Source organism: Paenibacillus sp. JL3B1040 (genome assembly GCF_057063165.1).
The window spans coordinates 1,442,058-1,555,588 of record NZ_CM169317.1; the positions used below are offsets into that span (position 1 = coordinate 1,442,058).

Sequence of the window (113,531 nt, forward strand, 5' to 3'; positions counted from 1 at the left end):
ACATAAGGATCGTCCTTTCTTTAAGAAGATAGCTGTAAGTAATATGAGACTTTTCCAAGAGTTTTTATGCAAAACGCGATGAGCCGGCCTGTCGGACGGGCAACACCTCCTTCTCTGCGAATCAAAATCGTCCCCTTGTCCTAACTGGTTGCTACCGAAAATCGGTATCTTTACTGTTGAAACGTTTCGAATCAGGAAAACAAGAACTCGATTCACGGATTTGGAGAACCGAGTGAAACGTTTCGATTCATTATAAAACAGAATGTAATCGTATTCAATAGATTTTTTTGGGTTCATAAAATCGGCTCGGTGTGGTTAAATTGACATAATAGAAACGTTTCTATAAATTTTGTAATCGCATTCAACCCAAATTGACGGATTCTTCGATTCGATATATAATCCATTTATTCTGATAATCGAAACGTTTCAATGGAAAACTAAGACGACTTTGTTTAATTCTAAAAAGGTGGGGACAATTCATGCAGCAACTCGTAGACAGTTACCTCAGCCGGATGACCCTTGCGGAAAAAATCGATCAGCTGCTGCAGTTGGCGGTGCCGTTTTTCGAAGGCGCCCGGACGGAGGGGGAAATTACCGGACCGATGCAAGAGTTGGGCGTATCCGAGGAGACGGTGCGTAATACGGGCTCGGTCCTTGGGTTATCCGGAGCTCAGGAAGCGATCAACGTCCAGAAGGCTCATTTGCGGAAAAACCGTTTGGGGATCCCGCTTTTAATGATGGCCGACATCATTCACGGATTTAAAACGATCTTCCCCGTGCCGTTGGCCATCGGATGCTCGTGGGATCTGGAACTGGCCGAGCGAAGCGCCGAAATCGCCGCCAGGGAAGCCGCGGTTTCGGGAGTCCATGTCACATTTGCGCCAATGGCCGACCTGGTACGCGATCCCCGATGGGGCCGGGTAATGGAGTCGACCGGCGAAGATCCGCATTTGAATAGCCAATTCGCGCGGGCGTTCGTCCGCGGCTTCCAAGGCCGCGATTTGCGCACCGATCCGAGCCGGGTGGCCGCATGCGTGAAGCATTTCGCGGCCTATGGGGCCGTAGAGGGCGGGCGCGATTACAACACCGTCGATTTGTCGGAGCGGCAACTGCGCGAATTTTATTTGCCGGCGTACAAGGCCGCGCTGGACGAGGGCTGCGAAATGGTCATGGCGGCGTTTAACACGGTGGACGGGGTGCCGGCGACCGGAAATTCGCGCCTGCTGCGCCGGCTGCTTCGCGAGGAATGGGGCTTTGACGGGGTGATCATCTCGGATTGGGGGGCCGTGAAGGAATTGATTCCGCACGGCGCCGCCGCGAACGAGAAGGAAGCGGCCCGGCGCTCCATCGAAGCGGGCATCGATATCGAAATGATGACGACTTGTTATATGAAGCATTTGGCGGAGCTGGTGGAATCCGGAGTTATCGAGGAAGGGCGGATTGACGAGTCCGTACTGCGGATCCTGCAATTGAAGCATAAACTCGGGCTATTTGACAACCCTTATCGCGGCGCCGATCCGGAGCGGGAAGCGGAAATCGTCTTTTGTGCGGAACATCGGGCCGTTTCGCGGGAATTGGCGGCGAAATCCTGCGTCCTGCTGAAAAACGAAGGGGTGCTGCCGCTTCGGCGGGACCAATCGATTGCGCTGATCGGGCCGTTTGCCCAAAGCGGCGACATTCTTGGACCGTGGTCATGGCAGGGCTCGACCGATGCGGCGGTTCGTCTCTATGACGGTATCGCCGCGAAGGTCGGCGCCGATCGGATCGCCATCGCCGAGGGCTGCGGCATCGAGGAAGGCGATGAGCGCCGGCTTGAGGAGGCGCTTGCCGCAGCGGCCGGCGCGGACGTGATCGTGCTGGCGCTGGGCGAAAGCTCGGAGATGAGCGGGGAAGCGGGGTGCCGGGGAGATATCCGGCTGCCGCTAGCCCAGTTGGCGCTGATCAGCCGACTCGCCGAGCTGGGCAAGCCGATGGCGGCCGTGTTGTTCAACGGCCGGCCGCTGGACTTGCACGGCGTGGCGGATCGTGCCGATGCCGTGCTCGAGGCCTGGTTCCCGGGCAGCGAAGGCGGCAACGCGATTGCGGACCTGCTGTTTGGCGACGTGCTGCCTTCGGGGCGGCTGACGATGTCTTTTCCCTATGCGGCGGGGCAAATCCCGGTCTATTACAACCATTTCAACACCGGCCGTCCGAAAGGGGCGCCGGACGCTCAGGTAAGATACGTTTCCCAATATCTGGACATGCCTAACGAACCGCTTTACCCGTTTGGTTTCGGATTAAGCTACACCACGTTCGTTTACGGCGAACCGCAGCTGTCGTCCGGAGTCATGACGCCGGACCGTCCGCTGACGCTCAAGGTCAACGTAACCAACGCCGGAGACGCAGCGGCCGAGGAGACGGTGCAGCTGTATGTTCGCGATATGGCGGGGGATGTGGTTCGGCCGGTGAAAGAACTGAAGGATTTTCGCAAAATCCTGCTGCAGCCGGGGGAAACCCGTGAAGTAGCCTTCGAACTGACGGAGCAGCAGCTGTGTTATTACCATGGCGATTTGTCGTATACCAGCGATCCGGGCGAGTTTATCGCCTATGTCGGCTCGAACAGCCGGGATGCTGCGGGCTTACCTTTCGTTTTGGAACTATAGAAACCCAAAGTACAAAAGGAGTGGACACGTTTGACAGCTACGGAGCCGAAAAAAATTCTTCAAGCCGGGGATTTGGCCTTTACGATATGGAATAGCGGCGATGTGTACGAAATGAAATACCGCGATATCCTGATCAATCAATTGTTAACCGGTCCGGTGGAGGGGTCGCTGAACAATCTGTATCTGCGGCTGCACCGTCCCGAGGGGATTCGGGCGATTCCCTTGCTTGGCATTCGTTCGAACAGCCGGCTGAATATCGGGGCGAGCGCGGCCGTTTGGGATGGCGAGACGGAAGGGATCCGATACAGGGTCGTTTTAACGCTGGACCCGAGTGGGGCCTGGTTCTGGGACGTTCACCTGAAAGGGCAAACTTCTTTCGAGATCGACGTGATTTACGGTCAGGATATCGGGATTGCCTCTCCGGGGGCGGTACGCAGCAATGAAGCGTATTTGTCTCAATACATCGACCATGCGGTATTTCGCCATGAGCGGCGCGGGATGGTCATTTGCTCGCGTCAAAACCAGCCGCAGCACGGGAAGTTTCCGTATCTGCAGCAAGGGGCGCTAACCGGAACCACCGGTTATTCGACCGACGGCTTTCAGTTTTTCGGATTGTCTTACAAGGAAACCGACCGTCCCGAAGCGTTGGCGCGACAGGACCTGGCCAGCGAAATCTATCAATACGAATTTGCGTACGCCGCCTTGCAGACACCGCGGCAACTCTTGTCCGGCTCGGCGCGGTTCGTATTCTACGGATGGATTCGGGAAGACCATCCCGCAGCAATCGAGGCGCTGGAATACGAGGAGTTGATCGAGGAAGCGTGGCGCAAGGCGGAGGCGGCGGCTGCAAGCGCGGGAGAGGCGGTTGTTCCGGTAACCAGAGCCCGCGGGTTCGGAGAACCGCTGTCGACGGTACCGATGGAAAAAGCCGAAATCGAGGCATTATTCCCCCATCGTCATCATGAGGAACGTGAAGGCGAGCAACTGTTGTCCTTCTTCACGGATACGCACGAGCATGTCGTGATGAAGGAAAAGGAGCTCCGGGTGGAGCGGCCGCACGGCATGATCCTAATGTCCGGGGAGAACGACCGGGTCAGCGGCGAGGTCCTTACGACAACTTCCTATATGTACGGCGTCTTTAATTCGCAAATCGTAGTCGGCAATACCTCGTACCACAAGCTGGTTTCGAACGTCCGCAACGCGCTGAACGTCTCCAAAGCATCCGGGCAGCGGATTTACGTGGAGCTGGACGGGGTTTACCGCCTGCTGACGATGCCTTCCATGTTAGAAATGGGCTTTAACTATGCGCGTTGGACCTATAAGACGGCGGAGGATACGATTGTCGTAACGAACTATACGGCTGCGAAGGCCCCGGAAATGGCGCTGCGCGTCGTTTCTGCCAAGAGGAAGGCGTACCGCTATTTGGTGACGAATCAGGTCGTGATGAATGATCTTGAGTTCCAGCTCCCGTACCGGATGGAGCGGAAGGAAGCCACGCTGACGTTCCGGGCTGACGGCGCGGCGTTGTCGGCTTCGGTTTATCCGGACTTGGCCTATCGGATGCATTTGGCGGGAACGGACTTTGAAGTGTTTGACGAAAGCCGGTTGGCTCCGGGGGCGGCGCCGGGCAGCTCATCGCTGGTGGTGCTGGAAACGCAGCCGTGCAGTGATTGGACACTGACGGTACAAGGTTTGCTGCACGGCGGGGAACCGCAGCCCGCCATTCGCGAAGTGCAGGAGGAAACCGCGCGGTATCGCGAGTTTTTGAGCCGGGTGATGAACGGCTTTCGGTTATCCCAGGAGGAGGAAACGGCCCCAGGGGCGAAGGAGCTGCAGAAGCTGAACGCGCTGGCCTGGTGGTATACGCACAATATGCTGGTCCACTTCTCGGTACCGCACGGATTGGAGCAATACGGCGGGGCGGCGTGGGGGACGCGCGACGTTTGCCAGGGACCGGCGGAATATTTTTTGGCGACGCAAAAATACGAAGTGGTCAAGGACATCCTGAAGACGGTGTATGCCCACCAATATGAGGAGGACGGGAACTGGCCGCAGTGGTTTATGTTCGACCGTTACGCTCGGATTCAGCAGGAGGAGAGCCACGGCGACATCATCGTCTGGCCGTTGAAAGTGCTGGGCGATTACCTGACCGCGACCGGGGATTTCGGGCTGCTGGACGAGCAGGTGCCGTACACGATGAAAGGAAGTTTTGAGCCGTCCGTGAAACCGGCAACGATCCGCGAGCATGCCAAGAAGGAGATCGACTACATCCGCGGCCATTTCCTGCACGACACGTATTTGTCTTCCTATGGCGACGGGGACTGGGACGATACGCTACAACCGGCCAACGCTCAGCTTAAGCGCTACATGATCAGCAGTTGGACGGTGGCGCTGACGTATCAGACGTTCCGCCGGCTGGCGGAGGCGTTGCCGGAAGAGGAACGGGGCTGGGCCGAGGAACTGGCGGAGCTGTCGGAGGGCATCAAACGCGATTTCAACCAATTCATGCTGGGCACGGAGGTCATTCCCGGGTTTGTGTACATGGAACAACCGGGCCAAGCCGAACTGATGCTGCATCCGACGGATACGAAAACGGGAATCCGCTACCGCTTGCTGCCGATGACGCGCAGCATGATCGCCGAGCTGCTGACCGCCGAGCAGGCGGAAGCGCACTACGGCGTCATTAAGGAGCGGTTGTACCATCCCGACGGCGTGCGCCTGATGGACCGGCCGGCGAAATACCGGGGCGGCGTCAGCACGCATTTTAAGCGGGCGGAGCAGGCGTCCAACTTCGGGCGCGAAATCGGGCTGCAGTATGTCCATGCCCATATCCGCTTCATCGAAGCGATGGCCAAGCTGGGCAAAGTCGAGGAGGCTTGGAATGGACTGCATAAGATCAATCCGGTCGGGCTGAAGGACGTCGTGCCAAACGCCGAACTGCGGCAGAGCAACGTCTACTTCAGCAGCTCGGACGGTAAATTCGCCACCCGTTACCAGGCGGAGGAGCGGTTCGATGAACTGCGCCATGGGAAGGTGCCGGTAAAAGGCGGCTGGCGCATCTACTCCAGCGGCCCCGGAATCTATATGAACCAGTTGATCTCCAACTGTCTGGGCATCCGCCGCGAGGGGAATGACCTGGTCATCGATCCCGTGCTGCCGCCGCATTTGGACGGGCTGCGGTTCGACTTCGCCTGGATGGGCGTTCCGACGACCTTCATTTACCGCATGAAGGGCGAGGGCCTGCGGGTGCGGATCAACGGCAGCGAGGTCCCGGTCCGGGAGAACCCCGGATATTACCGCAGCGGCGGCGTTCGCGTCAGCCGGCAGGATTTTGCGGCATCCGGGTCGAATGATCATAACGTTGTCGAAATCTTTATGTAAACTTTGAAATACCGAGTAAGATGAGCATTCAAAAAGTGGGGTTTCCCACACCGAGAAGGTTGGATGAAGCTTAGGGAAGGAGTAGCGGAGCGTAGGCAAAACCTACGTGAGCAACGGAGTTCCCGGCTGAATTCAAGATTCGACGTCGAAACCGCATCCTGCGTCTCCTCGTGAGAGGAAGACAACTTTTTGAAATACCGATAAGGAGAGTAATTTTTGTGGTTAGCATTAAGGACATTGCCAAACAAGCCGGAGTCTCCATCTCCACGGTATCCTACGCGTTGAACGGGAGTCCGAAAATTACCGACGAGACGAGCGCAAGAATTCTGGCGATCGCCGAACAATTGAATTATGTGCCCAATGCTGCCGCACGCTCCTTAAAAACCCGGGAGTCGAAAATCATCGGCGTGTATTTGACCGACTTCAGCGGCGCTTTTTACGGCGATCTGCTGCAAGGCGTCAAAGAAGTGCTGAACCATAAGGGGTACGACATGGTCGTGTGCAGCGGCAAGCAATCCCATCGCCTGCTGCCGGAGCGTATGGTGGACGGGGCGATTATTTTGGACGAGACATTCTCCAGCCAGGAACTGCTCAAATACGCCGATCTCGGACATAAAATCGTGGTGCTTGACCGCGAACTCGGCCATCCGAACATCAATCAGGTCCTGCTGGACAACAAGGCGGGAGCCGCCTTGGCCATCGAGCACCTGATCGAACAGGGGCATCGCAAGCTTTACGTCGTCACCGGACCCAAGGGCTCGTATGACTCGAAGCAGCGGTTGAAAGCGGTGAGACAGACGGTCGCCCGTTTCGACGGGGTGGAGCTGACCGAAATCGAAGGAAACTTCAACAAGGACGCCGGGGAACGGGCGGCCCAACGGATTCTGGGGGAGTATACGTCCCCGGTAGGCGTATTTTGCCTGAACGACGAGATGGCGATCGGTCTCTGCAATGCGGTGAAACGTACCGACTACATGATCGGGAAAGATCTCCACGTCATCGGCTTCGATAACATCGAGCTGGCCGAATATATCGTGCCGCGTCTGGCTACGATCGATTATTCCAAACGCAAATGGGGGGCGCTTGCCTCCGAGCAGTTGCTGAAGGTGCTGGCCGGCGAGCCGGTCGAGCATGAACGGGTCTACGTGACACTGATCCATGGGGATTCGGTGGGCAAAGCATAAGCCCGGCGGCGCTGCGGGAGGGAATAAGGGTAACGCTAATGCTCGGAGATTGGGAGAAATGCGGGCAGTTGGAGTAACATAAGGTGATAAATTCACTCTATTCCGCTCAAATTGGGAGAAGGTGGGGAAATAAGGTGAAAAAGTAACGCTATTGCTCGGAGATTGGGGGAAATGCGGGCAGTTGGAGTAACATAAGGTGATAGAATCACTCTATTTCGAGCAAATTGGGCGATGGTGAGGAAATAAGGTGAAAATGTAACGCTATTGCTCGGCGATTAGGCGAAATGCAGGCACTTGGAGTAACATAAGGTGATAAATTCACTCTATTCCGCTCAAATTGGGCGATGGTGAGGAAATAAGGTGAAAAAATAACGCTAATGCTCGGAGATTGGGAGAAATGCGGGCAGTTGGAGTAACATAAGGTGATAAATTCCACTAGCGTTGCATTAAGTAATTTTCGTCACGATAGAATTGAATTGATATCAATAAAATGAATATTTTTACATCTTTGTTTCCTCTGGATAAACTAAAATGGCTAAGGGGGAATAGATCCACGAGTTATCCATTTTTTTAATTTTCATTTGTCATTAGCGTACGATCAGTTTCGGCTCCATTGACTTCGTTGCCTTTTTCGGGGGCCTACCATTTCGCTTAGGTCGTCCCTTCGATGTTCGCGTTGGCTTGCGGTAGATCGCTACTAAAAAATCGTCCCATGGTTTTTCCGCATAGATTCGCATCAGTTGGAGCAGATCCCACGCTGATTTCTTACAGTTCAGAGTTAGTTTAACAAGTAAACATAACGCATAGGCGATCAAAGCAATATACATTTGGTTCCATATCGCTTCGGGCGTATAACCATGCGGTTTGACCAATCGAATATGCTGTTTGACCCACTTGAAAAACAACTCGATATGCCAGCGATTTCGGTAAACCTCAGCGATTTGGTGCGCAGACAAGTCGAAGCGATTCGTTACAAGACAATAGGTTCGCTTCTGGTCATCGCAAAACTCGATTAAGCGAAAGATCCCGGGAAAGTCCGGAAGTTTCACGTCGGCATCTCGGATGAATCCCTTCTGTCTTTTGGGCAGTTCCCTTTCTCGGATGACCGTTAGTCGGCTATTTTCCTTGACGCGGCAGACAAACTTGATTTTGTCCTTTAGCCATTTCTGAAAATGCTTATATACTTGGTAGCCGCGATCCATCACGTAAGTCGCGTCTTTGGCGATCGTAAATTCCAGAGCCACTTCATGGTCCGCGACGTCCTTGGTGGAAGCGATGATTTTGTCCGGATACATGGTTTTGGAATCCATGACAACCAAGGAAGTGTGCATCTTCACGCCATGATTCGTCTCTGAGCAGTAGCACCATTTCGCGAGAATAGGCGGCAAGGTAATCCCCGTCGAATCGATGAGTTTGAGCCTACCCATGCCAGGAGTCACCCCTTTTAAATCCTTTGTTCTTTGCTTGATTTGCTCGATGATCGAGAAAAAAAGGGTTTGAAGGTTGGCCATAGGCAGCCGCTTCATTTTCCGCGATAACTGGGCAGCACTTATGCTTTCGAGTTTCAGCAGTTTCTGAAATTCGCGATTGGCGGCTAAATGCTCTGACATGACCTTGTAAGAACTGCGCTGGTGCAACTGAGCTTCGATAAACAAGAGCGTCGAAGCGCCGACAAATAATTTCCGAGACCGATAGTCTAAAGTTGCATCCCGGGAAGAATCCACATTTAACAGTTTCAGACATTGACAAATGACGGTTTGATTCGGTACGTTATCCATAGTCATCTCCTTATTGTTGAGGCGTTTTATGGATAACGCGTGGTTAACTCAACAATAGGAGATGTCTTCTTTTTTGTCTGCGAATTTTAATGCAACGCTAGTGGATAAATTCACTCTATTCCGCTCAAATTGGGCGATGGTGAGGAAATAAGGCACTAGCGTTGCATTAAGTAATTTTCGTCACGATAGAATTGAATTGATATCAATAAAATGAATATTTTTACATCTTTGTTTCCTCTGGATAAACTAAAATGGCTAAGGGGGAATAGATCCACGAGTTATCCATTTTTTTTAATTTTCATTTGTCATTAGCGTACGATCAGTTTCGGCTCCATTGACTTCGTTGCCTTTTTCGGGGGCCTACCATTTCGCTTAGGTCGTCCCTTCGATGTTCGCGTTGGCTTGCGGTAGATCGCTACTAAAAAATCGTCCCATGGTTTTTCCGCATAGATTCGCATCAGTTGGAGCAGATCCCACGCTGATTTCTTACAGTTCAGAGTTAGTTTAACAAGTAAACATAACGCATAGGCGATCAAAGCAATATACATTTGGTTCCATATCGCTTCGGGCGTATAACCATGCGGTTTGACCAATCGAATATGCTGTTTGACCCACTTGAAAAACAACTCGATATGCCAGCGATTTCGGTAAACCTCAGCGATTTGGTGCGCAGACAAGTCGAAGCGATTCGTTACAAGACAATAGGTTCGCTTCTGGTCATCGCAAAACTCGATTAAGCGAAAGATCCCGGGAAAGTCCGGAAGTTTCACGTCGGCATCTCGGATGAATCCCTTCTGTCTTTTGGGCAGTTCCCTTTCTCGGATGACCGTTAGTCGGCTATTTTCCTTGACGCGGCAGACAAACTTGATTTTGTCCTTTAGCCATTTCTGAAAATGCTTATATACTTGGTAGCCGCGATCCATCACGTAAGTCGCGTCTTTGGCGATCGTAAATTCCAGAGCCACTTCATGGTCCGCGACGTCCTTGGTGGAAGCGATGATTTTGTCCGGATACATGGTTTTGGAATCCATGACAACCAAGGAAGTGTGCATCTTCACGCCATGATTCGTCTCTGAGCAGTAGCACCATTTCGCGAGAATAGGCGGCAAGGTAATCCCCGTCGAATCGATGAGTTTGAGCTTACCTATGCCAGGAGTCATCCCTTTTAAATCCTTTGTTCTTTGCTTGATTTGCTCGATGATCGAGAAAAAAAGGGTTTGAAGGTTGGCCATAGGCAGCCGCTTCATTTTCCGCGATAGCTGGGCAGCACTTATGCTTTCGAGTTTCAGCAGTTTCTGAAATTCGCGATTGGCGGCTAAATGCTCTGACATGACTTTGTAAGAACTGCGCTGGTGCAACTGAGCTTCGATAAACAAGAGCGTCGAAGCGCCGACAAATAATTTCCGAGACCGATAGTCTAAAGTTGCATCCCGGGAAGAATCCACATTTAACAGTTTCAGACATTGACAAATGACGGTTTGATTCGGTACGTTATCCATAGTCATCTCCTTATTGTTGAGGCGTTTTATGGATAACGCGTGGGTAACTCAACAATAGGAGATGTCTTCTTTTTTGTCTGCGAATTTTAATGCAACGCCTGTGGAAATAAGGTGAAAAAGTAACGCTATTGCTCGGAGATTGGGGGAAATGCGGGCAGTTGGAGTAACATAAGGTGATAAATTCACTCTATTCCGCTCAAATTGGGCGAAGGAGAGGAAATAAGGTGAAAAAGTAACGCTATTTTTTCGGTGGGGAGGCAGCCGCAGGCCCTGCCGTCATTGCCTGGCAAATCCGGGGTCGCCGCCGCTAAAAACCGAACAAACCAAAGCCGCTGAGCTCAGTCAGCGGCTTTTTTACGTCCGGACAACAACGTCTCTCTCTCCCTATCCGGCTTATATTCTCGACCGTACTTCCTGACGCATGAACAGGACGTAGGACAGGCCGAAGCAGATCATCGTGGCGGCGAGCAAGCCGGTCAGCTGCGGCCAGATCAGCAGCAGGCTTTGGCCGAGCGACAAGGGGCTGGCAATCGCCCCGACGAGCTGATCCATCGTCAGCGGCCCCAAAGCACGGACGCCGGGCGAGAGCATCGTCGTGATCGTCTCGGAGAACAGCTCCGTCGGAGACAGGCGGTTCAGCGTCAGCACGAGGTTCATCTGCCGAAGCTGCGCTTCCGGCGCGGCCATCTGCGAGACGGCCGTCGCGCTGTCGATCATATTGATGATCATGCTGTAGAAGATCGTAAAGAACAGCCAAATGGCGATGGACGATAGCGCCGACGTCGCCGCCTGCCGGAAGCGGATCGAAAACAGAATCGATAGGCACAGCCAGAAGCCGATATAGACCACCGCAATCAGCAGAAAGATGAGGATGCGGGCAAACTCCTCGGGCGTCGGCGGATAGCCGATCGTAAACAATCCAAGCCCCATCACGAGCAGGCCTAGCGAAAACACGACGACAGCGATCATGACCAAAGCGGAGACGAACTTCGCTTTGATGAAGTCATCGCGGTAAATCGGCTGCGACAGCAGGCGCCCCAGCGTTCCTTTATTCCGTTCGGAGTTAACGGCGTCGAAACCAAGCGTGATGCCGATCAGCGGTCCCAACCAGGACAGGAACGTGGCGAAGGAAGGAACCGCCAGAGCGGAACTGGTCAAGGTGTACATTTTCAGGAACAGGAACGTATCGCCCGCTCCGCCGTCAGCCCCGCTGCCGCCCGACCGAATGGCCGAGACGGCCGAATAAATCGAGCCGATGCAGGCCAGCACGATGATGCCCATCAGGATTCCGAACCGCCAACTGCTCAAATGGTCGCCGATTTCTTTCTGCACCATCACCCAAAAGGAGGAAGACGAGCGTTCCCGGGGCCGATCCGCTTCGCCGGCGGGACGCAACTCCGCCCACAGCTTGCCAGCGCGCTCCCGCCACTCGTCCAGGCGAAGCCGTTCTTTTAACGAGCGGCTGTCGGCCGTTTTGTTTGGCTGCATCATTGCTCACCCCTTCTTTCGAAATAGCGATGATAAATGTCGTCTAGCCCGTATTCCTTCCGGCGGATGTACACGAGCTCCGCATCTTCGTGAATCACGGCCTCGGCAATTTTCGCGGTAAGGTCGCGTTCGCATACCACGGTTGCGGTTACGCCCCGCTCAAGCTCGTCGTCGTCTTGATTCGGGTAGCGGATGTCGCGGACGCCTTCCAAACCGGAGATACGCCGTGCCAACTCTTCCGTCCAGCCTTTGGCGCCAACTTCGACATAGACGTTGCCGTCCGCGTCCAGCTGTTTGGACAAGGAGCGGATGTCGCCGGAGGCGATCAACCGGCCTTGGACGAATAAGCCGACGCGGTCGCAAATTTGCTGCACCTGGTGCAGGTGGTGCGAGGACAGCAGCACCGTCAACTTTTCGTCGCGGCTCAGCGAAGAGATGAGGGCGAGCAGCTCCCGCACCCCTTCGGGGTCGATCCCGAGCGTAGGCTCGTCGAGGATGATGACCTCCGGATTTTTGATCAGCACGTCGGCCAAACCCAGGCGCTGCCGCATCCCGCGAGAGAATGCCCCGACCTTTTTGCCGGCGTTGTCCACAAGTCCGGTTTTCTCCAGAAGGGCTTTGGCGCGCTGCAGGGCCTCTTGTTCCGATACGCCGTTCAGCCGTGCCGTGTAGACGAGATTATCCAGCGCCGTCCGGTCCTCATAGAACCCGACGTCATCGGGCAGGTAACCTACCTTCCGCTTGACCTTAAGGGCCTCGCGCGTCGGATCGAAACCGCAGATTCGCGCATGCCCCGAGGTCGGTTCGGTCAGCCCCAGCATCATCAGGATCGTCGTTGTTTTTCCCGCGCCGTTAGGACCGAGCAAACCGAAGATTTCCCCGCGGGCAATGCTCAAGTTCAGATGGTCGACGGCGGTGGCCTCTCCATACTTTTTCGTCAGTTGCATCAGCTCAACGACCGGACGTTCGCCGGTGGCCGATGGGGTAGAAGTCATGCCGGTTTCCGTAACCATGGATTATCTTCTCCCGTATTTCCGGAACAAGTAGTAGATGCCTCCGCAAACGGCCAGTATGATGAGAACCCCCACCCATCCCCATAATACGGACGATTTCACGGTAACCCGCAGATCGGCGTTTGCGCTTTTGTTCGCGGAGGAGGCCGTCAGGCTAACCACGTAGTCCCCCGGAAGCGATTTTTTGCTCGACTTGATCGTGGCCTGAACCTGTTTGCTTTCGCCCGGCGCAATCGTCGTGATCGACGAAGGCTCAAAGGACACTTCCCAATCCGTCGGGGCGGACGACGAGAAGGAGAGATCCTGCAGCTCGGCGGAGCCGGTATTTTGGACCGCGAAGGTCAACTTGCGTTCGGAACCCGCCCCTACGTCTGTGCTAAGCCGGTCGTCGGTTGTAGAAAATTTCATGTCGTACGTCCCGGTCACAACGGCTTCGATTTTGGCGTTGGCCGTGGTATCGCCGCTCGTTGCCGCAATCGGGATTTCGTACGTACCGGCTTTGATTTGCTCCGGCGGCTTGACTTCAATCGTAATCGTCTTCTCGGCGTTCGGCTCGACCTCAACCGAAGTCACGCTGTTGCCGTCGGCTTTAAAGCGGACGTCCCAGCCTTGCTCGGCTTGCGCGCTGAAGGCATAGGTCTGTTTTTGCGTCGTCCGGTTGCGCAGCACCGCACTGTACGTGAACGTGGAGTCGGAATGGCCTTCCATGTTGGCCTGATCCAAGGTCAGTTCGGTTTTGAAGGTGCCTTGCTCCGAAACGTTGACGACGAGCGGCAATGCGGCATCATCCGCTTTGAGGTTGAACACGTAGCGGCCTTTGTTGATTTGCAGCGGCACGTCGAGGTCGAGATTGAAGGTTTGCGTTTCGCCGGCCTTCACCGCCAACCGCGATACCTCGCGCCCGCCTGCGGTCAATTCGTAATTCCAATCCTTGCTTTGCGTCTCCAGAGAGAGGTTGGCCGAAGCGGTGCTGCCGCCATGATTGACGAGATCGATCGTATAAGACACGGATTCGCCCGGCGCCGCGGACCATTCAAGATAAGGCGTGTACAGCTCCAGCGAGCCCGCCGCCGAAGCTTTGCCGACCCCGGCTATTGCGCCGCCGAGGGCCATGACCAGAATGAGCAGCATGCACGCCGCTTTTCGATAGGTTTGAAGCATCTCTTGTTCCCCCTATGAAAATAATGATGGTTCATCAAGGGTACGCACGAAACCACGCCTTGGATTTATTCGGCCCAAAAAATTTTTGGGGGTTTTCAAGCGAATCGGTTTTTGATAAAACGGGAGATGAGAAGAGGAGAAACGTTGCGGGAGGGACAAACATGGACCTGCAAAATGAAGAGATGACCAGGCGCCTGCGCGAAATGTGCCACGGTTCGGTACAGGCATTCGACGCGTTTTACGCCTGTTATTCTCCTTTTGTCATGCAGGTGGCCGGCCGTCTGGTCGGGGAGCGGATGGAGGCCGAAGATATTTGCCATGAGGTGTTTTTGGAGGTGCTGCGGCGCGGGGAGGATTACGATCCGTCGCGCGGTTCGATCAAAGCCTGGCTGGCGGTCATGACCCGCAGCCGCAGCTTGGACCGCTTGCGGCGCAAAGCGCGGCTGCGGTATCCGGGCGACGAGGCGCTGCGCCGGGATGCGGCGGACGAAGACGGCACCGGCGAAAACGAAGCCTTGTCGCGGCTGGAGCGGGAGGCGCTCCGCACGGCGATATATACGCTGCCGGAGCCGCAAAGAAAGGCGATCATGGGCTCCTATTTCGCCCTGCAGACCCAGCGCGAAATGGCCGAAGCCTGGAGCGTGCCGATCGGTACCGTGAAGTCCTGGGTGCGCTACGGATTGAATAATCTGCGGAAGCAGCTGGAAAAACAAGGTTGGGGAGAACCGCTGGAAGGAGGGAACGAGCATGAACGATCAAGCCGGCGATAAGTATCGCAAGTTCGGTGAGCCGGACCATGAGGCCGTCTGCGTCCGGATGTATTCCGAACAGGAGTGGATCGATTGGTTGCTTGGCACGCTGTCGGCGACGAAGCGTTCGGAAATGGCGCAGCATCTGGATCACTGTGCGCTCTGCCTGAAGCGGAAATCGGATTGGGCCGCTGTTTTGGGGATTGGCGGCGAGGACGGTGCCTTGCCGGTCCTGCCGGCGATGTCGGCCGCCGGTAGGTCGGAGCAGACGCCCATTGTGTCAGCGGAGCGGATGTCGGGCTCGGGACCGAAACCGGACCCCGAACCGGGAACGCATGCCGCAACTCTTTCTGTGCAGCGCTCCGACCCGTGGGCGGACGCGGTTCCTTCCGAGCGGATTCGCCGCAGTCTGCGCCGCCGGGTAAGAGGCATCGGATGGCGACGCCGGGCGTTGCGGCTGCTGACGGTTCGTTGGAAGTGGACCGTGTCGTTGGCGGCGGCTCTCATGATATTGGCGGGCATGGGGCATGCTCTGGTCCACCTGAACCAACCCGAGGCCAGTTGGGACCGCTATGTGCAAACCTACGAGCCGGAGGCGCTGCCGGTGCTGTCCAAGCCGGATACGATCTCTTACCCGATCGCCATGGGCCGCTTGCAGCCGGAGAAAGGGATGGTATGGTACAATGCGGCCACCCGGGAAATGCTGATGCTGGTCGGCGGGCTCGTCCCGGACAAGGGCCAGACGATCCGGGTATGGATCGTGAAGGAGGGCGCGCGCGACAGCTTGGGACTGCTGAAATACAACGCCAACCGGGCGCATCTTTACGTCAAGGACCGGACGCTTAATGTCGACGACAGTCTGGAACTGACGATCGAACCGGCGTATGGCGCGCCGGAAGTCAACCGGGGACCGAATTCGATTTCGTTGGATTTGTTGGGACGGTAAGCAGGTCAAGAAACGGAGGTTCGGGGAATCTTCCGGAATCTCGCATAGGCGGTTGTTGCGGCGGGATACGTCTCGTGAAAAATAGACAAACGGCTCGTCAGGAGGGAGACAATTCTGCATGGAACGGCTAGAGTTTATCGGCACCGGGGACGCGATGGGGGTCCCCAGGGTGTATTGCGATTGCGAGGTTTGCGCGGAAGCGCGAACCTCCGGAGTGAACCGAAGGTACCGCGCTTTGGTCTCGGTCGAGGGTGAAGGCGAAAGTGAGGCCGACAGCGACGAAGGCGGCTTCCTGATCGATTGCGGACCGGATTGGCGTTCCGGCATGGAGCGGCGGGGGCAGCGATATGCGGAACATGTACTGATTACGCACGCCCACTTCGATCATATCGGGGGCTTGCCCGAATGGGCGGACGCCTGCCGCTGGCTGGAGAAACGGGGACAACTGTATGCGCCGCAGGAGGTGCTGGATACGATCCTTCGCCAGTACCCATGGCTGCGCAGTCATTTGGACCTGCACGCGGTCGGCGACGAAGGCATCGAGCTGGCGGGGTGGCGGATTCGCGCATGGAAAGTGTTTCACGGCAAAAACGGGTTTTCCTACGCCTACCGGCTGGAAAAGGACGGCTTCGCTTGGGCTTACTGCTCCGATTCGATCGATTTGCCCGAGCAACAGAAACGTCCGCTGTTCGGTCTGGATTTGCTGGTGCTGGGCACGAGCTTCTTTCATGAAACGGCGGAGTTCGCGACCCGGTCGGTGTACGATGTGAAGGAAGCGCTCGAGCTGCTGCGCGAAATCCGCCCGGCTCGGACGGTGTTTACGCATCTGTCGCACGACATCGACCTCCGCCGCGATTACGGGTTGCCGGAAGGCGTGACGTTTGCCGCGACGGGGATGAGGGTACCGCTGCAGGCGGGGGAGTGATGGGGGAGTGGTGTCCGAGAACCCGATTTTATGCAAAAAAACTAACTGAGGAAGTTCAGTTAGTTTTTTGCATTCAACACAAACTTGTCGATCACATGCTTCACGCCGTCCTCGTTGTTGCCCAATGTGACATAATCGGCAATGTCCTTCAAGGCCGGGATGGCGTTGCCCATGGCTACGCCCAGGCCGGCAGCCTCCAGCATCTCATGATCGTTCCACGAATCGCCGATGGCGATCGTTTGCGACAAGTCGCAGCCGTAATGGGCCGCCAGAAAACGCAAGGCATGGCCTTTCGTGCCTTCCGCATGCATGATTTCCAGGAAGTTCGGCTTGGACTTGGTGATATGCACGCCGTCCCCCAGCAGCTCGCGCAGCTCCGGCGCGATTTCGTCCAGGTAATCCGGTTCGTCGATGATCAGCATTTTCGGCGTCGGCTGGGCCACCAGCTTGGCAAAATCCGGCTCCACGTAATACCGCGTCCGGTTCAGCGCGGTATAGTCGATCAGCTTCTGATTCTCCTCGCGGGCGTATAGCTTGTCGTCGATGTACGTTTGCAGGTGCAGGTTGCGTTCGATGCAGTATTCGAACAGCTTGCGCGCCGCTCCCATCGGGACGTAACGCTCGTAGAGCACCTTTTCGTCCATCAGGTTTTTGACGAGCGCCCCTTGGTACGTAATGATCGGCACGTTCAGTCCGGTTTGACGGGCGATCGCTTGGGCCGACGCGTAGGCGCGGCCGGTAGCCAGGGTAACGACGACCCCTTTGGCCACCGCTTGCTCCAGCGCTTGCTGCGTTGTGGGAGTCACTTCTTTGTCGTCATTGATCAAGGTGTCATCGATGTCGATGGCAATCAGCTTATACATGGTTTCTCTCCTTTAGGAATGATCTCTCTATCCGGCGGATTTCAATTCCGCCGGCAACATGCCGCCCGATATGCACATACAGCCGAGGCAATAGCGCACAAAAACACAAGATCTCCGCAATTCAAAGCCAAGCCCCGGGTGTGGGCGAACGCCAACAGGTAGAGCCCGGCGGCGGCCAGAAATGCGCCGATCCAGGTAAAACGGGAAGTGCGATGTTTTAGCAACAGTTTGCTATTCTTCAAGGAAAACCAGTCCGATGAATTCGTCCAGCTCCAAATTGCCGAAGTAGTGCTTCACATCCGTGCCGGCGAGCGCTTCCCGTACGGCCGAATCCTCATATTTTACGCCTCTCAGTTTGTCCTCGATCTCCGCTACGTCGCCGACGCCAAAGAAATCGCCGTAAATTTTGATGTCCTGGATATGGCCGTCCTTGATATTCATGCGCAGGTCAATAATGCCGACCGGGAACTTCTTCGCGTGCTTGACATTGCTCTCCGGCGATAAACCGTAGTTCCAATCCCAGTTCTTATAGCGCTGCGCGGAAATCTCATGGATTTTCGCCCAGTCCGCTTCCGTCAATTTATACTGAGGCACCGCGTTGGGTTCCATACCGAAAATATGCCGCAGCAGCTCGGCGCGGAATTCCTCGATCGTCATTTTGCGGTCCAGGAAGTCGATGATGTTGGCGACCCGGCTGCGCACGGATTTGGTGCTTTTCGATTTGAATTTCTCCGGATTGGCATGCAGCGATGCCTGTACGTTGTCGAGGTTCAGATTGAACATTAGCGTACCGTGGCTGAACATGCGGCCGCGCGTGGCAAATTGGGCGTTGCCGGAAATCTTTTGCTCCCCGACCTGAAGGTCGTTGCGTCCGGTCAATTCCGCGTTCACGCCCAGCGATTTCAATGCCTGCACCACCGGCTCGGTAAACTTGCGGAAGTTGTGGAACGACTCGCCGTCATCCTTGGTGATGAAGCTGAAGTTCAGGTTCCCCAGGTCGTGGTACACCGCGCCGCCCCCGGAAAGCCGCCGCACGACTTGCACGCCGTTCTCCTTGACGTATTCCTGATTGATCTCCTCGATGGTGTTCTGGTGCTTGCCGATAATGATGGAAGGAGCGTTGATATAAAACAGCAAGTAGCTGTCGTCCTCCAGCGGCAAATGTCTTAAGGCGTATTCTTCGATGGCCAGATTGACGGACGCATCGGTAATGCCTTCGTTATCGATAAACAGCATGGTTCTCCATCCTCCTATTTGCGGCCGGCCGCCTGAATCTCAGGCCCCGGTATATAGTCAAACACGCATACGATTTTATTGTAAACCAATTGGTGTCGAAACCAAAGGGGGAGTAAAGCTTTTTGCCGAAAAAGAACGCCAAGTCCTTCCTTATTGACGGAAAGTGGCGGGAAACAGATAATGGGGACACCTGAACTTTTTTTGGAATGATGATGAATCAGCGCATGGTTGTATGGATACAGAAGAAAAGAGGGATCGGTCATGGAGTTGGAAGTTTACGGCCACGGCGGCGACCTGGTGACGGCCTCGGCCCGGTACGGCGTGGAGGCGGGGGAATGGACGGACTTTAGCGCGAACATCAATCCGCTGGGGCCGCCGCCGGGTCTGCTGGATGCGCTTCGGGAGGCGCTGCCGGGGATTGTGCGGTATCCGGACCCCGGGCACCGCAGGTTGATCTCGCGATTGGCATCCCGCCTTCAGGTAGAGGAGGAAACGCTGGTCGTCGGGAACGGGGCCGCGGAAAATATGGCGCTGGCGCTGCTCGGACTCGCCCCGGAGAAGGTCGGGATCGTGGAGCCCTGCTTCTCCGAATACCGGACGCTTTCGGAGCAGTTTGGCGCCCGGGTGCGGTCGGTGTTCGGAACGGCGGAGGACGCGTTTAAGGCCGCGCCGGAGGAGATCGAAGGGCTGATCCGTGAGACGGATTTGACGTTTATCGGCCAGCCCAACAATCCGAACGGAGTGCAATACGGGTTGGACGAGCTGCGGCGGTTCGCCGCGGCCGGAGAGCGGTACGGCACGTACGTGGTGGTGGATGAGGCGTTTATCGACTTTATCCCGGAACCGGAGCGCCGGACGCTGCTGCCGGAGCTTGGGGCCTATCCGCACCTTATCCTGATCCGGTCGATGACGAAGTTTTATGCGATCCCGGGCCTCCGGCTCGGCTACGCGATCGCGCATCCCGAGACGGCCCGGCGCATGCGGGACAAGCAGGTGACCTGGAGCGTCAATTCGCTGGCGCTGCTGGCGGGAGAGGTATGCCTGGGGGCGGACGCTTCGTACGAGCGGGCGACTTTGGAGCTGGTGAAGCGGCAGCGCGAACGGCTGCGGGGCGAACTGGCGCGGCACGGTTGTCATACTTGGCCGAGTGAGGTCAATTTTTTGCTCGTTCGGCTGCCGGAGCCGTGGACGGCGGAAGCGATGCAGACCGCGCTCGGGCGGCGCGGGGTGCTGGTGCGCAGCTGCGCGATGTATCCGGGGCTGACGCGGCGGGACATCCGGCTGGCGGTAAAGGACGAGGCGGCCTGCGGCAAGCTGCTGCGCGAGCTGGAAGCGGCAATGGAGTAACAATGGCGGATGAAGGGGCTTTGTTTTAGGTGAGATACGGTTAGTGGGGAGGAAGGGAAAATGACGTTGGAGATGCCTTTTATGGAGGTGCAACCGGGCGCGAGTTATGCATCGGAAGTTTGGCCCGGCTTGAAGCTGGAATACGGGGAGCGCCATTTGATGCTGGAGGCGCCGCAGGCGATGGACGGCTTGAGCAGCGCGGTGTATGGCGGCGGCTTCGGCAAGTTGCGCCGGATGGTTAACATCTACGTAGACCGCCATTACCGCTGCGACGATCCGGTGCGGGATATCGCGGATCTGCTGGGGCAGTGGGGGGACCCGGCCGAAGAAACGGCCGGGCTGCTGACGGCGGTGCCGATGCGTTACGCGGCGGTGGCGGAGGAGCGGGGCGACGATTTCGCCGTCTTCTGCTGCGCGACGGCGGGGGCGTCGAACGCCGCGCGGGCCGGCGTTCGGCGGACGACGTTCCCGGCTTCGTGGACGCCGGGAACGATCAATGTGCTGCTGGCCGTGGACGGGCGGCTGACGCCGGCGGCGATGGTGAACGCCGTGATGACGGCGACGGAGGCCAAGACGGCCGCGCTGGGCGATCTCGGCGTGACGGACGCCGAGAACGGGCTTGCGGCCACCGGCACCACGACCGACGCGGTCGCGCTGGGCGTGAGTCAGCGGGCCGACTGGCCGCTGCTGCACGCTTACGCGGGCACCGCGACGGACCTGGGCGGCACGGTGGGCCGCCTGGTGTACGCCGCCGTAGGCGCGTCGCTGCGCGCTGCGGAAGCGGGGGCGCGCGGGTGATGGCGGCGTGGTGGGTGGTGCCGGTCGCGTATGCGCTCGACCGGCTGCTCGGCGATCCGCGCTGGCTTCCCCACCCGGTGGTGGGGATGGGCAAGGCGATCGCCGCGCTCGAGGCGGCCGTCCGCCGCCTCGTCCCGCCCCGCCGCTACCGGGCGGCGGGGGTGCTGCTGCCGCTGGTCGTCGCCGGCGGCAGCTTTGCCGTGACCTGGGCGCTGCTGCGCCTGCTGGCCCAGGTCAGCCCGTGGCTGGCGGCCGCGGCAGAGGCCGCCCTCATCTGGACGACGATCGCCGCCAAAGGCTTGCGCGAGGCGGGGATGGACGTGGCCGGCCACCTGCTGCGCGGTGACCTGCCCGCCGCCCGCCGCGCGCTCGGCATGATCGTCGGACGCGACACGGCGCACCTGGATGCGCCGGAGATCACGCGCGGCGCCGTCGAGACCGTCGCCGAGAACATCGTCGACGCCGTCGTGTCGCCGCTCGTTTTTGCGCTGCTGGGCGGCGCCCCGCTGGCGATGGCGTATCGGGCGGTGAACACCCTCGATTCGATGGTCGGTTACAAGAACGACAAATACATCGATCTCGGCTGGGCTTCCGCCCGGTTGGACGATATCGCCAATTACCTCCCCGCCCGGCTGACGGCGCTGCTGCTCTACGTCGCAGCATGGGCCTTGCGGCTGGATGCCCGCGGCGCGTGGCGAATGGTGCGCCGCGATGCCGCCAAGCATCCGAGCCCGAACAGCGGCTACCCGGAGGCGGCGGTAGCCGGGGCGCTCGGGGTAAGGTTAGGCGGGGAAAATTCCTACCACGGCGTCGTTTCGTTCCGCGCCTATATGGGCGACAAAACCCGGGAGCTGGCGCCCGGGGACGTGGCGAAGACGGCGGAGCTGATGTTTTGGGCAGCGAATGCAACCGTCATTACAGGAACGGCAGCATGGATCGCGACCGTCGGCAGCTGGAGTTGGATTTAGTCGGATTCGGTCCGCTGTGTCAACAAGCGGGGCTTGAATTTTGGCTCGAGGCATTGGCCGGGAGGTGAACGAAAATGAACGCGGAATGGTGGCTGGTTCGTCATGGTCTCACGGCCTGGAACGCCGAACGCCGATATCAGGGCCACAGCGATCTGCCGCTGCTGCCGGACGAGGCGTCGAGTTTGGCAGAGCTGCGCCGGGAGCTGGCGGGGGTGAACTTCGCCGCGGTATACGCCAGCGATTTACGGCGCTGCCGGGAAACGTTGGCTTGGGCCCGTCCGGATCTGCTGGACGGCGCGCAACTGGACCCCCGTTTGCGGGAAATGAATTTCGGCCGGTGGGAAGGCCAAACGTATGAGATGCTGAAGGATGACAAGCGATACCGCGCCTGGATCGACGATCCGCAGGCTGGAACACCCCCCGGGGGCGAATCCTGGCAGGCTTTTCAAGCACGGGTATCTGAAGTAGGCGAGGAGCTTCTGAGGCAGACGATGGCGTTAGCGGGAGAGGCCCCCAACTCCAACTTTGGCTCCGGCAGCTTGGCAATCGACCCGTTGCGCAAGCCGGCGTTCCTGCCGCCAACCTTGCGATTGCATCCGCCTTCGCCGCAACCCGCTTCACAACCAACTGAGCCCGTACGTTTGCTCATCGTGACCCACGGCGGCGTGATATCGATGCTTTGCTCGCTGCTGCAGCCGGGTCTGGGTTTCTGGGACACCCGGGTTGGGCCGGGCGGCGTTCAACGTTTGTTTTTTCATGGGGAAGGCGAACCTGAGGAGGAGAAGGAGGGGCATGATGAATGAGTCCGAGATGAAGCTGAAGCTTAAGCTTGGCGTGCTGGATTTGGTTCCGAAGCTCCCGGGGACAACGGCTGAAGCGGCGCTCGAACAAACGATCCGGTTGGCGCGGCAAGCGGAAGAAAGGGGATATCTGCGCTATTGGACGGCGGAGCATCACGATATGGAGGCATTGGCCAGCGCGGCGCCGGAGGTGCTGCTGTCGGCGATTGGAGCGGCTACCCGCCGGATCCGCCTGGGGTCGGGCGCCGTATTGCTCCCGCATTACAGTCCGCTGAAGGTCGCGGAAAACTTCCGGCTGCTGGCGGCCCTGTATCCGGGGCGCGTCGATCTCGGGATCGGGAGAGCCCCCGGCGGGGAGGCGCACGCGTCGATGGCTTTAAGCGGCAATTTTCTGGAACGGGTCGGGCGTTATTCGCAACTGGCCAAGGAGCTTTCCGACCTGCTTGCGGATCGTTATCGCTACGAGGATCATCCCGTAACCGCAAGGCCGGTTCCCCAGCTTCCGCCTGAACTATGGATGCTCGGCACCAATGTCAAAAGCGCGGGTTATGCGGCCGAACTCGGAACGGGGTACGTCTTCGGCCAATTTATGAGCGACAGTGACGGAACTGAAGTCCTGCGGGCCTACCGCGAAACCTTCCGCCCCTCCGTTCACCGAGCCGAGCCCTCCGCCATGCTTGCCGTCAGCGTGATTTGCGCGGAGACCGAAGCCCGGGCGGAGGTTTTGGCGGCGCAGGCGGCGGAGGGATTCCGCGCCCGCGGAGGGGCGCCTTTTCAAGGGTTTTCCGGGACAGCCAAGCAAGTCCTAGAACAATTGGGAAACCTGCAACAGAAGTGCCGCAACGACGAGTTCCTGATCGTATCGCTGATCCCCGATTACGAGGAACGGTTGCTCTCCTATCAACTTCTGGCTGAAGCGTCCCGCGTTGAAATGTTGTAAATTTTACAACATTTTCCCCTGGTCTTCAGGGGTTCTGGCCATAATGTTGCAGAAAGTGCAGCATTTTTGCGGGGGAGGGCCCATAATACTGTGAATTGCTGTACGAAATACAGCATTTTGCGGTTGGCAGCTCCCCCATGGGCCCAAAATGTTGTATAAAATACAATATGAGTTCGGCACCAAAACATCAAACGCACCAAACGGTCTCACGAAAGAAGCACCTACTCTAAAGCGCTTATTGCTGATTATGCCACCACACTATTTTAATCCCCTGTAACAGAAGCAGGGGGCGCATCTGTCGCTCGACCGGCCTTCAATCCGGAAGCGAGCAGCAGGACCAAAAATCCCCCGGCGACGCCCCACAAACGAAGGCGTTCGAGCCGACCGCGTCCAGTCCTCCGAAATACATCACTTCCCGCAGCCCTCCTGCCGCAAACTGCAGCGGCGTCCGCGAATGAGCTTCGGCTTATGGATTTTATCACCGCAGCGTTTCATTGAATGAGGTTTTAAAATAGGCTTAGAACTTGGTTTATGGGGCATTAAAGATTAGATTGACATATCGCAAAATGTAGATATAATACAAGACATGGATCCAATTGAAGTGTTCAAGGCGTTGTCTAACGAGTCGAGGTTACAGATTTTGCAGTGGCTGAAGGAGCCCGAAAAATATTTTGTGCCCCATGAAGGAGTGGATATGAGGGAAATCGGGGTGTGTGTCAGTCAAGTGACGGATAAGTTGAACATGACACAGTCGACAGCGTCGCAGTATTTGTCCATTCTGCAACGGGCCGGACTGATTCGAACCGAGCGAATCGGCAAATATACGTACTACAAACGCAACGAAGAGAAAATAAGCGAATTAGCTGATTTCTTAAATCAGAAACTCTAGTCTGAACTGAATACCTCAAACGTATTCAGTTTTTTTTGGCCCAACAGATCGACATATTGCGATATATGAATTTATCAAAAGGATCCTCATGTCGGTAACGATTCATACAACAAAAAGAAGGAGAAGTGAACGTATTGTCTAGCACGTGGAAAGTCTATTTATTGGCATTAGTTACTTTTTTGGTGGGTACTTCCGAGTACGTTATTTCCGGCATCTTGGATAAGATCTCGGATACCCTGGGGATTTCCGTTACTTCCGCGGGGCAGTTGGTCACGATTTTTTCTTTTGTGTACGCCATTGGCACCCCGATCCTGATGGCGTTGACTGCCAAGGTGGAAAGACAAAAACTGCTGGTTTGGGCGCTGGGGATCTTCGTGATCGGGAATATCCTGTCTTTCGTTTTACCTGGCTATGCCTCGTTTCTCGCAGCTCGCGTCATCATGGCTCTGGGCGCGGGAATGGTTGTGGTAACCGCATTGGACATCGCTGCGAAAATTGCCGCCCCCGGCAAACAAGCCAGCGCGATTGCTACCGTGGTGATGGGCTTTACGGCCTCCTTGATTATCGGCGTGCCTCTTGGACGTATCGTTGCAGCACAACTCGGATGGAAATCGGTTTTTGGTATATTGGCACTGGCCGGTCTGGTGGTTATGTTCGTTCTGTACGCCATCATCCCCCGAGTTCAAGGGGATAAACCGATGCCGTTGTCCAAGCAGCTTGCCTTCTTGAAAAACGGCAACGTAGCGCTGGGGCTTGCGATTACCTTTTTCTGGCTCGGCGGATACTCGATCGCCTACACCTACATTTCACCGTATCTGCTAGATGTTGCCGGATTGAAGGAAGGGATATTGAGCGGAGTGCTGTTGGCTTTCGGCATCGCCAGCCTGCTCGGATCCAAATTCGGCGGTTTCAGCGCGGATAAATGGGGGGTGTTCCCGACACTGTCAGGGGGATTGCTCTTGCACGTCATCGCGCTGCTTCTCCTCTCTCTATCCGTTGCCTATACGCACTCGTGGCAGCTGATTGTCATCCTCCTGATCTTGTGGTCGTTTGCGGCTTGGTCCTCCGGTCCAACGCAACAAGTCAATCTGGTTCGGATTGAACCGAATTATTCTGGAATCATGCTGAGCCTGAACCAATCCATGATGCAGTTGTCCATGGCTGCGGGGGCTGCAATCGGCGGCGTCATGATCGAACGGGTGTCTCTGCCATCCATTACCTGGGTCGGGATGGTTGGTGTCGCTATTGCGATCGTGGTGGCGTCATTCTTGAGAATGCGAATGAGCGCCGGCAGGGAAGGTATCGGAGAAATGAAATGAAGCTGCACCTGATTGCAAACGACTGTCATGCATCATCTTCCGGTTTTCGGAAGATGATGCATGACAACTAAACGACACGAGGAGCCCCGCCCCCTTCATTCCCAAATCCAAGGAAACAGAGGAAATTCTACATACCTAAAAAAAACCAACCGGATCCCTGAAGTTCGCGCCTTGTTGAAAGCGCTTAAAGGCATAATAATGGTTTTATCCTAAACACAGGGGGCATGATTCAATGTTCAATAAGAAGCATTGGAAGAGAACATCCGCCATCGCTTTAACCGCCGCGTTGGTGCTGAGTTTGTCGGCGTGCGGAGGCGGCGGGGCGAAGAACGACGCGGCGGCGAACGAGCCGGCCGGCAACGGGGCAACGAGCGGGAGCGGCGGCGAGAAAATCACCATCACGTTCCAAAATATTTACCCGGACCCGGCAACCCCGTCCTATAAAACGATCCATGCGCTGGTCGAAGAGTATGAAGCGGCGCATCCCAACATCCATATCGAGCTCGACACGCTGAATACCGACCAGCAGAAAATCAAGCTAAAAACGCAAGCAGCCTCCAAAGAGGTTCCGGATATTACGATCGTGAATCCGGCGGCGCAAATGAAACCGTTCGTGGACGCCGGCCTGCTGGCGCCGCTGAACGACATGTTGGATCAAAACGGCCTGAAGGACACGTACCAAGCGGGCCTGCTTGATTACTACAGCTTTGACGGCAACGTGTATGCTCTGCCGGACGGCAACAACATCGAGGTGGTTTATTACAATAAGGAATTGTTCGAGCAAGCCGGCATCACCCAAACGCCGGAAACGTTCGACGAATTCCTGGCCGATGTGAAGATTTTTAAAGAAAAAGGCATCACGCCGCTGGCGATCGGGGAGAAGGACTCCTGGACCGGTTCGTTCCTGTTCATGAACATCCTGCTTCGCACCAATGGCGGCCCGGGCTTTCTGCAAGACGTGATGGACGGCAAGAAGACGTTTGAGGACCCGGCCTTCATCGAAGCCGTCGACAGCTTCCAGGAGCTGGTGCAAGCCGGCGCGTTCCCGGACGGCGCAACGTCGATCGACGCAACGGCAGGCGGCAACATCTTCAAATCCGGCCAAGCGGCCATGTGGGTCATCGGCTCCTGGGAGACGGGGGCGATCGACGCTTCGTCCGTTGCGGGCAAAGTCGGCGCGTTCCCATTCCCGACGGTGAACGGCAAAGGCGATCCGAACGAGTTCATGCTGGCGCCCGGCAGCGCGTTTGCGGTGTCGGCGAACAGCGAACATCTGCAGGAGACGAAGGACTTCCTGAACTTCTTCACCCTGAACTTCCCGAAGAAGCAGTTTGAGAACAAAAACGCCGTAGGCCTCGGTCAAAAAGTCGACGGCGACCTGAAAGCGGCCGGCTACTCCGACCTTGCCATCAATGTGGCCGAATTGTTCAACCAAGTGAAGGGCGGCGACCTGGCGTTCGATAATACGATGAATCCGGCAACGGCGCAAGTCCACCTGAGCAGCATTCAAAACCTGTTCGTTCAAAAAGTGGATTCCGTCCAAGTGGCCAAGGAGCATCAAACCGCCTTTGAAGCCAACAAGCAGTAAGCATAAACCCCGAACCGTGTACCTGATATTCTAAAAAAATTACCTTTCCATCGATGCGAAGTAGCCTTTGGAGCATTCGTGCCGGAGCGCTTCTTCGCATCGCATTTCTATTGGGGGGCGTCAGAGATGAAAGTACTGAAGGTGCCCGCACGCACAATAGCCGTCTTCGTATTGCCTTGTCTGTTGTTGTATGTGTGCCTGGTGTTCGTTCCGATCCTCGTTTCGTTCGGGACCAGCTTATTGAACTGGGACGGGATCACCACCGCGAAATTTACGGGGTTGGCCAACTTCCGCGAGATGTTCTGGAACGATCCGGTCTTCTGGCCGTCGGTCCGGCGAACGCTGCTTTACGCGGTGGCCTCCATGCTGGAGATTCCGCTTTGCCTGTTTTTTGCGATTTTGCTCAGCCGTTATGTGAAAAAGGGAACTACGCTGGCGTCGATTTATTTTACGCCGGTGATTTTATCGGTCGTCATTATCGGACAGCTCTGGAAAACGATCTACAACCCGACCTCGATGGGCGGGATGCTGAACGGCGTGCTCATCGCCCTCGGGCTGGACAGCTGGACGCATAACTGGCTGACCGAACCGAAGATCGCCATGTACAGCTTGTATCTCGTGTCGCTGTGGCAGTATTTCGGCTACCACCTGCTGATCCAATACACCGGGGTGCAGAACATTCCGGACGAGATTTATGAAGCCGCGAAAATCGACGGGGCGGAAGGCTTCAAAGCGGACCGTTACATCACGATGCCGCTGATCGTCCCGATTTTTAAAATATCGATCGTCCTGGCGTTTATCGGCTCCCTGCAGGCGTTCGACCTCGTCATGGTCATGACGGCCGGCGGCCCGGCGCACGCCACCGATGTCATCTCCACGCATATGTACAACAGCTCGTTCCTGTCCTTGAAATACGGGTACGGCAGCGCCATCGCCACGTTCCTGGTCCTGTTGTGCCTGATATGCACGGCGATCATCAATTTCATCTTCAACAAGCTCGAGCAAAAATACAGCTAGCCAAGGAGGGCGAGGGTTCATGCGCAAATTCAAAAAGGGAATCGTGTACCTGTTGTTTGCGATTCCGGTGGTAACTCAGCTGTACCCGCTGTTGTGGCTGCTGCTGTATTCCTTGAAGACGAATGAGGAGATCATGGGCGGAAGCTTCTTCGCCCTGCCGAAGGAACTGCAGTGGCATAATTACAAAGACGCTTACGAGTCCGGCAGCTATTTGAAATATTTATCGAACAGCGTAATGGTCACCGCGATCACCATGCTCTGCGTGATCCTCCTCAGCTCGATGGTGGCTTACGCGATCTCGCGGTTCCGCTGGAAGTACGGCGGTTTGGTGATGACCGTCTTTCTGATGGGCATGATGATCCCGATGCAGGCTACGTTGCTGCCGCTGATGGTGATTTTCAAAAACGTCGATATTCTGAACACACACCTGTCGCTCATTTTGCCGTATATCGCTTTTTCCACGCCGATTGCCGTCTTTATTCTCAGCGGGTTCATGAAGAGCATCCCGTCGGAAATCGAGGAGTCGGCCTTTATCGACGGGGCGAGCATTTACCGAATCTTCCGCAGCATCATCATTCCGGTGTCCGTGCCGCCGATGATGACGGTGTGCATCTTGACCTTTATCACGATTTGGAACGAATACATTTTGGCCGCGACGTTCATTTCGTCCGAGAAGCTGAAGACCCTGCCGTTCGGGGTATATACGTTCGTCAGCCAGTACTCCGTCAACTACGGGGCGATCGGCGCCTTCCTCGTCATGGGCGCGCTGCCGGTCATTTTGATCTATTTCTTCCTGTCGAACCAAATCACGAAAGGGATGGTGGCGGGAGCCGTCAAAGGTTAAGGGGTTATCTTGCAAAATAGGGACGCGGACTTATAATGAAGGAGCAGCAGGACACGAGGATGGAGGGGAGAACCGTTGCGAAACAGCTTTCATTCCATAAACCATCGGCTGTTTTTGCTGTTTCTTTTTTGCATGTCGGGCATTGTGCTGATCGTCAGCTTGCTTTACTACAACCGGACCACGGCGCAATATCACGAGAAAATCAGCGACCTGTCGCAAAAAAACGTGGCCCAGACCGCGGGGCTGTTCAGCCTGCTGTACGAAGGGTACGACAGCTTGTCCAAGTCGATCACCAACAATTTCGAAATGATCCGCCTGCTGAACGAGAAAACCGACGAGCCGGCGGTGGCTTATATCAATGAGCAGTCGATTACGAACATCATCGGCGCGATTTTTTACTCGCGCGACGATCTGGTAGGCATCCATGTCATCACCAACCGGGGAAAAATCTACAATTACGGCAACTCGATGAATGTGCTCGATCCGGCTTATCCCCAAGAAAGCTGGTACCGCCAGCTTCGCGAGTCGTCGGGGAAAATGGTGTGGCTGGGCGTTTATGCCCACTCGCTGATCGATAGGAACGAAGACAGTCCGGTGTTTGCGTTCGGCCGGCAAATCTACGATTTGAACGAGCATAAGCCGATCGGCATCGTCCTTTACGAGGTGAACCCGGAGCCCGTGCTGGACGCTCTGGATAATTTGAAGCTTGGGGAGCACAGCCAGGTGTATCTGATCAACCGGCAGGGCCAAGTCGTCTCGTCGCTAACCGAACCCGCTCCGGTGCTGCCCGATCTCCCCAAGCTGGACGCTTCCCGCGATTTGCTGGTGGAGCAGAAGGATTCCGGCATTACCGTCGCTTCCCGGCTGCCTTTCTCCGACTGGTCGGTCGTCAGCGTGACGCCGCGCCAGGATTTGAACGTCGAGCTAATGGAAACCAAACGTTATCTGCTGATCGTTATATCGATCCTGATCATCGTCTCCGCCGTCGTGGCCAGCCTCGTGTCGCGGACGATCGCCAATCCGCTGAAGAAGCTGATCCGCGAGATGAGGCAGGTCGAGGTCGGGAATTTCCGCGGGATGGTGAACGTCTCTTCTTACCAGGAGATCAACATTCTCGTCGCTTCGTTTAACCGAATGGTCAGCCGGATCGAGGAGCTGATCGAGCGGGTCAAAATTTCCTCGGTCAGCGAGAAGAACGCCGAGCTGCACGCGCTGCAGTCGCAGGTGAACCCGCATTTTTTGTATAACACGCTGGACATGATTTACTGGATGCTCGACGAGCAGGAGAATGACCGCCTTGGCGAGCTTGTCTTATCGTTGTCTTCGATGTTCCGCTACAGCAGCGAATGGAAGGACGGGGCGAAGGTCACGCTGCGCGAGGAGCTGGAGCAGATCCACCACTATTTGACGATCATCTTGATCCGGCTGGAGGGCCGGCTGCGGGTGGAAACGGCCGTCGACGAACGCTGGCTGGACATCCGGCTGCCGAAAATGACCTTGCAGCCGATCATCGAAAACGCCGTGAAATACGGGCTCGAATCCCTGAAGCGTCAAGGCGTGCTGAAGCTGTATACGCAGGAGGCCGGGGGTGTGCTGAGAATCGTCGTGGAGGACAACGGCAACGGGATGGAGGCCGAGCGGCTGTCCTGGTTGAAGCAGGCGTTGAACCGGCAAATCCCGAAGGAATCCGGTACGGGCGGCAGCGGCATCGGACTGCAAAACCTGCACCGACGGCTGCGGCACATGTTCGGCGAACGTTACGGTTTGGAGATCGAGAGCATTCCCGATGAAGGAACCAAGGTGGCTGTCGTGCTGCCGCTTCCCATGGAAGGAGACGTTTCGAAGTGAATATTCTGATTGCCGACGACGAACGGGCGATTCGCGAAGGGATCAAACGGACGATTAAACGGATGTATCCGGAAACTGCGGTGGATCTGGCGACCGGGGCGGAAGATGCGGTTAAGCTGATGAGCGAGCGGCGATTCGACATTGTGCTGACCGATATTTTGATGCCGGGGATGGACGGTCTGGAATTCATGCGCATCTCCAAACGCAAGTTTCCCCACGTCAAGTGGGTGGTCATCTCGGCCCACAGCGAATTCGCTTATGCCCAGGAAGCGGTGCGGCTCGGGGCCCGCGATTATCTGCTGAAGCCGATCGGGAAAAACCGGCTGCAGGAAATCATCGGTGCTCTGGCGGTGGAAATCCGCGAGGAAAGCGAGCTTATGAAGGATGAGGAGCTCTTGAAGGCCAATTTGAAGTACTTGCGCGAAGGCGTGTTTCAGCGGCTGGCCTCGGGACTGGATATCGGCAATCTGGACCTGGCTCCGTTTATGGAGGACTATCTCAGCTTTTATCTGATGATGGTCCGGATGGATGCCGGGGACAAAAGCGTGCGGCTGGAGCATTTCATCGTGGAGAACGTGCTGTTCGAACTGATCGAGCGCCACGGCCGCGGATTTGTCGTCAGCTATGACCGTCAAAGTCTGCTGGGGTTGATTGCGCCGCGGGAGCCGGAACGGATCGGCCAGTTTCAGGAAGAGGTGAAGGCGCATATGAAGCATTATTTGAAAGTGCCTTTCCAGATCTTCCATTCGGGTCCGAACGACGATTTCAAGGCGGTTCCGCAGGTGGTCATGCGCATGAAGCAGGCGTGCGACTCGCCGGTCGCCCTCCTGGATCCGCCCAAGGGCAGCGGGGAGAGGGCGATCGACGTCGCTTTGCAGTACATCCGGGAGCACTACAACGAGGTAGACCTTTCCTTGGAAAAAGTCGCGTCCGTCGTCTATCTGAACCCGGCCTATTTCAGCCAGCTGTTCAAGCAGAAGGTCGGTCTGGGCTACAAGGAGTACGTCACCTCGCTCCGCCTGGAGCAAGCGAAGCAGCTGCTGCTGAACCCGAAGCTGAAGGTTGCGGAGATCGCCGAATACCTCGGCTATCAGGACATCCGCCATTTCGCGCAGATGTTCCGCAAGAAATATCACGTAACGCCCAACGAATACCGCCAGCAGCAGAACATCAATATCCTGATGGCCAGCGGCGGCAAGACGGAGTAGTTCTTCTTCATTGACAGGAACATATGTTCGTCATATAATGCAGTCAAAAGGGAGGCTGCAAAGATGGACGTATATGACAAGCTGACCATTTTGACGGACTCGGCCAAATACGATGTATCGTGTTCTTCCAGCGGCGTGGAGCGGGGAAGCGGGGCGAGCGGCGGCGGCCGAACGGCGGGAAATACCGTCGCCAGCGGCATTTGCCATAGCTTTGCCGCCGACGGGCGCTGCATCTCGCTGCTTAAGCTGCTGATGTCGAACGCCTGCATCTATGATTGCAAATATTGCGTCAACCGCCGTTCCAACGACACGCGCCGCGCCGCGTTCACACCGGAGGAGCTGGCGGAGCTGACGATGCATTTTTACCGCCGCAACTATATCGAAGGTTTGTTTCTCAGCTCCGGGATCATGCGCAGCCCGGATTATACGACGGAGCAGTTGATCCGGACGCTGGAATTGCTGCGGAATCAATATGGCTTCGGCGGGTATATCCACGTGAAGGCGATTCCCGGTGCCGATCCGGCGCTGGTCGCCCGGCTTGGGTTGCTTGCGGACCGGATGAGCGTCAACATTGAGCTGCCCTCGCAGGACAGCTTGCTCCGGCTTGCGCCGGACAAGAATAAGGAGGCGATCCTGAAGCCGATGCGCGCCATTCGGCAAGGCATTCGCGAGAACGGCGCCGATCTGGTCCAATACCGCCACGCTCCCCGGTTTGTCCCTGGCGGGCAAAGCACCCAGCTCATCATCGGGGCTACGCCGGACAGCGATCTAAAGATTCTGAATCTGACGGAGGCGTTGTACCGCAAATATGAACTAAAGCGGGTGTATTATTCCGCCTACACGCCGGTGGCCGAGCATGCGCTGCTGCCGTCGCTCGACAGCAAGCCGCCGCTGCTGCGGGAGCATCGCCTGTACCAGGCGGACTGGCTGCTGCGTTTCTACGGCTTCGAAGCTAAGGAACTGCTCGATGAGCGCACGCCGAATTTCAATTTGTTTATGGACCCGAAATGCCATTGGGCGGTCCGGCATATCGACCGTTTTCCGGTGGAAGTCAACACGGCCCCCTACGAAACGCTGCTGCGCGTCCCCGGCATCGGCATTCGCAGCGCCAAGCGGATCGTGGCGGCGCGGCGAACGGGGCGGCTTGATTTTCACGGCTTAAAGAAGCTGGGAGTCGTGCTGAAGCGGGCGCAATACTTCCTCACTTGTTCCGGCCGCCGGCTGGAAGGACTCAAGGTGAATGAAAGCACGATTCTCAGATCCTTGCTGTCCCGCAAGGAAATCGACTTATTTCTGCCGCAGCCGAAGGTGGAGCAGCTGTCGCTGTTCTCCGACGAGGAGTTGGCCGGGACGGCGGGGAAGGAGATCGGCGCATGGCTGCTTGGATGAAGGAAGCGGCTTACGCTTATGACGGGAGCTTCGACGGCCTGCTGAGCTGTGTGTTCGAAAGCTATGAACGCAAGGAAGAACTGGTCGATCTCCGCGCTGACGACGAGCCGCAGCTGACGTTATTCGAGTCGAGATGGGTGGAGACCTCACCCGAGAAAGCGTCCCGGGTTTACAGCGCCATCGGACGGAGCATATCGCCGGAGGCCCAGGAGCTTGTCCGCCGCGGTTTCCTGACCTGCGAGCCGCAGAAGGATTTGCTGATTTACCGCTTCCTGCGGCTCGGGTTCCGGCATGGGCGGGCCGCTATGGACATGCTGACCGAGACTACGGTGCATCGGCTGCGCAAAGCGGTGAGGCATTTGAATACGGAAAGTCACGCATTGATGGGTTTCGTCCGCTTCTCGGTATACGGCGATGTGCTGGTTTCGGTGATTGAACCCAAGAACCGCGTGCTGCCGATCTTAGCCCCGCATTTTTGCGATCGTTATCGGCATGAGGCGTTTCTGATCTACGATCAAACCCACCGCCAGGCGCTGATCCACCGCCCGCCGGACATGAATCCGGAACGTACGGAAATCGTGGATCTCGACGAGCTCGTCTTGCCGGAGGCGGAAGAGCAGGAGCGGGAATACCGCCGGTTATGGAAGCGGTTCTACGATACGGTGGCGATCCGGGAACGGCTTAACCCGCGGGCGCAAATGTCGCATATGCCTAAGCGATATTGGTCGCAGTTGACGGAAATGCGGGAGGAGTGATGCTTCTGGTACAATGGGGAGACAAGCCATCAGAGAGGATGTCGCTAGATTGAACCCGCACTACAACTTGAATACATCCCCCATCACCTATATTTATCCATTCGCCAGCCATGAGAGCGAGCGGGAGTTGTGCCTCATGGAGCAGCGCGCCTTGTTTGGGCAAGCTGCGGAGGGAGCGGCCTATGTGGCTAGCCCGCTCCGGCTGCCGCCCAATCGCAGCCCGTTCGTGCAACTGCGGTTGGATGTATGGTTTGCCGCGCCTACTCTGGACGAGCTTGGCGAGCTGGCGTCGCTGCTGGATTTGGAGGGACATACCTTCAAAGTCCGTTATCTCAAGTGCGGTGAGCGGCAGACGTATGAAGGCGAGCGCGAGGCGGAGCGCCGGATCGGCGCCCGGATTCGCGGCATCGCGGAGATGCGCGGCCCTGAAGTGACCTTGGGTCTGTTGGCGCGGAAGGAAGACTGGGTGCTGGGGATTTGCCGCAGCTCCGTACCTGTATGGCACACGCACAAGAATAAACCGCACAATTACTCCACCGGGCTGACGACAGGAGTGGCCCGGGCGCTCGTCAATATTGCCGTGCCCAACCCGGAAGGCAAGCGAGCGATCGACCCGTGCTGCGGTATGGGCAATGTGCTGATCGAAGCGCTGTCGATGAGCGTCGATATCGTTGGCCGGGATATCAATCCGGCGGCGGTCCGCGGCGCAAGAAGCAATTTGCGCCACTTCGGCTATGATGCCGACTTGGCGAAGATCGGCGATTTGAACCAACTGGACGAGGCGTTCGACGCCGCGATCGTCGACCTCCCTTATAATCTGTGCTCGGTACTCTCGGCCGCGGCGCGGAGGGATATGTTGGACAGCGTGCGCCGTATCGCCTCCCGGGCGGTGATCGTCTCCACCGAGCCGCTGGAGCGGGAGTTCCTCGAGGCGGGACTGGTCGTTACGGATCGCTGCAAGGTTAGCAAGGGCCGTTTCGTACGGCGGGTTTGGGTGGTTAAATGTGAGACGTCGAGACGGATTGGATATTGTCAGTTTCCCGCTTTTCCCCTATAATCCAATAGAGAAGAAAGCCTTAAGACAAGCGTACACATTGTGCCCGTAGGTCCTGAAGCAGCGGTGAAGAACGCCGCGTGCGCTTCGGGTTAAAAGGGAAGCCGGTGCAAATCCGGCACGGTCCCGCCACTGTAAATCAGGGACGAGCTCACGATGCCACTGTCGCCCGCGAAGGGGATGGGAAGGCGAGCTTTCGTCGATACCTGGAAGTCAGGAGACCTGCCACGGGAATTCAAGACGGTCCTTCGAGGAGAGGATAACGTTCTGCCAAGAATATCATGGCTTGGCGCCGCATCGTGGAGCCGTCCACGATGCGGGCGCGCGGCATGACTTTGTAGACGTAACCCCATCCGCCAGGATTGGGGTTTTTCTTCGTTGCCGGGAGGAATGGAGTTCGGCGGGGCTTGACGCCCGGCTGCACGACGTACCGCTGGAGCACGGGGCGATTCTTTACCTGCTGGAATAAGCATAAAGGGGAGATTTGGAGATGAAGAACTGGAAACGAATCGGAAGCCTGGGGTTGCTGGCGCTGCTGCTGGTGCTTGCTGCCTGCGGGAACAATAACGCCGCCAACCAAGGGGCGGGGAACGCCGCGGGAGCGGCGCAGCAAACGCAAAACGCCGGAACGAACGCGGCGTCGGAGCAACCGGCCGTACAGGAGACGACGTATCCTTATACCGTAACGGATTCCGCCGGCAAGGAGTTCACGTTTGAGGCGGCGCCGGAGCGCATCGTTTCGCTTGCGCCGTCGGAGACGGAAGTGCTGTTTGCGCTCGGGCTTGACGAACAAGTCGCCGGCGTATCCGATCTGGACGACTATCCGGAAGCGGTGAAGGACAAACCTCGGATGGGCGGGTTCCAGGTGAACGTTGAAGCGATCGTGGCGGCGCAGCCGGATTTGGTACTGGCAGCCAGCCTGATCGATGAAGCGACGGTCAAAAGCTTGACGGATATGGGGATGAACGTGTTCCAATTCAATCCGAAAACGATCGATGCGGTGATGGACCACATCCAAACGATCGGCGAAATTACCAACCACCGGGCCGAAGCGGCCGAGGTGGTCGGGAAGATGAAGCAGGAGGTCCAAACCGTTACCGATGCGCTCGGTTCACTGAGCGAGGATCAGAAGAAAAAGGTGTACATCGAATTTTCCCCGGGCTGGACGGTCGGCAAAGGCGAATTCATGGATGAAATGATCACGTTGTCCGGCGGCATCAATGTCGCTTCCGATGTCGAGGGCTGGTCCGAAATCAATGAGGAACAGATTATCCAGGCCAACCCGGACGTCATTTTGTATGCGAAAAGCGTAGTTGACGAGAACAACAAGACGTTGGCCGACATCATCAAGGGCCGTTCGGGCTGGGACCAAATTACGGCCGTCAAGGAGAACCGGATCATCGCTTTGGACGATAACCTGCTCAGCCGTACGGGCCCTCGCGTGACGCAGGGGTTGATCGAAGTCGCCAAGGCGGTTCATCCGGATCTGCTCCAGCCATGACGCGCGGCAGATGGGCCGGATACGGGGCAGCCGGAATCGTGCTGCTGGCCGTGACGCTGCTGCTCTGCATCGGCATTGGCTCGGTTCATGTGCCGGCCGGAGAAATCGCGGCCATTCTGCTGCATCGGATCCCGGGGCTTGGCCGCCTGATCACGCCGGATTGGAGTACGGCGGCAGAGCAAATCGTCGTGCAGGTCCGGCTGCCCCGCGTGCTGCTCGGGATGCTGGTCGGCGCCTCGCTCGCCGTGGCGGGCGCCGGCTTTCAAGGCGTGTTGCGCAACCCGCTGGCGGATCCGTTTACGCTGGGCGTATCGTCGGGATCGGCCATCGGCGCGGCCGTACTGATTTTTTTCGGTTGGCAGTTTTCCCTGCTGGGCATTTTTACGCTGCCGTTGGTCGCCTTCGTCACGGGAGCGGTTACGTTATGGATCGTCATTTGGCTGGCCCGGGAGAACGGGAAGCTGCCCATCGAAAGCCTGGTTTTGTCCGGGGTCGTGATGCAGTCGTTTCTCGGAGCGGTCGTGTCCTTTTTAACGGCGATGTCGAAGAAGACGATCAATGAAATTTATTATTGGACGATGGGCAGTTTAAGCTTGCGCGGATGGTCGTATACGGCCATCCTTTTGCCTTATTTGCTGGTGGGGGCTCTGTTCCTGTGGAGCCGGGCCAAGCATTTGAACCTGCTGACTCTTGGCGAACGTCAGGCTTCCCACTCCGGGATGGCCGTGGAACGCACCAAGCTGGCCGTACTGCTCGTCGCCACCCTGATGACGGCCGCCGCGGTATCGGTGTCCGGCGTGATCGGGTTCGTTGGCCTGGTCGTTCCCCATATGATTCGCCTGATCACGGGTCCCGATTACCGCCTGATCATTCCGCTGTCGGCGCTGGGCGGGGGGATCTTCATGATGTGGAGCGATCTGGCGGCCCGTTCGCTGCTGGCTCCGACGGAAATTCCGCTCGGCATCGTCACCGCGTTCGTGGGAGCGCCTTTCTTCGGGTATCTGCTGTATCGGAAGAAAAAGCAGAGGGAGGAGGAGTTGCGTTGATCGAGGCGTCAGGAGTTGCAAAGGCATTTGGCCGGTTGGAAGTGCTGAAGGATGTGGACTGGCGGGTTGGCCCCGGCGAATTCTGGGGGTTGATCGGTCCGAACGGCAGCGGCAAAACGACTCTGCTGAATCTGATCTCCGGCGTGGAGCAACCGGATGCCGGTTCGATTATGCTGGGCGGGCGGCCGCTGGCTGCGTATTCGCGCAAGGAGCTGTCGCGCAAAGTGGCGGTTCTCCAGCAGGACGGGCTTCCTCCCGTGGCCTTTACCGTCCGCGAGGTCGTGGAGATGGGCCGGTTCGCCCACCAGGATTGGCGCGGCAAAGAGATCGAAGGGGCGGAGGCGGGCCGTCGCCTGATCGACGGAATTATGGAGCGACTTGATCTGAAAGAACTGGAGCGTCGTCCGCTGAGCGTACTGAGCGGGGGGCAGCGGCAGCGGGTGGCGCTCGGGAAAGTGATGGCCCAGCAGCCGGAGCTGGTACTGCTCGATGAACCGACGACCTATCTGGATTTGCGCTATCAGATGCAGTTTATGGAGATGGTCGCGGATTGGCAGCGGGAGGCGGGGCTTACCGTCGTTTCGGTGATGCATGATTTGAATCTGGCCGCGTTGTTTTGCAGCCATCTGCTTGTGATGAGCGGCGGGCGCATTGTGGCGCAGGGAGCGCCGGAGGAAATGCTGTCGCCGGAGATGGTCGCCGCGGTGTTTGGGGTTCGGGCCCATCAAGTGAGTCATCCGGATTCGGACCTTCCGCAGTTGCTGCTGCGGCGGGAACGGTTGCAGTAAGACTGGAGCCTGCTTTGGCGGCGGAAGCGCGGACGATTGGTGCATGAGCATGCGTAATCGCGTAATGAAGAAAGGGGAATACGGTTATGGGATACGATTCGACAGGGCAGTTGATCCAAGCGATCACCCCGTTGGACGAAGCGGTCATGGAGGCGGCCCGGGTTCATTTGGACCGGTTGACGAAGCCGCCGGGAAGTCTCGGCAAGCTGGAGGAGTTGGCCGTCAAGCTGGCGGGCATCACGGGTGGGGTCCAGCCGGCGTTCCCGCGACGTTCGGTCATCGTGATGGCGGCGGATCACGGCGTGTGCGAGGAAGGAGTAAGCGCCTTTCCGGCCGAAGTGACGCCGCAGATGGTGCTTAACTTTCTGGCCGGCGGTGCGGCGGTAAACGTGTTGGCGCATCATGCGTCGGCCGACGTCGTTTGCGTGGACATCGGCGTGAATGCGGAGCTCGCCCACCCGGGCCTTGTACAGCGGAAGCTGCGTTACGGAACGGGGAATATGGCCAAAGGGCCGGCGATGAGCCGGGACGAAGCCGAAGCGGCCATCCTTGTCGGTGCCGAGGTGGTCGATAACGCGGTCTCCCAAGGCGTTCGGCTGTTCGTCACCGGAGAGATGGGCATCGGCAACACCACGGCCAGCGCTGCGATCATGAGCGGCCTGACGGGGGTTGCGCCGCAGCGGAGCGTTGGACGCGGAACCGGAGTCGGCGATGAACGGCTGCGGCATAAGGTCGCCGTGGTGGAACGAGCGCTGGAAGTAAATCGCCCGGATGCGGGGGATCCGCTGGATGTGCTGGCCAAAGTGGGCGGGCTTGAAATCGCCGGATTAACCGGCGTCATCCTGGGGGCCGCCGCCCGGCGCTGCCCGGTAGTGATCGACGGCTTCATTTCGACCGTCGCCGCTTTGCTGGCGGTTCGCCTGAAGCCGGTGGCGGCCGATTACCTGATTGCTTCGCACGTCTCCCACGAGCAGGGACACCGCGCCCTCCTGCAGGAGCTCGGCCTGAACCCGATGCTGGAGCTGGACATGCGGCTGGGCGAAGGCACGGGCGGCGTACTGGCGCTGCATCTTGTCGATGCGGCCTGCCGCATCATGGCCGAGATGGCGACATTCGAAAGCGCCGGCGTCGCGGATGGCGGGCATGGCGGGGAGACGGCGCGATGAAGATCCTGGTGACCGGCGGCGCCCGCAGCGGCAAAAGCACGTTTGCCGAACGCTGGGTGATGAAACAGGCGACGGCTGCGCATTATGTCGCAACGGCGCAAGCGTTTGACGACGAGATGCGGGCCCGCATTCATCTGCACCGACTCCAGCGGGAGCAAAGCGGGTTCGCTTGGACGACGCTCGAGGTGCCGCTCGGATTGGCCGAACTGCTGCAAGAGCTCGGCGAACGGCCGGTTGGGAAGGGAGGAGCGGAGGACGACGCTTGTCCGACCGTGCTGATCGACTGCTTGACCTTGTGGCTGTCGAACGTGCTGCTGGGCGCGGGAGAACGGCCGGGGGAAGCCGATGCCATCCTGGAGCGGGAGATCGAGCGGTTGGTTGCCGCGATCGAAGTCTTTCCCGGCACGCTGGCGCTGGTGACCAACGAGGTGGGCAGCGGCATCGTGCCCGAATATCCGCTGGGCCGGCAATACCGGGATTGGGCCGGCCTTATGAACCGCACGATGGCGGAGTTATCGGACCAGGTCTTTCTGGTCACCGCCGGAATTCCCATCGAGCTGAAGAGCCGGGAGTATCGCTTATGACCGAATCGAAACGCGATCCTTCTTCCCGGGCAGGCAAGCCCGGAGCTCTGCAGCCGATGCTGGCAGCCTTCCAGTTCCTGTCCCGCTTCCCGGTGCGGACCGAACTGGAGTTTACGCCGGACCTGCTGCGGCGCAGCATCGCCTACTATCCGCTAGTCGGGGCGGCGATCGGCGCCGCCGTCTTGGCGGGAGGCTGGCTTGCCGGCTGGCTGCTCCCTCCGCTTCCGGCAGCCGTGCTTGCGTTAATCCTCTGGGTCTGGCTAACCGGAGGGCTGCATCTGGACGGCTGGATGGATACGGCTGACGGGCTGCTGAGCTACCGGCCCCGCGAGAAGATGCTGGAGATTATGAAAGACAGCCGGGTTGGCGCCATGGGCGTGTTAGCCTGCGTTCTTTTGCTCCTGCTTAAGACATCGCTATTGGCATCCCTCTTCCAAGAGGACATGCTGTCGTTGGGGCTTGCTTTGCTGCTTGCTCCCCTGTGGAGTCGCTGGTTCATGACCCGGGCGATGCATCGATGGCCGAAAGCCCGGCAAGGCGAAGGGTTGGCCGCGCAGTTTCACGGCTTCGGCGAACGTGATGCTTGGAGCGGCACGATCATGGCGGTCACTTTATCCGTCGGGGTGCTGCTGTGCACGCTGCTTCTGTCGCTAGGGAGAGTTGATGAACCCGCCCTGCTGCGTTCGTTGCTGTATCTCGGTTTATCGCCGGTGCTGGCCTGGGCGGCGGGGACTTGGGCGGCGCGCCGGATCAGTGCCAAGCTGGGCGGCTTGACCGGGGATACGTACGGAGCGCTGGGCGAAGGATTGGAAGCCGTTTTGCTGCTGCTCGCCGTGCTGATTTTACGGTAATTAACCGGAATCCGAGTTAAGCGGACGGGACCGCAATCGATTTTGACGTCAGGTACATTCGGTGTTCCGACGCTTTGCACCATTATCCCGTTTGCTCAGGGCGCTAAGAAAACGGGCGAGCTTGAGGTTGAGCGCGCTTAGCCGAGGGAGGAAGGGATGATCGCTTCAAGATCGATGGAAGATGGAATAGGCTGCCTTCCGACCTTACCGAAAGGGATAATCGTGCAAAGCCGGCTGAAACCATATATTAACGACCCAGGATTCAGGATTCAGGATTCGGAAAGGAGCGGAACCTAGGTGAACAGACGTGATGACAAGTTTAAGGTTGATGCCGACGGCCCTGCCTCCGCTCCGCCGGGTGCCGTATTGATGATCCAAGGCACGGCATCGGACGTGGGCAAGAGCGTCATCGTGACGGCGTTATGCCGCATTTTTGCGCAGGACGGGCTTCGTCCGGCTCCGTTCAAATCGCAGAATATGGCCCTGAACTCCTATGTGACGGAGGACGGACGGGAAATCGGCCGTGCGCAAGGCGTCCAGGCGGAAGCTTGCGGCATCGCCGCCACCACCGACATGAATCCGGTACTGATTAAGCCGACCGGGGACATGCATTCGCAGATCGTCGTTCATGGGCGTCCATACCAACATCTCAGCGCGTCCAGTTATCGGGAGGAATTTCTGCCCCAAGCCAAGCCGCTGGTGATGGAAGCGCTCGGGAGACTCCGTGCGAAGCACGGTATCGTCGTCATGGAGGGGGCCGGGAGCCCGGCGGAAATCAACCTGAAGCAACGCGATATCGTCAACATGAATCTGGCCGAATGGGCGGACGCTCCGGTTATTCTAGCGGCTGATATTGATCGCGGCGGCGTGTTCGCCTTTCTCGTCGGCACGCTGGAGCTGCTGGAGCCGCAGGAACGGGCCCGGGTCAAAGGGTTCATCATCAACAAGTTCCGCGGCGACCTGTCCCTGCTGCAGCCCGGGCTGGATTGGCTGGAGCGGCGGACCGGCATTCCCGTTATGGGCGTGCTTCCATTTCTGCCGGATTTGGAGATTGAAGCGGAGGATTCCGTCATTCTGGATACCTACGCATCCGGCCCGGGGGTGGGGATCGAGAAGGAGCTGGACATTGCGGTCATACGTTACCCGCGCATATCCAATTTTACCGATTTTGATCCTTTGGCCGCCGAACCGGACGTGTCGCTCCGTTACGTGAGCAAGCGATCGGAGCTCGGGCGCCCGGATGCCGTGATTTTGCCGGGGACGAAGGATACGATCGGGGATTTGGAATACCTGCGGAGGCAAGGGCTGGAGGGAGCCATTCGCAGCCTGATCGAGGAGGAAACGCACATCCAGCTTGTCGGCATCTGCGGCGGTTACCAAATGTTGGGGGAAGAATTGCACGATCCCCAAGCGGTAGAAGCCGCCCAACCAAGGTCGGCGCTGGGTTTAGGCCTGTTGCCCTTGTCGACGACTTTTCTTCCGGGCAAGAAGACGCTCCGCGTGCATGGCCAAATCCAAGATGGCCAGCCCGTACCGCTGCATACCTCGGTCAGCCGGATGGCCATCGAAGGTTATGAGATCCATGCCGGTTCAACCCAGCGGCTTCGGGACATCAGCCCCCTGTTCCTGCTTCAAGCCGACGATCCGGGGGAAGATGGGGCAGCCGCACCGCATTCGGAAGGCGCAGCCCGCCCCGACGGGAGAGTGTTCGGAACGTACCTGCACGGGTTATTCCATAACGATGCCTGGCGCCGTGCCTGGCTGGACGGGCTGCGAGCCGGTAAAGGGCGGGAACCCTTGGGCTCCACCTTTACCTCTTCGTCGCGCAAGGAGGAAGCCTTTGATCGGCTGGCCGATCATGTCCGCAGCCATTTTCGGATGGACCTGATCTACCAAATTGCCGGAATTAGCCCGGATCCCGAGAGTTAAGCTTTGACAAATCGGGCGAATGTAAGGTAGCATAATAGTACGCTTAATTTTCGATGAGTAAGGTCGAAAAGCGGGGGAACCAATTTTTGGGGCGAATCGTTGCTGGTTTTACGTAGGGAACCATCTTTCCCGAGCCCGTCAGCTAACCTCGTTTGCAGTGGATGGGTCATGTTTATAATTTCAGTCATCAACCAATGACCCTGTCGTTAGAGCGGGGTCTTTTTGTGTTCGTCAAGACCTTTGAGCCGAGCATTCGGCGGAGTACTCGCTTTCACTGCAAGGTTCCCTGCTTCTTCTTTGCGCATCGATCATTCTAAAGGAGGAGATGGTTATGGCAAATCCGAAGTATATCACCGATATCGCCAAGGTGAGCGAGTTGTCCGAACAGGAGCGGCGGGAATTGAAACCGATTACGGACAAATTCGTCTTTCGGGTAAATGATTACTACCTGAAGTTGATCGATTGGAACGATCCGGAGGACCCGATCCGCAAGCTGGTGATTCCGAATACGGGGGAACTGAAGGAATACGGGCGTTGGGATGCTTCCGACGAGGCCGTCAACTACGCGGTTCCCGGCTGCCAGCACAAATACCGGACGACCGCGCTGCTGATCGTATCCGAGGTTTGCGGTTCCTATTGCCGCTATTGCTTCCGCAAACGGCTGTTCCGCAACGATGTGAAGGAGGCCATGTCGGACGTGACCCCCGGCATCGAGTACATTGCTCAGCATCCGGAGATCAACAACGTCTTGCTGACCGGCGGCGACAGCTTAATTCTGGCCACGAAAAAGCTTCGTTCCATTCTTGAACAGCTGCGGGCGATCGAACATGTGAAAATCATCCGGCTCGGCTCCAAAATCCCTGTCTTCAATCCGATGCGCATCTACGAGGATCCGGAGCTGCTGGATCTGATCAGAGAATTCTCCACCGTAGATCAACGCATTTATGTCATGGCGCATATCAATCATCCGCGCGAAATAACCCCCGAGGCGAAACGAGGCTTTCAGGCCTTGCACGACGCCGGGGCGATCGTGGTCAATCAAACGCCGATTCTCAAAGGCATCAACGACGATGCGGCCGTGCTTGGCGAATTGCTGGACCGGTTATCCTGGGCCGGCGTCACCCCTTACTACTTCTTTATCAACCGGCCGGTTGCCGGAAATGCCGATTTCGTCATTCCTCTCAAACGTGCGTATCAGCTGGTTGAGGAAGCGAAAGCCCGCACATCGGGGCTTGGCAAGCGCGTACGCCTGTCGATGAGCCATTCGTCGGGGAAGATCGAAATCTTGGCGATCGAAGACGGTCAGGCTTATCTCAAATATCATCAGTCACGGGATAATGAATACGGTAAATTCATGATCTTGCCTTGCCCGGACGAGGCGGCCTGGTTCGATGATCTGCCGGGCAACGAGGCCTATTGGAAGCAGCCGGAGAAGCAGCCGGACGAAGCTGTTTCCGCGAACGAAATGTCCTTTACCGGTTAAAAACAAACGTACCCTGACCGCCGGCCCCCGCATAAGGGGGGGAAGGCAGTCAGGGTACGTTATTTTTTCAGTTCGGTGCGGCCTGCTGCGGTCTAAATCCGGAATTTCGCCATCGATTCCTGCAGCGACAGCGCTTGCTCGTGCAGCGAACGCACCGTACGGGCGTGGCTTTCCATTTCGCTGAGCTGCTGCTGCGAATAGTTGGCGATTTGCTCCATATTGGCCAGGGATTTGGCGGTAATGTTGGCCGACTCTTCGACGGAAGCGGTCACTTCCTCGGTACCGGCGGACACCTCCTGTGTCGAAGCCGAGACGGATTGTATCGTCAAGTTGACGTTCTGAATGAGCTCCGTCAATTGTTCGAACGCTTGGCCGGCTTGTTTCACCCGCTCAGTTCCGGAGACGATTTCCTCGCTAGCCCGCTGCATCGCGCTGACGGAGTTTTCCGATTCCTCCCGGATGCCGAGCAGATTCTCGCCAATCTCTTCCATCGCCAAGCGGGATTGCTCGGCCAGCTTGCGGACTTCCTCGGCGACGACGGCGAACCCTTTGCCGTGCTCGCCGGCCCGTGCGGCTTCGATCGCCGCGTTCAGCGCTAAGATATTGATCTGTTTCGTAATTTCCGTAATGGTTCCTACGACGCTCGAAATCGATTCCGAGCGGTCGTTCAACGTGCGAATATGCTCGAGTGTCCGGTGGGCCGCCTCCTCCACCTGCTGCATTTGCATGACGGCCGTCTGCGCCAACGTATTCCCGGTACCGGCCTCCTCGGCGGCCTGTCCGATCCGCTCGGTCACTTCGGCGGACGAGGCGGCGATGTGCTGCACACCCTGTGAGATTTCTTCCATCGCCCGCGCGTTCTCGGCTGCGGCTGACGCGATTGTCATGCTGCCGGCTTCGATTTCCCGAGTGGCTGCGCCCGAACGGGAGATCAGTTCCTCAAACGTCGTCACCGATCGGGACAAGCCTTCGGAGCCGCCTACGACCGCCTGGGACGTTTCCATCACGGCGGCGAACATGTCCTTGAGCTGATGGGTCATCGTCCGGAAGCTGCCGGCCAGTTGGGCTACCTCGTCGTGTCCCTTCACTTCGATCGTTTGGCGGAAATCGCCGCCGGCCATCTTTTGCGTGACCGCCACCAGCTTTTGGATCGGTTTCGTGATCCGCGCACTGACGAAGTACGCCGCCGCCATGCCCGCAACAATGACGAGCAGGGTGATTCCGATACATATGTACAAAATTTCGTCCTTCTTCTTATCGATGAAGGTGGCGTCAAGGCCAATGGCCAACATGGCTTTGCTGCCGGGAATCGCGATATAAGCCGTTTTGTGCGAGCCGAACCGGTCGGAATACAGCTCGCTGATATGTACCCCGCCTTTTGACGCCTCAGTCATTGCCGGTTGAATCTCCAGCTTGTCGCCAGGTTTCATGCCGGAATTCTCGTTGGTCGCCAAAACGGTAGCGTCGTCTTCCTGAATCTGAAGCAGATAAGCGGTGTTCAAGTTAAAGTCCTTAGCGCTTTTCGTCAAATAGGACTCCACCGCAAAACGCGAATTATCTTTGCCGCTGAGCAATTGCAGCGATTGGGTCGTATCCAGCCGTTTGAAAATGTCCTGGGTACTGGTTTGCAGAACCTTGTCGAACTGCGGCAGAACATTTTGATTCACGATCCCCATAGAGATGTTATAAAAGCTGACGCTGAACAAGAGTGAAGATACGACAATGATCACCGCATAAGTACTCATTAGCCTGCGGCTGATGGAGCGATTAATGACCTTAAACACGAAAATCCTCTCCGTTCCCCTTAAATAGTGGATTTATATCGATGCATTTGGTCGAACCTGCGGTCTCTCTTTTTTAACCAATGGTTCATAAGATTCATTTTATAGGAAAAAACGTCCTTTGAAAATGAAAAAGTCGTACATTTTTTGGTTTTCGCATGAATTTTCATGCAATTGTACCTAAATCTATCGGAAATGGTTAAAAAAAGAGCCCTGCCGCTCGTTCCGGGGCTCAAGGCTCTTCAAGATATAATGTGACTCGTAATGTCAGATATAAGTCAACTGTTTCGGGAAAGAGGTAAGGACTTCCACACCGCTTGCCGTCACGAGAACATCGTCTTCAATGCGGACCCCTCCGACCCCCGGCACATAAACGCCTGGTTCGACGGTAAATACGTGACCTTCCGCCAGCAAAAATTCGTTCTCCCCATGGACGGACGGGAACTCGTGCACATCGATCCCAAGGCCGTGGCCGAGCCGGTGGATAAAATAGGGGCCGTAACCGGCGGCTTCGATAACCTCGCGGGCGGCGCGGTCAATGGAGGCAAAAGTGACGCCCGGTTTGATGGTAGCGATCGCCGCTTCGTTGGCGGCCAGAACGGTTTCGTAAATCCGGACCTGTTCGTCGGAGAGTTCGCCGACCCCGAAGGTGCGGGTGATATCCGAAGCGTAGCCGTCCGCATAAACGCCGATGTCAAACATGAGCAGGTCGCCGCGGCGGATCAACCGATCGCCGGGAACCCCGTGCGGCAGGGCCGTTTTCTCGCCGGACAACACCATGGAATCAAAGGAAGGACCGTCCGCGCCCAGCTTGCGGATCTGGTATTCGACTTCCGCGACGAGTTCGCTTTCACTCACGCCTTCCTTGGCTTTTCGCAGCGATTCGCGAAGGACCCGTTCGATCAAACGCACCGCATGCTTGATTTTCCCGACCTCTTCCGAGCTTTTGCGAACCCGCATATCCCGCAGCCAAGGCCCCACATCCATATATCTCGTGAACGCCAGCTTCTCCTGAAGCCGCTCAAAGTTGGCCACGGTTACCTGCTCCTTCTCGAAGCCGATCGTTCCTAGCGGGGCGGACAAGCGCCGCTTCAGCAGTTCGTACGGATCGTCCGTATCGCCGTGCGTGATGATCTCCGCGAGGTCCGTGGCCGCGCGAGCCGCTTCCTCATCGAGGGCAGGCACGACCAGGAAGGGTTCGCTCCCGGTCTGGAGGACGGCGCCGAGAAAGCGTTCATGCGGATTGCTCAGGAAGCCGGTCAAATAATACACATGCTTCGGATTGGTGATCAGCAAGGTGCTGACGCCGGATTCACGCATGTTGCGTTCGAGTTCGGTCCATTTTTCATTCATTTTGAAAAAACTTCCTTTCATTCGATCTCTTGTTCCATTATAGGACAAAGCGTACGAGAACGATAGTAAAGGCGGAGGTTTACTTTTTAGCCATTTTCAATAAAATAGGAAGAGGTTAATTATTCAAATTTGAATAAGTTGCAAAGGAGAGAAGATGTTGGCTACAGAAAAGAAAGACCCTACCCGGCTCATCCTGATCGGTTTGATGTTGGCGATTCTGATGTCGGCGATGGACAACACGATCGTAACGACCGCCATGGGGACGATCGTCGCCGATCTCGGCGGGATGGAGCAGTTTGTCTGGGTGACTTCGGCCTATATGGTTACCGTCATGGCGGGGACGCCGATTTTCGGCAAGCTGTCGGACATGTACGGCCGGAAACGCTTTTTCCTGTTCGGGATCGTGATGTTCCTGCTTGGGTCCGTATTGTGCGGGCTCGCCGGCAGCATGGTGCAGCTCAGCATCTTCCGGGCCGTCCAAGGGATTGGCGGGGGGGCGTTGATGCCGATCGCGTTTACGATTATCTACGACATCTTCCCGGTGGAACAGCGCGGGAAAATGACCGGCTTGCTCGGCGCCGTGTTCGGCACGTCCAGCATTTTCGGCCCGCTGCTGGGTGCCTTCATTACCGATTCGCTCAGCTGGCATTGGGTATTTTACATTAATGTCCCGATCGGGATCGTGTCGCTGGCGCTGATTATCGCGTACTATAAGGAGTCGCTGACGCACGCGAAGCAGCGAATCGACTGGGGCGGGGCGTTTACGCTGGTCGGCGCCGTGGTGTGCCTGATGTTCGCGCTGGAGCTGGGCGGCGAGAAATACGCTTGGGGTTCCGGCGTGATTTTGGGCTTGTTTGCGGGATTCGCCGTGCTGTTTGTCGCGTTCCTGCTGCTTGAGACGAAAGCGCGGGAGCCGATCATCTCATTTGACATGTTTAAAAACCGACTTTACGCGACGAGTTGTTTGCTGGCTTTATTTTACGGGAGTGTGTTTATCGTCGCCACGGTGTACATCCCGATCTTCGTGCAAGGCGTATACGGCGGCTCGGCGACCAACTCCGGCATCGTTCTCATGCCGATGATGATCGGTTCGGTTATTGGCAGTATGCTGGGCGGAATGCTGGCTTCCCGCATCCCTTACCGTAGCGTGATGGTCCTGTCGGTCGTTTGCTTCGTCTGCGGCATCTTTGCGCTCAGCACGCTGGCGAGCGATACGTCCCGTTTGCTGCTTACGTTATATAGTATCCTGACGGGCTTTGGCGTCGGGTTCTCCTTCTCGGTGCTCAGCATGGCGTCCGTGCATCACTTCGACATGCGGCAGCGCGGAGCGGCGACGTCGACCAACTCGTTCCTCCGCTCGCTTGGGATGACGCTGGGGATTACGATCTTTGGCATCGTGCAGCGCAACCTGATGTCGGGGGCGATGACGGAGGCGTTTGCCGGCATGGGACAAGGCGGGGCGAATTTCGGCGATACCCGGGAGGCGCTCAGTCCGGAGAAAAGGGCGCTGATTCCGCCCGAGATTTTGAATAAGATGACGGAAGCCATGTCTTCCTCGATCGCCCATACCTTTCTGTGGGCGCTGGTTCCGGCCGTCTGCGCGGTACTGGTTGTGATCGCGATGCCGAAAGACCGGATCGAGCGCGCGGCGGTTAAGCCTTCGAATCAGCAGGGGTAAGCGATCATGAAGGGTTTGGCGATCCGACTCTGTATCTTGGGTTTGCTGCTTGAGGAGGATCAGCATCCTTACGAGATGCTGATCCGTATTCGGGATCGTTTCCTCGACCAGCACGGCAATTTCAAAGCCGGCTCGCTGTATTACGCGGTCGACCGGTTGGCCCAGGAAGCGTATATTGAAGCGGTGAAGTCGATCCATAACAGCGGACGTCCGGACAAAACGGTGTACCGGATCACGGACAAGGGACGGGGGTATTTTCACAAGCTGCTGATCGACCGCTTTCAGGAGAATGTCTCCGGTTATCATCCGCTGCATGTTGCCTTGGCGTTCGCGAGGTACGGGGATCGGGGTAAGGTAGCGGCTTTGTTGCAAGCTCGCATCCGGGAAGCGGAGCATCAGGTCAATTTGAGCTACCAGGTCTATGAAGAGCATCGCGGGATCGTGCCGCGGAGCGTGCTGCACCTGATGGCCGGCCATTACGAGCATGCCCGGACGGAACTTTCCTGGCTGCGCCGGCTGCTCGCGGACGCCGAGGCCGGACGGCTGGGTGACCGCGATCCGGCCGATTTGCTGAACGAAGATCCATAAGGAACTCCCCGGTCCCGCAGGCGATGATCGCTTACGAGAACCGGGGAGTTTTTTCGGTTCGTTCGAACGGGGCGCGTCATGATCAATTCGGCCAGCCTAAGGCCTTAGGCCTTAAGCCGGGTCAGGCCGCAGTTCCCTGACCAGGCCCGGCGGCGTCCGGCCTTCGAGCGCCGCGACCAGGTTCTCGGCGGCTCGCATCGCCATTTGCCGGCGGGTTTGATCCGTGGCGGAACCGATATGCGGCAAGGTCACGACGTTGGGCAGCTTCAGCAGCGGATGGTCCGGATCGATCGGTTCCTTTTCGAACACGTCGAGTCCCGCGCCATAGATTTGCCGGTTCTGCAAAGCGGCGGTCATCGCCTGCTCGTCGACGGTAGCTCCTCTCGAGGCGTTGACGAACACGGCGGTCGGTTTCATCAAGGCGAATTCGCGCGCGCCGATTAGCTTGCGCGTTTCCGGTGTGAGCGGCGTAATCAGCACGATGAAATCCGCTTCCTGCAGCAGTTCGTCCAAGGAGCGGTAAACGGCGCCCAGTTTGGTTTCGGCCTCGGGCTTGCGGCTGCGGTTATGGTACAGCACATCCATGCCGAATCCGAATTGGCCTCGGTGCGCGACGGCCTCGCCGATTTCGCCCATCCCAATGATGCCGAGCTTCTTGTGGTGGACGTCCAGGCCAAACAGATTTTGGCCGTCGCCGCGTTTCCATTGGCCGGCCTTGACGTATTTGTCCAGCTCCGATACTCGGCGCGCCACGTCCAGCATGAGCGCGAAGATCAGGTCGGCGACCGTGTCGTTCAGGACAGACGACGTGTTGGTTCCGAGCACGCCGCGGGCTTTCATCGCCTCCAGATCAAAGTTGTTATAGCCGACGCTGATATTGCTGACGACTTTCAGCTTAGGCGCATGGTCCAGCAGCTCTTGATTGATGCTGCGGTCCGCGGTCAGCAGGCCTTCGGCATCCTTCAGGCTGGCCAGCAACTGGGCTCGGCTGATCGGCCCGTCGCCGTCCCATTTACGGATTTCGCAATGCTCGGTGAGGTAGTTTTCGACTTCCGGGGGAATCGGACGGGAGATAAACACTTTTGGTTTCATGAGGTTCTCCTCTCTCGAATGTTCTGGCTCGTTTCTCAAGTCAAAGCCTTAGCGGTTATCGATCTTCTCCGGATACAGGTCGTGATTGAGCAGACGGTGTTCGGCCATCGCTTCGTACTTGGTGCCGGGACGACCGTAATTGCAGTATGGGTCGATGGAAATGCCGCCCCGCGGCGTGAATTTGCCCCAAACCTCGATATATTTCGGGTCCATGAGCTTGATCAGGTCGTTCATGATGATGTTGACGCAGTCTTCGTGGAAATCGCCATGATTCCGGAAGCTGAACAGGTACAGCTTCAACGATTTGCTCTCCACCATTTTGATGTCGGGGATGTAACTGATGTAAATGGTGGCGAAGTCGGGCTGTCCCGTGATCGGGCAAAGGCTGGTGAACTCCGGACAGTTGAATTTCACGAAATAGTCGCGGTACGGGTGCTTATTGTCAAAGCTCTCCAGCACCTCGGGCGCGTAGTCAAAAGGATATTTCACGCCCTGGTTGCCCAGCAGCGTGACGTCTTGCATTTCCTCGGGTTTTCTTCCGGCCATGGGAAGCCCTCCTTTAATAGTATATTCCATCCGCGTTATAGGCGTTGCGTGATGTGCTTTGCGCGTAAAGCGTTTGGCGGATGTTTCTAGCTACGGACCGTACAGCCCTTATTTGACGATTTCCCGTGTATTTCCCGTTGTAACGGACTCCAGCGACCTTATTTGGCCATAACCGCAGCCGACTCGCCGCGTTTCATCGAAATAAGGTCTCCTCAGTCCGTTAGATGCGGGAAGTCCCCTCAGAGCGTCAAATAACGTCTCTGGATTCCGTTAGCCGCGGGAGGAGGCCTTCGGGTAGCCATCGTTCTCCGAGACGGAGCGGCGGAGCGTAGCCGGAGGCTACGTGAGCAGCGGAGGTCTCGGCTGAATGCAAGATTCGACGCCGGACCTGCCTCCTCGAACCCGCTTCGTGATCGAAGGCCGATTTTTGAACTACCGTTTCAAAGAAGGTTCAAAAATCGGGTTTGGAGCACCGAGAAGGTTGGATGAAGCTAGAGACGGAGCAGCGGAGCGTAGCCGGAGGCTACGTGAGCAGCGGAGGTCTCGGCTGAATGCAAGATTCGACGCCGGACCTGCCTCCTCGAACCCGCTTCGTGATCGAAGGCCGATTTTTGAGCTACCGTTTCAATGAAGGTTCAAAAATCGGGTTTGGAGCACCGAGAAGGTTGGATGAAGCTAGAGACGGAGCAGCGGAGCGTAGCCGGAGGCTACGTGAGCAGCGGAGGTCTCGGCTGAATGCAAGATTCGACGCCGGTCCGCCTCCTCGAACCCGCTTCGTGATCGAAGGCCGATTTTTGAACTACCGCTACACGCCGCGTTTGTTGCCCCAGACGAGGGCGTGCAGTTGCGGCAACACCCGGACATCGTTCAAGTCCGGCGTGGCGACGACCTTGTCGATCAGCGCTTCGTAGCGGCGCAGCAGGTCGGATGCATGCTCCTGGATGTCCATCCGCCGGACGTCCGGGTTGCCGACCTGCACATACATCGGCACGCCGGGATAGCGGGCGTGCACCCGCTTGGCGTAAGCCAGGTCGTCGTCGTCGAACACGACGACCTTCAGGCTGACGGCGAGCGGGTGCGGTCGGGCGGCCAGCTTGGCAACGACGCCGTCCAGCACGTCCCAGTCGGTGTCCATGCCCGAGCTCGGCGGCTTCGGCGACAGGGTCACCTGGTCGACCGCGGCCAGCCAATCCTGCCAGCGCGAGCCTTGGGTTTCGACCGCGACGGCGATGCCTTCGGCGTGGAGCAGCGCGACCAGGCCGGCGAGCTGCGGCAGGAGGGCGGGGTTGCCGCCGGACAAGGTGACGTGGGCAAAGCGGTCGCCCCCGATGCGGCGCAGCTCGCCGAGGATCTCGGCCGGGGTCAGGCGGCGGATCATCTCCTTTGCGCTGCCGTCCCAGGTAAAGGCGGAGTCGCACCAGGCGCAGCGGTAGTCGCAGCCGGCGGTGCGGACGAACATCGTCTTCTGCCCGATTACCATCCCTTCGCCCTGAACGGTCGGGCCGAAGATTTCCAGGACGGGGATCGGCAACCCGCGGGAATCGCGAGTTTCCCGTGATTCCCCGGTTTCCCGCGTTTCTTGAATCGGCACAGGCGGCTCCTGCGATTCAGGTGTCAAGACGCGGGCGGCCTCTTGTTTACTCATCCCGTATCCACTCCCGTCTCGCTTCGGCGTAGCTGGTCGGCGTCTCGTAAAGGCGGACGAATTCCGTCCGGGCCTCCAGCGCCTCGTTCCGATATGCTGCGGATTGCAGCGCCTCCTCCATCTTCTCGAACAGCCACACGACCATATTCTCGGCGGTCGTATTCATCGGCGGCAGCGTTTCATTAATATATCGGTGATCCAGGTAGCCTTCGATTTCGTGCTTCCAGATCTCCTTGATCGTGCCGAAGTCGACGGTCATGCCGACTTCGTCCGGCCGGCCGCTGATGCCGAACACCACTTTGTACGTGTGACCGTGCAGGTTCTTGCATTTACCGTCATACGCGTGCAGATGGTGGGCGGCATCAAAAGTGAACTCCTTGCTGACCAACACCCGGCGGCGGTGGTAGCGCAGTTGGTCCCGGCCGATATCCTGGCCCAGCTTCTGCAGCCCTTCGACAATGCGAAATTCTCCCGGTGTCCGGTTCATCATCGATCCGCCTCCCGGCGCTCCAGCAGGTATTTATCCAATCCGGCCTTTCTCAGCATGCAGGCCGGGCATTTGCCGCAGCCGTCGCCGATGACGCCGTTGTAGCAGGTAAGCGTCCGTTCGCGGACGAACTCGAAGGCCCCAAGCTCATCGGCCAGCTTCCAGGTTTCCGCCTTGTCGATCCACATAAGCGGCGTATGGATCACGAAATCATAATCCATGGCCAAATTCAACGTCACGTTCAGCGATTTGACGAACACGTCGCGGCAGTCGGGATATCCGCTGAAATCGGTCTCGCAGACGCCGGTGACGATATGATTGGCGCCTACGCCTTTGGCCAACACGGCGGCAAAGCTGAGGAAGAGATGATTGCGGCCGTCCACGAATGTGCTGGGCAGCTCGCCTTCCTGGTGCTCGATGGCGATGTCGCTGCGCGTTAGAGCGTTTTGCGTTAATTGACCGAGCAGGCTCATGTCCAGCACCGTATGCTTGATGCCGAGCTCGGCGGCAATGGATTTCGCGCAGTCGATTTCCAGCTTATGGCGTTGGCCGTAGTCAAAGGTGACCGCCTCGACCTCGCCGAACTGACGGATCGCCCAGAACAGGCAGGTGGTGCTGTCTTGGCCTCCGCTGAACACAACGATCGCTTTTTCGTTTTTGAGCATAAAAAAACCCTCCGTCTTCTTTAATAGTGAAGCGGGAAAACGCGGTTTCCCGGCTCATTTCGACAGAAGAAAGAGAGTTCTTGAACTGGTCACAAAAAAACAAGCCCAATTGACCGGCAGGGCGTTCCTGTCGCTTGCGGCCCGGATGCAAACAACGAACGGGCGATGCAGGCGCTGAAGAACCCGCCAATTCAAGGCAGGGCATTTGTAGTTTTTTATAGAGGGAGTTCTCGAACCTCTCCCATGCGAAAACCCCGTCGGGAAGGCATGGATTTCTTCTTCAATTCATTTCGGTGTAGGGAAGCATAGCCCCAGGCACAAACCCCATTATAACATATTTCGCTCGCAGGAGAAGAGAAGGTGTTCGGACGGGGAGTGAATTTTTTTTAACCAAAAAAGGAGAATTTCGGTTCACAAACGAACCGATCTAACCGATAATGGAGGAGATTAACTAAAGGAGGGTGTATCATGCGAAACATCAAATGGCTGGCCATTCCGCTGGCGCTGCTGCTGGTAGCGCTCACCGGATGCCAGGCGGTCGGCGGGTTCGATGTGGCCAAAGCGCTGGCAAGCAGCGCAAAGACGACCAGCAGCGAATCGAAGCAGAAGGTTACCGTCGAAGTCGTTCCGGCGGCGTCGGCAACGTTGACCGCGGAAGACAAAGCCGCGATCGATCTCATCAATTCTTTCTCCCTGAACATCGACAGCGCGAAGGCGCAGGATCCCCAACATATCTCCGTGAAAGGTTCCGTCGGCTTGAAGGGGGACAATATTCCGTTCCTCATGTCCATGGACGACAAGGGCATCGCGCTGCAGGTTGACGGTGCGAAGCAGCCGTTGTACATATCCCAGGAGCCGGCCATTCCCGGCTTCGCGGATACGAGCAACATGGAAGCGGGCGCGCAGGAGCTGTCCGTGAAACTCGCGGAATTCGTTCTGAAGCATTTTCCGAATCCTTCGGTGCTGACTGTGAAGCAAACCTCGTCTCAGGTGAACGGGGAATCGCTTAACTTGACGAACCTGCATGCGGAAGTGCGCGGCGACGAGCTGTTCGGACTGTTCAAGCCGTTCCTCGCCAGCGCGGCAAAGGATGAGCAGGGGCTTAAGGAGCTGATCGGCGGTTACTACGATTTGTTAACTCCGTTCCTGAACACGCTGGGCGGCATGCCGGAGGATGCGGGAGTGACGCCGGAGCTGGCACAGGCAACGAAGAAACAGGCCGTGGATGAGCTGTACGCGGAACTCCGGCAAGGAATCGAAGAGCTGCTCGCTTCTTACGATAAAGAGGTGGCCGGATTGTTCGCCGATACGCCGGAGCTCGCGACCGTATTTGGGAAAGAGACGGTGCTGAAGCTGGATCTTTATTTCGACGGCAAGCTGAACATCCGCAAGCAAGCGATGGAATTGAACGTAGCGCTCCCGGCTTCCAAGGATCTTCCGATTTCCGCGATCAAGGTTCGCAGCGACAGCGAAATTTGGAACGTCGGCGGGACGGTGACCGCAGATCAAGTGGATACGCGCGCAGGCGTGCTCGACGTGACCGAAGCGGAACTGACGCCGGGACAAATTTTGCGCAACTTCCAAGAGGTCGCGCCGCTGTACAAATTGCTCAAGGAAGATTTCCAATTGGGATATAAGCAGGTTGTGCTGGATACCCAAAGCGAATATTATGGGGTGATCACGAAAGACGGCACCTCCTTCGTACCGCTGCGCTACTTGTCGGAGCAATTTGACGCCGAGGTGAAGTGGACCCCTGGCTCCGGCCAACTGGTCGTGATCGATGACCTTACGGGCAAAGAGATCGTCCTGAAGGTCGGCTCGAAGCAAGCGACGGTTGACGGCAAGGTTGTTCAGCTCGGTCAGCCCGCATTCGTGCATACAGACGGTTCGACCTATGTGCCGCTGCGTTTTCTGACGGAAGCGCTTGGAGCAACGGTGGACTTCGACGCCGACGGTTGGATTACCATCGTAAGAGAGTAAGTCGGGAGAGCAGCAACCCATACGGGATCTTCCCGAGTCGTCCGGGTGACGGCTTGGGGAGGTCCTTTGTTTTTTGCGGACGATTGATTATTTGTCCCGGTCTATGTATAATGATAATCATTATCAATGGAAATTGGGGGAACAATACAGATGAAGGTTTTCAAACACCGCTTTCTTACTTTGGCGACGGTCCTGCTATTGACGGTCGTCCTTGCAGCCTGCGGCCAAAACGGCGGCAATGGAGGTAATGCGGCTAATGATGCGGCCGCTGCGAACAATGGTACGGGCAACGCGCAATCCGGCAACGGGACGAACGATACGGCCGAAGGACAAGCCGCAACGAAGCTCTACAAAGACTTCACCGGGCAGGAGGTGGAGATTCCGACGGACCCGCAGCGGATCGTATCGGTTACGCATTTGGGCGATTTACTGGCCTTGGGCGTGAAGCCGATCGGCGCCGGTTCGCTCGCCTTGGAAAACTCGGTGCTGCTGAATAAGGAACTGGAGGGTGTGGAAAGCGTCGGCGATATCTCCGTCGAGAAAGTGCTGGAGCTTCAACCTGACCTGATTATCGTGCCGACTTACACCCCGGCCGATATCGTCGAACAATTGAAGAAAATCGCTCCCGTCGTGACGCTTGCTACCGCCGGCTGGGAGGGAATCGATCCGCTGGAGGAAGTAAAGGCGGTTGGCGAAATGCTCGGCCGCGATCAGCAAGCGGAGGAATTTATTGCCCGGTACAAGCAAAAGGCCGAAGACGCGAAAGCCAAGCTCAGCGAGGTCATCGGTCCGAACGAAACCGTCGGCACATATTCAATCTGGGCGAAGAACTTCTGGGTATGGCCGAAAACCCGGGACGCCGGTTATAATCTGTATGAAATGTTCGGCCTTAAGCCGCAGGAGAAGATCGAGAAAGAGGTATTCCCGACCACGGGCGCGGATATTTCGCTGGAGGTGGCGCCGGATTATGCCGCGGACCACATGTTCTTGACGGTTTATGAGCCGGACGGCGGGAAAGAACGCGCGGAGGAAGTCATGAATGGACCGGTATGGAAAAATATCCCCGCCGTTCAGAAAAACCACGTGTATCTGCTGAACTACAAGGAGTTCTGGATGGTGGACGGACTGAATTTGGAGAAGCAGATTGATATTCTCGTCGATCTCGTTGTCAGCCGAAATCAAAAATAAACCGCAAAACGAAAAGGGCCGTTCCTCGCGTCATGGGTCGACGCGGAGGGAACGGCCTTTTTGGAGTCGGCGTCTTGACCGGCTGCCTCACACCACCTGCCGGTTAATGGCTGCCGAGAACTGCTCGACCTCGTCCCAGCGGATGGCCGGGAGCGCCTTCCCTTCCTTCCGTGCCGCGCGAGTGACCATTCCGGCGACGAAACGGTCGAACAGTCGCATCGATTTAAGGCTGAGCTCTCCGCCGAACCCGGCTTTGGCCGTGGCGTGCGCCAGCAGGTCCGCCGGAAAGGAGGCGTCCAGGAAGCCGTCGGTTTTCTCGAAGTTCCCGCAGCAGATAAACAAACCGAGTTTTTTGCGCATCAGTTCGGTTGAATGGTCTCGGCAAAATTGCCGGCAGGCCTGCTGAAGCTGGCCGAAATAGATCGATCCTCCGACGATGACGCTGTCGAATTCCGTCAGATCGGGAACGGCCTCCTGCCGTAAGTTGATGATTTCCACGGGGTCGTTGATCTTGGCTGCCAAGGTTTGGACGCATTTTTCCGTTGTGCCGTATTTTCCTGCGTAAACGATGAGTGTGCTCATAACGTACCCTCCCATTCGACCGATTTCGAGTTCAGTTTCATTGTATCTGGAAATGTTTAGGCGATGATGCGACATCGGTCATACGGAAGCAAAAACGATCAGGAGAGCGGCGCCCATTCCTCCAGGCACTCCTTTCGGAATGGAGCATTGACAAAGCTAGGGGCAAGTTTCTAAGATATATCTATTCGTAATTGTTACGTTTAATACACGGGATGGGATGGATGACATGCTAAAAATAAAACGTGGAGACCTATTGTTGATCGTGTTCTTGGTTGTGTTAGGCTCGGTGTGGCTCCTTCTGCGCCAGGCGTTCGAGAGCCGGGAAACGTACGATCCCGCCGCGCTCCGCGCCGAAATCCAGGTGGACGGCAATTCATACCGCAGCGTATCCTTGGGCGGCGGGGAGGAGACGATCGAGGTCCGCACGGCGTACGGCGAGAACACCTTGAAGGTGTTTAACGGGGGAATCCAGATGGTTTACGCCGATTGCCCCAAGAAAATCTCCATGCAAATGGGCTTCATCTCCCGGCCCGGCGAAACGATCATCTGCGTACCGAACCGAGTGTACGTGGAGATCGTTCGAAGCGGCGCTGCAAGCCCGGATGAAGACGGCGTGGACGCCTTCATCCGATAGTCGCCGCTGCCGCCTCCAGCCGTCGCTGTCTGCCGGTCACTCCGATGCTCCCGGAGCGGACAGGTTCTCCCACGCTTTCACCGAGTCCTCATTCGGGTAGACATAAGGCGTCTCGGGCCTTGGAATTTCCCGGATGCGTTCGGCTTTGACGGTGATCATCGCCCGGCCCTGGCGGGTTTGCGGCTCGATCGTTCCCTCTACCTCGATCCAGGCGTCTTTGGCTAGCCCGGAGAGTGGGCGGTCGGAGGTTACCACGAGGCCAAACGGAGACGAGTCCGCGGTACAGCACAGAACGAGAAACCGCCCGAGAATCAGCTCGTTGGCCGCGCCGCCCGGGTTGCCCGGTTCCTGGTAAACGAACCCGCTCAGCTTCACTTTTTTGCCGCGGAATTGCTCCGGAAACAGCTCGATTGCTCCGATCGTTTCCGAGAAAATCTCCGGCTTCACCTCAACGATATCTTGCGGATAGAGCCGTTTGGCCAGCTCGGCAAATTCGGAGTTGTATGGATCCGGCGTCCGGAAGAGGTCTTCCAGCCGTTCGGCGGCAAGCAGGGGAGAGGTGAGGCTCATCCCCTTTTTGACCGCGGCGGAGCTGCCGAGCGCCTGATCGGGAAGCAAGGTTCCCAGCAGCAGCGGGAGCAGGAACAAGCCGTACACCGTCCCGTTCTTCCACTTGGATACGGACAGCGGGCGCTCGCAGTCGCAGAGGACGGCGGACCGCTGGAACAGCGCCTGGTAGGCCAGGCATACCGCCATGACGGCCAGCGGAATCGGACAGAGTCGAATCAACGGCTCCATGCGGGGGCCGATGTAATAATGCAGTGCGCCGGCCCGGGTCAGATGGGCGATGAACAGGGCAAATCCAAGCAAAATGAACGCTCTGGCCAAATAATGCCGGCGGATGATCCGAGGATGGTTCATGCGGTCAACGGCCTCCTTTCAGGCGGGATGGGTTGAGATCTTGCGCGTTAGGTTTACGGATGAAGCCAAAGCGTGCCGGTCAGCGCCGCCCCCGTGAACACGAGGGTACAGATCAGGAAGGATAAGTACAGGACGAATTTCGTGCGGAACACGGAGAGCAGCATAAGCAGGTTTTTGAAATCAAGCATCGGACCGAACACGAGAAAAGCGAGCAGCGAACCGCCGGAGAAGGTCGGCAAAAAGGCGGAGGCCACAAAGGCGTCGGACGTCGAGCAAAGCGACAACAGGAACGCGAAGCCCATCATAAAGAGGTAGCTGCTGATCGGGCCTCCGCCGATGTCCGCAAGCCGCTCGTGGGCGACGAACGATTGGATGCCTGCGGTCAGGATGCAGCCGATCAGCAAATATTTGCCCATCTCAAATACTTCGTCTGCGGCATGAACGAACACGGCGGCCAGCTTGCTGCCGCCGTGCGCGGGGGAATGGGGCCCGGTTCCCGCGTCCGTCCCGGCGGCGAGGGCATGCTTGAGCGGATTGTCTTTCCAGGTCAGGTAGACGATCGCTCCGATCGCGGCGGATACGGCGAAGGCCAGTCCCATCCGGGCGTACACCATCTCGGGGTACAGGCGGAAGGCCATGTAAGTGGCTCCGAACACGACCGGATTCAGAATCGGCCCGGACAAAATGAACACGGCGGCGATATAAACGGGCATCCCTTTCTGAATCATCCGGCGGATGAGCGGAATCATCCCGCATTCGCATACCGGGAACACCAGGCCAAGCAGGCAGGCGAACAGGATGCCCGGAACGGGATGCTTCGGCATCCAGCGGCGCAGCGTGCGCTCGGAGACGAACAGGTGCAGCAGCGAGGAGAGCAGCGCCCCGACTAATACGAAGGGCAGCGCCTCCAGCAAGATGCCGAGAAAGCTGGTTTTGAACGTTTGCAGCTCGTCTAGCGGCACTTGCCGAATCAGGGAAGGATACAGCACCGTTAGGCAGGCGAGCGCAAAAGCGGCCGGCACGAGAATCGGCAGCATCCGGGCGAGGGCTTGTTTGTTCATGGCGTACTCCTTATTGGCGATTTTCGGCATTCAGTGCAGTATCATATCTATTATTTTCAGCGGCGATTCAGAACCTTTTTGCTAGATTTGACGAAACGGTACGGGACCGGGGCCGCATCCTCAACCGCAAAGCAGCCCCCGCCGATCCCCGGCGAGGGCTGCTTGCTTTACTTATAGCTTTTAGCTGTCCTCCAGCGACCCGGAGGCGATATTTTTGCCGTAGAAAATCTCATCCATTTCGGTCACGAGCATCGCCGTAATGTCTTTTTGCTCCTTGGGCGTGAGCTCGTCCTTCGTATACCCGAACAAATAGTTGTTCAGGTCAAACTGCTTCAGCTTGCATTTCGTATGAAATATGTGCTCTTGGTATACATTGACGTCAATCATCTGATATTGCTCGATTACTTCGTCGGGAATGTAGTTCTGGATCGAGCTGATATCGTGGTCGATGAACAGCTTGTGGCCGTTAATGTCCCGGGTGAACCCGCGAACGCGGTAGTCGATCGTCATGATATCCGCTTCGAAGGAGTGGATCAGGTAATTCAGCGCCTTGAGCGGCGAAATCTCGCCGCAGGTGGACACGTCGATATCGGCCCGGAACGTGCTGATGCTCTCGTGCGGATCGTATTCGGGATACGTATGTACAGTGATATGGCTTTTGTCGAGCTGCATCACGACGGAGTCGGGCAGCGGCCCGGGCGATTCATCGAACGATTCGGTCGGCACCTCCACCACGGGGCCTTCGGAGATCAGCATGGTGACGCTGGCCCCTTGCGGAACGTAATCCTGGTTCGCGATATTCAAAATATGAGCGCCAATAATTTCGGAAACGGTGCTGAGAATTTTCGTCAGGCGGTCGGAATTGTATTGGTCATCAATATAGGCGATATAGGCTTCGCGTTCCTCTTTGGTCCGGGTATAACAAATATCGTACATATTGAAGCTTAACGTTTTGGTCAAATTGTTGAATTCATGCAGCTGAATGCGCTGCTCCGGCGTCAACTTCATCAGGGAATCCCCCTTGGCATAGGTGTACCCTATTGTTTATTCCCTTTTCTTCTGGAAAAAAAACGTCGACGCCTAATTCAGCCGGTCCCACCCAGTCCATTGCTCCCGCGGGTTCAGCGTATATACGTCCTGCTCCCGGCTCATGAATCGGTGGATGATCCATTCCCGGCGAATCGTGGCGTAGTCCTCATCAAACCGTTTGATGTACGCGTTTATTTCAGGTTCCGTATAGCTTCGTTCGGGCGCGAGCCCGAAGGCCAGATGCTCCATATCTAATTTCATATATATTTAATTAGATAGTAGTAGAACATCGTCGTTTTGTCAAACAGCTGCATTGGATGCATTCGATGTTCAACATGATTGACAACGGAAACCCGTAAAGGTATGATAGAGCTATAATATTTCGGCGCGCGAAATATTCGAAGGAGGAATCAACGGTTGGCGGACAGCTTGTTTGACTTGGTGCTGGACAATTTCAAGAAGATCTTCTATCCGGAGGAATGGCTTGCGCTGGATATGCAGTTCTCCAAAGCGGAACTCTTTGCCTTGCTGCTCGTGGACAAACACGGCGACATTACGATGAGCCAACTGGCGTCCTCGATGAGCGTGCCGATGAGCACCGCGACGGGCGTGATCGAACGCTTGGTGAAGAACGGCTATATCGTCCGGGTGAAGAGCGAATCCGACCGGCGAATCGTAACGATTCGGCTGACCGGCAAAGGAACGTCGCTCTCCAAGGAGTTGAAGGATACGCTCCGGCGGTTTACCGACCTCCTCGTGCAGGGACTGAGCGAAGAGGAGCAGCGGTTGCTGATTCAGATTTTCCTGAAAGTGCTGGACAACCTGAGCAAAACGGCGTCCGAACCGGCTTCGGGCCATGACAGCCAAGCGGCGGCCAACCCGCTCACCAAAATCGAAATCGAATAACTAAGCCTGTTTGGTGAAACAGGTTTTCTTTTCAGCAAATATTTCGTAAATCGAAATATTCGAAAACCGAAATGAATGGGAGGCCAAGTTGGATGAGAATCTTATTGTATACCGGCAAAGGCGGAGTCGGAAAAACGAGCGTCGCGGCGGCGACGGCATTACGCAGTGCGCAAAGCGGGCGGAAGACGCTGGTGGTGAGCACCGATCCGGCCCATAGCCTGGGGGATTCGCTGGACGTGAAGCTGTCGAACGAACCGATGCTCATCCGCGAAAACCTGTGGGCTCAGGAAATCGATACGATCCACGAGGTGGAGAAAAGCTGGGGAACCGTGCAGAAATATTTGACTACCCTGCTTACGGCCAAGGCGGTAAAAGATATCACGACCGAGGAGTTGACCGTGTTCCCCGGGATGGAGGATCTGCTGAGCTTACTCCGGATCTTGCAGTATTACAAGGAGAAGACGTTCGATGTCATCATTATCGACTGCGCTCCTACCGGCGAAACGTTGGCCTTGCTCAGCTTTCCCGAACTGTTGCGCTGGTGGATGGAGAAGCTGTTTCCGATGAAGCGCAAGGCGGTGAAGCTTGTCAAGCCGATCGTGGAGCCGCTGCTTGGCGTTCCGATGCCTTCGGACGGCGTGATGTCGGAGCTCGAGAACATTTACAACCAGTTGGACGAAATGCGGCAGATTCTGTCCGACCGGGAAATTACGAGCATCCGCGTTGTGGTGAACCTGGAGAAGATGGTGATCAAAGAGGCGCAGCGCAGCTTCACCTATCTCAATATTTACGATTATAACGTCGACGCCATCGTCATCAACAAGGTGTTCCCGCAGCAGATCACCGACGATTATTTTCGAGGATGGAAAGAGGTTCAGGCCAAATATAAGGAGATGGTGTTCGAAAGCTTCTCGCCGGTACCGGTCTATGAAGCGCCGCTGTTCGAACGCGAAGTCGTCGGACTGGAGATGTTGTCCCGGATGGCGGAGTCCACGTTTCGTGACGGGGATCCGACAAGTATCCAGTATAGCGTCCGAACCCAACAGGTTGTCAAGGAGGATAACGGATATACGTTGTCCATCTACATGCCTTTCGCGGACAAAAAAGAGCTGGCCCTGAACCAAAAGGGCGAGGAGCTGATCATACGCGCCGGAAGCGTCAAAAGAAACATTACGCTGCCGCGGACGCTGCTGAATCTGAGCATTCAAGGGGCCAAATTCGAAGAGGATACGCTGAAAATCCGGTTTGGAGGCGGGGAACATGAATAATGCGGTGCTGCAGGAGCTGATTCGGCTGAAGTTCCGGCTGGCCGACCAATGGATCGATACGCTGCCGGAAGCCGTGAAGCAAACGGTCAAAACCCGCGAATCCGAGCTGTTGACCGTGGTGGGCGAAGCGTTGAGGGAACGGTTGGCCGGGGAGGAACATGGCAGCCCCGCAGTCGGGCGGGCCAATGAAAAGCCGAAGATGAATTCCATAACGATCGAGTAGCGCATACGGCTTTATTCCTGCAATTCCCATCCTATGTTAGTTTGACAGAATAGGGTTCATATTGTATCCTACAAACAATTGAATAAGACCTCACTTCTTGAGTGGTGAGGTAGAGGCGCGATATTTAACAGTTTCCGGCGGAGCTTGAGCAAGCGAAGAGGCCGGGAAGAAGGAAATGTCGCCGAAGCGGGGCATAGGCTCACTGTGTTCTGCTGGGTCTGCAGTTAATAGCTGCAGGACTGTCTTGATAGACATCCCGGTCTATCAAGTTGCGCTATCTCGTCGAGGGGGAATGTGGGTGTCAGGACGAAAATGAACCCGTTAAACGGCCTCGGACTATTCCCGGAGCCGTTTTTTTGTTCCTAATTTATTCATTTACTATTTTTAGATGGAGAGTGAAGAAAGCATGAGTAAGAAGTATTCCTTATCGATCCTGACGCTGCTGTCGGTCGTCCTCATCCTGGCAGGCTGCGGCTCCGCCGGCAAGGAAGAAGACGATACGTTCAAGGTTGGCCTTGAAGCGGGGTATGCTCCGTTCAACTGGACACAGGGCAGCGACGCAAACGGTGGGGTTCCCATTGACGGAAGCGCCGAATACGCGGGCGGCTACGACGTGGAAATCGCCAAGAAACTCGCGGACGGCCTCGGCAAGAAGCTGGTCATCGTGAAGACCGAATGGGATGGCCTGGTTCCGGCGCTGACGTCTGGTAAGATCGACGCCATTATCGCCGGGATGTCCCCAACGGAGGAGCGCAAGAAGACGATCGATTTCTCGGATAACTACTATAAATCGAACCTCGTTATGGTGGTGAAGAAAGGGAGCTCCTATGAGGGAGCTGCCTCGATCCAGGATTTTGGCGGCGCCAAAATTACGGCTCAATTGAATACGTTCCATTACTCGGTCATCGACCAGATTAACGGGGTGAACAAGCAGCCGGCCATGGACAACTTCCCGGCGATGCGCGTCGCCCTGGAATCGGGAACGATTGACGGTTACGTCTCGGAGCTTCCGGAAGGCGTCAGCGCCGCGGCGGCCAACGGGAATTTCGCTTACGTCGAATTCGAGGAAGGTTTCACCACCTCGGACGATGACACCGCCATCGCGGTTGGAGTGGAGAAAGGCAGCGAATTGACGGTGAAAATCAACGAGATCCTGGCCGGCATTTCCGAAGACGAACGGGTCGCGATCATGAACGACGCCATCCAGAACCAACCTGCAGCGAATTAAATAAAAGCACGGTATTCATAAAGCCGGCTGCAGCGGGACTGCAGTCGGTTTTGTGCAGTGCGGGAGGAAACGAAAGTGACTTACGAGTGGATTATTCGAATCGTATCCGATCATTGGCCCATGTTCCTGCGCGGAGCGGCGGTAACTTTATATATTTCATTAATCGGCACGATGGTCGGCGCGGTGATCGGCCTTTTGGCCGGTGTGATCCGCACGATCCCGCTGCCGGAGCGCGGCATCAAACGCCTGCTGCTCAAGATCGTAAACGGCTTGCTCACCGTGTATATCGAATGCTTCCGGGGCACGCCGATGATCGTCCAGGCCATGGCGATTTTCTACGGGTCGTCCCTGCTGTTCAACTATGATATGGACCGGACGTTTGCGGCCGTTTTTATCGTCTCGATCAATACGGGAGCCTATATGGCCGAAATCGTCCGGGGCGGCGTCTATTCGGTGGACAAAGGGCAGTTCGAAGCGGCCCACGCCATCGGGATGACGCATTGGCAGACGATGCGGAACGTGGTGCTGCCGCAGGTTATCCGCCATATTTTGCCGGCGACGGGCAATCAGTTTATCATCAACATCAAAGATACCTCGGTATTGAACGTGATTTCCGTATCGGAGCTGTTCTTCATGACCAAGTCGATTGCCGGCAACAATTTCCGGTTTTTCGAATCGTTTTTTGTCGCAAGCGTGTTGTATTTGGTCATGACGTTGACCGTAACGAAAATTTTACAGCGTATCGAGAAGAGGCTGGACGGTCCCGAGAGCTATACGCTGCAGCGCTAGCAGAAAGCAGGAGTGAAGATGGAAAAGGTAATCGAAATTCGCCATTTGAGCAAGTTTTTCGGCGCCAACGAGGTGCTCAAGGAGATTAATCTGTCGGTAGGCAAGGGGGAAGTCGTCAGCATCATCGGCTCTTCCGGCTCCGGAAAATCGACGCTGCTGCGGTGCATCAATTTGCTGGAGAAGCCGAGCGGCGGAGAAATCATCTATAACGGCACCAACATCCTCGACGATGCGCATAAAGTTTCGCTGTACCGCCGGCATTTGGGAATGGTCTTTCAGCAGTTCAACCTGTTCAACAACCATGACGCGCTGAGCAACTGTGTCGTGGGACAAGTGAAAGTGCTGAAGCGCTCCAAGGAAGAGGCGACCGAGACGGCGATGAAATATTTGCGGAACGTCGGGATGGAGCAATACATCCATGCCAAACCGAAGCAGCTGTCCGGCGGGCAGAAGCAGCGGGTGGCTATCGCCCGCGCTTTGTCCATGGACCCGGACGTGCTGCTGTTCGACGAGCCGACCTCGGCGCTCGACCCCGAGATGGTGGGCGAGGTGCTCAAGGTCATGAAGGAGCTGGCTTATTCCGGGCTCACCATGATCGTCGTGACCCATGAGATGGGATTCGCCAGAGAGGTGTCGGACCGCGTCGTGTTTATGGATCAGGGCGTAATCGCCGAGGAAGGCACGCCGGACCAGATCTTTAACGAACCGAAGCAGGAGCGGACGCGGGAGTTTCTGAAACGGACGTTGAACAAAGAAGGGTAATACGAGGTAAACGAACTTGCCGGCGGAACCTGGATGCCTATCCGGGCTCCGCCGTTTTGGTGCCCCGATGTTTTCGGTTTCGGGCTTAGGATGGCGGCGTATGTTCCGTGTAATTGAAGGCGTGCCATACTCCGAAGTTATCCTTGACCGTGATGCTGCGACGCCCGCCCATGGCGGCGTCCGGGTAGTAGGGATACCGCCGACCGGCCGTATAATGGCCGCGGAATGCGCCGGCAAACGTCACCGGCACGGCCTCGAACCGGATTTCCCGCGGAGTGACGCTCACGACGCGGGTCGTCTGCGTGGAGGCGCCGTAGTTGCTCTCATGCGTTTGCTGAACACGGCTCTCGGCTTTGAGCATACGGATATCGCTTTGCATGGCGGTCAGCGTTTCGCGGAGCCCGGCCATATCGGGGGCGCCGCCGGTCTGCGGGATGCACAGCCGCTGCCCCACCCGCAGCGAGTTCGGATCGGTTCCCGGGTTGGCCTCGAGAATGCTGGCGATGCTCACTCCGTAATCTTGGGCGATCTGATAGAGCGTATCGCCGCGCTCGATGATTCGGGAGACATGGTTCGGGGGACAGGACGGAATGCAGATGACCTGCCCGATTTGCAGGTTGTTCGGGTCGAGGCCCGGGTTCGCCGCGAGGATGCGCATCACGCTGGATTCCAGCCGGAAGGCGATCATGTTCAGCGTGTCTCCGGGTTGAACCGTGTAAGGATAGTGCTCTGCGGGGCACTGCCGGTAGAAGGTGTTGAACAAAGGTACGTTCCCCTTTCGCCGCAACGTTATTTTGTTATACACTATGCGCGGAATGGGCGGCTGTTACCGGGACTTTGGCCCGGGCGTGCCTAGGTGCAAGCTGCGGATATGGTGTATAGTAAGGAGAGATAGGGACTCTATCCAACTAAGTGGAAAAGTAACATCTATTTTGGCCGATAAGGTGGTTTTTTCGGCGGCTGAAGTGGAAATGATACAACTAATTTTGGGCAGATTGCGGTTTTTGGGGAAAAGACGCGAAAAAAGGTGCTGATTTTCCACTTAGTCGTTGATTATGAAGCTAAAGCGGACTAACTAATTGGCAAATTTACAACTAGCTACCGGATCAGGCGGCGGTGGGGAGATTTTGATCGATCAAACGGAGGCGGGAACATGACCATCTATATCGCATTGCTGCGAGGGATTAACGTCGGCGGCAAAAACATGATCAAAATGGCGGAGTTGAAGCGTTCTTTGACGGACGACGGGCTAAAAAAGGTGCAGACCTACATTCAAAGCGGCAATGTGCTGTTTGTCTCGGACGAGGAAGAGGAGGAGGCGCTTAGCCTGCGGATCGAACGGATCGTCCGGCGGGACTTCGGCTTGGACGTCCCCGTCGTCCTGAGAACGGCGGAAGAGTTGGGCGCGGCTGCGGCCGGCTGCCCGTTTACGCCGGAGGAGGTCGCTGTAGCGGAAGCGACGGCAACGGGGGGAAGTTTGTACGTTGCGTTCATGCGGAGCGAACCGACTGCCGAAGCGCTGGGGCGTTTTGCATCCTATGCAAACGAACAGGAGCATTTTCGCGTGTCAGGCAGGGAGGTTTACTTGTTGTTTAAAGACAGCGTCCGGAATTCCAAGCTGGCGGCCAACCTGCAGAAGCTGGACGCCTCCGCCACAGTGCGCAATTGGAAAACGGTAGGCAAGCTGATTTCGCTGGCGGAGCTCCTGAAGCCGCAGGAGTAAAACCCGTTTCGGTTAACCGGGCTTTGCGGGTTCGGTTTTACCGCCAGAGCCAGCCCTTGCGGTTTAGGTCAAGCTTCCTTGAGGTCAGATGAATCAGCAGCTCTTCCGCGGCGCTCGCTGCGGAAACAATGCAAAGTGCGATAAGAATCCACGGAGGGTGACCTGTCGCAAACATAATCCAAGGGGCGGCAAAAACAAGCGACCCGGCGATTTTGTTGCCCCAGGTATGAATCATCGCCACGGTGCGGAATTTAAAGGCCCCATATATCGAGGATGCCGCGCGAATGGCGATGGCCCCGGCAAGATACGGCCAGACGACCCTCATCGCTTCTCCCGCCCACCGGGCCAACGCGAGGGTCGCCACCCCGAACATCAGCAGATCGGCCAGGGAATCCAGCTTTGCCCCGATGGCGCTAACCGTATTCGTCCGGCGCGCAATCCTTCCGTCCAGCACGTCGGTTATCCCGGCAAGCGTATAGATGACGATAAATACCGCAGGCCGGTTCAGCACGAAGATCAATGCGCAAGACAGGACGATACGGCTTAGGGTCAAGCCATTGGCCAAATGCTTCATCCCAGCTCTCCTCATTTTGGGTTCTCGGTGCATAATAACATAATCGATCAATAAGATCAGTGATGTGATGGAGGGATCAGATTCAGCAGTCCCCTTTTTGCCGGTATCCGATTCTTACAAATCGGGAATTTGCCAATCGATTTCGGCCAGCCCTTTGGCGCGCAAAAATTGGTTTGTTCGCGAAAACGGCTTGCTGCCCAGGAATCCGCGGTGGGCGGACAGCGGACTGGGATGCGGCGTTTTGATCAGATGATGATTGCGATTGGTGATGAGCGCCGCCTTTTTTTGCGCATGGCTGCCCCACAGCAGAAACACGACCGGTTCCTGCTTTTGGTTCAACGTTTCGATCACCTTGTCCGTGAAATTTTCCCAGCCTCTATCCTTATGGGAATTCGGCGTCTCGGCTTGTACGGTCAGCACGGTGTTGAGCAGCAGTACGCCTTGCTTCGCCCACGGAACCAAATAGCCGTTATTGGGAATGCGGCAGCCCAAATCGTCCTGCAGCTCTTTGAACATATTTTGCAGGGAAGGAGGGGCCTTGACGCCCGGCTTCACGGAGAAGCTGAGCCCATGCGCCTGCCCCGGCCCGTGGTAAGGGTCCTGGCCCAGAATCACGACTTTGACGTCGGCGAAAGAAGTATAATGAAGCGCGTTGAAAATATCGTACATATCGGGATAAATCGTCTTGGTTCGATATTCGTTCGCCAAAAATTTACGCAGCTGCAAATAGTACGGTTTCTCGAATTCGGCCTCCAGGAGAGGGGCCCAATCGTTTTTCAGGATGATCAATCACTTTCACTCCTCAGTTTCGTCGAGATTAGTAAAGATTCGACACCGATGCGTACAGTTCCTTCCGTATTCGTCCAGCCTATTTTTGGAAAACAATGGAATAATAAGTATCCGCCCATTGACGCACGGACAAAACGGTAGATGGCTGCAAAAGACGCTCCATCTCTGTTAGCGGTATGCGGTGTCCGGGTTTGCCGTCCGGACGGGGATGCAGCCATTCCACGACGAGTCCTTTGGCGCCGGGCTTCATCACGCGCCGTATTTCCTTTATTCCGGCTGCCGGATCCTCCAAAATATGCAGGATAAGCGAAGCGATCGCGGCATCTACAGATGACGAAGCCAGCGGGATATGCTCCAAGTTCCCTGTAAGAATCTCCACCTGTGGGGTTTCATAGATTCGGCTGCGTTCTTGCAGGATGTCCAACATGAACGAATCATTATCGACCGCGTAAACCTTGTTCTCCGTGCGGCGTGCCGCGGGGAAGGTGAAGTATCCGCCTCCCGCCCCCAGGTCAAGGACGGTGTCTGTTTCCTTTAGGGCCAACAGATCCAACAACCGCTCAGGAGGAAGCTGGCGTATTCGTTCCGGCTTTTCCAAGTTCTGTAGCCTGGCTTGATTTGAAGCCAGTTCATTCCGGGATTCATTCGATCCATTGCCATGATCTGCGTAAGCCATCCGTTTAACGCTCCTTTTCAAATTCGATGATTACTCCCTATTCCATCACTTCCTGCGAAGTCCCTGCCTAGTTTCACAAAAGGACACGAAAGGTTCAAACAGCGGAAAGCCGCGAGGAGACTCTCGCGGCTTTCTTCATAGTGAGATGAACGGCGTCATACAATGATGAACCCGTTATTTATCCATCCATTGAAAATGGAAGCTGCCTTCCCGGTCAACGCGTTCGAACGTATGGGCGCCGAAATAGTCGCGCTGCGCTTGCAGCAGGTTGGCCGGCAGCCGTTCGGAACGGTAGCTGTCGTAGTAGGCCAGGGCGGAGGCGAAGGCCGGAACCGGGATGCCGCGGGTGACGGCCGTGGCGACCACCTCTCTCCAGGCGTCCTGGTAGCTTTCCACGACGCCTTTGAAATAGTCGTCCAGCAGCAGGTTTTTCAGTTCCGGATCGCGGTCGTAAGCGTCCTTGATGTTTTGCAGGAAGCGGGCGCGGATGATGCAGCCGCCGCGGAAAATCATCGCGATCGCGCCGTAATTCAAATCCCAGCCGTATTCCTCGGAAGCGAGCCGCATCTGCGCGAAGCCTTGGGCGTACGACGCAATCTTGCTGGCGTACAGCGCTTTGCGCACGGCTTCGACGAACGCCTGCTTGTCGCCTTCGTACGGCCGCGCGGCGGGGCCGCTTAACCGTTTGCTGGCGGCGACGCGTTCTTCCTTCATCGCGGAGATGAAGCGCGCGAACACCGACTCGGTGATGATGGACAGCGGTACGCCGAGATCGAGGGCGCTTTGGCTGGTCCATTTGCCGGTGCCTTTTTGGCCGGCGGCGTCAAGGATGACGTCGACCATCGGCTTTCCGGTAACCGGGTCCTTCTTGCCGAAGATGTCGGCGGTAATTTCGATCAGGTAGCTGTCCAGCTCGCCGTTATTCCATTCGCTGAAGATATCGTGCAATTCGTCCACGCCAAGCCCCAGTACGTCCTTCAACAACTGGTAGGCTTCGCCGATCAGCTGCATGTCGCCGTACTCGATCCCGTTATGGACCATCTTCACGTAATGGCCGGCGCCATCCGGTCCGATGTAGGTCGAGCAGGGGTCGCCGTTCACTTTGGCCGAGATGGCCGTCAAGATCGGCTCGACCTGCTCGTAGGCATCCCGTTGTCCGCCCGGCATGATCGCCGGGCCTTTGAGCGCGCCTTCTTCGCCGCCGGATACGCCGGCCCCGATGTAGCGGAAGCCTTGGGCTTCCAGCTCCTTGTTGCGGCGCTGCGTATCCGGGAAGTGGGCGTTGCCGCCGTCGATCAGAATGTCGCCCGGCTCAAGGAAAGGAACAAGCTGGTTGATTGTGTCGTCGGTTGGTTTGCCGGCTTTGACCATGATTAATATTTTGCGCGGCGTTTCCAGCGACTGCACAAATTCCTCGATGCTGTAGGTGCCGACGAAATTTTTGCCCGGCGCTTCCTCCAGAAGTTCTTTGGTCTTCTCGGCCGAACGGTTGTACAAGGCCACGGAGAAGCCGTTGTTTTCGATATTTAGCGCGAGGTTTTTGCCCATGACGGCCAGCCCGACGACCCCGATTTGTTGTTTCTTCATCAGTAAGTACCTCCATACCTATCCTCTGTAATATGCGAATCTCTTATTTCACGGATTTCTTCCAATCGGCGGCGAATTTCTCCAGTCCTTGATCCGTCAGCGGATGTTTAGCCAACTGCTCGATGACGCCAAACGGAATCGTGGCGATATGCGCCCCGGTTAACGCCACGCGGGTGACGTGATCCGGGTGACGGACCGAAGCCGCGATGATTTGCGTATCCAGGCCGTGCACCCGGAACAACTCCGCTACCTTCGCGACCAAATGCACACCGTCTTCCGAAATATCGTCCAGGCGGCCCAGAAACGGCGATACGTAGGTGGCACCGGCGCGGGCGGCCAGCAAAGCCTGGTTGACGGTGAAGATCAAAGTAACGTTCGTCTTCACGCCTTTTTGGGCCAGATACTTGGTCGCTTCGAGCCCTGCCAGCGTCATCGGAAGTTTGATCGTGATGCGCGGATCACGGTTATTGATTTGGATCAGCTCCTCCGCCTGGGCGATCATCTCTTCGGCGGTGAGCGCATCCGGCGTCACTTCGGCCGAGACGGACTCGACGTCGGGGACGGCCTGCAGGATTTCGGCGATGCGGTCTTCGAACTTGACGCCCTCCTTGGCTACCAGGGAAGGATTGGTCGTCACCCCGGACAAGACGCCGATTTTATGGGCTTTTTTAATGTCATCCAGATTGGCGGTGTCAACAAAAAACTTCATCACAAATCCCTCCAATTTGTAAAATACAGATTTGAGATATCGGGGCGAACAGCTCGGTCATCCCCCGTTATTTGATGGACAACGGCTCCTGGGCCGAAGGTTTGCCGGTGCTTGCTCCTGCGGAGGCCGCTTCGCTCTCCCGGTCGAACCACCACTCGAAGCCGTCTTTGGCCAGCAGCTCATGCGCCGCCTGCGGACCGAAGCTGCCTGCGGGGTATTCATGCAAAGGAACCTCATCGGCTGCATAAGCGTCCAGGATCGGCTGCACCCATTTCCAGGACAACTCGACTTCATCCCAATGCGCGAAGAAGGAAGAGTCGCCGCGAAGCGCGTCGTAGATCAGGTTCTCGTAGGCTTCGGGCACATCGCTGCCGCTCTTGTGCGTGCCGATCAAGACCTTCGTGAGATCCTGCCGCTCGGTTTCGCCTTCCGTGTTGAGGCGCAGGTAAATGCCTTCGTTCGGGCTGATTTCGAACACGAGCAAATTCGGCGCCCCGCCGGTATTGGCCGCGGAGATTTGCTTGACCGGCTCCCGGAACTCGATGACGATACGCGTCGCCTTCTCCTTCATGCGTTTGCCGGTGCGGATGTAGAACGGAATTCCCCGCCAGAAATCGTCGTCGATTTGCAGCTTGGCGGCAATAAATGTGTCGTTGCGGGAATCCTCCGGGATTCCGGCTTCGTCCTTGTAGCCGACGACCGGCTTCCCTTGAATCGAACCGCTGGCGTATTGACCGCGGACCACTTGGGTTGGAACGTCCTGACGCAGCAGCGGCTCCAACGATTGCATGACGTGTTTCTTCTTATTGCGCACCTGCTCCGAATCGTCGCCCTTCGGCAGATGAGCGGCCAGCATCATCAACAGTTGCAGCATATGATTTTGGAACATGTCGCGCAACGCCCCGGAATGGTCGTAATAACCGGCTCGCTCTTCGACGCCGACGGTTTCGCTGGCCGTAATTTGCACGTTAGCGATATAACGGTTGTTCCAGGAAGCCTGGAGCACCGGATTCGTCTGCTGCAGCAGTTGGAGCTTCTGCACCATCGGCTTGCCGAGGTAGTGGTCGATGCGGAAAATTTCCTCTTCGGTAAAAGCTTTGCTGAGCTGCGCGTTGAAATCGCGGGCGGATGGCAAATCGCGGCCGAACGGTTTTTCGATAACGAGGCGTTTCCAGCCCTTCGTATTGCCGAGCCCGCTGTCCTCGATATGAGCGGCGATCGTTTCGAACAGTTCCGGACCTACCGACAAATAAAATAACCGGTTTGGAGCAACCCCTAAAGTTTGCTCGCGCTCCTCAACCAAATGCAGCAGGCTTTGATAGTCTTCCTTGCGGTCGACGTTCAGCACATGGTAGCGGAAAAAGCCGAGGAAACGGTTCACGGCCTCCGTATCGCCGGCTTCTCGCCGCGAAAAGCTGTGCAGGGACCGCTCGATGTTTGCCCTAAAAGTCTCGTCGGACCATTCTCTGCGTCCCAAGCCGATCACGGAAAAAACATCCGGCAGCTTCCCATCCAAAAACAAATTAAACAGGGCGGGGTAGATTTTGCGTTTCGCCAAATCCCCGGTTGCCCCAAACAATACGAACGTATTGGCATCCATCCAGGTTCTCTCCTCTCGGCATAGCTTTTCATTTATGTGTTTTGGGACGGCGGCCCATCGAATTCCGGGTGTATCCGCCTAAATCCCATCTCTAAGCTATGGATTATTTTGACTTCCTCCACTATAATACGAATATCGCCATAGGTGAAATTAATATATTTGACAGGAGCTATAGACCACATTTATGACTAACAATTATGAATTATATAAAGTGTTCTATTGGGCGGCCAAAACCGGCAGCTTGACCCAAGCGGCCAATGCGTTGTTCTTGACGCAACCCAGCGTCAGCCATGCCATCAAACAGCTGGAGGAAAGCTTTGGTCTACCGTTGTTCTACCGCAACTCCAAGGGGGTATCGCTGACGCAGGAGGGCGCGATTTTGTACTCTTATATCGAGCAATCGCACATCCTCATTTCCCTGGCGGAGAAAAAAATGGCCGAGCTCAAAAATCTCGATACCGGCGTGTTGCGGATCGGCGGCAGCGACTCGTTGTTCAAGCATTACCTGCTTCCGTATATAGAGGAGTTCCATCGCCGCTATCCGGACGTCGGGATTCAGTTGCTTCATGGCACGACGCCGGAAATCATGGGCTACTTGAAGGAGGGGAAGATCGACCTTGGCGTCGCCCGGATGCCGATCGTCGATTCCCATATCGAAGTGCGGGAAGGGATTCAACTGCAGGATTGCTTCGTGGCCGGCTGCGCGTACGCCGATCTCAAGGATAAAGTCATTTCGCTGGACGAGCTGCTGGAGCAGCCGCTCGTCTTGTTCTCGCGCAACAGCCGGGCCCGCATGGCGATCACCGAACTGTTCCAGGAATACGGTTATGAGCTTAAGCCGGAAATCGAAGTCGGCAGCGTCGACCTGTTAATCGAGCTGGCACGCAAAGGACTGGGGGTTTCCTACGTGGCCCGGGAATTTGTATCGAAGGAGCTGGAGGAGGGATCGCTGTTTGAAATCCGGCTGGACGTGGAACTGCCCCCGTCGCAGGTGGGGATCATGAATATGCGGAACATGCCGCTCACAAGCGCGGCGCAGAAGTTTATCGAAGGGTTCCGGTAAGGGAGATTATGAACATGCCGGGAAACTTCGGAAATTCCGTAGAGCGCGTTGAAATAAAAGCGGATAAAGTAAGATCATAACTGAAGAAGGAGACGTTCATAAGCATGAATACGTTAATCGAGTCCATCCGATATCCCTGATTTTTGTTCTTAAGCGGAATAATGAAGTGGAGGATTTCCAACTAGCGAAGAACCGAGCGGCGGAGAGTTATTTTCGGCCTTTCGTCAAGCAACGATTCCTGGATAACGCAAAAAAACGTCTGCAAGAGACAGCAGACGTTTTTTTGCCAGGTTTACTTCTTACGCACCGGGTAGCATACCTCCGTCACCCATTCCTCGGGATTTGGCGTATCATGAGGGCTAACGTGATAAATGCAGAAGGACAAACCGTCGAATTCATAACCGTTGTCGACAACCCAGCCCGCTACCGCCTCATTGACCGCAGTGATTTTTTCGTAGCCTCCTTTATACGTCGCCGAGGCCATTTCAATAGCGGGTACAGTTTTGAATTTTACGTTTTCGGTATCCTTGTATTGGCCTTTTACGGAGATCTGGACCTCTACATCCACATCGCTCTCTTTGTATTCGCCATCGTGAAAAACAGCCAGGGCATAGCAAGGATCGTCGTTGACGATATGCAGCGGCGCCGTTTCGTTCATGAGAATATGCCAGAGCCTGCCTTCCTCTTCGTAGTTCGGAATCATCTTGCGTACGCTGGCCACCGTTCTTGCGGGCAATTTTTTGAATATCACATTATAATTCATTGCGGAATCATCCTTTCCCAGTCGGGTTAATGTAGTCTCCAGCAGCAGGAGCTGCCGGTTCAGGGCGTCGGCTTGTTCCCTGATTTCCGTTTGCCTGAGCTGGAGAAACACTTTAAGTTTGCCGGGATCGCCGTAATGCGCGAGGATTTCCTTGATGCCCGCCAGACTAAAGCCCATGTCTTTCAGGGCGGTAATGCGGCCCGCGACAGGAAGCTGCGCCTCGCTATAATATCGGTATCCCGTAAAGTCATCGACGCTTTCCGGCGTCAGCAAACCGATTTCATCGTAGTGCCGGAGCATCCGGATGCTGATTTTCGACAGCTTGGAAAAATCGCCTATCTTAAGCATAATGGTCCTCCACATATATGTGAGTTTTGCTTGAGCTCATTTCCAGCATAAAATATACCATAGTGAGAGAGTCAACCAGCCGATAGGGGACGGGGGGATGCTGTATGAAAAAAATATTGATCGTCGAAGACGACGAAGCGCTTTTCATGGATGCCGAAACGGAATTTCCTGACCGAAAAATACAATGGATGCAATGTCCTTCTCATTGATGACCTGTTCAAACGTTTTGATCGTCAGCAATTCGCCGTTCAAAAAATCGCTCAAAGCCAATCCGGTGAACAGGCTGGTCGTTGACGAGGTGCCGTCTTGATATTTGATCGTGACGGGGTAGTGATCCAGATATTCGTTGTCGCCGATTTCTTTTAATCGCCCGGCCGCTTGGTCGATTTCCTTTAAAGATTCGCTTTCAATTTTTAAAGTAATCGAAATCGGCGAAACGGAGATCGTTTGTAATACCGCCTCGTAACCAAACATGGCCAGTTTCCGTTTGACCGGATACAGTGTGGAGTAGGCCTTGAAATTCAACGAAACATCCGCTTCCCAAGTTCCCGGAATGACCGTTTCGAAGATTCCCGGAAACGGGGCGGCCGCTTGCAAATCGCGGAATTTGAAATGAGCGGTTTGACCCGCTAATGGATCTTGGCTCATGATGCTCATGATCAGACTGATTTGATTGTCATGCGGATTTTCATCGTCCAGCACTTCGAAATTCGTACTAACATATTGCTGATCCGTCGTGATCATGGGATGCTCGAAGCGGTATCTCGCCGCGTCCAATACCGTGCCCTGCGGAGCGGCAAAGTCCATCAAGAGATAGGTCAGATTACCGTCGCCGATCACTTGCTTGATCGTTAGGGTCCCATTTTCATGAACAACCCGTTCATTAACTGTGTAAGCCCCGTCCGACAAAAATTGCATTTGATCTTGGTTTGCCGGCTTCAGGAACTTTAAAAAGGCTTCATCCAACCCCATATAAGCCGCGGCAAAAGCCGTTGTGGATAAGCCGATCCATACCGCGGCGATCGATAATGCGGTTTTTAAGTGTCTCGAAGGCATAACTCCGCGGGGCCGTTGATTGATCTCCCGGCTTTGGAGCAGAATCCGATGGAACATTTTTTCCTTTTGTTCGCTTGTCGGTGTCAGTGCTTCAAAAAGCGATTGGATGTGCTTGTTACTCAAGGCCATTCCCTCCCAAGTCGATTTTTAGGCGTTTGCGTCCACGGGACAGTTGCGTTAGGATCGTGCTTTCTTTGCGCGCCAGCAGGTCTGCGATCTCTTTTACCGAGTACCCTTCGAAATAGTACAGATAGAGCACCGTTTTGTATTTTTCGGGAAGCGAAAGCAGCCTGGCCAGCACCGCTCCGGAAGGTTCGCCGCCGGTCCAGGAAGGAACCTCGGGCAAAGCGTCAAGCGCCACGCGGCGGGTTTTCCACCAATGTTTTAGAATATCTTTACAGTGGTTTCTGGCGGTTACGGTCAACCACGCTTTTTCATGCTCGTGGTCTTGAAAAACTTGGCGAGATTGAATCAATTTCAGAAATACAGATTGAACCGCGTCTTCTGCATCAACGGGATGCTGTAAATAGATATAGCAAAGCCTGTAAACCAGGTCGACATGTCGTTGATAAAGTTCGGCCAATTCTTTATCCGTACGCAATAAAGAATCGCTCTCCATGCGTTCACCTCCTGTAAACAACACGATGGTTCGCCGCAAAATATCTCATTTCCCGATTTTTTTGCAGAAAAAATCCTCCCTTGCATCTGCTGGGAGGATAAAAGAGAGGAGCGGGGAACCCTGCGAGCTGCGCTCCGCATGGCTCGGCATGGAACTGTGCAGCGTCCGGAACGAGGGTATGGCGTTGCCCGCGACTTCGCCCGACCTTCCGCCGGCTACGTCCGCAACTTCGCTAACGATTTAGCCGTCGGCCTTACTCGCGATTTAGCCGCGGCCTCGCTGCCGGCCTTGCCCGCGACTGCTGCCGACTTCGCGGACGGCCTCGCCGCTTTCCGGTCGGCATGGCATGGCGGGGCGGAGCCAACTGCAAAACTGCAGTTCATTTCCGGGCAATTTCCCGTTTCGAGCCAATGAAATGCGAAAGTGCATCTATTAAGAGCCGATTAGAGAAAAAAGAGACTTTTGGGCGGAAATCAACTGCACATATGCATCTGAAGGCCGTTGTGAGGGCATTTTGATGAAAATCGCCTGCACTTTTGCATCCGATGGGGCGCGGCGCCAACCTTTCCCTTAGAACCAGACGTTTATTCGGGCGCTATAAATAACATTTCATCGACTTTTCGATCCAATACGAGAACTTGGTTCCGGGATGTTGTCGTTCAACCTGCTTCATCCGAAGATACAAGTCGATCCCGTCGGAAACATCGTGCCATAAGTCGGTGAAGACATAATCATAGGCATTTCGGGCCAGATGGGTACGGGCAAAGTCGAAGGCATCCGCATGGACGATCCGAATCTTTTCGGCCTGCTTGAACTGGGGCAGGATATGCCGCTTAAACAAGTGAATGACGTCTTCGTTGATTTCGACGATCGTGACGCTGTCCACGTTGTCCTTCTCCGAAACCATGTAGGCGTAGTAGCCGAGGCCAAGGCCAAATGTCAGGACCCGTCCAAAGGCGGCGGCGACGGGTTCCTTCATCGTTTCGATTTCGTTGGGCGTCACCGTCATCCAGATGCGCTCCTGCTCCAAAACCGCCGGATACGTAAATTCCGTCTCGAAAAATCCGATTTGCGGGATTTGCCTGCCTTCCGTCGTCCGGAGGATGTCATTGCAGACAAAGCCTTCGAACGGCTTATAGCGTTCGTATTTCAGCTCGCTGTTGCCGATGCGGACGGCAGGGAGGCGGATATTCCGGTAATACGGGTTCCGCTCGTATTCGCCGAGGTCAAGCCGATGTATCATAGGGTGGAAATAGGCGTTGAACAGCGCTTTATCCGCTTCGCTGTCGACGATATCCAGCCCGAATTTGGCGGCGAGCAGCAGCTTGAAGGCGTATTCCGCCGAGACGCCGCTTTGGACGATCTCGGCAATTTCTGCGGCCTGGATGAGATCGGGCGCATGATTCAGGTAACTGCCCAGCAGGGCAAACAGCTGGCGATTGCCTTCCTGAATAGGCTCCGTGATGCCCTTTGCGTCTTCCATCTTCAGACCCTGAGCGAGCCGCGGAACCCTCTCACGCCGTAGTAGGATTCCGCACCATTGTGGTACACGAAGACCGTATCGTAGCGGCGGTCGCAGAAGAGGGCGCCGCCGAGCTTGCGGATCGCGGCCGGCGTCTTGATCCAACTCGACGTTTTCGTGTCAAAAGCTCCAAGCTTCTGAAGATCCCGGTATTGCTCTTCCGTTAACAGCTCAATGCCCATGGCGCCCGCCATGTTCACCGCGCTGTCCGCCGGCTTATGCTGCTTTCTCGACTCCAGCGCTTCAGGGTCGTAACAGATGCTTCTGCGGCCTTTAGGCGTTTCCGGTGAGCAGTCGAAGAATATATATTCCCCGGTCTGTGCATCTTGCGCAACCACATCCGGTTCGCCGCCGGTCCGTTCCATTTCATGGAGCGACCACATCTTCTCGGGCTGAGCCTCCAGCTTCATTTGGATAGGTGCCCATTCCAACCCGGGGTGGCGGGTCATGTTTTTCTCGAATCGTTCCTTCAAGGCATGGAGCAGTTCTTCACGTTGTTCTGGCAATAAGCCGGTTTGTTCTTTACTCATCATGAAGCCTCCTTGGCGTTATTGATGCTTAACCTCTACAAGTCCTCCGTGCTGAGCGTAAATCCTTCAATCACCGCATCCTCGTCGACCTCGATCAGGATGCACCGCTTGCCGTGATAATTCACCTGCTTCACGTATTTTAAGTCCTGCGGGCTGACCGAAATCGTGGCCACCTTAGTATCGATCTTGATCGACTTGGAAGTGAATTTCGGCACGACGCTGCTTGCTTTGATCTCATAGTTTTTGTCGTCGACGACCGCTTGGTACGCCAGCTCCACCTTTTCCGTGGTCACGCTCTCCACGCCGCTTGCCGTCAGCACGCGTTCAACGTCCTTATAATCCAGCTTCGGCGGTTCTTCCTCTTCGTGGGTTTCGATGACCTGCTGAATTTCTTCGTATACGCTCGCAATTGTGGAGGCGTCGAGCTGATCCCCGGCGATTTCCTTGACGATATCTTCGAAGATCGCTCTCTCTTCCAGCGCGGTTACGGTCTTCTCGGCGTTCAGGACCTGATCGATAAAATGCTGATTCGGATCGTTTGCTTTGCCCGCGCAATACAGCACCCGATTTACATCGGAGAAGCCATCCGTCATGCTAGGGTAAAAGAACCCTTGCTCCGGCGAGCGCAGCTTGATGATCGGATCGACGATGACGTTGTATTTGAATTCGCGTTCGACATAATCGAACATGAGTGTTTTGCGCTGCGGTTCCGTGGAATTGAGGCTGCAGAGGATGAACGGATTCGCGAACATCTCGTCGGTTTCGCTCTCCTCGGCTTCCTCGTTACGTTCCCGGGTCGGCTTATAGTATTGGCCGCGAACGAAGGTGACCACCGTATCCCGTTCATACTTCGTATCCTCTAACATTTTCTCCACCAACAAAAGCATCAAATCATGCCATTCCTCCGCATCCCCGGTGACCAGCGCTTGATGGAGAAGCGCCTGCGACGGTTTGTCCGATTCCGGCTGCTCCTGGAACTTTAACTCGAACAGCTTCTGATCCAATTCCCCGGACAGCAGCTTCTTGAAGTTGCCCATATGCAGTTCCTGCTTCTCCCGCTCCAAGAGCTCGAACGGCGTGCGTTCAAAATGATAGATTTCATTCGTTTCCTTCATAATATACACGTTAAGAATGTCGTAAATGCTAAGTCTTTCGTGATCCAGTTTGAATTGCTTACGAATATAGGCGATTTCTTTCTTTATCAAGACGATCCAACACTCCTAAGTAAGTAAAATGGCCAGCATAACCAAAACTACCGACCATTATATCACTTGGAGGAGGGGATTGGTAACGTATCCGCCACGCCGCAGAGTTTATCAAACGAAAGACTCGGAAGATATAGTACAATTAAAGTCTAATGAACTCAAAAAGGAAGGGAAGAAAAAGATGCTAATTGACCTTTCTCATCTCATTCAAGATGGATTGCCTGTGTTTCCGGGGGATTCAGAGACCGTACTTCAACAATCCAACAAGGAAGAATATGAGCAATTCATCAAACCCAAACAAATCGTTATTTTGTATACGGGTCACAGCAAATACCTATACTAAATGGCGGTCCATAGCCCAAACAAAAAGAGGGGTTCAGCGCCCCTCCGACCAAGGTCTTTCCCGACCAACAGTGAACAACACTCCACATGCCTTGTATCCCGATACTGTCATTGGATTGAGCTCATAAGCTCGTAGAAGTATCTAGGTTCATGAGTTTTATTAAGACGATACCAAGCGTCTAATGTTTTCGGAGAAAATACATCCAGCGCTTTTAAAACATGAACGGAAAATTCTAATGGAGCTACTCCGGATGCAGTGATCAATCTTCCATCGGTGACAGCAGATTCCGCTTTGTAATATTCTTCGCCCGTGTAAGAAGGGCAAATCATTTTAAGGTAGGCCAAATCATTGCTTGTGTGCCAACGTGAATCCAACAACCCTGCTTGAGCAAGTCCTAAGGTAGCCCCGCAAATTGCTCCAACTACGATCCCTTCGTTTAAACACATCTCGGCAATTTTTAATATGGGGACGTGAACAGCTTCCGACCATGTATTTCCACCAGGTAAAATCAGTGCATCTATGCTTTTAATGCTGCACTCATCCACTTTAACATCAGGCATTATTTTCAATCCGCCCATTGTAGTTACTGGCGTCTTTTCTATGCCAACGGTGACGATTTTTACTGGAGCCAGCCCCTGTCTGAAGTATCTTCCAGAGTTCAGTTCGGCGGCTAAATAACCTATTTCCCAATCGGACATGGTATCAAACACATAAAGATAGACGGTATTATTCATTTCTAAGCACTCCTCATAAAGTTCATTAGGTCACAGCAACCATTCATCTGTAATGAGTGGTTGTCAATAGAATAAAACAACTTCACTGACAACTACTGTCAGTGAAGTTGTTAAAGTTGACCTGAGTGCAGGGGGAAACACAGGATGAGCCTGGGATAGGGCTAAAGATCATCGGAGGAAAAATCGGAGAGATATACGGTCACCTCTCATTTTCGAACCATCATTGTGACGCACTCCACATGACTCGTCTGCGGGAACATGTCCACCGGCTGCACCCACTCCAGCGCATAACCGCCGTCCAGCAGCGCTTTGCAATCCTTTGCCAGAGTGGACGGATTGCAGGAGACATAGATGAAGCGTTTGGGCTTGGCCTTCAGCACCGCTTCAAGGAAGCGGGGATCGAGGCCGGTGCGCGGCGGGTCGGCGACGATGACGTCGGGCGAAAAGCCGCTTTTTACCCAGCGGGGGAGCAGTTCCTCGGCGTAACCGGTGTAAAACCCGGCGTTATCCCGGCCGTTGCGGGCGGCATTGGCCTTGGCGTCCTCCACGGCCTCGGGAATCGATTCGATGCCGCGGACTTCCTTCGCGTAAGGCGCCAGCCACAAGCCGATCGTGCCGGTGCCGCAGTACGCATCGACAACCGTTTCCCGGCCGGTCAACCCGGAGGCCGCACGCACGGATTCGTACAGCTTGACGGTCTGCAGCGGGTTGAGTTGGAAGAACGCGCGGGGGGACAAGGTGAATTCCAGGTCGCCGAGCGATTCCTGAATGCTGTCTTCTCCCCATAACACCTCCGTCCGGTTGCCGAATACGAGCGAGGTGTTCTTTGGGTTCACGTTCATCGCAATGCTCGTCAGCTCCGGCATCGCCAGCCGCAGTTCTTTGATCAGTTCGGCCTGGCGCGGCAGCTTGTCATTGACCGTCACGAGCGTAACCTGAAGCTGACCGGACTGAAAACCGACGCGGACGACGATCGTACGGACGAGGCCTTGATTGCCTTTCTCCTTATATACCGGAATGCCGAGACGCTGCAGCACGTTTCGCGTCTTGTCCACCGCCTCGTTCACCTTCGGGTGCTGAATCGGGCAACCCGTAATGTCGATCAGCTTGTGGGAGTCGGCGGCGTACAAGCCGGCGATCATGCCTTCTTGGGCCATGCCTAATTGAAGCTGCGCCTTATTGCGGTAGCCCCAGGGATGATCCATGCCCAGCATCGGTTTCAGGCGTACGTCCTGCAGACCCGCATAACGCGCAAACGCCTCGCGGATAATATCCTCCTTGCCGGCCAGTTGTCCCGCGTAGGACAAATGCTGGATTTGGCAGCCGCCGCAGATGCCGAACACCGGGCACGGCGCATCGACCCGATGCGGGGAACGCTTCTCGATCTCCCGAATCGCGGCGGCGATATATTTATTCTCAACGCGGGTGACCTCCGCATGAATGACCTCGCCGGGAATTCCGCCCTCGACGAATACGGCCTTGCGCCGATAATAGCCCACGCCTTCGCCGTTAATGCCGAGCCGCTTGATCGTCACGACAATGCGGTCGCCGGAACGTACCTCATCGGCCTGTTCCCGCTTAGCGATGGGTGGTTTGGAACGCGGGTGCGGTTTTTTTTTCGGGCGGTTGCCGGAAGATTTGCTCTCTTTCATGAATCCTGATTCTCCATCCTCGTAAGGTTTGTACTAGACCCAATATACCATGCGAAACCCAGCGGCACCATAACCCGGCCTCGGTGCTTGGGCTACAGCAGCAACAACAGGGAGGCCAGAATACCGGTGCCTGCCAAAGTGAGCTGAATCCATCCGATGATCCTGGCGTATTTCTGCTCTTTGAGCATTTGCTGCACCGTATAGATTTTGTTATCCACCAGGAGCAAGACGAGTCCGGAGAACAGGAAGAGGGCGGAGGTAAATGCGAGCACGCGGTACATATCAAAGCCTCCTATTTTGCTTTTAAACCGGTTCTGCGGATCGAGAGCTTCAATGTAACGGATAGCGAAATGTCCGCATACATCCGTCCCCAGTCGTTTTTTTGGTGAATATTGCGTTTCCAGAAGCCGGGGTGATGGGCTCTTACGTATTCGCCGAAGCCAAAAATATCGGAATGGTCGCGTTGCGTTTGGCGAATGAAATCGTAGATCAATGCGGTCGAATCCCGTTCAAACTCCTCTTCCACCTGGTTGATCTTCGCCGCGGAGTCGATAGGCCGCCGGGAGCCGAAGTGCTCGTCCAGAATCCCTTCGACGTGGATCCGAAGAGAGACATGCGGTTTTCCGTCAACGATACGGACATCGGTTGTGGTGTGCCGTTCCGTGATTTTAGTGATGACGTAACCTAGTCCGGGAACCGATATTAAGACGGAGTATCCTCCCGGGTTGTAACCTTTAGCTGCCATATACGCCCCGATTTCGATCTCGTTGCTCGTTCCCGCCAGGCGACCTCCGCTGAAATAAGCCAACCCTTTGATCAAAATGTTCTCCTTGCCTCGGATGGTGACGTAAGGCAGGAAACCGTCCTGGCCCCAGTTCGATTCCTCAATCCAAAATGTGCCCAAATAGTTCGGCGGAAATTTTCCCATGTCTACTGCCTTTTCGATCATGGACTGAACGTAAAGGGTCGGGACGCGCTCAAGAGGGGGGGCGACCTTCATCAGCTTGGCCGCTTCGGTCTCGGAGACGAGCAGCCAAGTGCGGCGGCGCACCTCCGGATTGCGGCGCAGGAAATCGCCCAGTTCATCCAAACCGTCCTTGGCAATGCCTTTGCTGATCACGATCACCCGCAAGTGTACCAGATACCGGGGATCTGCGATTTCCTGCTGAAGGTTGTTTAAAGCCTCGTCTAAGCTGTGACCGTATACCTGAACGACCCAAACCGGGCTTTCCTTATCGCCGCCGCTTCCCATGCCACCGCCGCTTGGCCCAAGAGGAATGCGGCCGGGAACCGAAATTTGGGCGGTCACCCGGAGCATCTTTTTGGGGAGCGGGTCGTTCTTCTCATGGGTGACCGCCGCCTCCAACTTCGCGCTTTCGGGAGGAGCTTCATCGATGGCGAGACCGAGCACCAGGGCGCGGTTTTCAATTTCCACCTGATCCCAGCATCCGGTCACATTTAACGCCAGAACCAAGCTCGTCAAGCCGAACAACCATCGCTTCGCCAGGTGTTTACGCATGAGACCTCCCCCCTTTGCGCCGAATCATTGAAATGATCCAGAGAAGCAGGGCGTAGCCGGTCAGGAACAGATAGCCGGAATCGTCCGCAATACGGGAAAACCTGTACAACTGGTATTGATCCTGCGGCAGCAGCGAAACGCCAAACATGAAAGGCATCAGCAGGGTGGTTGTCAGACGATGGTCCTGCAAATCGAGCAGATGGCTTAGGGATAGAGAAGTTAAATAGTAAAGGGTATACATAGTCGTATACACATTAATCACCCATATGATGATAAACAGCGCGTCCATGCGTTCGATGACATCGCCGCCGATCGCGATCGAGCGTGCCATTTCCAGCGTCGGATACAACAACTGCAGCGTTTCCTGAACGCCGTATATCCCGATCGTCGAGAGAACCAACAGCAGGTACATACTTCCAGTGATGGCCATGCCCAGCATGGCCGCCTTCAGCGCTTGCTTTGGCTTCTCCGTGACCGGAAGCATTACCGTAATGAGGAATGAACCTATATATAGGGAGGCCGGGGATAACAAGGCGGGCGACCAGTTTGGGATTTCATTGCCGAGCAGCGGCAACCAATTCAAGTGGCGTACGGATTTCATGGCGATCATGATGACGAACAGGAAAGGCAGAATCACGAACGGCCAATAGAACAGCAGGACATAACTGAACTTCACCACGTTCCTCCTGCAGGATAAGGCGACCAGGATCAAGATCAACAGGATGCTCATCTCGATCGGAGTTTTCCGAAATACGACGGCGGACAACACTTCTCCGAACTGGCGGAACATGAGCGCCGTTGAGATGAAAAAGCAGGCAAACACGAAGAGGTTAGCAAGCAGGGCAGGGAGTTTCCCGATGATGGTTTGGCTGTAATCGAATATCGTCCGATCGCTGAATCGTTGGCTGAGCCGGGTGAACACGAACAGGCTGAAGGCGGCGCAACAGGTGCCTGCGATGGTCATAAGCGGTGCGGCAGTACCGGCCGCCTCAGCGATGATTTTGGGGTAGGTCAGCGTGTATTGTCCAAAAAGCGCGCTACTGATGACGATGGCCAGCTGAGTCGTGCTGATTTTCTCCGTTTTCCGCATTGGCTTTTTCCTCCGACTGAAAGATCTTATCGAAATTGGCTTGGAACGTGCCTTCGGTGCGCCGCGTATCATCTATGGCGTGAAGGTAGCTGGGACGTTTTCCCATCCACCACAGCGGAGCCCGAATGAAGGTATCCACAACCCCGGCCCGCTTCTTGGCCAGGACGGACCGCAAATACGGCACGCCAAACGACTCCAGGTATAGCAAATGGTTAATGATAAAAATGCTTCCTATCATCACCCCGTACAATCCGAAAAGACCGGCCAGCACGATAAGCGGGAAGCGGAGCATTCGCATGGCGATCGCCGTATTATATGCCGGGGTGGCAAAGGAGCCGATCGTAGTCAAAGCGACGATCACCACGGTGATCGGGCTCGATAAGCCGGCGGAAACGGCAGCCTGCCCGATGACCAGGACGCCGACGATCGACAGCGCGCCGCCGATCATTTGCGGGAGGCGAATCGTCGCTTCTCTGAGAATCTCCATCGATGCTTCCATAATCAGCACTTCCAGCATGGCCGGGAAAGGAACCCCGGCGCGCCCTCCGGAGATGGCCACCGCAAAATCGGTAGGCAAGAGCTCGGGATTATAGGAGATGACGGATACGTACAGCGAAGGAAAAAACACGGAGAAGAGCAGGGCCATCAGCCTGACGAATCGCAGCAGGCTGGCGATCAAGAAGCGTTCGGAATAGTCGTCGATCGTTTGGAAGAATTGGTCGAACAGGGCAGGCACGATGAGTGCAAAGGAGGAGCCGTCCACCAGGATGGCCACCCTTCCCTCCAGCAAAGCGGCTACGGTTTTGTCCGGCCGTTCCGTGTTTTGAATTTGCGGAAACGGCGAAATCGGCTGATCCTCGATAAATTGCTCGATGTAGCCGGCGTCGAGGATGCCGTCGATATCGATCTTGGCCAGCCGCCGCATGACCTCGCTAACGAACTGCGGATCGGCGATGCCGTCGATGTAACAGACGGCGGTTTTAGACTTGGTGCGCCTGCCCAGCTCACCGGTTTCGACGACCAGATCGGCGGTTTGCAGCCGGTAACGGATCAGCGACAGGTTCGTTTCGAGCTGCTCGATAAACCCGTCCCGCGGGCCGCGAATGACCTGTTCGGTTTGGGGTTGTTCGATCGCCCGCTTTTCGACCATACGCGTATCGAAGGCCGCCGCTTCGGCATAGCCGTCGACAAGCAGCAGCGTCTGTCCTTTCATCAACAGATCCAACAAGACGTTCCAATCGGAGCTTCGTAGCCTGAGGTTGGCTTGCACTCGCTCGCTGCAAACCCGGTCTAACAGGTCCATCTCCGGCTTATCCTCAAGGCGGGAGGGAGAGAGCAGGGGAGCCACGATGCCCTCTTGAATCATTCGCTGATCCGACAGGGACGTGAAGAACAGCAACGCGGCGTTGCGTTCGCCCATCACCTTCAGTTCGCGAATCAACAGATCCCCAATGTTTCCGAACCGAGTCCGTATCGTCCGGAGATTGGCCTCCAGCTTGGTCTCGAACGGAAGGGGGCCGTTGCCTGCGGCAGAGGGACTGCCAGCGGCCGGACCGGATTGCGGCCGGTTTGGCGGATGCTTTTTCATAAATGCTTCGTAGTTGGTTTTCCAATCCGGCATGCCTGTCCCCCCTTCCGTTATTCCTTTCCCTTACCCATTAACTAGTGTTGGTCGATGTGGAAAAGTTTATGTAGCGGTTGCAGCGGTTGCCCATTTCCCCAAACCCCGGTAAACTTAAAAGTGCATAAAGCCGGTCTGTCCCGGAAGCCGGGAGGACGACGGCCTAATGGAAGTTAGGAGATATGGCGAAATGAGCACGGATGTATTTACGATGGAACAGGCGCAGCAACTGCTGCAAAAATATTACGGTTATCCCGATTTCCGCGAGGGGCAGCGGCGGATCGTCGAGAGCGTATTGTCCGGCGCGGACACGCTGGGCATTATGCCGACCGGCGGCGGCAAATCGATCTGCTACCAGATCCCGGCCCTGATGCTGCCGGGCTTGACGCTGGTCGTGTCGCCGCTGATCTCGCTGATGAAGGATCAGGTGGATGCGCTCACGGCGATGGGCGTCTCCGCCGCCTACATTAACAGCACGCTGTCGGGCAAGGAAGTGAACGACCGGATCCGGGCGGCGCGCCGCGGCGAGATCAAGCTGCTTTATGTAGCGCCGGAACGGCTGGAGCTGGACTGGTTCCGCGAGGAAATGAGCGGGTTGACCATCTCTTGCGTCGCCGTCGACGAGGCGCACTGCGTCTCGCAGTGGGGCCATGACTTCCGGACGAGCTATCTGGCGGTCTCCCCGTTTGTGGAGTCGCTGCCGCGGCGGCCGATCCTGGCGGCCTTCACAGCCACGGCAACGCCGGAGGTCATGGACGACATGGTCCGGTTGCTGCGATTGGCCGATCCGGCCGTATTCGTTACAGGTCTTGGCCGGGACAATCTGGCGATGTCGGTGCTGCGCGGCGAGAACAAACGCGAATTCGTCCTGAATTACGCGAGCACGCACGCCCACCAGCCCGGCATTGTCTACGCCGCTACCCGCAAGGAAGTCGACGACCTGTACGAACGGCTGGGCCGCGCGGGCATCCCCGCCGGCCGCTACCATGCCGGCTTGTCCGACAAGGAGCGGGAGGAGAGCCAGGAGGCATTTCTCTATGACGACATCCGCGTGATGGTGGCGACGAACGCCTTCGGGATGGGGATCGACAAATCGAATGTCCGGTACGTGATCCACTACAATATGCCGAAGAACATGGAGGCTTACGTGCAGGAAGCCGGCCGGGCGGGCCGGGATGGCGAGCCCAGCGAATGCATCCTGCTGTTCAGTCCGCAGGACATCATGACGCAGAAATTCCTGATCGAGCAAAACCCGCAGGAAGGGGACCGCAAACGCAACGAATACCGCAAGCTGCAGCAGATGATCGAATACTGCTATCAGACCCGCTGCCTGCGCTGGGCGATGCTGGATTATTTCGGCGAGGCTCATGACCGCACGCCCTGCGGCATCTGCAGTTCCTGCCGGGACGAACGGGAGCTCGTCGACATGACGCGCGACGCGCAGATCGTGTTCTCCTGCATCCACCGGATGCGGGAGCGGTTTGGCGTGTCGCTGGTCGCCTCGGTGTTGAAGGGCTCGCAGAACAAGAAGGTGCTGCAATACGGCTTCGACGCGCTGCCTACTTACGGTATGATGCGCACGCGGACGGAGAAGGCGATTTCCGAGCTGATCAACGTGTTTATCGCCGAAGGGTATCTGGCCTTGTCCGAAGGGCAATACCCGGTAGTCCGGCTGCAGCCGCTGGCCGTCGAGGTGCTGAAAAGCCGGCACCAGGTCATGCTGCGCGAGCCGGAGCCCGCGGCCGCGTCCAAATCGTCTTCCGGCTCGCGACGCCGCGGTTACGACGAAAGCCCGTCCGCCGTTAACGAGACGGTGTTCGAGCAACTGCGCCTGATCCGCCGCGATTTGGCGGAGAAGGAGCATGTGCCTTCCTACATTATTTTCAATGATGCCACCTTGCGCGAAATGAGCGTCGTCTGCCCGACCCGCGAAGCGGACATGCTGAGAATCAAGGGCGTGGGCGAAGTCAAATACCGCAAGTACGGAAAACCGTTTCTGGAGTTTTTTCAAAATATGGAGTAGGGTTGTGAGCTAGTGAAAGTCATTTTGGCGACGCTGAACGCAAAATTTATCCATACCTCGCTGGCGATCCGACTGCTCAAGGCTTACAGCGGCAACGAGTTCGACATCGATCTGGCGGAATACACGATCAAGGATCCGGTCATGAACATCGTATCCGACTTGTTCCGCCGGAAGCCCGACGTGCTTGGCTTCTCCTGTTATATCTGGAACATCGAAGAGACGATCAAGCTGGCCGCCTTGCTGAAAAAAGTGCTGCCGGAAGTGAAGATCGTGTTGGGCGGTCCCGAGGTCAGCTACGACACGAAATATTGGATGGAACGCGCCCCCGAAGTCGATTTTATCGTGATGGGGGACGGTGAGGAGACGTTCCACCATCTGCTGCAGGAGCTGTCCGGCGACCGGAAGTTCCATTTCGTCTTTGGCGCGGCCTACCGCAAAGGGGAAGAGGTCGTGCTGAATCCGCCCCGGCCGAAGTCCGATTTGAACTCGCTGCCTTCGCCGCATCGTTTTCCGGAGGATATCCCGAACCTTGGCAAGCGCATCGTTTATTTCGAAACGAGCCGCGGCTGCCCGTTCAACTGCCAGTTTTGCCTGTCGAGCATCGAGGTGGGCGTGCGGTATTACGATATCGAACGGGTCAAAGCGGACATCCTGTACTTGATCGAGCACGGTGCGAAAATCATTAAGTTCCTCGACCGCACGTTTAACATCAACCGCAGCTACGCGATGGAAATGTTCGAATTCCTGATCAACAACCATCAAGGCTGCGTGTTCCAGTTCGAAATCACGGCGGATATCATGCGGCCCGAGGTGCTGGACTACTTGGCGGAGAACGCGCCGCCCGGCATCTTCCGCTTCGAGATCGGCGTGCAGTCGACCAACGATCCGACCAACGAGCTGGTGAAACGCCGGCAGAATTTCGCCAAGCTGACCCGTACCGTGACCAAAATCAAAGAAAGCGGCAAAATCGACCAGCATCTCGACCTGATCGCGGGATTGCCGGAAGAGGATTACGCCACGTTCCGCAAGACGTTTAACGATGTGTTCGCCCTGCGTCCCGAGGAGCTGCAGCTCGGCTTCCTGAAGATGCTGCGCGGGACCGGGCTGCGGAACGACGCCGCCAAATACAACTACGTCTTCATGGACCACGCGCCTTATGAAATCTTGGGCAACGACGTGCTGCCGTTTACGGACGTGATCCGGCTGAAGCGGCTGGAAGACGTGCTGGAGAAATATTGGAACGCCCACCGGATGGACCACACGCTGGAATACCTGGTGACCCGCGAGTTCGACTCGCCGTTCGACTTCTTTCAGGAGTTCGGCGATTATTGGGACGAACGGGGATGGCAGCGCATCGGCCATCAATTGGAGGATTTGTTCACCCGGCTTCATGAATTTCTAAGCGGCCGTTCGTTGAAAGAGCCGGAGGTCGTGCTTGGTTTGATGAAGCTCGATTACCTGCTTGGACACAAATACAAGCCGCGGAAAATTTGGTGGGAGGACCGAATGGACAAGGACCGGCGCAGCGGATACTTCAAGGCGCTGGCGGAAGCGCCGGCCGCCTTGTCCGAACGGTTCGCGGCCTACGGTTTGGACGAACGCGACCTGCAGAAGTTCGCATGCATCGAGGAATTGCCTTTTGGGCTGGAGGAGATGTCGCATGGGGCAGGGGCGGCGTCCGTGCCCGCCGGCGCGGACGGTAAGCCGCAAGGGACGCTGCTCGTCGTCCTTTACCAACAGGAGCCGGACGAGCGGCCGGCGTATTTCCACGCCCCCTTAAGCGCCTGGTCCCCGGAGCCTCGCACCTTAGCAAAGTAAGGAGCTGACCTAAGGATGTTTACGATCCTGATTGTCGAAGATGACGCCAAGATGGCCGGAATGCTGTCCGGGCATATCGAGAAATACGGATACCAAGCGGTGAGAGTAAACGACTTCGGCCGGGTGCTGGACGAGTTTCGGGAATCCGCCGCCGATATGGTGCTGCTGGACGTCAACCTGCCGAAGTTTGACGGCTTTTATTGGTGCCGGCAAATCCGTGGGTTATCCACCTGCCCGATTCTGTTCATTTCGGCGCGCGACAGCGGGATGGATCAGGTCATGGCGCTTGACAACGGGGCGGACGATTACATCACGAAGCCGTTTTCCTACGAGGTGGTGATGGCCAAGATCCGCAGTCACCTGCGGCGGGCCTACGGCGATTATTCGGCCAGGCAGGAGGAGCGGACCGTATGCGCGGCGGGGCTGGTTCTCTACCCGGAACGGTTTACCGTGACGAACGGGGAGACGTCCGTGCTGCTGACGCAGAAGGAAGCGGTGCTGCTGGAAGCGCTCCTGCAAAAAGCGGGACGGATCGTTAGTCGGGAGATGCTGCTGGATCGGATGTGGCAGGGGCATCATTTCATCGACGACAACACGTTAAACGTGTATGTGACCCGCATCCGCAAAAAGCTGAAGGAGTTAGGTCTGGAGGAGGCGGTGGAAACCGTCCGCGGGGCGGGTTACCTGCTCCATGCGAACGGACGCCCCGACTTCGGGGAGGCGCCGGAATGAGGCTGTTTTGGAGGGAGCATGTGCCGCTGTTGCTGGTTCTCGTGCCGCAGATCCTGCTCGTTCCTTTCTTGTACTGGTTGGCCGACAGCCGTCAGACCGACATCGCGGGTTACGCCCTCCTGCTTAGCTTTGCGTTGCTGTTGCTCTACTTGGCGTATCGGTACGTCAGCAACCGGGAAGTTTACCGGCGGATGACGGAACCGCCCCGGACGTTGGAGGAACTGCTGCAGCCGGTGGGCGAAACCCCGCTTGCTTTGGCTTTGCGGGAACTGCTCGAATCGGGATACCGATTGTACGAAGCGGAGCTGTACCGGTACGGTAAACAGCGCGAGCACCAATCCGCGTTTGTGGGCCGCTGGGTGCATCAGATGAAGACGCCGATCTCGGTCATTCAGCTCACGCTGGAGAACGAACGTGAGAAGGAATCGATCCCGGAAGCGGTGTTGGACAGCATCCAAGAGGAGCTTGACCGGCTGCGCAAGGGGCTGGAGATGGCGTTGTACACCTCCCGGCTGGAGCAGTTCGAGCATGATTTTCACGTCGCCCCGGCTCCGCTTCTGGACGTCGTGAACGAAGCCGTCGCCGAGCACCGCAAGTTGTTCATCCGGAAGGGCGTTTACCCGGACATTCGCATCGGCGAGGGACTTGAGGTCTATACCGACAAGAAATGGCTGATATTCGTGCTCGGCCAACTGATTACGAACGCCGTAAATTATTCCGCGGAGGCAGGGGACAAAGTGGAGTTTACCGCGTATGTCCGCGGCAAAAAAACGGTGCTCGACGTTCGCGACTACGGCATCGGCATTCTGAAAGAGGATATCCGCCGGGTCTTCGAGCCTTCTTACACGGGGCAGCGCGGCCGGCAATACAGCGAATCGACCGGAATGGGCCTGTATCTGGTCCGCGAGGTGTGCAGCCGCCTGGGGCACCGCGTGGAGCTGGAGTCGGCGCCGGGACAAGGAACGACGGTAAGGCTGTTGTTCGAGCGGCAGCCGCCGCTATGAAGCGCAGAGGCACCTCTGATCCGAAACAAGGATCGCGGAGCCGCTGCGTTTTTTTTTTGCCCGAACCTAACCTTACAAATTTTTAAGATTCGATTAAGCTGCATCGATGGCTGGCAGCCTTGCAATCGGATAGAGTATAACCATAACCGCGTGGGCTGCGGCAACGGGGCAGGACAAGCTCGCCGCAGACTCCAAGAAAGGGGATTGGGAACCAATGGAAATGCTCAAGGTTCAGGGGCTGAACAAGGTGTATCCGGGAAAAATTGCAACGCGTGCGCTGCAGGACATAGACTTGACGATCGACAAGGGCGAATTCGTGGGGATCATGGGACCCTCGGGCAGCGGGAAAACGACGCTGCTTAATTTGGTCTCGACCATCGATACGCCCAGCTCGGGCGAAGTGCTGATTAACGGCAAAAATCCGCATGCCTTGAAACGGAGGGAGCTCGCCGCCTTTCGCCGCCGCGAGTTGGGTTTCGTGTTTCAGGATTTCAACCTGCTGGACACGTTAACCGTCGCGGAAAATATCGTCCTTCCCTTAACGCTGGACTACCGTCCGTTCCGGGAGATGGAACAGAAGCTGCAGGCGATCGCTCACCGGCTGAGGATTACGGAGATTCTCGGCAAACGTACGTACGAAATTTCCGGCGGTCAGCGGCAGCGGGCCGCGATCGCCCGGGCGATGATCTCCTCGCCTTCGTTGCTGCTGGCCGACGAACCGACGGGCGCTTTGGATTCGACCGCGTCCCGCAATGTGATGGAGCTGCTTGAAACGTTAAACCGCACCGAAGGCACCACGATGATGCTGGTGAGCCATGATCCGCTGGCGGCCAGCTATTGTCACCGGGTCGTGTTCATCAAAGACGGCAGGCTGACCAATGAAATCCACCGGGGCGACAGCAGGCAAGCCTTTTTCCAGAAGATCATCGACATGCTGTCGTACTTGGGAGGGAACGCCCATGAGCTTTCTTCAATTCGCGTTTAACAACGTCAGGCGCAACGCCCGGGCTTACTTCGCTTATTTTCTGAGCAGCGCCTTTATGGTCATGATCTTTTTTACCTATGCGATGCTCATTTTTCACCCGGATATGGACCAAAGCGAAATGGGGCGAATGACAAGCATCGGCATGGAAGTGGCGGAATATATCATTTTCGTGTTTTCGATTCTGTTCGTCTTGTTTTCGATCGGGAGCTTTTTGAAGGCGCGGAGTAAGGAATTCGGCGTGCTTTCGTTGCTTGGGGCGACCACGGGTTCGGTCAACCGCCTCGTATTCCTCGAAAACCTGATGATCGGCGCGGGGGCCATTGCGGCAGGCTTGGCCGGAGGGCTGCTGCTTTCCAAGCTGTTCCTGCTCCTGAGCGTCAGGGTGACGGGGATCAACCGACTTCCGTTCTACTGGCCCTGGAAGGCGATGGGGTTCACGGCGGCCGCGTTTCTGGTCTTGTTCGTCGTGTTGTCGGTATTTACGCTGGCTTTTTTTCGGAAAAATCGGGTGATCGAACTGCTCGGCGGCAGCAGCAAGCCAAAGACAGCTCCGCGGGTCTCCTGGGTGTTGGCAATGCTTGGCGTGGCGCTGCTGGCCAGCGCGGTACTGCTCCTGAAAGGCGGCGAGGGCCTGGATTTCCCTAAAGTGATGCTGGCGGCCGCAACGGGGATATGGGGGACCTACTTCTTCTATACCCAGGTGACGGTAGCCCTCATCCGGCTGCTCAAGCGCAGCCGCCGTTTGTTGTGGCGCGGAACCCGATTGCTCTGGGTATCCGAAATGGCTTATAAAATCAAGGATAATGCGCGGATGCTGTTTATGGTCACCGTTGCCATCTCGCTGGCCTGTATGAGCGTAGGCGTCATTCTGGCGGCACAGGCCCAGAATGAGCGGGTTTACGCGGCCAATCCATTTGCTTTTTCGTACGGCGTATATGAGGAAGAGCATGTCGAGGCGGACATGGCGTGGATCGATCGGCAGCTGTCCGGGCAAGGCATTTCGTATGAGAAGCTCGAACAGGAATCGCTAAGCGGTTATCTGGAATCCGAGGAAATCTATGCGGAAGTGAAGGCGCGCTCGGACTACAATCGGGCGGCCGCCATGTTGGGGCTTGCGCCGCTGCCGGAGATGGACGAGGGGCAAGCGGTAATTTCCGCCATGCCGGGATCGGCTGCGGAGAAAGAACTGCGGAGGATTCGGGCGCTTCGGCTGATTTTGCCGTTTCTGGAGGAGCCGATGATGCTTGAGCCGCTGCCCAGCGGGGAGACCCCGCTGATCGGTACGAACGGCTACACCACGATTGTCGTCGTGTCCGATGCTGAATATGCGGCGCTGAAAAGCCGCTTGACGGAAGAGGATCGGTATCGCTTGTCACGCGTAATCGAAATCTACGTTCCGCTCTGGCAACACAAAGGGTCGCCCCGCCTTGACGATCCCGAAATTGCGGTCGGGAAGAGCTTGTTCCAAGGGATGATGAACCGCCTTCAAAACGGCGAGACCGAAAATTATATGAGCTCGCGCGCCCGTTCCTACGCGGAAACCCGAGAGCAGCTCTTGATGCTGAGCTTCGTCGGCGTATTCATCGCCGCTATTTTCTCGGTGTCCTCCGCCAGCTTCCTGTATTTCAAACTGTACAGCGAGCTGAATCAGGACCGGCGGATGTACCGTTCCTTGTCCAAAATCGGGCTGGGCGACCGCGAGATGCGTTATTCCTCCAGCCTGCAAATCGCCTTGCTGTTCTTCATCCCGGTGGGGATCTCGGGCATTCAGACGATGGTCGTCTTGTCCCTCTTGGGGGCGAGATTCCAACTGGGGGACGTGACGGTTCCGGTGCTGACGGCCACCGGGGCTTTCCTGGCGGCACAGGGGCTGTATTATGCCGTAGTGCGCTCGCGTTATGTCGTGCAATTAAAACGTGTGATGGTTTAAAATACAACCCAAAACGAGCCTGCTGCCGGCATCCTCCACATGCGTGAGGAACCGGTTCGCAGGCTCGCTCGCTTAAATTGTTTATTCCACGGCAACTGCCTCCGACGGCATGCGGCTCTCCAGCCAACCGAGCACATCCGACATCACATCGTCGCGGTTGATTTCGTTCAGCATTTCGTGGCGGCCACCGGGATACAGCTTCACCTCGACGTCCTCAAGGCCCAGCCGGGCGTAGAGCTCGGCCAGCCGCCGCACGCCGGCGCCGTTTCGGCCGACCGGATCGAGATCGCCGCCGAAGATGTAGACCGGCTTCTCCTTGGGGATGGCTCGCATGTTCTCCGGACGGTGGATCTCCTGCAGCAGGCCAAAAAATCCGTAAAAGAAGCCGGCACTGCACAAGAAGCCGCAGTGCGGGTCGGCGATGTATTTATCGACTTCCTCCTCGTCCCGGGAGAGCCAGTCGAACGGCGTCCGCGCGGGGAGGAAGTTCCGGTTGAAGCTGCCGAAGGTCAGCGCGTTCATCAGCAGACTGGGATGGCTGTCGCCTTGCAGCCGGGCCTGCAGGCGGGCCAGGCTGCGGCCTAGGCCCAGCAAGCCTCTCGGCCCGTTCGTCCCCGAGAGAATGAACCCGGCGTAAGGCTCAGGAGCCCGGTACATGACCTTCTGCGTCAGAAAGGAGCCCATGCTGTGGCCGAGCAGGAACAGCGGCAGATCCGGGAGCTCCCGGTGGATGATCTTCGAGAGACGAACCATATCCTCCGCCATGCCGGTAAAGCCTCGCTTGCCCGGCCAGCCCAACTCCTCGGGACTGCCGGCGGTGCGGCCGTGGCCGCGGTGGTCGTTCGCGTACACGATGAAGCCGCGGGCGGTCAGCACTCGCGCCAGGCGCTCGTATCGCTTGGCCGTTTCCGCCATGCCGTGGGCGATTTGCAGTACGCCCCGCGGCGGCGCCTCGGAGTCGGCGGCGCTCCAGCGGTACGCGAAAGCGCCATGGCCGGTGTCGTTATCGAAGGTAAACGTATGCTCTTCCAACGCACAGCCCTTCTTTCCTTGAATTTACGAGAGGAACTTAAGCCAGGAACGTCGGCTGGAAAAATTCGATCCGTTCGCCGTCCGGTCCGTTGAAGAAGAAGAACCGGCAGCCGTTCGGCAAGCTGCGAATTTCCGGATCGAGCCCCGACAAGCCCAATGCGGAAATGCGGGCGTACTCCTCCTCGATCTCGCTGGCCGTAAAGGCGATGTGATGTACTTTGCCCTCGTTCGCCAGCTCCTCGCCTTCGCGGAGGTTGATCAGCTCGACTTCGACCGTCTCTTGTCCCGGGAAGGTCAGGAAGGCCAACCGCAGCGGATCTCCCACTTCACCGATCGTGGACAGCAGCTTCATGCCGATAATTCGTTCGTAAAACTCAATGGAATCCTCCAGCGCCGAAACGCGGATTCCGATATGCTCAATTTTGCGAATCCCCATAGCGATGACCCCCAACGTTATTTAAATTTGCTTATTTCTTTTCAATGGCGACCAAATAAGGCGCCGCCGGCCTTTGCGGCTGCCGGTACAAGATCGCCTGTCCGGCGGAAGCGGGCAGCACCGCCGCCCAGGCCTCCACCGCCGCCGCTTCGGCGCCGCCGCCGGGATGGCCGGGATACAGGACGGCCGTCAAGATCCCGCGCGGCCGCAGCAGGCTAAGGCCGGCCTCTAAGGCGGGCAGCGTGCTGTCCGGCCGCGTGATCAGCGCCGGGTCGGCCCCCTCGGCGGGAAGATAGCCGAGGTTGAACATCACGGCGCCCAGCCGGCCGTGCACGTCCGCCGGCAGGGCGGCCGCCATGTCCGCGTGGCTTGCCTGGAGCAGGGAGACACCGGCGATGGAGTCCGCCGGCTCCTTGGCCAGCCTGGCCCGCGTCAGCGTCAGCGCCTGCGGCTGGATATCGAAGGCGAACACCCGCCCCTTCGGTCCGCAGGCCTTGGCCAGGAACAGCGTGTCCGCGCCGGTGCCCGCCGTGGCGTCGACCGCGGCGTCGCCGGGGGCCAGCCGTTCGCCCGCCAGTTTATGGGCGTAACTTAACACGGAGAGGAAGCCCATGCGTGATCAGCGTCCTCTCCAGAATTTGCCCTGCCAAGAATCGCGGCGCTTCAGCTCCGCGTCGATGGCGTTGAGCACTTCCCATTTTTTGAGGCTCCACATCGGGCCGATGAGCAGGTCGCGCGGAGCGTCTCCGGTCAGCCGGTGCACGATCATTTCCGGCGGGAGAAACTCCAGCGTATCCGCGATCAGCTTCACGTATTCGTCCTGCTCCAGGAAACGCAGCAGGCCCGCCTCGTATTGCTTGACCATCGGCGTTTTGCGCATCAGATGGAGCAGATGGATTTTGATGCCCTGCACGTCCATGTTCGCCACGGCACGGCCGGTTTCCAGCATCATTTCGTGCGTTTCCTGCGGCAGGCCGTAAATGATGTGCGTGCATACGCGAATGCCCCGCTTGCGCAGCTTCTCCACGGCCTCGAGGTAGCACTGCGTGTCGTGCGCCCGGTTGATGAGCGCGGACGTTGTCTCGTGGATCGTTTGCAGGCCCATTTCCACCCAAAGGTACGTGCGCTCGTTGAGCTCGGCCAAATAATCGACGACATCGTCCGGCAGGCAATCCGGTCTCGTGGCGATGGATAAGCCGACGACGCCCGGCTGCTCGAGGATCGCCTCATAATACTCGCGAAGCACCTCCACCGGCGCATAAGTATTCGTATAGGCCTGGAAATATCCGATGTATTTGGCGTGCGGCCACTTCTGATGCTGCCGGTCGCGGATCGTGGCGAACTGCGTGACCAGATCGTCCCGCCGGCTTCCGGCAAAGTCGCCCGACCCCCGGGCGCTGCAGAACGTGCAGCCGCCCTTAGCGATCGAGCCGTCCCGGTTCGGACAAGTGAATCCGGCATCCAGCATCACCTTAAATACCTTGCCCCCGAACTCGCGTCGCATCTCCGTATTCCATGTATGAAATCTTTTGTCCCCCCACCAAGTAGGGGTGTCCGTCATCAGTGTACTCATTGCGGCTCCTTCATTTTGTCACAAAATAATTTATGCATATTTATACAACGGCGAAAGCCCCGTCCGTACGCCGCTTCCACTGGATTTATTGTATCAAATTTCGCGCGAAAAGGGGAAGTGAGCTTGCCAGATTCCTTGCGGCGGGTTCCGGAATATGTTATTTTGAAACTATCAAATCCGTTGGACCCCAATTCCAAAATATATCGAAAAGGGAATCACTCGTTTCGTCTCCCCGGCGAACGGCTGGTTCCTTTTTCATTGCGCGCTTTACATTTGCGGCGATCTTCGGCACAATATTGCAAGGAATGGATACCAAGAAAGCGGAGGAATAACATGCGTTTACGCGGCAGAAAAGGAATACGGGAGCATCTGGAGCAGCAGCGGGAGCTGGTTGTGCTGGATCCCCGGGAATATAAAGGACGCTGGTCGGAGGTGTTCGGCAACGGCCGGCCGATCCATGTCGAGCTTGGCATGGGCAAAGGCCAGTTCATCAGCGGCATGAGCGTGAAATATCCGGACGTGAATTTCATCGGCATGGATATGTACGACGAGCTGATCCGCCGGGCCAGCGAGAAGGTGCGCGCGAGGTGGGCGGAGAAGGGCGGGCTCGAACCCCAAACGGTTCGTTTGGCGCTAGGCAACATTGAAATGATCGAGGATTTTTTTGCGCCGGGGGAAGTGGAGCGCATTTATTTGAACTTTAGCGATCCGTGGCCGAAGAGGAAGCATTGGCGCCGGCGGCTCACCCATCCGCGCTTTTTGGAGAAATACCGCCGGCTCCTGAACGAAAACGGCGAGATTCATTTCAAGACGGACTCGCGCGTGCTGTTTGAGTTTTCGCTGAACGCCATTGCCGCGGTCGGCCTGCAGATGAGCGACATCTCGCTCAGCCTGCATGAAGGCGGGATTAATGAGGCCCATGTCATGACGGAATACGAGAGCAAATTCGTTGGACAGGGGATGCCGATCTACCGCTGCGAGGTCATCGTCGGCGAAGCCGCGCTGCGGCGTTATCAGGAACGAAAGATGGAGATGTTTGAATAGCGAACAAAAGCGGAGCAGGATCCCTATCCTTTGCTCCGCTTTTGTTTTGCGACCTGCCTGTTCACCGGGCCGGTTACTTTCGGATGAAATTCGTGTTTCCCAGAAGATCGATGATAGCTTGAGCACTTTGCAATGGCCGGAACCGGGCGATATGGTTCAGGACCTCTTCCCGTTTGCGGACGACTTCGTCATATTGTTCGGTCAATCGTTTGATCCAGTCGGTAATGTCGTCTAACGAATTGATCGGCGTTCCCCAGCCCTGCTCCGCGAAATAATGCGAATTTTCTTCTTCCTGACCGGGAAGGGGCTTGTGGAACAGCATCGGGATGCCTTTGGCCAGCCCTTCGGAGCAGGTCATGCCGCCCGGTTTGGTGATGAGCAGATCGGAAACCTCCATCAGCTTGTCGATTTCCTTCGTGAACCCGAGCAAATGGATGTTCGGATGGATGAACCGAGGGTCCTTTTTCATCTTCTCCAGCGACTTCTCGTTGCTGCCGAAGCAGAAGATGACCTGGATTTGCTCTCGGTACAAGGCGAGCAGCGAATTGACCGCTTCGTCCTTCATGAACCCCCAACCCCCGCCCATAACCAGTACGGTAGGCATCTCCTTCAAACGGAATTGCAGGCGGATATCCTCCTTACGGTGGCGTTCCCAGAAATTGGGGTGGACCGGAATGCCGGTGATCAGGATTTTGTTCTTGTCGACGCCCCGTTCCATCAGTTTGCTCTGCACCTGGTCGGTGGAGACAAGGTAGCAATTCACTTCCCGGCTGACCCAGGCGCCGTGCACGTCGTAATCGGTAATGACGGTACAAAGCGGAACGTCCAGCATGCCCAGCCGTTTCAGGCGCGAGATCACCGCGCTGGGAATCGGATGAGTGCAGACGATCACGTCGGGATGAAGCTGACGGATGATTTGAATCGTACGCGTATAAAAAATCCGATGAAGAGCCAGCGTCGTCAATCGGTTCAAAGACTTTTTGTAGTTGCTGCGATACATCATACGGACAAGCCGAGGTTGCGAGGACACCGTTTTTTTGTAGGCGGTGATAATGATCGGCGCCACTCTAGGGTTCAAAAAACTGCCAAGCTCCAAGACTTTCGTCTGAATGTTTGGCGCTATCTTTCGTAGACTGCTGGAGAGCGCGTAGGCCGCTTGCGTATGACCAGCTCCAAACCCCTCGGATAAAAGCAAGACTCTCTGTTTTTGCACTTTGGTTTCACCTTTTCCTGCAAGGTTTTCCTACTGTCTACAATATCCCCTTTATGCCCAGAATGCAACCGTTCCAAGCGCTACGGAGGCGCCGATCACGGCCCCGGCCAAGGTGTCCGAAGGATAATGAAGACCTAAATAAATGCGCGACAACGCCACAAGCAATGCCAACGGCAAAAGCAGCAGAATGAGCCCGGGAGCGGCTGCCATAAAAGGCACCGTGACGGAAAAAATGGCCGTCGTATGCCCGGATGGGAACGAGTGGTCCGTCAGCGGATTTCGGAAAGTGTTCGTGCCCGGCAGCGTTAAGTAGGGCCGGAGGCGCGGGTAGGCTTTTTTTACAAGGGCTACCGGAAGGTGGCTGACCGCGAGCGCCACGCAGGATTGCAGACCGACTTTGCTCCACGGCTGCGGAGCGGCTAACCATATCAGCAAGGACGAGAGAATGGTAAACCAAGCTCCTCCCAAATGAGTTAAATGGTACAGCCAAAAATTCAGGAAACTGCGGTGCAGGCGGCCGTTGATTCCTACAAAGAGCTGCCGATCGAGTTGTTGAAGCTTTCGGAATAAACGAGTCATGAGATCCCTCCGCACGATGTTTGGCCGTGTTTATACAGCCCGAAAACTGCCAACTGTGCTCGTCCAAGAGCGGCCCGTCTCGAATAGCATGGCATTTTCAGGATAGACTTATCATATTTTTAATCCATGGCCTTTTCAAGGACGTTTTTTGCGTTGCAGGCCGCGCTCTTTTTTGACTTTTTATCCATCGCCCCTGTGCAATGATTCAAATCATAGCAAATTTGTTTAAAATAAAGGGTGCAGAATTGTAAACTTTTTGCCGGGTCTTCGCGTTTATGTAAATGTAACGTCAACAGGTCGTCGGTCGGTCGTGAAAAAAAGAAGAAAAAGAAATAAAAAATGCCAAAAGTGATGAAAATAAGATGTAGCCGTACCTGGGGGCAGGATGCGGCGGTCCCGTATGCGAAAATCGCCCGACTTCACAGCTATTTGAGCGACGGCGGGGCCATAGTGATTTTGACAAAAGCAGCGATGTCATGGAAAATCGAAATGGTTCAAAAAAAGAGCCGGCAATCGCGAGAAAAAAAGAAGCAAGAAGAAATGAATGGGTCATAACAACAAAAAAACTCCGAAAACAAAAAAAGAAAAAACTCGGAGAAAAAGGGGGCAAGAAATCATGTTGGATGTCATCTTGATCTCGCTGCAAGTCGTGCTTGCGGTGGTAGGGGTGTATCAATTTGGTTTGGCTTTATTCGGCATGTACAGGAAGAAGAACAAAGTGCAACACGCTCCGAGCAAATCCTTTGCCGTGCTGGTCGCGGCGCATAACGAGGAAAAAGTGGTCGGCGCTTTAATGGAGAACTTGAAGCAACTGAACTATCCGAAAGAATTGTACGACGTATTTGTCATTTGCGATAACTGTACCGATAACACCGCAAGCATCGTCCGCACCCACGGCATGAACGCTTGCGTCCGCAGCAACCCGCATCTGCGGGGCAAAGGCTACGCGATCGAATGGATGCTGAAGCAGTTGTGGAAGATGCCGCGCCAATACGATGCGGTCGTCATGTTCGACGCCGACAACCTGGTTCATCCGGACTTCCTGCGCGAAATGAACAACGATCTTTGCTCCGGCGCCCGGGTCATCCAAGGGTATATCGACACGAAGAATCCGGAGGATTCCTGGATCACCGCTTCTTACGGGATCTCCTACTGGTACTGCAACCGTCTGTGGCAGTTGTCGCGGACCAACCTGAAGATGGCGAATTTCCTCGGGGGCACGGGGATGTGCTTCGAGACCGAGCTGCTGAAGGAAATCGGCTGGGGCGCGACAAGCCTGGTCGAAGACCTGGAGTTCACCATGCGCTGTGTCGAACGCGGCGTCTACCCGGTATTCAACTATGACGCCAAGCTGTTCGACGAGAAGCCGCTGACGTTCAAAGCGTCGGCTCGCCAGCGCCTGCGCTGGATGCAGGGGCACTTCACCGTCGCTCGCCGCTATTTCTTCCCGCTGCTGTGGAAGAGCATTAAGGAACGGAACATGGTGAAGCTGGACATGGCGCTCTACGGCGCCAACGTCTACATCGTGCTGTTAACGTTCCTGCTGACGGCGTTCATCTGGGTCGACCAGTCGCTGCTTAGCGGCCCGCATATCGATACGCTGTACGGCTACCTGCCGATGTGGGTATCCTACGTGGCGATCATCGCGAACGTCTTTATTTTCCTGATGGCGATGTTCCTGGAGAAGGTGAAGTCCAAGAAGGTCTATGCTTACCTGATCCTGTTCCCGATTTATCTGATTTCCTGGTGGCCGATCACGTTCTACGCGTTCTTCACGCAAAACAACAAGCAGTGGAGCCATACGCAGCATACGCGGGTAGTCCGTCTAGAAGAAGTCCAAAGCAACAAGGTGAGTTAAAAACCGACTTTTGACTTTTGAAGATATAAGGCTGAATCTGAATCGTCTTCGAAGAAAAGGCATCCTTATATCGCAAGAAAAACTTCCGTTTAAGGCGGTCTGGCCCCAAAGAAATTACATCGATAAAGTTTTTCTTATCACGAAGCAATAGCTGACGAAGCAGGCTCGGCGTCGAATCTTGATTTCAGCCGGGCTTTCGGTTTGAATAAGGTGAAAAAGTAACGCTATTCCGGCCTGATGCTGGATTTCTGGTCAAATAAGGTGATTTCATCATTCTATTTACGGTCGGCAAGGGACTAAAGGGTGGTTTTAAGCGAAATAAGGTGAAAAGATCACGCTATTTCCCCGCAAAACACCGAAGTCTAGAAAATAAGGTGATCAAATCACTTTATTTCATTTCGCCATTTCGCCATTTCGCTGTTTCGCCTTCGCAAACCGGATGAAACGGGATGGGCCTGCGGCACCTCGGAGGACACCGGAGGCCCCCATATTTTATTCGCGGTTTCCCTTGACTTGGCGGAAGGCACATGATATAGTATTTGAGGTTGCAAGAAGTTTTTGGATTGCAAGCAGAGGCCCCGGCTTCTCACCTGACCGACGTTCGTGTTGGCTGGTTTTGATCCGTTGATTTATGAATGAATATTCATGAAGACTAACGATCAATGAGGGATGCGGGTGAGGACCTGCATCCTTTTTATGTGCGCGAGTACCGGTCAAAGTCATTAACTTAAGACCATTTGGAGGTGGAGAATTATCAGTAAGGAACATTTGATCAATGATGAGATTCGTGCGAAAGAGGTCCGTCTGGTGGGTGCCGAAGGTGAACAAATCGGCATTAAGCCGCTGCGCGAAGCGCTGCAAATGGCGATCGACTTGAATCTGGATCTGGTGAACGTTGCGCCGACTGCCAAGCCGCCGGTTTGCCGGATTATGGACTATGGCAAGTTCCGTTACGAGCAGCAGAAGAAAGAGAAGGAAGCCCGCAAGAATCAGAAAATTGTGGACATCAAGGAAGTGTGGTTCCGCGCGAATATCGAGGAACACGACTTCCAGACGAAACTTCGCAATGTGATCAAATTTTTGAAAGATGGCGACAAGGTAAAGTGCTCGGTTCGCTTCCGCGGACGGGAAATTACCCATGCCGACATCGGGAAGAAAATTCTCGACCGCGTCAAGGATGAGGTTGCGGAAATCTCAACCATTGAGCGTCATCCGAAATTGGAAGGACGCAGCATGATCATGATTTTGGCACCGAAAAATTAATGTTTGTTTTCTATATATGATCGTACCGTTCACGGAATGACTCGGAAGGAAAACAGGCGCTCACAAACTTTGAGGGGGAAGTACAATGCCTAAAATGAAAACCCACAGCAGCCTGAAAGGCCGCTTTAAAATTACCGGATCCGGTAAAGTAAGACGTTACAAAGCGAACCGCAATCACTTGCTGTCCCATAAGTCGAAACGTGCAAAACGTGTTTTGGCCAACAGCCCAGTTGCTTACGCGGGCGACGTGAGCCGCATGAAACAACAACTGGCAAACTTGAAGTAAAAAAAAGCAGTTCAAAAAGTCATCTTTTGTGATCACGAAGCGGATCATGGAGCATAATCAACATCGAAACGCTACTTCATTCAACCTTCTCGGTGCTGAAAACCTGACTTTTTGAACCTCATTCAATCAATCACAACTTATTGGGAGGTTTTTTAAATGGCAAGAGTAAAAGGCGGATTCGTCGTTCGTCGTCGTCATAAGAAAGTATTGAAACTGGCTAAAGGTTATTTTGGTTCGAAGCACCGCATTTTCAAAACGGCTAACGAGCAAGTGATGAAGTCCTTGCTATACGCATACCGCGACCGCCGCACGAAAAAACGCGACTTCCGCAAACTGTGGATCGTTCGAATCAACGCCGCAGCCCGTATGAACGGTTTGTCCTACAGCAAGATGATGCATGGCCTGAAGCTTGCTGACGTAAACATCAACCGCAAAATGCTGGCTGATCTGGCCGTTAACGACCTGAATGCTTTCAATTCTCTGGCTGCCGTAGCCAAAGAGAAAATCAACGCTTAAGTTCAGACGATTAAGGCGCTGTTTCCGGTGATCCCGGGACGGCGCTTTTTTTGGGGATGCCGGGACAACCAAGGATACATAAACAATGCCGGAACGTTCCTGCGCAACGGATCGGGATTTGAATCGAATGTAAATTCGTGGAATCGAACGCTGGCCTGTGCGGTTGGCTTGGCAAGAAGATTCGCCGGTTAGGCATGGAAATAGTGAAAATTAGGAATGCTATATGTAAGCCGCACAAGCATGTCCGGATATCCATACGAACCCGGTAAAACACCGATATTCCAGTAGGTTTTACTTGTTAATGTTCGGAAATAACGGTGTTTCGGGAACGACTTTACATGAAGCGAACATTGGATGATAAATCTGTCGAAAGTAAGCGTTTTATCTAAAATAAAGGCGAAAATTATTTAACCCAGGGTTGTTAAAAGTATGGATTTTAGCCTATTTTGCAGGTATAATCGGTCTGTGTGGTCAACTTAGACAAGGCTCACAAAAAATTAAGGGGGATTAACCGCAATGAACAAAGCCTTCAAGCTATCTTTACTCATGGTGCTCGCATTTACTCTGATTTTGGCGGGATGCGGCAACAACAATGCAGCGAATAACGGTGGAGCCGCCAATACCGGGAACGCCGGCAATACTGCCGACAACACGCAAGCGGGCAATGGCGGGGACACGGCAACCGATGCATCGAAGATTAAGATCGGTCTGGTAACCGACGTGGGCGGCGTGAACGACAAATCCTTCAACCAATCCGCATGGGAAGCGCTCGAAGCGTTGAACAAAGAACAAGGCATTCAGCACAAGTATCTGCAAAGTAATCAAAGCTCCGACTACGTTCCGAACCTGACGCAATTTGTGCAAGGCGGTTACGATTTGACTTGGTCGATCGGTTTTGACCTTGGCGATGCCACAAAACAGGTCGCTGACGCGAATCCGAACGCCAAAATGGCGATCATCGACAACGTCGTTGAGGCTCCTAACGTTGAATCCGTTACGTTTGCCGAAAATGAAGGTTCCTTCCTTGTTGGCGTAGTAGCGGGCCTGACGACAAAAACGAACAAAATCGGTTTTGTCGGCGGTGCCGAAAGCCCGGTTATCAAACGTTTCGAAGTTGGTTTCCAAGCAGGCGTCGCGGCGGTTAATCCGGATGCCAAAGTAACGGTTACTTATGCAGGTGCTTATGACAAGCCGGATATCGGGAAATCCCTGGCAACCCAATTGTTCAACGATGGCGCCGACATCATTTTCCCGGCTGCGGGTCAAACGGGGAACGGCGTATTTAATGAGGCGACTGCCCGCAACCAAGCCGGCGGCGCGAACAAATTGTGGGTTATCGGGGTCGACAAGGACCAATCGATTGAATTCGGCGATGAAGTGACCTTGACTTCCATGATGAAACGCGTTGACGTTGCCGTGAAGAATGTCAGCCAGCAAGTGATCGACGGCACGTTCAAAGGCGGCCAAGTCACCAACCTGACGCTGAAAGAAGACGGCGTAGGCTTGCCGGAAGAGAACCCGAACCTGAGCCAAGAAATTCTGGACAAGGTCGAAGAATTCAAGCAAAAAATCGTTAACGGCGAAGTTACGGTTCCTGCCGAGTAATCCAGCAGGTTGAGACGTTTACGTCCGGACGGGCAGTGCAATATAATAGAGTTATTCAAGCAGGCAAGGCCAGTGGATCAACTGGCCTTGTTGCTTGCGTTAATCCCATAATGGTGAGGGTGGTTTCATGAACGCTGCGGCTCCCGTAGTCGAGTTGAAGCAAATCACAAAGCGTTTTCCCGGTGTTGTCGCAAACGACTCCATCAGCCTGACCTTGCGCAAGGGCGAAATTCATGCCCTGCTCGGCGAGAACGGTGCGGGCAAATCGACGTTGATGAACATATTGTTTGGCCTTTATCAGCCGGATGAAGGCTCGATCGAGATGAACGGTCAGCCGGTGACGATCGACAATCCCAATAAGGCGATCAAGCTGGGAATCGGCATGGTTCACCAGCATTTCAAGCTCGTACAGCCTTTTACGGTTACCGAGAATATCATTCTTGGCATGGAACCCACAAAGGGACTTAAAATCGACTATAAATCGGCGTCCGCCCAGGTGGCGAAATTGTCGGAGCAGTACGGCCTTCAAGTTGACCCCGACTCGAAAATCCACGACATTTCCGTCGGGATGCAGCAGCGGGTCGAGATTATGAAAATTCTGTTCCGCGGCGCGGATATCCTTATATTTGACGAGCCGACCGCCGTGCTTACGCCTCAGGAAATCGAAGAACTGATGGCCATCATGAGACGGTTGGTGGCGGAAGGCAAATCGATCATTTTGATTACGCATAAATTGAAGGAAATTATGGAGATTTCGGACCGGGTCACGATTATCCGACGCGGTAAAGTTATCGATACCGTGGAGACGAATCAGACGAACCCCCAGGAATTGGCGGAGAAAATGGTCGGCCGCGGCGTCTCCTTCAAAGTGGATAAACAAGAGCCTCAAATCGGACAACCTGTGTTGCAGCTAAGCGATTTGAAAGCGAAGGGCAAGCATGGCATCCCTGTGCTGAACGGGCTTAATCTGGAGGTGCGCGCCGGGGAAATCGTCGGCATAGCCGGGGTTGACGGGAACGGGCAAAGCGAACTGATCGAAGCGATCACCGGGCTGCGCAAAATCGAGTCGGGATCGATCAAACTGTCGGGCAAGGAAATTGCCAACCTGTCGGCCCGGAAAATCATCGAAAGCGGGTTGTCCCACATCCCTGAAGACCGCCACAAGCACGGCCTGGTTCTGGACTTCTCCGTCAGCGAAAACATGGTGCTGGAGACGTACTACCAAGCGCCATACAGCAAGGGAGGCCTGCTGAATCAACGGGCGATCGACGAGCATGCCAAGCAATTGGTCGAGGCGTTTGACGTGCGTACGCCAAGCGTGGAAACGAAAGCGCGCTCCTTGTCCGGGGGGAACCAGCAGAAGGCGATTATTGCGCGGGAAATAGACAAGGACCCGGACCTGCTGATCGCGGCTCAGCCGACGCGGGGACTGGACGTCGGGGCGATCGAATTCGTTCATAAACAGCTGATCGAACAGCGGGACCAAGGCAAAGCGGTACTGCTGATCTCCTTCGAGCTGGACGAAATCATGAACGTGTCCGATCGGATTGCCGTCATTTATGAAGGACGCATCGTGGGCGAAGTGCTTCCGCAGGAAACCAACGATCAAGAGCTTGGCCTAATGATGGCGGGAAGCCTGGAGCGGGGAGGTCAAAGCGTTGGATAAATTGCGAAAAATATTTACGTTGGACAGCGTCATTCTTCCGCTCGTTGCCATCGTGCTCGGTTTATTGGTTGGCGCGGTTGTCATGCTGATCGGGGGGTACAATCCGATCGTTGCCTATAGTGCGCTGTTGCAGCGGGTTGTAGGGAATCCTTACGACTTCGGCGAAACGATCCGTCAAATCACTCCGTTGATGTTTACGGGTTTGGCGGTTGCATTTGCGTTTCGTTCCGGGATGTTCAACATCGGCGCGGACGGACAGGTTCTGATCGGCATGACGGTGGCCACGGCGGTATCGCTATCATTCTCGGAATTGCCATCCGGCATTCTGGTTCCTTTGGCGGTGATTGCCGGCGGGATCGGAGGCGGCCTTTGGGCGGGGATCGCCGGATACCTGAAAGCGAAACGGGGCATCAATGAAGTCATCACTACGATCATGCTCAACTGGACGGCGTTGTATTTATCGAACTACGTCATCCGCAATTTTTACCTGCTAAAAGGTCAAAACCGTTCGGAAGACATCGCGGCGTCCGCGTCGATGACCTTCCTGAACGATGTATTTAATAATGCCCGGATCCATTGGGGAACGGTGATCGCTCTTCTGACGGCGGTATTCTTCTTTGTTTACCTTTGGAAAACGAAGCAAGGCTACGAAATGCGTTCCGTCGGTCTGAACCCGAATGCGGCGGAATACGCCGGTATGAACGTCAGCCGCAACATCGTCAAGGCGATGTTCATCAGCGGGGTGTTTGCCGGCCTCGCCGGCACCTTCGAGGTGCTGGGCGTGTTCCATTACCAATCGGTCTTCGCCGCTTCGCCGGGTTACGGCTTTGACGGCATCGCCGTCGCGCTGCTCGGCATGAACCATCCATTTGGCGTGGTGCTCGGCTCGATCCTCTACGGCGTGCTGACGTACGGCTCGGCCGGGATGAGCTTTAGCGCCGGAGTACCTCCGGAGCTGATCAAGATCGTGATCGGCTCGATCATATTCTTCATTGCCGCTCAGGGCATCGTGAGAATCGTACTGAAGCCGTTTTACCTGAAGCGCAAGAAAGAGAAGGTGTCGTAAGATGGACGTACTTACACTGCTTGGTCAATTGCTGAACTCCACCCTCGTGTTTTCGACGGCGTTGATCTTCACGGCGCTTGGCGGCATCTTCTCCGAGCGTTCCGGCGTCGTCAACATCGGGCTGGAAGGGTTGATGATCTTCGGCGCGTTTGCCGCCGGCGTAGGGACTTATTATGCCCAGGAAGCGGGCATGGGTGCCTTTTCGCCCTGGGTCGGGGTTATTGCAGCCATGGTTATGGGGGCAATCGGCGCCTTAATACATGCCGTCGCCACGATCACGTTTAAGGCGGATCAGACGATCAGCGGGATCGTCATCAACTTCCTGGCGGCGGGCTTAACCGTGTACGCCGTCAAGCTGCTGTTCGAAGGATCCGCCGAAACGCCGCTGGTGACGGTGTTCCACAAATTCCCGATTCCGGTGCTGCGCGACATTCCGATCATCGGGGAGGGCTTCTTCAACTCTTATCCGACGACATATCTGGCCTTGATCCTGGTTGGGGTCATCTATTTCGTATTGTTTAAGACGCCGTTTGGATTGCGGTTGCGTTCCGTCGGCGAACATCCAAGCGCTGCGGATACCCTTGGGGTGAACGTGAAGAAAATGCGTTACATCGGGGTGCTTCTCAGCGGTGCGCTCGGGGGAATCGGCGGCGCAACCATCACGTTGACGACGACCAGTACGTTTGCCCATAACACGATTTCCGGCCAAGGCTTTATCGCCATCGCGGCGATGATCTTCGGGAAATGGAACCCGCTGGGCGCCTTCGGCGCGGCGATGTTCTTCGGTTTCTCGCAAGCGATCCGCAACTATGTACAGTTGTTTGAATGGTCGCGGAGCATTCCGCAGGAGTTTATCTTTATGATCCCTTACGTGCTGACGATTATCGTCCTTGTCGGGGCGGTGGGACGCTCCTCGGCGCCGGCGGCGCTGGGAACGCCCTACGATCCGGGGAAACGCTAATCATCAAGCAAAGGATGCTGCCATCGGCAGCATCCTTTTTTCGTACAGTGGACAGGGGCCCGTTTATCGGCAGCCAAGGCGATGGTGCAAGCAAGGAGGGAGACGAGCGAATAGGTTAGGGGTGAACACAAAATAGCCGAGTCAAACGGTTCGGCCAGAGCGGTTTTCGCGGCTATAGGATCTAACCCGACAGGAGGAATTAGGATGGGCAGAACGGTTACGAGAAAAGAAGCCGAGAAATGGCTGGGCAAACAGGTCGCGGCTTATAAAAAAGACGGTACGGTAGTAACGGGCAAACTGGTGAAGATCAGCGGCAATCGGTTGATCCTTCGTCAAGCTCCGGGTAAAAAAGTCAGAACGAAAGCGTTGATCCCGCTAGTGTTGTTCGATCTCTTGGCGATCGGCACCGCTCCGTACGCTTATGGCGGCGTGCCTTACGGAGGTGTTCCGTATGGTGGAGTTCCCTACGGCGGAGTTCCCTACGGAGGCTACCCTTCCCCGTTTTTCTGGTAAATTGGCTTAGCTGCGGCTGGGCAGTTTTTTTTCCAGCTCATAACATTGGGACAACGGGACGTAACGCTGGGTCCGGTAGCCCAATTTGCGGTAAAATAGGTGGGCCCGGGTATTGTCCCGGTCCACCATTACTTTTGCGCGCAGACAACCCCGCGAGACGGCGAAATTTTCCGCATGGGCCATCAGCGATTTGCCGTGGCGCTGCCGCTGGTGCGCCGATGCCACCGCCATCATATCGATGTACAATAAATCGCCGTGGATGAGAAAATGAATGAAAGCAACGGGATCGGCTTCGTAGGTAGGCGAAGCGACCAGCGAGACG

The 113,531-nt window shown here is 56.1% G+C and carries 108 protein-coding genes and 4 riboswitches (2 of these 112 cut by a window edge); of the genes, 62 read left to right on the plus strand and 46 right to left on the minus strand.

What is annotated here, in order from left to right; all coding sequences use genetic code 11:
* Positions 1–4, minus strand: the beginning of a protein-coding gene (locus tag ACZF99_RS06335; protein WP_483610026.1) for a sugar ABC transporter substrate-binding protein. 1,277 nt of this gene lie to the left of the window's left edge; the window shows 4 of its 1,281 coding nt (coding positions 1–4); the start codon lies at positions 2–4; its stop codon lies beyond the left edge, outside the window.
* A 475-nt stretch (positions 5–479) separates the two neighbouring features.
* Here ACZF99_RS06335 and bglX point away from each other — a divergent pair, with 475 nt between their 5' ends.
* From bglX to ACZF99_RS06350, 3 genes are all read left to right on the plus strand, one after another.
* A complete protein-coding gene (bglX, locus tag ACZF99_RS06340; protein ID WP_483610028.1) occupies positions 480–2,642 on the plus strand; it encodes a beta-glucosidase BglX in 2,163 nt (720 codons plus the stop codon).
* A 30-nt stretch (positions 2,643–2,672) separates the two neighbouring features.
* A complete protein-coding gene (locus tag ACZF99_RS06345) occupies positions 2,673–6,023 on the plus strand; it encodes a GH36-type glycosyl hydrolase domain-containing protein (protein WP_483610030.1) in 3,351 nt (1,116 codons plus the stop codon).
* A gap of 218 nt (positions 6,024–6,241) precedes the next feature.
* Entirely contained in the window at positions 6,242–7,207 is a 966-nt protein-coding gene (locus ACZF99_RS06350; RefSeq protein WP_483610032.1) for a LacI family DNA-binding transcriptional regulator, read from the plus strand.
* A 587-nt stretch (positions 7,208–7,794) separates the two neighbouring features.
* Here ACZF99_RS06350 and ACZF99_RS06355 read toward each other — a convergent pair.
* From ACZF99_RS06355 to ACZF99_RS06375, 5 genes are all read right to left on the minus strand, one after another.
* Positions 7,795–8,985: an IS4 family transposase gene (locus ACZF99_RS06355; protein WP_483606373.1), complete on the minus strand. Its 1,191-nt coding sequence runs from the start codon at positions 8,983–8,985 to the stop codon at positions 7,795–7,797.
* A gap of 308 nt (positions 8,986–9,293) precedes the next feature.
* The gene (locus ACZF99_RS06360) at positions 9,294–10,484 is read right to left on the minus strand and encodes an IS4 family transposase (RefSeq protein ID WP_483610034.1); all 1,191 of its coding nucleotides are present in this window, start codon (positions 10,482–10,484) and stop codon (positions 9,294–9,296) included.
* A gap of 393 nt (positions 10,485–10,877) precedes the next feature.
* Complete coding sequence (locus ACZF99_RS06365) at positions 10,878–11,975, minus strand: ABC transporter permease (protein WP_483610036.1); 1,098 nt, start codon at positions 11,973–11,975, stop codon at positions 10,878–10,880.
* Positions 11,972–12,985 carry an ABC transporter ATP-binding protein gene (locus tag ACZF99_RS06370; protein ID WP_483610038.1) on the minus strand — a complete coding sequence of 338 codons (1,014 nt, stop codon included), beginning with the start codon at positions 12,983–12,985 and terminating at the stop codon, positions 11,972–11,974. The genes ACZF99_RS06365 and ACZF99_RS06370 overlap by 4 nt, the downstream gene beginning before the upstream one ends.
* Before the next feature lie 3 nt (positions 12,986–12,988).
* Positions 12,989–14,146: a COG1470 family protein gene (locus tag ACZF99_RS06375; protein ID WP_483610040.1), complete on the minus strand. Its 1,158-nt coding sequence runs from the start codon at positions 14,144–14,146 to the stop codon at positions 12,989–12,991.
* Positions 14,147–14,307: 161 nt separating this feature from the next.
* On the opposite strand from ACZF99_RS06375, the gene ACZF99_RS06380 reads away from it, so the two are divergent.
* The 3 genes from ACZF99_RS06380 to ACZF99_RS06390 all read left to right on the plus strand — a co-directional run bounded on the left by ACZF99_RS06380 (position 14,308) and on the right by ACZF99_RS06390 (position 16,766).
* Positions 14,308–14,916 (plus strand): RNA polymerase sigma factor, encoded by a 609-nt coding sequence (locus tag ACZF99_RS06380; RefSeq protein WP_483610042.1) that lies wholly within the window; start codon positions 14,308–14,310, stop codon positions 14,914–14,916.
* Complete coding sequence (locus ACZF99_RS06385; protein ID WP_483610044.1) at positions 14,894–15,841, plus strand: anti-sigma factor; 948 nt, start codon at positions 14,894–14,896, stop codon at positions 15,839–15,841. The genes ACZF99_RS06380 and ACZF99_RS06385 overlap by 23 nt, the downstream gene beginning before the upstream one ends.
* Before the next feature lie 118 nt (positions 15,842–15,959).
* Positions 15,960–16,766: an MBL fold metallo-hydrolase gene (locus ACZF99_RS06390; RefSeq protein ID WP_483610046.1), complete on the plus strand. Its 807-nt coding sequence runs from the start codon at positions 15,960–15,962 to the stop codon at positions 16,764–16,766.
* 59 nt (positions 16,767–16,825) lie between these two features.
* Here the strand turns inward: ACZF99_RS06390 and ACZF99_RS06395 are convergent, their stop codons facing one another.
* Together ACZF99_RS06395 and lplA are read right to left on the minus strand one after the other, a co-directional pair.
* A complete protein-coding gene (locus tag ACZF99_RS06395; protein WP_483610048.1) occupies positions 16,826–17,629 on the minus strand; it encodes a Cof-type HAD-IIB family hydrolase in 804 nt (267 codons plus the stop codon).
* Positions 17,630–17,860: 231 nt separating this feature from the next.
* A complete protein-coding gene (lplA, locus tag ACZF99_RS06400; RefSeq protein WP_483610050.1) occupies positions 17,861–18,865 on the minus strand; it encodes a lipoate--protein ligase in 1,005 nt (334 codons plus the stop codon).
* A gap of 261 nt (positions 18,866–19,126) precedes the next feature.
* On the opposite strand from lplA, the gene cobD reads away from it, so the two are divergent.
* From cobD to ACZF99_RS06520, 24 genes are all read left to right on the plus strand, one after another.
* Complete coding sequence (gene cobD, locus ACZF99_RS06405; protein ID WP_483610052.1) at positions 19,127–20,212, plus strand: threonine-phosphate decarboxylase CobD; 1,086 nt, start codon at positions 19,127–19,129, stop codon at positions 20,210–20,212.
* 60 nt (positions 20,213–20,272) lie between these two features.
* A complete protein-coding gene (locus tag ACZF99_RS06410; RefSeq protein WP_483610054.1) occupies positions 20,273–21,010 on the plus strand; it encodes an adenosylcobinamide amidohydrolase in 738 nt (245 codons plus the stop codon).
* A complete protein-coding gene (cbiB, locus tag ACZF99_RS06415) occupies positions 21,010–21,978 on the plus strand; it encodes an adenosylcobinamide-phosphate synthase CbiB (RefSeq protein WP_483610056.1) in 969 nt (322 codons plus the stop codon). The genes ACZF99_RS06410 and cbiB overlap by 1 nt, the downstream gene beginning before the upstream one ends.
* Before the next feature lie 74 nt (positions 21,979–22,052).
* Positions 22,053–22,781 (plus strand): histidine phosphatase family protein, encoded by a 729-nt coding sequence (locus ACZF99_RS06420; protein ID WP_483610058.1) that lies wholly within the window; start codon positions 22,053–22,055, stop codon positions 22,779–22,781.
* Positions 22,771–23,718 carry an MsnO8 family LLM class oxidoreductase gene (locus ACZF99_RS06425; RefSeq protein WP_483610060.1) on the plus strand — a complete coding sequence of 316 codons (948 nt, stop codon included), beginning with the start codon at positions 22,771–22,773 and terminating at the stop codon, positions 23,716–23,718. The genes ACZF99_RS06420 and ACZF99_RS06425 overlap by 11 nt, the downstream gene beginning before the upstream one ends.
* A 586-nt stretch (positions 23,719–24,304) precedes the next feature.
* Positions 24,305–24,607: an ArsR/SmtB family transcription factor gene (locus ACZF99_RS06430; RefSeq protein ID WP_483610062.1), complete on the plus strand. Its 303-nt coding sequence runs from the start codon at positions 24,305–24,307 to the stop codon at positions 24,605–24,607.
* A 134-nt stretch (positions 24,608–24,741) separates the two neighbouring features.
* Entirely contained in the window at positions 24,742–25,926 is a 1,185-nt protein-coding gene (locus tag ACZF99_RS06435; protein WP_483610064.1) for an MFS transporter, read from the plus strand.
* A gap of 232 nt (positions 25,927–26,158) precedes the next feature.
* The gene (locus tag ACZF99_RS06440) at positions 26,159–27,514 is read left to right on the plus strand and encodes an extracellular solute-binding protein (RefSeq protein ID WP_483610066.1); all 1,356 of its coding nucleotides are present in this window, start codon (positions 26,159–26,161) and stop codon (positions 27,512–27,514) included.
* A 126-nt stretch (positions 27,515–27,640) separates the two neighbouring features.
* Positions 27,641–28,531, plus strand: a complete 891-nt coding sequence (locus ACZF99_RS06445) for a carbohydrate ABC transporter permease (protein ID WP_483610068.1) — start codon at positions 27,641–27,643, stop codon at positions 28,529–28,531.
* Positions 28,532–28,550: 19 nt separating this feature from the next.
* Positions 28,551–29,375, plus strand: a complete 825-nt coding sequence (locus ACZF99_RS06450; RefSeq protein ID WP_483610070.1) for a carbohydrate ABC transporter permease — start codon at positions 28,551–28,553, stop codon at positions 29,373–29,375.
* Between the two features lie 75 nt (positions 29,376–29,450).
* Positions 29,451–31,223, plus strand: a complete 1,773-nt coding sequence (locus ACZF99_RS06455; protein WP_483610072.1) for a cache domain-containing sensor histidine kinase — start codon at positions 29,451–29,453, stop codon at positions 31,221–31,223.
* Positions 31,220–32,431 (plus strand): response regulator, encoded by a 1,212-nt coding sequence (locus ACZF99_RS06460; protein ID WP_483610074.1) that lies wholly within the window; start codon positions 31,220–31,222, stop codon positions 32,429–32,431. Before ACZF99_RS06455 ends, ACZF99_RS06460 begins: the two co-directional genes overlap by 4 nt.
* Before the next feature lie 63 nt (positions 32,432–32,494).
* Positions 32,495–33,820: a putative DNA modification/repair radical SAM protein gene (locus ACZF99_RS06465; protein WP_483610076.1), complete on the plus strand. Its 1,326-nt coding sequence runs from the start codon at positions 32,495–32,497 to the stop codon at positions 33,818–33,820.
* Positions 33,805–34,575 (plus strand): TIGR03915 family putative DNA repair protein, encoded by a 771-nt coding sequence (locus ACZF99_RS06470; RefSeq protein WP_483610078.1) that lies wholly within the window; start codon positions 33,805–33,807, stop codon positions 34,573–34,575. The genes ACZF99_RS06465 and ACZF99_RS06470 overlap by 16 nt, the downstream gene beginning before the upstream one ends.
* 49 nt (positions 34,576–34,624) lie before the next feature.
* Positions 34,625–35,632 carry a TRM11 family SAM-dependent methyltransferase gene (locus ACZF99_RS06475; protein ID WP_483612578.1) on the plus strand — a complete coding sequence of 336 codons (1,008 nt, stop codon included), beginning with the start codon at positions 34,625–34,627 and terminating at the stop codon, positions 35,630–35,632.
* A gap of 29 nt (positions 35,633–35,661) precedes the next feature.
* Positions 35,662–35,873, plus strand: a riboswitch (cobalamin riboswitch).
* Between the two features lie 42 nt (positions 35,874–35,915).
* Complete coding sequence (locus tag ACZF99_RS06480) at positions 35,916–36,098, plus strand: hypothetical protein (RefSeq protein ID WP_483610080.1); 183 nt, start codon at positions 35,916–35,918, stop codon at positions 36,096–36,098.
* Positions 36,099–36,119: 21 nt separating this feature from the next.
* Positions 36,120–37,130, plus strand: a complete 1,011-nt coding sequence (locus tag ACZF99_RS06485) for an ABC transporter substrate-binding protein (RefSeq protein ID WP_483610082.1) — start codon at positions 36,120–36,122, stop codon at positions 37,128–37,130.
* Complete coding sequence (locus ACZF99_RS06490) at positions 37,127–38,176, plus strand: FecCD family ABC transporter permease (protein WP_483610084.1); 1,050 nt, start codon at positions 37,127–37,129, stop codon at positions 38,174–38,176. The genes ACZF99_RS06485 and ACZF99_RS06490 overlap by 4 nt, the downstream gene beginning before the upstream one ends.
* Complete coding sequence (locus tag ACZF99_RS06495; RefSeq protein WP_483610086.1) at positions 38,173–38,964, plus strand: ABC transporter ATP-binding protein; 792 nt, start codon at positions 38,173–38,175, stop codon at positions 38,962–38,964. The genes ACZF99_RS06490 and ACZF99_RS06495 overlap by 4 nt, the downstream gene beginning before the upstream one ends.
* Before the next feature lie 86 nt (positions 38,965–39,050).
* Positions 39,051–40,130 carry a nicotinate-nucleotide--dimethylbenzimidazole phosphoribosyltransferase gene (cobT, locus tag ACZF99_RS06500; protein WP_483610088.1) on the plus strand — a complete coding sequence of 360 codons (1,080 nt, stop codon included), beginning with the start codon at positions 39,051–39,053 and terminating at the stop codon, positions 40,128–40,130.
* On the plus strand, positions 40,127–40,714 hold the full coding sequence (cobU, locus tag ACZF99_RS06505; RefSeq protein ID WP_483610090.1) for a bifunctional adenosylcobinamide kinase/adenosylcobinamide-phosphate guanylyltransferase: 588 nt from the start codon (positions 40,127–40,129) through the stop codon (positions 40,712–40,714). Before cobT ends, cobU begins: the two co-directional genes overlap by 4 nt.
* Entirely contained in the window at positions 40,711–41,565 is an 855-nt protein-coding gene (cobS, locus tag ACZF99_RS06510; protein WP_483610092.1) for an adenosylcobinamide-GDP ribazoletransferase, read from the plus strand. The genes cobU and cobS overlap by 4 nt, the downstream gene beginning before the upstream one ends.
* A gap of 369 nt (positions 41,566–41,934) precedes the next feature.
* Entirely contained in the window at positions 41,935–43,494 is a 1,560-nt protein-coding gene (locus ACZF99_RS06515; protein ID WP_483612580.1) for a cobyric acid synthase, read from the plus strand.
* Between the two features lie 30 nt (positions 43,495–43,524).
* Positions 43,525–43,666, plus strand: a riboswitch (cyclic di-AMP (ydaO/yuaA leader).
* Between the two features lie 159 nt (positions 43,667–43,825).
* Positions 43,826–44,977: a KamA family radical SAM protein gene (locus ACZF99_RS06520; protein WP_483610094.1), complete on the plus strand. Its 1,152-nt coding sequence runs from the start codon at positions 43,826–43,828 to the stop codon at positions 44,975–44,977.
* A gap of 92 nt (positions 44,978–45,069) precedes the next feature.
* On the opposite strand, the gene ACZF99_RS06525 is transcribed toward ACZF99_RS06520, so the two are convergent.
* Positions 45,070–46,761 carry a methyl-accepting chemotaxis protein gene (locus ACZF99_RS06525; protein ID WP_483610096.1) on the minus strand — a complete coding sequence of 564 codons (1,692 nt, stop codon included), beginning with the start codon at positions 46,759–46,761 and terminating at the stop codon, positions 45,070–45,072.
* Between the two features lie 264 nt (positions 46,762–47,025).
* A complete protein-coding gene (locus ACZF99_RS06530; RefSeq protein WP_483610098.1) occupies positions 47,026–48,111 on the minus strand; it encodes a M24 family metallopeptidase in 1,086 nt (361 codons plus the stop codon).
* A gap of 154 nt (positions 48,112–48,265) precedes the next feature.
* On the opposite strand from ACZF99_RS06530, the gene ACZF99_RS06535 reads away from it, so the two are divergent.
* Complete coding sequence (locus tag ACZF99_RS06535; protein ID WP_483610100.1) at positions 48,266–49,789, plus strand: MDR family MFS transporter; 1,524 nt, start codon at positions 48,266–48,268, stop codon at positions 49,787–49,789.
* A gap of 6 nt (positions 49,790–49,795) precedes the next feature.
* Entirely contained in the window at positions 49,796–50,377 is a 582-nt protein-coding gene (locus ACZF99_RS06540; protein WP_483610102.1) for a PadR family transcriptional regulator, read from the plus strand.
* 111 nt (positions 50,378–50,488) lie between these two features.
* Here the strand turns inward: ACZF99_RS06540 and ACZF99_RS06545 are convergent, their stop codons facing one another.
* The 5 genes from ACZF99_RS06545 to queC form a co-directional block, all read right to left on the minus strand.
* Complete coding sequence (locus ACZF99_RS06545; RefSeq protein WP_483610104.1) at positions 50,489–51,469, minus strand: 2-hydroxyacid dehydrogenase; 981 nt, start codon at positions 51,467–51,469, stop codon at positions 50,489–50,491.
* A 48-nt stretch (positions 51,470–51,517) separates the two neighbouring features.
* A complete protein-coding gene (queF, locus tag ACZF99_RS06550; RefSeq protein ID WP_483610106.1) occupies positions 51,518–52,015 on the minus strand; it encodes a preQ(1) synthase in 498 nt (165 codons plus the stop codon).
* Between the two features lie 805 nt (positions 52,016–52,820).
* The gene (queE, locus tag ACZF99_RS06555) at positions 52,821–53,495 is read right to left on the minus strand and encodes a 7-carboxy-7-deazaguanine synthase QueE (protein ID WP_483612582.1); all 675 of its coding nucleotides are present in this window, start codon (positions 53,493–53,495) and stop codon (positions 52,821–52,823) included.
* A gap of 157 nt (positions 53,496–53,652) precedes the next feature.
* The gene (gene queD, locus ACZF99_RS06560; RefSeq protein ID WP_483612584.1) at positions 53,653–54,147 is read right to left on the minus strand and encodes a 6-carboxytetrahydropterin synthase QueD; all 495 of its coding nucleotides are present in this window, start codon (positions 54,145–54,147) and stop codon (positions 53,653–53,655) included.
* Positions 54,147–54,812, minus strand: coding sequence for a 7-cyano-7-deazaguanine synthase QueC (gene queC, locus ACZF99_RS06565; RefSeq protein ID WP_483610108.1), 666 nt, complete (start codon positions 54,810–54,812; stop codon positions 54,147–54,149). Before queC ends, queD begins: the two co-directional genes overlap by 1 nt.
* 201 nt (positions 54,813–55,013) lie before the next feature.
* Positions 55,014–55,057, minus strand: a riboswitch (PreQ1 riboswitch).
* A gap of 223 nt (positions 55,058–55,280) precedes the next feature.
* Between queC and ACZF99_RS06570 the strand changes: the two genes are divergently transcribed.
* Both ACZF99_RS06570 and ACZF99_RS06575 read left to right on the plus strand, forming a co-directional pair.
* Positions 55,281–56,792 (plus strand): copper amine oxidase N-terminal domain-containing protein, encoded by a 1,512-nt coding sequence (locus tag ACZF99_RS06570; protein WP_483610110.1) that lies wholly within the window; start codon positions 55,281–55,283, stop codon positions 56,790–56,792.
* A gap of 150 nt (positions 56,793–56,942) precedes the next feature.
* Positions 56,943–57,980 carry an ABC transporter substrate-binding protein gene (locus ACZF99_RS06575; protein WP_483610112.1) on the plus strand — a complete coding sequence of 346 codons (1,038 nt, stop codon included), beginning with the start codon at positions 56,943–56,945 and terminating at the stop codon, positions 57,978–57,980.
* An 87-nt stretch (positions 57,981–58,067) separates the two neighbouring features.
* On the opposite strand, the gene ACZF99_RS06580 is transcribed toward ACZF99_RS06575, so the two are convergent.
* A complete protein-coding gene (locus ACZF99_RS06580) occupies positions 58,068–58,562 on the minus strand; it encodes a flavodoxin domain-containing protein (protein ID WP_483610114.1) in 495 nt (164 codons plus the stop codon).
* 226 nt (positions 58,563–58,788) lie between these two features.
* Between ACZF99_RS06580 and ACZF99_RS06585 the strand changes: the two genes are divergently transcribed.
* Positions 58,789–59,196 carry a NusG domain II-containing protein gene (locus tag ACZF99_RS06585; RefSeq protein WP_483610116.1) on the plus strand — a complete coding sequence of 136 codons (408 nt, stop codon included), beginning with the start codon at positions 58,789–58,791 and terminating at the stop codon, positions 59,194–59,196.
* Positions 59,197–59,232: 36 nt separating this feature from the next.
* Here ACZF99_RS06585 and ACZF99_RS06590 read toward each other — a convergent pair whose 3' ends face one another.
* The 4 genes from ACZF99_RS06590 to ACZF99_RS06605 all read right to left on the minus strand — a co-directional run bounded on the left by ACZF99_RS06590 (position 59,233) and on the right by ACZF99_RS06605 (position 62,468).
* On the minus strand, positions 59,233–60,117 hold the full coding sequence (locus tag ACZF99_RS06590; RefSeq protein WP_483610118.1) for a TIGR03943 family putative permease subunit: 885 nt from the start codon (positions 60,115–60,117) through the stop codon (positions 59,233–59,235).
* Between the two features lie 53 nt (positions 60,118–60,170).
* On the minus strand, positions 60,171–61,178 hold the full coding sequence (locus tag ACZF99_RS06595) for a permease (RefSeq protein WP_483610120.1): 1,008 nt from the start codon (positions 61,176–61,178) through the stop codon (positions 60,171–60,173).
* Between the two features lie 180 nt (positions 61,179–61,358).
* Positions 61,359–62,186, minus strand: a complete 828-nt coding sequence (gene speD, locus ACZF99_RS06600; protein WP_483610122.1) for an adenosylmethionine decarboxylase — start codon at positions 62,184–62,186, stop codon at positions 61,359–61,361.
* A gap of 72 nt (positions 62,187–62,258) precedes the next feature.
* On the minus strand, positions 62,259–62,468 hold the full coding sequence (locus tag ACZF99_RS06605) for a DUF2087 domain-containing protein (RefSeq protein WP_483610124.1): 210 nt from the start codon (positions 62,466–62,468) through the stop codon (positions 62,259–62,261).
* Positions 62,469–62,624: 156 nt separating this feature from the next.
* Between ACZF99_RS06605 and ACZF99_RS06610 the strand changes: the two genes are divergently transcribed.
* The 6 genes from ACZF99_RS06610 (at position 62,625) to ACZF99_RS06635 (ending at position 67,383) form a co-directional block, all read left to right on the plus strand.
* Complete coding sequence (locus tag ACZF99_RS06610; RefSeq protein WP_483610126.1) at positions 62,625–63,113, plus strand: MarR family winged helix-turn-helix transcriptional regulator; 489 nt, start codon at positions 62,625–62,627, stop codon at positions 63,111–63,113.
* Between the two features lie 92 nt (positions 63,114–63,205).
* Complete coding sequence (locus ACZF99_RS06615; RefSeq protein ID WP_483610128.1) at positions 63,206–64,381, plus strand: ArsA family ATPase; 1,176 nt, start codon at positions 63,206–63,208, stop codon at positions 64,379–64,381.
* The gene (locus ACZF99_RS06620) at positions 64,374–64,604 is read left to right on the plus strand and encodes a hypothetical protein (RefSeq protein WP_483610129.1); all 231 of its coding nucleotides are present in this window, start codon (positions 64,374–64,376) and stop codon (positions 64,602–64,604) included. The genes ACZF99_RS06615 and ACZF99_RS06620 overlap by 8 nt, the downstream gene beginning before the upstream one ends.
* 102 nt (positions 64,605–64,706) lie before the next feature.
* Positions 64,707–64,889: riboswitch (Lysine riboswitch) on the plus strand.
* A gap of 121 nt (positions 64,890–65,010) precedes the next feature.
* Entirely contained in the window at positions 65,011–65,832 is an 822-nt protein-coding gene (locus ACZF99_RS06625; protein ID WP_483610131.1) for a transporter substrate-binding domain-containing protein, read from the plus strand.
* 75 nt (positions 65,833–65,907) lie between these two features.
* Positions 65,908–66,621, plus strand: coding sequence for an amino acid ABC transporter permease (locus ACZF99_RS06630; protein ID WP_483610133.1), 714 nt, complete (start codon positions 65,908–65,910; stop codon positions 66,619–66,621).
* A gap of 18 nt (positions 66,622–66,639) precedes the next feature.
* Positions 66,640–67,383, plus strand: a complete 744-nt coding sequence (locus ACZF99_RS06635; protein ID WP_483610135.1) for an amino acid ABC transporter ATP-binding protein — start codon at positions 66,640–66,642, stop codon at positions 67,381–67,383.
* 85 nt (positions 67,384–67,468) lie between these two features.
* Here ACZF99_RS06635 and ACZF99_RS06640 read toward each other — a convergent pair whose 3' ends face one another.
* Entirely contained in the window at positions 67,469–68,146 is a 678-nt protein-coding gene (locus ACZF99_RS06640; RefSeq protein ID WP_483610137.1) for a LysM peptidoglycan-binding domain-containing protein, read from the minus strand.
* A gap of 390 nt (positions 68,147–68,536) precedes the next feature.
* Here ACZF99_RS06640 and ACZF99_RS06645 point away from each other — a divergent pair, with 390 nt between their 5' ends.
* Entirely contained in the window at positions 68,537–69,106 is a 570-nt protein-coding gene (locus ACZF99_RS06645) for a DUF1697 domain-containing protein (protein WP_483610139.1), read from the plus strand.
* Between the two features lie 37 nt (positions 69,107–69,143).
* Here the strand turns inward: ACZF99_RS06645 and ACZF99_RS06650 are convergent, their stop codons facing one another.
* The 6 genes from ACZF99_RS06650 to zwf form a co-directional block, all read right to left on the minus strand.
* Positions 69,144–69,680 (minus strand): CDP-alcohol phosphatidyltransferase family protein, encoded by a 537-nt coding sequence (locus ACZF99_RS06650; RefSeq protein WP_483610141.1) that lies wholly within the window; start codon positions 69,678–69,680, stop codon positions 69,144–69,146.
* Positions 69,681–69,794: 114 nt separating this feature from the next.
* Positions 69,795–70,469, minus strand: a complete 675-nt coding sequence (locus ACZF99_RS06655; RefSeq protein ID WP_483610143.1) for a uracil-DNA glycosylase — start codon at positions 70,467–70,469, stop codon at positions 69,795–69,797.
* Between the two features lie 79 nt (positions 70,470–70,548).
* A complete protein-coding gene (locus ACZF99_RS06660) occupies positions 70,549–71,145 on the minus strand; it encodes a class I SAM-dependent methyltransferase (protein ID WP_483610145.1) in 597 nt (198 codons plus the stop codon).
* A gap of 174 nt (positions 71,146–71,319) precedes the next feature.
* Positions 71,320–72,732: an NADP-dependent phosphogluconate dehydrogenase gene (gene gndA / locus ACZF99_RS06665; RefSeq protein ID WP_483610147.1), complete on the minus strand. Its 1,413-nt coding sequence runs from the start codon at positions 72,730–72,732 to the stop codon at positions 71,320–71,322.
* Between the two features lie 43 nt (positions 72,733–72,775).
* Positions 72,776–73,441: a fructose-6-phosphate aldolase gene (gene fsa, locus ACZF99_RS06670; protein WP_483610149.1), complete on the minus strand. Its 666-nt coding sequence runs from the start codon at positions 73,439–73,441 to the stop codon at positions 72,776–72,778.
* A gap of 67 nt (positions 73,442–73,508) precedes the next feature.
* The gene (gene zwf / locus ACZF99_RS06675; protein WP_483610151.1) at positions 73,509–75,041 is read right to left on the minus strand and encodes a glucose-6-phosphate dehydrogenase; all 1,533 of its coding nucleotides are present in this window, start codon (positions 75,039–75,041) and stop codon (positions 73,509–73,511) included.
* A 184-nt stretch (positions 75,042–75,225) separates the two neighbouring features.
* On the opposite strand from zwf, the gene ACZF99_RS06680 reads away from it, so the two are divergent.
* On the plus strand, positions 75,226–76,104 hold the full coding sequence (locus tag ACZF99_RS06680) for a LysR family transcriptional regulator (RefSeq protein ID WP_483610153.1): 879 nt from the start codon (positions 75,226–75,228) through the stop codon (positions 76,102–76,104).
* 292 nt (positions 76,105–76,396) lie between these two features.
* On the opposite strand, the gene ACZF99_RS06685 is transcribed toward ACZF99_RS06680, so the two are convergent.
* From ACZF99_RS06685 to ACZF99_RS06695, 3 genes are all read right to left on the minus strand, one after another.
* On the minus strand, positions 76,397–77,215 hold the full coding sequence (locus ACZF99_RS06685; RefSeq protein ID WP_483610155.1) for a MerR family transcriptional regulator: 819 nt from the start codon (positions 77,213–77,215) through the stop codon (positions 76,397–76,399).
* 144 nt (positions 77,216–77,359) lie between these two features.
* Positions 77,360–78,394, minus strand: a complete 1,035-nt coding sequence (locus ACZF99_RS06690) for a hypothetical protein (RefSeq protein WP_483610157.1) — start codon at positions 78,392–78,394, stop codon at positions 77,360–77,362.
* Positions 78,387–78,890, minus strand: coding sequence for an RNA polymerase sigma factor (locus ACZF99_RS06695; protein WP_483610159.1), 504 nt, complete (start codon positions 78,888–78,890; stop codon positions 78,387–78,389). The genes ACZF99_RS06690 and ACZF99_RS06695 overlap by 8 nt, the downstream gene beginning before the upstream one ends.
* 138 nt (positions 78,891–79,028) lie before the next feature.
* Here ACZF99_RS06695 and ACZF99_RS06700 point away from each other — a divergent pair, with 138 nt between their 5' ends.
* Positions 79,029–79,304: a hypothetical protein gene (locus ACZF99_RS06700; RefSeq protein WP_483610161.1), complete on the plus strand. Its 276-nt coding sequence runs from the start codon at positions 79,029–79,031 to the stop codon at positions 79,302–79,304.
* Between the two features lie 181 nt (positions 79,305–79,485).
* Here the strand turns inward: ACZF99_RS06700 and ACZF99_RS06705 are convergent, their stop codons facing one another.
* From ACZF99_RS06705 to ACZF99_RS06715, 3 genes are read right to left on the minus strand one after another with little or no spacing between them, the layout of a single operon-like run.
* Positions 79,486–80,373: a spermine/spermidine synthase domain-containing protein gene (locus ACZF99_RS06705; protein WP_483610163.1), complete on the minus strand. Its 888-nt coding sequence runs from the start codon at positions 80,371–80,373 to the stop codon at positions 79,486–79,488.
* Positions 80,374–80,375: 2 nt separating this feature from the next.
* Complete coding sequence (locus ACZF99_RS06710; RefSeq protein WP_483610165.1) at positions 80,376–80,945, minus strand: DUF4256 domain-containing protein; 570 nt, start codon at positions 80,943–80,945, stop codon at positions 80,376–80,378.
* Positions 80,946–80,977: 32 nt separating this feature from the next.
* A complete protein-coding gene (locus ACZF99_RS06715) occupies positions 80,978–82,147 on the minus strand; it encodes a DUF4317 domain-containing protein (RefSeq protein WP_483610167.1) in 1,170 nt (389 codons plus the stop codon).
* 79 nt (positions 82,148–82,226) lie between these two features.
* Between ACZF99_RS06715 and ACZF99_RS06720 the strand changes: the two genes are divergently transcribed.
* Entirely contained in the window at positions 82,227–82,490 is a 264-nt protein-coding gene (locus ACZF99_RS06720; RefSeq protein WP_483610169.1) for a hypothetical protein, read from the plus strand.
* 107 nt (positions 82,491–82,597) lie between these two features.
* On the opposite strand, the gene ACZF99_RS06725 is transcribed toward ACZF99_RS06720, so the two are convergent.
* The 6 genes from ACZF99_RS06725 to ACZF99_RS06750 all read right to left on the minus strand — a co-directional run bounded on the left by ACZF99_RS06725 (position 82,598) and on the right by ACZF99_RS06750 (position 89,106).
* The gene (locus tag ACZF99_RS06725) at positions 82,598–83,224 is read right to left on the minus strand and encodes a type 1 glutamine amidotransferase family protein (protein ID WP_483610171.1); all 627 of its coding nucleotides are present in this window, start codon (positions 83,222–83,224) and stop codon (positions 82,598–82,600) included.
* 206 nt (positions 83,225–83,430) lie between these two features.
* Positions 83,431–84,876 (minus strand): 23S rRNA (uracil(1939)-C(5))-methyltransferase RlmD, encoded by a 1,446-nt coding sequence (gene rlmD, locus ACZF99_RS06730; protein ID WP_483610173.1) that lies wholly within the window; start codon positions 84,874–84,876, stop codon positions 83,431–83,433.
* Between the two features lie 92 nt (positions 84,877–84,968).
* Positions 84,969–85,157, minus strand: a complete 189-nt coding sequence (locus ACZF99_RS06735) for a CLC_0170 family protein (protein ID WP_483610175.1) — start codon at positions 85,155–85,157, stop codon at positions 84,969–84,971.
* 11 nt (positions 85,158–85,168) lie between these two features.
* Positions 85,169–86,395, minus strand: coding sequence for a Ger(x)C family spore germination protein (locus ACZF99_RS06740; RefSeq protein ID WP_483610177.1), 1,227 nt, complete (start codon positions 86,393–86,395; stop codon positions 85,169–85,171).
* Entirely contained in the window at positions 86,388–87,485 is a 1,098-nt protein-coding gene (locus ACZF99_RS06745) for a GerAB/ArcD/ProY family transporter (RefSeq protein WP_483610179.1), read from the minus strand. The genes ACZF99_RS06740 and ACZF99_RS06745 overlap by 8 nt, the downstream gene beginning before the upstream one ends.
* Positions 87,433–89,106: a spore germination protein gene (locus ACZF99_RS06750; protein ID WP_483610181.1), complete on the minus strand. Its 1,674-nt coding sequence runs from the start codon at positions 89,104–89,106 to the stop codon at positions 87,433–87,435. Before ACZF99_RS06750 ends, ACZF99_RS06745 begins: the two co-directional genes overlap by 53 nt.
* Positions 89,107–89,296: 190 nt before the next feature.
* Between ACZF99_RS06750 and recQ the strand changes: the two genes are divergently transcribed.
* From recQ to ACZF99_RS06780, 6 genes are all read left to right on the plus strand, one after another.
* Positions 89,297–91,129: a DNA helicase RecQ gene (gene recQ, locus ACZF99_RS06755; RefSeq protein ID WP_483610183.1), complete on the plus strand. Its 1,833-nt coding sequence runs from the start codon at positions 89,297–89,299 to the stop codon at positions 91,127–91,129.
* A 12-nt stretch (positions 91,130–91,141) separates the two neighbouring features.
* Positions 91,142–92,947: a B12-binding domain-containing radical SAM protein gene (locus tag ACZF99_RS06760; RefSeq protein WP_483610185.1), complete on the plus strand. Its 1,806-nt coding sequence runs from the start codon at positions 91,142–91,144 to the stop codon at positions 92,945–92,947.
* Positions 92,948–92,962: 15 nt separating this feature from the next.
* Positions 92,963–93,679 (plus strand): response regulator transcription factor, encoded by a 717-nt coding sequence (locus ACZF99_RS06765; protein ID WP_483610187.1) that lies wholly within the window; start codon positions 92,963–92,965, stop codon positions 93,677–93,679.
* Positions 93,676–94,683 (plus strand): sensor histidine kinase, encoded by a 1,008-nt coding sequence (locus ACZF99_RS06770; RefSeq protein WP_483610189.1) that lies wholly within the window; start codon positions 93,676–93,678, stop codon positions 94,681–94,683. Before ACZF99_RS06765 ends, ACZF99_RS06770 begins: the two co-directional genes overlap by 4 nt.
* 214 nt (positions 94,684–94,897) lie before the next feature.
* On the plus strand, positions 94,898–95,668 hold the full coding sequence (locus ACZF99_RS06775) for an ABC transporter ATP-binding protein (RefSeq protein WP_483610191.1): 771 nt from the start codon (positions 94,898–94,900) through the stop codon (positions 95,666–95,668).
* Entirely contained in the window at positions 95,643–97,598 is a 1,956-nt protein-coding gene (locus ACZF99_RS06780; RefSeq protein ID WP_483610192.1) for an ABC transporter permease, read from the plus strand. Before ACZF99_RS06775 ends, ACZF99_RS06780 begins: the two co-directional genes overlap by 26 nt.
* A gap of 81 nt (positions 97,599–97,679) precedes the next feature.
* Here ACZF99_RS06780 and ACZF99_RS06785 read toward each other — a convergent pair whose 3' ends face one another.
* The 4 genes from ACZF99_RS06785 to mnmL form a co-directional block, all read right to left on the minus strand.
* The gene (locus ACZF99_RS06785) at positions 97,680–98,513 is read right to left on the minus strand and encodes a lysophospholipase (RefSeq protein ID WP_483612586.1); all 834 of its coding nucleotides are present in this window, start codon (positions 98,511–98,513) and stop codon (positions 97,680–97,682) included.
* Positions 98,514–98,667: 154 nt separating this feature from the next.
* Positions 98,668–99,066, minus strand: a complete 399-nt coding sequence (locus ACZF99_RS06790; RefSeq protein WP_483610194.1) for a VOC family protein — start codon at positions 99,064–99,066, stop codon at positions 98,668–98,670.
* 31 nt (positions 99,067–99,097) lie between these two features.
* Entirely contained in the window at positions 99,098–99,679 is a 582-nt protein-coding gene (mnmM, locus tag ACZF99_RS06795) for a tRNA 5-(aminomethyl)-2-thiouridylate-methyltransferase MnmM (protein WP_483610196.1), read from the minus strand.
* Between the two features lie 6 nt (positions 99,680–99,685).
* Complete coding sequence (mnmL, locus tag ACZF99_RS06800; RefSeq protein ID WP_483610198.1) at positions 99,686–100,639, minus strand: tRNA modification radical SAM protein MnmL/YtqA; 954 nt, start codon at positions 100,637–100,639, stop codon at positions 99,686–99,688.
* Between the two features lie 333 nt (positions 100,640–100,972).
* On the opposite strand from mnmL, the gene trmB reads away from it, so the two are divergent.
* Positions 100,973–101,683 (plus strand): tRNA (guanosine(46)-N7)-methyltransferase TrmB, encoded by a 711-nt coding sequence (gene trmB, locus ACZF99_RS06805; protein ID WP_483610200.1) that lies wholly within the window; start codon positions 100,973–100,975, stop codon positions 101,681–101,683.
* Positions 101,684–101,756: 73 nt separating this feature from the next.
* Here trmB and ACZF99_RS06810 read toward each other — a convergent pair whose 3' ends face one another.
* The gene (locus ACZF99_RS06810; RefSeq protein ID WP_483610202.1) at positions 101,757–102,896 is read right to left on the minus strand and encodes an MGDG synthase family glycosyltransferase; all 1,140 of its coding nucleotides are present in this window, start codon (positions 102,894–102,896) and stop codon (positions 101,757–101,759) included.
* A gap of 51 nt (positions 102,897–102,947) precedes the next feature.
* Complete coding sequence (locus ACZF99_RS06815) at positions 102,948–103,475, minus strand: phosphatase PAP2 family protein (RefSeq protein ID WP_483610204.1); 528 nt, start codon at positions 103,473–103,475, stop codon at positions 102,948–102,950.
* A 476-nt stretch (positions 103,476–103,951) separates the two neighbouring features.
* Here ACZF99_RS06815 and ACZF99_RS06820 point away from each other — a divergent pair, with 476 nt between their 5' ends.
* The 10 genes from ACZF99_RS06820 (at position 103,952) to ACZF99_RS06865 (ending at position 113,209) form a co-directional block, all read left to right on the plus strand.
* Positions 103,952–104,110 (plus strand): hypothetical protein, encoded by a 159-nt coding sequence (locus ACZF99_RS06820; protein ID WP_483610205.1) that lies wholly within the window; start codon positions 103,952–103,954, stop codon positions 104,108–104,110.
* The gene (locus ACZF99_RS06825) at positions 104,092–105,333 is read left to right on the plus strand and encodes a glycosyltransferase family 2 protein (RefSeq protein ID WP_483610207.1); all 1,242 of its coding nucleotides are present in this window, start codon (positions 104,092–104,094) and stop codon (positions 105,331–105,333) included. The genes ACZF99_RS06820 and ACZF99_RS06825 overlap by 19 nt, the downstream gene beginning before the upstream one ends.
* A 768-nt stretch (positions 105,334–106,101) precedes the next feature.
* Positions 106,102–106,596: a translation initiation factor IF-3 gene (infC, locus tag ACZF99_RS06830; RefSeq protein WP_483610209.1), complete on the plus strand. Its 495-nt coding sequence runs from the start codon at positions 106,102–106,104 to the stop codon at positions 106,594–106,596.
* Positions 106,597–106,681: 85 nt separating this feature from the next.
* The gene (gene rpmI, locus ACZF99_RS06835; protein ID WP_059046389.1) at positions 106,682–106,882 is read left to right on the plus strand and encodes a 50S ribosomal protein L35; all 201 of its coding nucleotides are present in this window, start codon (positions 106,682–106,684) and stop codon (positions 106,880–106,882) included.
* 156 nt (positions 106,883–107,038) lie between these two features.
* The gene (gene rplT, locus ACZF99_RS06840) at positions 107,039–107,398 is read left to right on the plus strand and encodes a 50S ribosomal protein L20 (RefSeq protein ID WP_483610211.1); all 360 of its coding nucleotides are present in this window, start codon (positions 107,039–107,041) and stop codon (positions 107,396–107,398) included.
* Between the two features lie 516 nt (positions 107,399–107,914).
* Positions 107,915–109,003 (plus strand): BMP family lipoprotein, encoded by a 1,089-nt coding sequence (locus ACZF99_RS06845; RefSeq protein WP_483610213.1) that lies wholly within the window; start codon positions 107,915–107,917, stop codon positions 109,001–109,003.
* 127 nt (positions 109,004–109,130) lie between these two features.
* Positions 109,131–110,669 (plus strand): ABC transporter ATP-binding protein, encoded by a 1,539-nt coding sequence (locus ACZF99_RS06850; protein WP_483610215.1) that lies wholly within the window; start codon positions 109,131–109,133, stop codon positions 110,667–110,669.
* Positions 110,662–111,735 carry an ABC transporter permease gene (locus ACZF99_RS06855; RefSeq protein WP_483610217.1) on the plus strand — a complete coding sequence of 358 codons (1,074 nt, stop codon included), beginning with the start codon at positions 110,662–110,664 and terminating at the stop codon, positions 111,733–111,735. The genes ACZF99_RS06850 and ACZF99_RS06855 overlap by 8 nt, the downstream gene beginning before the upstream one ends.
* A gap of 1 nt (position 111,736) precedes the next feature.
* Positions 111,737–112,696 carry an ABC transporter permease gene (locus tag ACZF99_RS06860; RefSeq protein ID WP_483610219.1) on the plus strand — a complete coding sequence of 320 codons (960 nt, stop codon included), beginning with the start codon at positions 111,737–111,739 and terminating at the stop codon, positions 112,694–112,696.
* 204 nt (positions 112,697–112,900) lie between these two features.
* The gene (locus ACZF99_RS06865) at positions 112,901–113,209 is read left to right on the plus strand and encodes a hypothetical protein (protein WP_483610221.1); all 309 of its coding nucleotides are present in this window, start codon (positions 112,901–112,903) and stop codon (positions 113,207–113,209) included.
* Between the two features lie 6 nt (positions 113,210–113,215).
* Here the strand turns inward: ACZF99_RS06865 and ACZF99_RS06870 are convergent, their stop codons facing one another.
* Positions 113,216–113,531, minus strand: partial view of a GNAT family N-acetyltransferase gene (locus tag ACZF99_RS06870; protein ID WP_483610223.1) — the 3' portion only. Its footprint extends 140 nt past the window's final position; 316 of the gene's 456 nt are visible here — the last part of the coding sequence; its start codon lies beyond the right edge, outside the window; its stop codon occupies positions 113,216–113,218.

What these genes read in the sequence shown, in the direction of transcription:
- rplT (WP_483610211.1), top strand. Translation starts at nt 107,039, where the DNA reads ATGGCAAGAGTAAAAGGCGGATTCGTCGTTCGTCGTCGTCATAAGAAA.
- ACZF99_RS06745 (WP_483610179.1), bottom strand. Translation starts at nt 87,485, where the DNA reads ATGCGGAAAACGGAGAAAATCAGCACGACTCAGCTGGCCATCGTCATC.
- ACZF99_RS06825 (WP_483610207.1), top strand. Translation starts at nt 104,092, where the DNA reads ATGTTGGATGTCATCTTGATCTCGCTGCAAGTCGTGCTTGCGGTGGTA.
- ACZF99_RS06370 (WP_483610038.1), bottom strand. Translation starts at nt 12,985, where the DNA reads ATGGTTACGGAAACCGGCATGACTTCTACCCCATCGGCCACCGGCGAA.
- ACZF99_RS06820 (WP_483610205.1), top strand. Translation starts at nt 103,952, where the DNA reads ATGGAAAATCGAAATGGTTCAAAAAAAGAGCCGGCAATCGCGAGAAAA.
- ACZF99_RS06695 (WP_483610159.1), bottom strand. Translation starts at nt 78,890, where the DNA reads ATGGAGAGCGATTCTTTATTGCGTACGGATAAAGAATTGGCCGAACTT.
- ACZF99_RS06485 (WP_483610082.1), top strand. Translation starts at nt 36,120, where the DNA reads ATGAAGAACTGGAAACGAATCGGAAGCCTGGGGTTGCTGGCGCTGCTG.
- speD (WP_483610122.1), bottom strand. Translation starts at nt 62,186, where the DNA reads ATGAAGTTGACGCCGGAGCAGCGCATTCAGCTGCATGAATTCAACAAT.
- queE (WP_483612582.1), bottom strand. Translation starts at nt 53,495, where the DNA reads ATGGTAATCGGGCAGAAGACGATGTTCGTCCGCACCGCCGGCTGCGAC.
- ACZF99_RS06445 (WP_483610068.1), top strand. Translation starts at nt 27,641, where the DNA reads ATGAAAGTACTGAAGGTGCCCGCACGCACAATAGCCGTCTTCGTATTG.
- mnmL (WP_483610198.1), bottom strand. Translation starts at nt 100,639, where the DNA reads ATGAGTACACTGATGACGGACACCCCTACTTGGTGGGGGGACAAAAGA.
- trmB (WP_483610200.1), top strand. Translation starts at nt 100,973, where the DNA reads ATGCGTTTACGCGGCAGAAAAGGAATACGGGAGCATCTGGAGCAGCAG.
- ACZF99_RS06765 (WP_483610187.1), top strand. Translation starts at nt 92,963, where the DNA reads ATGTTTACGATCCTGATTGTCGAAGATGACGCCAAGATGGCCGGAATG.
- ACZF99_RS06465 (WP_483610076.1), top strand. Translation starts at nt 32,495, where the DNA reads ATGGACGTATATGACAAGCTGACCATTTTGACGGACTCGGCCAAATAC.
- ACZF99_RS06395 (WP_483610048.1), bottom strand. Translation starts at nt 17,629, where the DNA reads ATGTATAAGCTGATTGCCATCGACATCGATGACACCTTGATCAATGAC.
- ACZF99_RS06570 (WP_483610110.1), top strand. Translation starts at nt 55,281, where the DNA reads ATGCGAAACATCAAATGGCTGGCCATTCCGCTGGCGCTGCTGCTGGTA.
- ACZF99_RS06660 (WP_483610145.1), bottom strand. Translation starts at nt 71,145, where the DNA reads ATGGCTTACGCAGATCATGGCAATGGATCGAATGAATCCCGGAATGAA.
- lplA (WP_483610050.1), bottom strand. Translation starts at nt 18,865, where the DNA reads ATGCTGTTTATCGATAACGAAGGCATTACCGATGCGTCCGTCAATCTG.
- ACZF99_RS06365 (WP_483610036.1), bottom strand. Translation starts at nt 11,975, where the DNA reads ATGATGCAGCCAAACAAAACGGCCGACAGCCGCTCGTTAAAAGAACGG.
- ACZF99_RS06490 (WP_483610084.1), top strand. Translation starts at nt 37,127, where the DNA reads ATGACGCGCGGCAGATGGGCCGGATACGGGGCAGCCGGAATCGTGCTG.
- ACZF99_RS06410 (WP_483610054.1), top strand. Translation starts at nt 20,273, where the DNA reads ATGACGTTGGAGATGCCTTTTATGGAGGTGCAACCGGGCGCGAGTTAT.
- ACZF99_RS06440 (WP_483610066.1), top strand. Translation starts at nt 26,159, where the DNA reads ATGTTCAATAAGAAGCATTGGAAGAGAACATCCGCCATCGCTTTAACC.
- cbiB (WP_483610056.1), top strand. Translation starts at nt 21,010, where the DNA reads ATGGCGGCGTGGTGGGTGGTGCCGGTCGCGTATGCGCTCGACCGGCTG.
- bglX (WP_483610028.1), top strand. Translation starts at nt 480, where the DNA reads ATGCAGCAACTCGTAGACAGTTACCTCAGCCGGATGACCCTTGCGGAA.
- ACZF99_RS06845 (WP_483610213.1), top strand. Translation starts at nt 107,915, where the DNA reads ATGAACAAAGCCTTCAAGCTATCTTTACTCATGGTGCTCGCATTTACT.
- ACZF99_RS06535 (WP_483610100.1), top strand. Translation starts at nt 48,266, where the DNA reads ATGTTGGCTACAGAAAAGAAAGACCCTACCCGGCTCATCCTGATCGGT.
- ACZF99_RS06680 (WP_483610153.1), top strand. Translation starts at nt 75,226, where the DNA reads ATGACTAACAATTATGAATTATATAAAGTGTTCTATTGGGCGGCCAAA.
- ACZF99_RS06790 (WP_483610194.1), bottom strand. Translation starts at nt 99,066, where the DNA reads ATGGGGATTCGCAAAATTGAGCATATCGGAATCCGCGTTTCGGCGCTG.
- ACZF99_RS06785 (WP_483612586.1), bottom strand. Translation starts at nt 98,513, where the DNA reads ATGGCGGAAACGGCCAAGCGATACGAGCGCCTGGCGCGAGTGCTGACC.
- ACZF99_RS06740 (WP_483610177.1), bottom strand. Translation starts at nt 86,395, where the DNA reads ATGCGTAAACACCTGGCGAAGCGATGGTTGTTCGGCTTGACGAGCTTG.
- gndA (WP_483610147.1), bottom strand. Translation starts at nt 72,732, where the DNA reads ATGAAGAAACAACAAATCGGGGTCGTCGGGCTGGCCGTCATGGGCAAA.
- ACZF99_RS06380 (WP_483610042.1), top strand. Translation starts at nt 14,308, where the DNA reads ATGGACCTGCAAAATGAAGAGATGACCAGGCGCCTGCGCGAAATGTGC.
- ACZF99_RS06860 (WP_483610219.1), top strand. Translation starts at nt 111,737, where the DNA reads ATGGACGTACTTACACTGCTTGGTCAATTGCTGAACTCCACCCTCGTG.
- queC (WP_483610108.1), bottom strand. Translation starts at nt 54,812, where the DNA reads ATGCTCAAAAACGAAAAAGCGATCGTTGTGTTCAGCGGAGGCCAAGAC.
- ACZF99_RS06595 (WP_483610120.1), bottom strand. Translation starts at nt 61,178, where the DNA reads ATGAACAAACAAGCCCTCGCCCGGATGCTGCCGATTCTCGTGCCGGCC.
- ACZF99_RS06375 (WP_483610040.1), bottom strand. Translation starts at nt 14,146, where the DNA reads ATGCTTCAAACCTATCGAAAAGCGGCGTGCATGCTGCTCATTCTGGTC.
- ACZF99_RS06615 (WP_483610128.1), top strand. Translation starts at nt 63,206, where the DNA reads ATGAGAATCTTATTGTATACCGGCAAAGGCGGAGTCGGAAAAACGAGC.
- cobS (WP_483610092.1), top strand. Translation starts at nt 40,711, where the DNA reads ATGACCGAATCGAAACGCGATCCTTCTTCCCGGGCAGGCAAGCCCGGA.
- ACZF99_RS06710 (WP_483610165.1), bottom strand. Translation starts at nt 80,945, where the DNA reads ATGATGAGTAAAGAACAAACCGGCTTATTGCCAGAACAACGTGAAGAA.
- ACZF99_RS06685 (WP_483610155.1), bottom strand. Translation starts at nt 77,215, where the DNA reads ATGCTTAAGATAGGCGATTTTTCCAAGCTGTCGAAAATCAGCATCCGG.
- ACZF99_RS06770 (WP_483610189.1), top strand. Translation starts at nt 93,676, where the DNA reads ATGAGGCTGTTTTGGAGGGAGCATGTGCCGCTGTTGCTGGTTCTCGTG.
- ACZF99_RS06605 (WP_483610124.1), bottom strand. Translation starts at nt 62,468, where the DNA reads ATGAAATTAGATATGGAGCATCTGGCCTTCGGGCTCGCGCCCGAACGA.
- rlmD (WP_483610173.1), bottom strand. Translation starts at nt 84,876, where the DNA reads ATGAAAGAGAGCAAATCTTCCGGCAACCGCCCGAAAAAAAAACCGCAC.
- ACZF99_RS06650 (WP_483610141.1), bottom strand. Translation starts at nt 69,680, where the DNA reads ATGAAGCATTTGGCCAATGGCTTGACCCTAAGCCGTATCGTCCTGTCT.
- queD (WP_483612584.1), bottom strand. Translation starts at nt 54,147, where the DNA reads ATGAACCGGACACCGGGAGAATTTCGCATTGTCGAAGGGCTGCAGAAG.
- cobD (WP_483610052.1), top strand. Translation starts at nt 19,127, where the DNA reads ATGGAGTTGGAAGTTTACGGCCACGGCGGCGACCTGGTGACGGCCTCG.
- fsa (WP_483610149.1), bottom strand. Translation starts at nt 73,441, where the DNA reads ATGAAGTTTTTTGTTGACACCGCCAATCTGGATGACATTAAAAAAGCC.
- cobU (WP_483610090.1), top strand. Translation starts at nt 40,127, where the DNA reads ATGAAGATCCTGGTGACCGGCGGCGCCCGCAGCGGCAAAAGCACGTTT.
- ACZF99_RS06515 (WP_483612580.1), top strand. Translation starts at nt 41,935, where the DNA reads ATGATCCAAGGCACGGCATCGGACGTGGGCAAGAGCGTCATCGTGACG.
- ACZF99_RS06390 (WP_483610046.1), top strand. Translation starts at nt 15,960, where the DNA reads ATGGAACGGCTAGAGTTTATCGGCACCGGGGACGCGATGGGGGTCCCC.
- ACZF99_RS06360 (WP_483610034.1), bottom strand. Translation starts at nt 10,484, where the DNA reads ATGGATAACGTACCGAATCAAACCGTCATTTGTCAATGTCTGAAACTG.
- ACZF99_RS06450 (WP_483610070.1), top strand. Translation starts at nt 28,551, where the DNA reads ATGCGCAAATTCAAAAAGGGAATCGTGTACCTGTTGTTTGCGATTCCG.
- ACZF99_RS06865 (WP_483610221.1), top strand. Translation starts at nt 112,901, where the DNA reads ATGGGCAGAACGGTTACGAGAAAAGAAGCCGAGAAATGGCTGGGCAAA.
- ACZF99_RS06850 (WP_483610215.1), top strand. Translation starts at nt 109,131, where the DNA reads ATGAACGCTGCGGCTCCCGTAGTCGAGTTGAAGCAAATCACAAAGCGT.
- ACZF99_RS06585 (WP_483610116.1), top strand. Translation starts at nt 58,789, where the DNA reads ATGCTAAAAATAAAACGTGGAGACCTATTGTTGATCGTGTTCTTGGTT.
- ACZF99_RS06470 (WP_483610078.1), top strand. Translation starts at nt 33,805, where the DNA reads ATGGCTGCTTGGATGAAGGAAGCGGCTTACGCTTATGACGGGAGCTTC.
- ACZF99_RS06700 (WP_483610161.1), top strand. Translation starts at nt 79,029, where the DNA reads ATGGCTCGGCATGGAACTGTGCAGCGTCCGGAACGAGGGTATGGCGTT.
- ACZF99_RS06580 (WP_483610114.1), bottom strand. Translation starts at nt 58,562, where the DNA reads ATGAGCACACTCATCGTTTACGCAGGAAAATACGGCACAACGGAAAAA.
- ACZF99_RS06815 (WP_483610204.1), bottom strand. Translation starts at nt 103,475, where the DNA reads ATGACTCGTTTATTCCGAAAGCTTCAACAACTCGATCGGCAGCTCTTT.
- mnmM (WP_483610196.1), bottom strand. Translation starts at nt 99,679, where the DNA reads ATGGGCTTCCTCTCCGTGTTAAGTTACGCCCATAAACTGGCGGGCGAA.
- ACZF99_RS06420 (WP_483610058.1), top strand. Translation starts at nt 22,053, where the DNA reads ATGAACGCGGAATGGTGGCTGGTTCGTCATGGTCTCACGGCCTGGAAC.
- ACZF99_RS06635 (WP_483610135.1), top strand. Translation starts at nt 66,640, where the DNA reads ATGGAAAAGGTAATCGAAATTCGCCATTTGAGCAAGTTTTTCGGCGCC.
- recQ (WP_483610183.1), top strand. Translation starts at nt 89,297, where the DNA reads ATGAGCACGGATGTATTTACGATGGAACAGGCGCAGCAACTGCTGCAA.
- ACZF99_RS06430 (WP_483610062.1), top strand. Translation starts at nt 24,305, where the DNA reads ATGGATCCAATTGAAGTGTTCAAGGCGTTGTCTAACGAGTCGAGGTTA.
- ACZF99_RS06545 (WP_483610104.1), bottom strand. Translation starts at nt 51,469, where the DNA reads ATGAAACCAAAAGTGTTTATCTCCCGTCCGATTCCCCCGGAAGTCGAA.
- ACZF99_RS06540 (WP_483610102.1), top strand. Translation starts at nt 49,796, where the DNA reads ATGAAGGGTTTGGCGATCCGACTCTGTATCTTGGGTTTGCTGCTTGAG.
- ACZF99_RS06590 (WP_483610118.1), bottom strand. Translation starts at nt 60,117, where the DNA reads ATGAACCATCCTCGGATCATCCGCCGGCATTATTTGGCCAGAGCGTTC.
- ACZF99_RS06385 (WP_483610044.1), top strand. Translation starts at nt 14,894, where the DNA reads ATGAACGATCAAGCCGGCGATAAGTATCGCAAGTTCGGTGAGCCGGAC.
- ACZF99_RS06625 (WP_483610131.1), top strand. Translation starts at nt 65,011, where the DNA reads ATGAGTAAGAAGTATTCCTTATCGATCCTGACGCTGCTGTCGGTCGTC.
- ACZF99_RS06425 (WP_483610060.1), top strand. Translation starts at nt 22,771, where the DNA reads ATGATGAATGAGTCCGAGATGAAGCTGAAGCTTAAGCTTGGCGTGCTG.
- ACZF99_RS06520 (WP_483610094.1), top strand. Translation starts at nt 43,826, where the DNA reads ATGGCAAATCCGAAGTATATCACCGATATCGCCAAGGTGAGCGAGTTG.
- ACZF99_RS06705 (WP_483610163.1), bottom strand. Translation starts at nt 80,373, where the DNA reads ATGGAAGACGCAAAGGGCATCACGGAGCCTATTCAGGAAGGCAATCGC.
- ACZF99_RS06620 (WP_483610129.1), top strand. Translation starts at nt 64,374, where the DNA reads ATGAATAATGCGGTGCTGCAGGAGCTGATTCGGCTGAAGTTCCGGCTG.
- ACZF99_RS06725 (WP_483610171.1), bottom strand. Translation starts at nt 83,224, where the DNA reads ATGAATAATACCGTCTATCTTTATGTGTTTGATACCATGTCCGATTGG.
- ACZF99_RS06645 (WP_483610139.1), top strand. Translation starts at nt 68,537, where the DNA reads ATGACCATCTATATCGCATTGCTGCGAGGGATTAACGTCGGCGGCAAA.
- ACZF99_RS06575 (WP_483610112.1), top strand. Translation starts at nt 56,943, where the DNA reads ATGAAGGTTTTCAAACACCGCTTTCTTACTTTGGCGACGGTCCTGCTA.
- queF (WP_483610106.1), bottom strand. Translation starts at nt 52,015, where the DNA reads ATGGCCGGAAGAAAACCCGAGGAAATGCAAGACGTCACGCTGCTGGGC.
- cobT (WP_483610088.1), top strand. Translation starts at nt 39,051, where the DNA reads ATGGGATACGATTCGACAGGGCAGTTGATCCAAGCGATCACCCCGTTG.
- ACZF99_RS06355 (WP_483606373.1), bottom strand. Translation starts at nt 8,985, where the DNA reads ATGGATAACGTACCGAATCAAACCGTCATTTGTCAATGTCTGAAACTG.
- ACZF99_RS06775 (WP_483610191.1), top strand. Translation starts at nt 94,898, where the DNA reads ATGGAAATGCTCAAGGTTCAGGGGCTGAACAAGGTGTATCCGGGAAAA.
- zwf (WP_483610151.1), bottom strand. Translation starts at nt 75,041, where the DNA reads ATGGATGCCAATACGTTCGTATTGTTTGGGGCAACCGGGGATTTGGCG.
- ACZF99_RS06735 (WP_483610175.1), bottom strand. Translation starts at nt 85,157, where the DNA reads ATGTACCGCGTGCTCGCATTTACCTCCGCCCTCTTCCTGTTCTCCGGA.
- ACZF99_RS06530 (WP_483610098.1), bottom strand. Translation starts at nt 48,111, where the DNA reads ATGAATGAAAAATGGACCGAACTCGAACGCAACATGCGTGAATCCGGC.
- ACZF99_RS06780 (WP_483610192.1), top strand. Translation starts at nt 95,643, where the DNA reads ATGAGCTTTCTTCAATTCGCGTTTAACAACGTCAGGCGCAACGCCCGG.
- ACZF99_RS06750 (WP_483610181.1), bottom strand. Translation starts at nt 89,106, where the DNA reads ATGCCGGATTGGAAAACCAACTACGAAGCATTTATGAAAAAGCATCCG.
- rpmI (WP_059046389.1), top strand. Translation starts at nt 106,682, where the DNA reads ATGCCTAAAATGAAAACCCACAGCAGCCTGAAAGGCCGCTTTAAAATT.